At 58.4% G+C, this 115051-nt stretch carries 106 protein-coding genes (2 of these 106 running past the window's edge); 49 read left to right on the forward strand and 57 right to left on the reverse strand.

The window, feature by feature from the left end:
- From ABJM11_RS18330 to ABJM11_RS18345, 4 genes are all read right to left on the reverse strand, one after another.
- Nucleotides 1–170, reverse strand: the start of a protein-coding gene (locus ABJM11_RS18330) for a transporter substrate-binding domain-containing protein (RefSeq protein ID WP_348294182.1). Its footprint begins 685 nt before the window's first position; the window shows 170 of its 855 coding nt (coding positions 1–170); it begins with the start codon at nt 168–170; its stop codon lies off the left edge, out of view.
- A gap of 103 nt (nt 171–273) precedes the next feature.
- The gene (locus tag ABJM11_RS18335) at nt 274–1332 is read right to left on the reverse strand and encodes a betaine/proline/choline family ABC transporter ATP-binding protein (protein ID WP_348294183.1); all 1059 of its coding nucleotides are present in this window, start codon (nt 1330–1332) and stop codon (nt 274–276) included.
- Nucleotides 1333–1343: 11 nt separating this feature from the next.
- Nucleotides 1344–2378, reverse strand: coding sequence for an ABC transporter permease subunit (locus tag ABJM11_RS18340; protein ID WP_348294184.1), 1035 nt, complete (start codon nt 2376–2378; stop codon nt 1344–1346).
- Nucleotides 2379–2486: 108 nt separating this feature from the next.
- Entirely contained in the window at nt 2487–3455 is a 969-nt protein-coding gene (locus ABJM11_RS18345; protein WP_348294186.1) for an ABC transporter substrate-binding protein, read from the reverse strand.
- A gap of 296 nt (nt 3456–3751) precedes the next feature.
- Between ABJM11_RS18345 and ABJM11_RS18350 the strand changes: the two genes are divergently transcribed.
- The 3 genes from ABJM11_RS18350 to ABJM11_RS18360 all read left to right on the forward strand — a co-directional run bounded on the left by ABJM11_RS18350 (nt 3752) and on the right by ABJM11_RS18360 (nt 6297).
- Complete coding sequence (locus ABJM11_RS18350) at nt 3752–4852, forward strand: M14 family zinc carboxypeptidase (protein ID WP_348294188.1); 1101 nt, start codon at nt 3752–3754, stop codon at nt 4850–4852.
- A gap of 2 nt (nt 4853–4854) precedes the next feature.
- A complete protein-coding gene (locus tag ABJM11_RS18355; RefSeq protein WP_348294190.1) occupies nt 4855–5589 on the forward strand; it encodes an alpha/beta hydrolase in 735 nt (244 codons plus the stop codon).
- Nucleotides 5590–5679: 90 nt separating this feature from the next.
- Nucleotides 5680–6297 (forward strand): glutathione S-transferase family protein, encoded by a 618-nt coding sequence (locus ABJM11_RS18360; RefSeq protein WP_348294191.1) that lies wholly within the window; start codon nt 5680–5682, stop codon nt 6295–6297.
- Here the strand turns inward: ABJM11_RS18360 and ABJM11_RS18365 are convergent, their stop codons facing one another.
- The gene (locus ABJM11_RS18365; RefSeq protein ID WP_348294192.1) at nt 6298–7422 is read right to left on the reverse strand and encodes a GGDEF domain-containing protein; all 1125 of its coding nucleotides are present in this window, start codon (nt 7420–7422) and stop codon (nt 6298–6300) included.
- Between the two features lie 219 nt (nt 7423–7641).
- On the opposite strand from ABJM11_RS18365, the gene ABJM11_RS18370 reads away from it, so the two are divergent.
- The 8 genes from ABJM11_RS18370 to ABJM11_RS18405 all read left to right on the forward strand — a co-directional run bounded on the left by ABJM11_RS18370 (nt 7642) and on the right by ABJM11_RS18405 (nt 15824).
- Complete coding sequence (locus ABJM11_RS18370) at nt 7642–8253, forward strand: DUF4202 domain-containing protein (protein ID WP_348294194.1); 612 nt, start codon at nt 7642–7644, stop codon at nt 8251–8253.
- 120 nt (nt 8254–8373) lie between these two features.
- Nucleotides 8374–9078 (forward strand): response regulator transcription factor, encoded by a 705-nt coding sequence (locus ABJM11_RS18375; protein WP_348294196.1) that lies wholly within the window; start codon nt 8374–8376, stop codon nt 9076–9078.
- Entirely contained in the window at nt 9075–10427 is a 1353-nt protein-coding gene (locus tag ABJM11_RS18380) for a sensor histidine kinase (RefSeq protein ID WP_348294197.1), read from the forward strand. The genes ABJM11_RS18375 and ABJM11_RS18380 overlap by 4 nt, the downstream gene beginning before the upstream one ends.
- 91 nt (nt 10428–10518) lie before the next feature.
- Nucleotides 10519–12504: a TonB-dependent receptor domain-containing protein gene (locus ABJM11_RS18385; RefSeq protein WP_348294198.1), complete on the forward strand. Its 1986-nt coding sequence runs from the start codon at nt 10519–10521 to the stop codon at nt 12502–12504.
- An 8-nt stretch (nt 12505–12512) separates the two neighbouring features.
- Nucleotides 12513–13661 carry an ABC transporter substrate-binding protein gene (locus ABJM11_RS18390; RefSeq protein WP_348294199.1) on the forward strand — a complete coding sequence of 383 codons (1149 nt, stop codon included), beginning with the start codon at nt 12513–12515 and terminating at the stop codon, nt 13659–13661.
- Nucleotides 13658–14731 (forward strand): iron ABC transporter permease, encoded by a 1074-nt coding sequence (locus tag ABJM11_RS18395; protein WP_348294201.1) that lies wholly within the window; start codon nt 13658–13660, stop codon nt 14729–14731. The genes ABJM11_RS18390 and ABJM11_RS18395 overlap by 4 nt, the downstream gene beginning before the upstream one ends.
- Nucleotides 14728–15525 (forward strand): ABC transporter ATP-binding protein, encoded by a 798-nt coding sequence (locus ABJM11_RS18400; protein WP_348294202.1) that lies wholly within the window; start codon nt 14728–14730, stop codon nt 15523–15525. The genes ABJM11_RS18395 and ABJM11_RS18400 overlap by 4 nt, the downstream gene beginning before the upstream one ends.
- A complete protein-coding gene (locus ABJM11_RS18405) occupies nt 15525–15824 on the forward strand; it encodes a DUF2218 domain-containing protein (protein ID WP_348294204.1) in 300 nt (99 codons plus the stop codon). Before ABJM11_RS18400 ends, ABJM11_RS18405 begins: the two co-directional genes overlap by 1 nt.
- Here ABJM11_RS18405 and ABJM11_RS18410 read toward each other — a convergent pair.
- The 13 genes from ABJM11_RS18410 to rpe form a co-directional block, all read right to left on the reverse strand.
- Nucleotides 15791–16645, reverse strand: a complete 855-nt coding sequence (locus tag ABJM11_RS18410) for a sugar phosphate isomerase/epimerase family protein (protein ID WP_348294205.1) — start codon at nt 16643–16645, stop codon at nt 15791–15793. The two genes, ABJM11_RS18405 and ABJM11_RS18410, sit on opposite strands and share 34 nt — an antisense overlap.
- Entirely contained in the window at nt 16642–17667 is a 1026-nt protein-coding gene (locus ABJM11_RS18415) for a DUF6005 family protein (protein WP_348294207.1), read from the reverse strand. The genes ABJM11_RS18410 and ABJM11_RS18415 overlap by 4 nt, the downstream gene beginning before the upstream one ends.
- Nucleotides 17664–17957, reverse strand: coding sequence for a phosphopantetheine-binding protein (locus tag ABJM11_RS18420; RefSeq protein WP_348294208.1), 294 nt, complete (start codon nt 17955–17957; stop codon nt 17664–17666). Before ABJM11_RS18420 ends, ABJM11_RS18415 begins: the two co-directional genes overlap by 4 nt.
- Nucleotides 17954–19273, reverse strand: a complete 1320-nt coding sequence (locus ABJM11_RS18425) for an AMP-binding protein (protein WP_348294209.1) — start codon at nt 19271–19273, stop codon at nt 17954–17956. The genes ABJM11_RS18420 and ABJM11_RS18425 overlap by 4 nt, the downstream gene beginning before the upstream one ends.
- 2 nt (nt 19274–19275) lie before the next feature.
- Nucleotides 19276–21069, reverse strand: a complete 1794-nt coding sequence (locus ABJM11_RS18430; protein ID WP_348294210.1) for an IucA/IucC family protein — start codon at nt 21067–21069, stop codon at nt 19276–19278.
- Nucleotides 21056–22864, reverse strand: a complete 1809-nt coding sequence (locus tag ABJM11_RS18435; protein ID WP_348294212.1) for an IucA/IucC family protein — start codon at nt 22862–22864, stop codon at nt 21056–21058. Before ABJM11_RS18435 ends, ABJM11_RS18430 begins: the two co-directional genes overlap by 14 nt.
- Nucleotides 22865–22965: 101 nt before the next feature.
- The gene (locus tag ABJM11_RS18440; RefSeq protein ID WP_348294213.1) at nt 22966–24318 is read right to left on the reverse strand and encodes an MATE family efflux transporter; all 1353 of its coding nucleotides are present in this window, start codon (nt 24316–24318) and stop codon (nt 22966–22968) included.
- 13 nt (nt 24319–24331) lie between these two features.
- Nucleotides 24332–25141, reverse strand: coding sequence for an indole-3-glycerol phosphate synthase TrpC (gene trpC, locus ABJM11_RS18445; protein ID WP_348294215.1), 810 nt, complete (start codon nt 25139–25141; stop codon nt 24332–24334).
- Between the two features lie 170 nt (nt 25142–25311).
- Entirely contained in the window at nt 25312–26340 is a 1029-nt protein-coding gene (gene trpD / locus ABJM11_RS18450) for an anthranilate phosphoribosyltransferase (RefSeq protein ID WP_348294217.1), read from the reverse strand.
- 476 nt (nt 26341–26816) lie between these two features.
- Nucleotides 26817–27395, reverse strand: coding sequence for an aminodeoxychorismate/anthranilate synthase component II (locus ABJM11_RS18455; protein ID WP_348294218.1), 579 nt, complete (start codon nt 27393–27395; stop codon nt 26817–26819).
- 16 nt (nt 27396–27411) lie between these two features.
- The gene (gene trpE, locus ABJM11_RS18460; protein ID WP_348294219.1) at nt 27412–28899 is read right to left on the reverse strand and encodes an anthranilate synthase component I; all 1488 of its coding nucleotides are present in this window, start codon (nt 28897–28899) and stop codon (nt 27412–27414) included.
- Between the two features lie 177 nt (nt 28900–29076).
- Nucleotides 29077–29766: a phosphoglycolate phosphatase gene (locus tag ABJM11_RS18465; RefSeq protein ID WP_348294220.1), complete on the reverse strand. Its 690-nt coding sequence runs from the start codon at nt 29764–29766 to the stop codon at nt 29077–29079.
- Nucleotides 29763–30449 carry a ribulose-phosphate 3-epimerase gene (gene rpe, locus ABJM11_RS18470; protein ID WP_348294222.1) on the reverse strand — a complete coding sequence of 229 codons (687 nt, stop codon included), beginning with the start codon at nt 30447–30449 and terminating at the stop codon, nt 29763–29765. Before rpe ends, ABJM11_RS18465 begins: the two co-directional genes overlap by 4 nt.
- Nucleotides 30450–30587: 138 nt before the next feature.
- On the opposite strand from rpe, the gene ABJM11_RS18475 reads away from it, so the two are divergent.
- Entirely contained in the window at nt 30588–31580 is a 993-nt protein-coding gene (locus tag ABJM11_RS18475; protein ID WP_348294223.1) for a DUF3530 family protein, read from the forward strand.
- A 7-nt stretch (nt 31581–31587) separates the two neighbouring features.
- On the opposite strand, the gene ABJM11_RS18480 is transcribed toward ABJM11_RS18475, so the two are convergent.
- The 4 genes from ABJM11_RS18480 to ABJM11_RS18495 form a co-directional block, all read right to left on the reverse strand.
- Nucleotides 31588–31875 (reverse strand): type VI secretion system PAAR protein, encoded by a 288-nt coding sequence (locus tag ABJM11_RS18480; RefSeq protein ID WP_348294225.1) that lies wholly within the window; start codon nt 31873–31875, stop codon nt 31588–31590.
- A 117-nt stretch (nt 31876–31992) separates the two neighbouring features.
- Nucleotides 31993–32748 carry a DnaJ domain-containing protein gene (locus ABJM11_RS18485; RefSeq protein WP_348294227.1) on the reverse strand — a complete coding sequence of 252 codons (756 nt, stop codon included), beginning with the start codon at nt 32746–32748 and terminating at the stop codon, nt 31993–31995.
- A gap of 3 nt (nt 32749–32751) precedes the next feature.
- On the reverse strand, nt 32752–33432 hold the full coding sequence (gene murU / locus ABJM11_RS18490; RefSeq protein ID WP_348294228.1) for an N-acetylmuramate alpha-1-phosphate uridylyltransferase MurU: 681 nt from the start codon (nt 33430–33432) through the stop codon (nt 32752–32754).
- The gene (locus ABJM11_RS18495; protein WP_348294230.1) at nt 33429–34466 is read right to left on the reverse strand and encodes a phosphotransferase; all 1038 of its coding nucleotides are present in this window, start codon (nt 34464–34466) and stop codon (nt 33429–33431) included. Before ABJM11_RS18495 ends, murU begins: the two co-directional genes overlap by 4 nt.
- A 284-nt stretch (nt 34467–34750) precedes the next feature.
- On the opposite strand from ABJM11_RS18495, the gene ABJM11_RS18500 reads away from it, so the two are divergent.
- The 9 genes from ABJM11_RS18500 to slmA all read left to right on the forward strand — a co-directional run bounded on the left by ABJM11_RS18500 (nt 34751) and on the right by slmA (nt 43315).
- Entirely contained in the window at nt 34751–37066 is a 2316-nt protein-coding gene (locus ABJM11_RS18500) for an LPS-assembly protein LptD (protein WP_407070018.1), read from the forward strand.
- 65 nt (nt 37067–37131) lie between these two features.
- The gene (locus ABJM11_RS18505; RefSeq protein ID WP_348294231.1) at nt 37132–38457 is read left to right on the forward strand and encodes a peptidylprolyl isomerase; all 1326 of its coding nucleotides are present in this window, start codon (nt 37132–37134) and stop codon (nt 38455–38457) included.
- The gene (pdxA, locus tag ABJM11_RS18510) at nt 38454–39449 is read left to right on the forward strand and encodes a 4-hydroxythreonine-4-phosphate dehydrogenase PdxA (RefSeq protein WP_348294233.1); all 996 of its coding nucleotides are present in this window, start codon (nt 38454–38456) and stop codon (nt 39447–39449) included. The genes ABJM11_RS18505 and pdxA overlap by 4 nt, the downstream gene beginning before the upstream one ends.
- 3 nt (nt 39450–39452) lie before the next feature.
- Nucleotides 39453–40283, forward strand: coding sequence for a 16S rRNA (adenine(1518)-N(6)/adenine(1519)-N(6))-dimethyltransferase RsmA (gene rsmA, locus ABJM11_RS18515; protein WP_348294235.1), 831 nt, complete (start codon nt 39453–39455; stop codon nt 40281–40283).
- The gene (locus ABJM11_RS18520; protein ID WP_348294237.1) at nt 40276–41076 is read left to right on the forward strand and encodes a symmetrical bis(5'-nucleosyl)-tetraphosphatase; all 801 of its coding nucleotides are present in this window, start codon (nt 40276–40278) and stop codon (nt 41074–41076) included. The genes rsmA and ABJM11_RS18520 overlap by 8 nt, the downstream gene beginning before the upstream one ends.
- A gap of 61 nt (nt 41077–41137) precedes the next feature.
- Complete coding sequence (locus tag ABJM11_RS18525) at nt 41138–41458, forward strand: DUF423 domain-containing protein (protein ID WP_348294251.1); 321 nt, start codon at nt 41138–41140, stop codon at nt 41456–41458.
- A 25-nt stretch (nt 41459–41483) separates the two neighbouring features.
- A complete protein-coding gene (gene thiS, locus ABJM11_RS18530) occupies nt 41484–41684 on the forward strand; it encodes a sulfur carrier protein ThiS (RefSeq protein WP_348294239.1) in 201 nt (66 codons plus the stop codon).
- A 50-nt stretch (nt 41685–41734) separates the two neighbouring features.
- Complete coding sequence (locus ABJM11_RS18535; protein ID WP_137436128.1) at nt 41735–42544, forward strand: thiazole synthase; 810 nt, start codon at nt 41735–41737, stop codon at nt 42542–42544.
- Nucleotides 42545–42718: 174 nt separating this feature from the next.
- Entirely contained in the window at nt 42719–43315 is a 597-nt protein-coding gene (gene slmA, locus ABJM11_RS18540) for a nucleoid occlusion factor SlmA (RefSeq protein ID WP_348292436.1), read from the forward strand.
- Nucleotides 43316–43329: 14 nt separating this feature from the next.
- Here slmA and ABJM11_RS18545 read toward each other — a convergent pair whose 3' ends face one another.
- From ABJM11_RS18545 to ABJM11_RS18555, 3 genes are all read right to left on the reverse strand, one after another.
- Nucleotides 43330–44154, reverse strand: coding sequence for an inositol monophosphatase family protein (locus ABJM11_RS18545; RefSeq protein ID WP_348292437.1), 825 nt, complete (start codon nt 44152–44154; stop codon nt 43330–43332).
- Between the two features lie 50 nt (nt 44155–44204).
- Nucleotides 44205–45500 carry an aminotransferase class I/II-fold pyridoxal phosphate-dependent enzyme gene (locus tag ABJM11_RS18550; RefSeq protein ID WP_348292438.1) on the reverse strand — a complete coding sequence of 432 codons (1296 nt, stop codon included), beginning with the start codon at nt 45498–45500 and terminating at the stop codon, nt 44205–44207.
- A 101-nt stretch (nt 45501–45601) separates the two neighbouring features.
- On the reverse strand, nt 45602–46450 hold the full coding sequence (locus ABJM11_RS18555; protein ID WP_348461499.1) for a transporter substrate-binding domain-containing protein: 849 nt from the start codon (nt 46448–46450) through the stop codon (nt 45602–45604).
- A gap of 103 nt (nt 46451–46553) precedes the next feature.
- Between ABJM11_RS18555 and ABJM11_RS18560 the strand changes: the two genes are divergently transcribed.
- Nucleotides 46554–47216, forward strand: a complete 663-nt coding sequence (locus ABJM11_RS18560; RefSeq protein WP_348292440.1) for a response regulator transcription factor — start codon at nt 46554–46556, stop codon at nt 47214–47216.
- 2 nt (nt 47217–47218) lie between these two features.
- On the opposite strand, the gene ABJM11_RS18565 is transcribed toward ABJM11_RS18560, so the two are convergent.
- From ABJM11_RS18565 to ABJM11_RS18580, 4 genes are all read right to left on the reverse strand, one after another.
- Nucleotides 47219–48955, reverse strand: coding sequence for a hybrid sensor histidine kinase/response regulator (locus ABJM11_RS18565; RefSeq protein WP_348292442.1), 1737 nt, complete (start codon nt 48953–48955; stop codon nt 47219–47221).
- 171 nt (nt 48956–49126) lie between these two features.
- Nucleotides 49127–49450 carry a DUF3301 domain-containing protein gene (locus tag ABJM11_RS18570; protein ID WP_348292444.1) on the reverse strand — a complete coding sequence of 108 codons (324 nt, stop codon included), beginning with the start codon at nt 49448–49450 and terminating at the stop codon, nt 49127–49129.
- A complete protein-coding gene (locus ABJM11_RS18575; protein ID WP_348292445.1) occupies nt 49447–52530 on the reverse strand; it encodes an efflux RND transporter permease subunit in 3084 nt (1027 codons plus the stop codon). Before ABJM11_RS18575 ends, ABJM11_RS18570 begins: the two co-directional genes overlap by 4 nt.
- Nucleotides 52530–53633 (reverse strand): efflux RND transporter periplasmic adaptor subunit, encoded by a 1104-nt coding sequence (locus tag ABJM11_RS18580; RefSeq protein WP_348292446.1) that lies wholly within the window; start codon nt 53631–53633, stop codon nt 52530–52532. The genes ABJM11_RS18575 and ABJM11_RS18580 overlap by 1 nt, the downstream gene beginning before the upstream one ends.
- A 319-nt stretch (nt 53634–53952) precedes the next feature.
- Between ABJM11_RS18580 and ABJM11_RS18585 the strand changes: the two genes are divergently transcribed.
- Nucleotides 53953–54462: a DnaJ domain-containing protein gene (locus tag ABJM11_RS18585; protein ID WP_348292447.1), complete on the forward strand. Its 510-nt coding sequence runs from the start codon at nt 53953–53955 to the stop codon at nt 54460–54462.
- Nucleotides 54463–54468: 6 nt separating this feature from the next.
- On the opposite strand, the gene ABJM11_RS18590 is transcribed toward ABJM11_RS18585, so the two are convergent.
- Nucleotides 54469–55266, reverse strand: a complete 798-nt coding sequence (locus ABJM11_RS18590; RefSeq protein ID WP_348292449.1) for a secretin N-terminal domain-containing protein — start codon at nt 55264–55266, stop codon at nt 54469–54471.
- Nucleotides 55267–55624: 358 nt separating this feature from the next.
- On the opposite strand from ABJM11_RS18590, the gene ABJM11_RS18595 reads away from it, so the two are divergent.
- Nucleotides 55625–56686 carry a 3-deoxy-7-phosphoheptulonate synthase gene (locus tag ABJM11_RS18595; RefSeq protein WP_348292451.1) on the forward strand — a complete coding sequence of 354 codons (1062 nt, stop codon included), beginning with the start codon at nt 55625–55627 and terminating at the stop codon, nt 56684–56686.
- A 33-nt stretch (nt 56687–56719) separates the two neighbouring features.
- On the opposite strand, the gene ABJM11_RS18600 is transcribed toward ABJM11_RS18595, so the two are convergent.
- Nucleotides 56720–57385, reverse strand: coding sequence for a LysE family transporter (locus tag ABJM11_RS18600; protein WP_348292453.1), 666 nt, complete (start codon nt 57383–57385; stop codon nt 56720–56722).
- A 175-nt stretch (nt 57386–57560) separates the two neighbouring features.
- Here ABJM11_RS18600 and ABJM11_RS18605 point away from each other — a divergent pair, with 175 nt between their 5' ends.
- Nucleotides 57561–59003, forward strand: coding sequence for a dihydrolipoyl dehydrogenase (locus ABJM11_RS18605; RefSeq protein WP_348292454.1), 1443 nt, complete (start codon nt 57561–57563; stop codon nt 59001–59003).
- 18 nt (nt 59004–59021) lie between these two features.
- Here ABJM11_RS18605 and ABJM11_RS18610 read toward each other — a convergent pair whose 3' ends face one another.
- Nucleotides 59022–59297 (reverse strand): DUF2061 domain-containing protein, encoded by a 276-nt coding sequence (locus ABJM11_RS18610; protein WP_348292455.1) that lies wholly within the window; start codon nt 59295–59297, stop codon nt 59022–59024.
- Nucleotides 59298–59519: 222 nt separating this feature from the next.
- On the opposite strand from ABJM11_RS18610, the gene ABJM11_RS18615 reads away from it, so the two are divergent.
- Nucleotides 59520–59993, forward strand: coding sequence for a Dps family protein (locus ABJM11_RS18615; protein WP_348292456.1), 474 nt, complete (start codon nt 59520–59522; stop codon nt 59991–59993).
- Nucleotides 59994–60059: 66 nt separating this feature from the next.
- Here the strand turns inward: ABJM11_RS18615 and ABJM11_RS18620 are convergent, their stop codons facing one another.
- The 9 genes from ABJM11_RS18620 to ABJM11_RS18660 all read right to left on the reverse strand — a co-directional run bounded on the left by ABJM11_RS18620 (nt 60060) and on the right by ABJM11_RS18660 (nt 69630).
- Nucleotides 60060–61190, reverse strand: a complete 1131-nt coding sequence (locus ABJM11_RS18620) for an NAD(P)/FAD-dependent oxidoreductase (RefSeq protein WP_348292457.1) — start codon at nt 61188–61190, stop codon at nt 60060–60062.
- Entirely contained in the window at nt 61190–62512 is a 1323-nt protein-coding gene (locus ABJM11_RS18625) for a class I SAM-dependent methyltransferase (protein ID WP_348292458.1), read from the reverse strand. Before ABJM11_RS18625 ends, ABJM11_RS18620 begins: the two co-directional genes overlap by 1 nt.
- 272 nt (nt 62513–62784) lie before the next feature.
- The gene (locus ABJM11_RS18630; RefSeq protein WP_348292460.1) at nt 62785–64080 is read right to left on the reverse strand and encodes a TRAP transporter large permease subunit; all 1296 of its coding nucleotides are present in this window, start codon (nt 64078–64080) and stop codon (nt 62785–62787) included.
- Entirely contained in the window at nt 64077–64622 is a 546-nt protein-coding gene (locus ABJM11_RS18635; protein ID WP_348292462.1) for a TRAP transporter small permease subunit, read from the reverse strand. Before ABJM11_RS18635 ends, ABJM11_RS18630 begins: the two co-directional genes overlap by 4 nt.
- Before the next feature lie 101 nt (nt 64623–64723).
- Nucleotides 64724–65800 carry a TRAP transporter substrate-binding protein gene (locus tag ABJM11_RS18640; protein WP_348292463.1) on the reverse strand — a complete coding sequence of 359 codons (1077 nt, stop codon included), beginning with the start codon at nt 65798–65800 and terminating at the stop codon, nt 64724–64726.
- 137 nt (nt 65801–65937) lie between these two features.
- Entirely contained in the window at nt 65938–66909 is a 972-nt protein-coding gene (locus ABJM11_RS18645; RefSeq protein WP_348292650.1) for an alpha/beta hydrolase, read from the reverse strand.
- Entirely contained in the window at nt 66906–67967 is a 1062-nt protein-coding gene (locus ABJM11_RS18650; protein ID WP_348292464.1) for a PA0069 family radical SAM protein, read from the reverse strand. Before ABJM11_RS18650 ends, ABJM11_RS18645 begins: the two co-directional genes overlap by 4 nt.
- A 68-nt stretch (nt 67968–68035) precedes the next feature.
- Entirely contained in the window at nt 68036–68500 is a 465-nt protein-coding gene (locus ABJM11_RS18655; RefSeq protein WP_348292466.1) for an ATPase, read from the reverse strand.
- A gap of 83 nt (nt 68501–68583) precedes the next feature.
- The gene (locus tag ABJM11_RS18660; RefSeq protein WP_348292468.1) at nt 68584–69630 is read right to left on the reverse strand and encodes an acyltransferase; all 1047 of its coding nucleotides are present in this window, start codon (nt 69628–69630) and stop codon (nt 68584–68586) included.
- A 128-nt stretch (nt 69631–69758) separates the two neighbouring features.
- Here ABJM11_RS18660 and ABJM11_RS18665 point away from each other — a divergent pair, with 128 nt between their 5' ends.
- The gene (locus ABJM11_RS18665; protein WP_348292470.1) at nt 69759–70826 is read left to right on the forward strand and encodes a beta-N-acetylglucosaminidase domain-containing protein; all 1068 of its coding nucleotides are present in this window, start codon (nt 69759–69761) and stop codon (nt 70824–70826) included.
- Nucleotides 70827–70841: 15 nt separating this feature from the next.
- On the opposite strand, the gene ABJM11_RS18670 is transcribed toward ABJM11_RS18665, so the two are convergent.
- The 3 genes from ABJM11_RS18670 to ptsP are packed head-to-tail and all read right to left on the reverse strand — an operon-like array spanning nt 70842 to nt 76365.
- Complete coding sequence (locus ABJM11_RS18670) at nt 70842–72575, reverse strand: PTS fructose-like transporter subunit IIB (RefSeq protein ID WP_348292472.1); 1734 nt, start codon at nt 72573–72575, stop codon at nt 70842–70844.
- Nucleotides 72572–73537 carry a 1-phosphofructokinase gene (gene pfkB / locus ABJM11_RS18675; protein WP_348292473.1) on the reverse strand — a complete coding sequence of 322 codons (966 nt, stop codon included), beginning with the start codon at nt 73535–73537 and terminating at the stop codon, nt 72572–72574. Before pfkB ends, ABJM11_RS18670 begins: the two co-directional genes overlap by 4 nt.
- Complete coding sequence (ptsP, locus tag ABJM11_RS18680; protein ID WP_348292475.1) at nt 73537–76365, reverse strand: phosphoenolpyruvate--protein phosphotransferase; 2829 nt, start codon at nt 76363–76365, stop codon at nt 73537–73539. The genes pfkB and ptsP overlap by 1 nt, the downstream gene beginning before the upstream one ends.
- Nucleotides 76366–76530: 165 nt before the next feature.
- On the opposite strand from ptsP, the gene cra reads away from it, so the two are divergent.
- From cra to ABJM11_RS18695, 3 genes are all read left to right on the forward strand, one after another.
- Nucleotides 76531–77514 carry a catabolite repressor/activator gene (cra, locus tag ABJM11_RS18685; RefSeq protein ID WP_348292477.1) on the forward strand — a complete coding sequence of 328 codons (984 nt, stop codon included), beginning with the start codon at nt 76531–76533 and terminating at the stop codon, nt 77512–77514.
- Nucleotides 77515–77535: 21 nt separating this feature from the next.
- The gene (locus tag ABJM11_RS18690; protein WP_348292479.1) at nt 77536–78072 is read left to right on the forward strand and encodes a macro domain-containing protein; all 537 of its coding nucleotides are present in this window, start codon (nt 77536–77538) and stop codon (nt 78070–78072) included.
- Between the two features lie 65 nt (nt 78073–78137).
- Entirely contained in the window at nt 78138–78989 is an 852-nt protein-coding gene (locus ABJM11_RS18695; protein ID WP_348292481.1) for a DMT family transporter, read from the forward strand.
- A gap of 14 nt (nt 78990–79003) precedes the next feature.
- On the opposite strand, the gene ABJM11_RS18700 is transcribed toward ABJM11_RS18695, so the two are convergent.
- A complete protein-coding gene (locus ABJM11_RS18700) occupies nt 79004–79981 on the reverse strand; it encodes a ChaN family lipoprotein (protein WP_348292483.1) in 978 nt (325 codons plus the stop codon).
- 99 nt (nt 79982–80080) lie between these two features.
- Here ABJM11_RS18700 and dauA point away from each other — a divergent pair, with 99 nt between their 5' ends.
- Nucleotides 80081–81814, forward strand: coding sequence for a C4-dicarboxylic acid transporter DauA (gene dauA / locus ABJM11_RS18705; RefSeq protein WP_348292485.1), 1734 nt, complete (start codon nt 80081–80083; stop codon nt 81812–81814).
- On the opposite strand, the gene ABJM11_RS18710 is transcribed toward dauA, so the two are convergent.
- Complete coding sequence (locus ABJM11_RS18710; protein WP_348292487.1) at nt 81807–83021, reverse strand: hypothetical protein; 1215 nt, start codon at nt 83019–83021, stop codon at nt 81807–81809. The two genes, dauA and ABJM11_RS18710, sit on opposite strands and share 8 nt — an antisense overlap.
- A 105-nt stretch (nt 83022–83126) precedes the next feature.
- On the opposite strand from ABJM11_RS18710, the gene ABJM11_RS18715 reads away from it, so the two are divergent.
- On the forward strand, nt 83127–85073 hold the full coding sequence (locus ABJM11_RS18715) for a CASTOR/POLLUX-related putative ion channel (RefSeq protein WP_348292488.1): 1947 nt from the start codon (nt 83127–83129) through the stop codon (nt 85071–85073).
- Nucleotides 85074–85085: 12 nt separating this feature from the next.
- Here ABJM11_RS18715 and ABJM11_RS18720 read toward each other — a convergent pair whose 3' ends face one another.
- Genes ABJM11_RS18720 through ABJM11_RS18730 form a run of 3 tightly spaced genes read right to left on the reverse strand, consistent with a single transcriptional unit; the run spans nt 85086 to nt 87323 of the window.
- Nucleotides 85086–85475, reverse strand: coding sequence for a CBS domain-containing protein (locus tag ABJM11_RS18720; protein ID WP_348292490.1), 390 nt, complete (start codon nt 85473–85475; stop codon nt 85086–85088).
- 13 nt (nt 85476–85488) lie between these two features.
- A complete protein-coding gene (locus ABJM11_RS18725) occupies nt 85489–85839 on the reverse strand; it encodes a transcriptional regulator (protein WP_348292491.1) in 351 nt (116 codons plus the stop codon).
- Nucleotides 85836–87323, reverse strand: a complete 1488-nt coding sequence (locus ABJM11_RS18730; RefSeq protein ID WP_348292492.1) for a DUF1538 domain-containing protein — start codon at nt 87321–87323, stop codon at nt 85836–85838. Before ABJM11_RS18730 ends, ABJM11_RS18725 begins: the two co-directional genes overlap by 4 nt.
- A gap of 281 nt (nt 87324–87604) precedes the next feature.
- On the opposite strand from ABJM11_RS18730, the gene ABJM11_RS18735 reads away from it, so the two are divergent.
- The 5 genes from ABJM11_RS18735 (at nt 87605) to ABJM11_RS18755 (ending at nt 91987) form a co-directional block, all read left to right on the forward strand.
- On the forward strand, nt 87605–89194 hold the full coding sequence (locus tag ABJM11_RS18735) for an isocitrate lyase (RefSeq protein WP_407070014.1): 1590 nt from the start codon (nt 87605–87607) through the stop codon (nt 89192–89194).
- Nucleotides 89195–89568: 374 nt separating this feature from the next.
- Nucleotides 89569–90366, forward strand: a complete 798-nt coding sequence (locus ABJM11_RS18740; RefSeq protein WP_348292493.1) for a dentin sialophosphoprotein — start codon at nt 89569–89571, stop codon at nt 90364–90366.
- A 59-nt stretch (nt 90367–90425) separates the two neighbouring features.
- Complete coding sequence (locus ABJM11_RS18745) at nt 90426–90776, forward strand: hypothetical protein (protein WP_348292494.1); 351 nt, start codon at nt 90426–90428, stop codon at nt 90774–90776.
- Nucleotides 90777–90788: 12 nt separating this feature from the next.
- Nucleotides 90789–91490, forward strand: coding sequence for a C39 family peptidase (locus tag ABJM11_RS18750; protein ID WP_348292495.1), 702 nt, complete (start codon nt 90789–90791; stop codon nt 91488–91490).
- Nucleotides 91491–91495: 5 nt separating this feature from the next.
- Nucleotides 91496–91987 (forward strand): hypothetical protein, encoded by a 492-nt coding sequence (locus tag ABJM11_RS18755; protein ID WP_348292497.1) that lies wholly within the window; start codon nt 91496–91498, stop codon nt 91985–91987.
- Between the two features lie 18 nt (nt 91988–92005).
- Here ABJM11_RS18755 and ABJM11_RS18760 read toward each other — a convergent pair whose 3' ends face one another.
- The 5 genes from ABJM11_RS18760 to ABJM11_RS18780 all read right to left on the reverse strand — a co-directional run bounded on the left by ABJM11_RS18760 (nt 92006) and on the right by ABJM11_RS18780 (nt 97601).
- Nucleotides 92006–93070, reverse strand: coding sequence for a transporter (locus tag ABJM11_RS18760; RefSeq protein WP_348292498.1), 1065 nt, complete (start codon nt 93068–93070; stop codon nt 92006–92008).
- Between the two features lie 12 nt (nt 93071–93082).
- Complete coding sequence (locus tag ABJM11_RS18765) at nt 93083–94462, reverse strand: sigma-54 dependent transcriptional regulator (protein ID WP_348292499.1); 1380 nt, start codon at nt 94460–94462, stop codon at nt 93083–93085.
- Between the two features lie 244 nt (nt 94463–94706).
- Entirely contained in the window at nt 94707–95198 is a 492-nt protein-coding gene (locus ABJM11_RS18770) for an acyl-CoA thioesterase (RefSeq protein ID WP_348292500.1), read from the reverse strand.
- Nucleotides 95199–95239: 41 nt separating this feature from the next.
- A complete protein-coding gene (locus ABJM11_RS18775) occupies nt 95240–96310 on the reverse strand; it encodes a M48 family metallopeptidase (RefSeq protein WP_348292501.1) in 1071 nt (356 codons plus the stop codon).
- A complete protein-coding gene (locus ABJM11_RS18780; protein ID WP_348292502.1) occupies nt 96288–97601 on the reverse strand; it encodes a YjgN family protein in 1314 nt (437 codons plus the stop codon). The genes ABJM11_RS18775 and ABJM11_RS18780 overlap by 23 nt, the downstream gene beginning before the upstream one ends.
- 210 nt (nt 97602–97811) lie before the next feature.
- Between ABJM11_RS18780 and ABJM11_RS18785 the strand changes: the two genes are divergently transcribed.
- The 3 genes from ABJM11_RS18785 (at nt 97812) to ABJM11_RS18795 (ending at nt 101885) form a co-directional block, all read left to right on the forward strand.
- Nucleotides 97812–99626, forward strand: a complete 1815-nt coding sequence (locus tag ABJM11_RS18785; protein ID WP_348292504.1) for an SLC13 family permease — start codon at nt 97812–97814, stop codon at nt 99624–99626.
- Between the two features lie 147 nt (nt 99627–99773).
- On the forward strand, nt 99774–101132 hold the full coding sequence (gene senA / locus ABJM11_RS18790) for a selenoneine synthase SenA (protein WP_348292505.1): 1359 nt from the start codon (nt 99774–99776) through the stop codon (nt 101130–101132).
- A gap of 9 nt (nt 101133–101141) precedes the next feature.
- Nucleotides 101142–101885, forward strand: coding sequence for a putative 4-mercaptohistidine N1-methyltransferase (locus tag ABJM11_RS18795; RefSeq protein WP_348292507.1), 744 nt, complete (start codon nt 101142–101144; stop codon nt 101883–101885).
- A gap of 29 nt (nt 101886–101914) precedes the next feature.
- Here ABJM11_RS18795 and ABJM11_RS18800 read toward each other — a convergent pair whose 3' ends face one another.
- The 3 genes from ABJM11_RS18800 to ABJM11_RS18810 are packed head-to-tail and all read right to left on the reverse strand — an operon-like array spanning nt 101915 to nt 105101.
- Complete coding sequence (locus tag ABJM11_RS18800) at nt 101915–102556, reverse strand: methyltransferase domain-containing protein (RefSeq protein ID WP_348292508.1); 642 nt, start codon at nt 102554–102556, stop codon at nt 101915–101917.
- Nucleotides 102556–104127 carry a cation:proton antiporter family protein gene (locus ABJM11_RS18805; RefSeq protein WP_348292509.1) on the reverse strand — a complete coding sequence of 524 codons (1572 nt, stop codon included), beginning with the start codon at nt 104125–104127 and terminating at the stop codon, nt 102556–102558. The genes ABJM11_RS18800 and ABJM11_RS18805 overlap by 1 nt, the downstream gene beginning before the upstream one ends.
- Nucleotides 104128–104165: 38 nt before the next feature.
- A complete protein-coding gene (locus ABJM11_RS18810; protein WP_348292511.1) occupies nt 104166–105101 on the reverse strand; it encodes an alpha/beta fold hydrolase in 936 nt (311 codons plus the stop codon).
- Between the two features lie 165 nt (nt 105102–105266).
- On the opposite strand from ABJM11_RS18810, the gene ABJM11_RS18815 reads away from it, so the two are divergent.
- From ABJM11_RS18815 to ABJM11_RS18855, 9 genes are all read left to right on the forward strand, one after another.
- Nucleotides 105267–106970 carry an ATP-binding protein gene (locus ABJM11_RS18815; RefSeq protein WP_348292512.1) on the forward strand — a complete coding sequence of 568 codons (1704 nt, stop codon included), beginning with the start codon at nt 105267–105269 and terminating at the stop codon, nt 106968–106970.
- 38 nt (nt 106971–107008) lie between these two features.
- Nucleotides 107009–108367: a sigma-54 dependent transcriptional regulator gene (locus ABJM11_RS18820; RefSeq protein ID WP_348292514.1), complete on the forward strand. Its 1359-nt coding sequence runs from the start codon at nt 107009–107011 to the stop codon at nt 108365–108367.
- Nucleotides 108368–108580: 213 nt separating this feature from the next.
- Entirely contained in the window at nt 108581–109951 is a 1371-nt protein-coding gene (locus tag ABJM11_RS18825) for an ABC transporter substrate-binding protein (protein ID WP_348292516.1), read from the forward strand.
- Between the two features lie 87 nt (nt 109952–110038).
- Nucleotides 110039–111358, forward strand: coding sequence for an ABC transporter substrate-binding protein (locus ABJM11_RS18830; protein ID WP_285355997.1), 1320 nt, complete (start codon nt 110039–110041; stop codon nt 111356–111358).
- 63 nt (nt 111359–111421) lie between these two features.
- Nucleotides 111422–112321, forward strand: a complete 900-nt coding sequence (locus ABJM11_RS18835; protein WP_348292517.1) for a branched-chain amino acid ABC transporter permease — start codon at nt 111422–111424, stop codon at nt 112319–112321.
- Complete coding sequence (locus tag ABJM11_RS18840; protein WP_348292518.1) at nt 112321–113262, forward strand: branched-chain amino acid ABC transporter permease; 942 nt, start codon at nt 112321–112323, stop codon at nt 113260–113262. Before ABJM11_RS18835 ends, ABJM11_RS18840 begins: the two co-directional genes overlap by 1 nt.
- A complete protein-coding gene (locus tag ABJM11_RS18845) occupies nt 113262–114035 on the forward strand; it encodes an ABC transporter ATP-binding protein (protein ID WP_348292520.1) in 774 nt (257 codons plus the stop codon). Before ABJM11_RS18840 ends, ABJM11_RS18845 begins: the two co-directional genes overlap by 1 nt.
- A gap of 1 nt (nt 114036) precedes the next feature.
- A complete protein-coding gene (locus tag ABJM11_RS18850) occupies nt 114037–114711 on the forward strand; it encodes an ABC transporter ATP-binding protein (RefSeq protein ID WP_285356001.1) in 675 nt (224 codons plus the stop codon).
- Nucleotides 114712–114744: 33 nt separating this feature from the next.
- Nucleotides 114745–115051 carry the start of a zinc-dependent alcohol dehydrogenase family protein gene (locus ABJM11_RS18855; protein WP_348292521.1) on the forward strand. The gene runs 824 nt beyond the window's last position, so the window shows 307 of its 1131 coding nt (coding positions 1–307); it begins with the start codon at nt 114745–114747; its stop codon lies off the right edge, out of view.

Here is a 115051-nt window from a genome sequence, read left to right on the forward strand (position 1 = left end):
CAGGGATCTGCGGCAATCACAACCGTATCTGGCTGCCCCCGGTATCTGGTAATAACTGCAGCAGAGGGTTCGGTGGCGGAGTCGGCAACCGCCTCGGAAATGTCGTTGTCCTGAGGCGAGCAGCCAATAAACAGGACGAACATAACCGCCAGGACGACGAGTCGCGACATGATGATATCCCGGGGCACCGCGAAGCTGCGGCAACAGCTCCATCATAGCCCCGGTGTCATCCACCTGTCATCTGCCTGTCGGCCCTCCCCCTTCAGGCCAGGGTCAGTAACGGCTTCTGGCATCACCTTCGGAGCCTTCGGTAGGCACCAGTGCCTTGACCAGCTCCTTCATATCCAGGATGCCCACCTGTTTGCCTTTTCTGACCACACGGTAAGTGAGGCTGGTATCGCCATCGGATAGGGCGATGACAGATTCCAGATTATCGCGATCGGAAATGTCACCGGCATAGTCGTCCGGTGCCTCAGCGGTCTTCTTCATGATAGAGCGTACCCGCAGCACCCGGGCCCGATTGATGTCACTGATGAAATCTGTGATGTAAGGGTCATTGGGCGACATCAGGATTTCCTGGGGCTCGCCCTGCTGAACGATGTGTCCGTCCTTGAGGATAACCAGGTGGTCCGCCAGCTTCAGGGACTCATCCAGATCGTGGGTAATGAACACGACCGTTTTCTGCAGCTCGTCCTGCAGTTCCAGCAGCAGGTCCTGCATGTCGGAGCGAATCAGGGGGTCCAGTGCCGAGAAGGCCTCGTCCATCAGCATGACAGGGGAGTTCGACGCCAGTGCCCGGGCGATACCCACTCTTTGTTGCATACCACCTGAGAGCTGGTGTGGATACTGGTATTCATTGCCTTCCAGTCCTACCCGGGCGAGCCATTTTTTCGCATCACCTTCGAAATCCTCCACGGAATAGCCACGAACCAGCAGCGCCATCCCGGCATTTTCCAGCACTGTCTTGTGGGGGAGCAGCGCAAACTTCTGGAAAACCATCGACATCTGTTCGCGCCGAAGTTTTCTGAGCTGGTTCTCGTCGAATTTCAGGACGTCTTCGCCGTCCACCTGGACTTCACCGGCGGTGGGTTCGATGAGTCGGTTGAGATGGCGTATCAGCGTGGACTTGCCAGAGCCGGAAAGCCCCATAATGACGGTAATCTCGCCTTCGTGTATGTCCACGTTGATGTCCTGGAGGCCGAGCACATGGTTGTGTTTCTCCAGCAGTTCGGCCTTGCCCATACCGCCACGGACATGTTCCAGCGCGCCCACAGGGTCCGGGCCGAAAATCTTGTACAGGTTCCGGATGGAAATCTTGATATTCCGGTCCACAATTCGCTCCCTTACTGTTTTTGTGAGGCGTTAATGCGCGCCAGTGAGGCCTTGGTCACCCGGTCAAGGATGACTGCCAGAATCACGATACCGAGACCGGCTACCAGCCCCACGCCAAGTTCCAGGTTGCGAATACCCTGAAGCACCAGAACCCCCAGGCCAGGGGCCGACACCAGGGAAGCGATAACAACCATGGCCAGGCTCATCATTATGGTCTGGTTCACGCCCGCCATGATGTTTGGCAGGGCCAGGGGGACCTGGACCTTGAACAGCTTTTGCTGGCTGGTCATGCCGAAGGCGTCAGCGGCTTCGATTACGTCCTTGTCCACCAGCCGTATGCCAAGGTTGGTAAGGCGGATAACCGGCACAATAGCGTAGAGAATAATCGCAATGCCGTAGAGTTTGGATTCGGTCACACTGAACAGGAAGATCAGCGGGATCAGGTACACAAACGGTGGCAGTGTCTGCAGCATGTCCAGCACCGGAATGGTCAGGCGCTGCATCATATCGCTGCGGGACATGGCTATGCCGATCGGTACGCCGAAAAGAACGCACAGGAAGGCACATACAAATATGATGGAGAGGGTCTCCATGGCATAGCGGTAGTAGTCGATGAAAGCCAGCAGAACCAGGCTGACTGCGACAAACCCCACCAGTTTCCAGGATTTGGTGACAAAGAAAACCACGGCGAGCAACAGCGGTATGACGATCCACCAGGGCGTATTCAGCATGCCGTAGAGGGCGCCATCCAGAAACCAGCTCAGAGGTTGCGTCAAAGGATCAAGGACAACGCTCATGCTGTCCTTGATGGACAGGAAACCCTCTTCAAGCCCCTTGGTCAGTTCCCTTGATTTGGGGAATGCTGCGCAGGACTCATTGAGTGCGTTCATAGACGGAAACGGAAGCTCCCAGAGGGACTCCGGTTCTGCTCCTGTTCCCTTGGTCTTCTGCAGCAACGCAGCCATGGACATCGGCGCGTCACTCTTGCCTTCTGCACACCACTCTTCTAATCCCAGTGATGAAAACAGGAAATCGTAGGTAGCCATTGGTGGTCAGTTCCCCAGCGCATTCAGGTGCTTACGGCTTGCTTTCGGTTCTCCGGTATCGGAGTAGACAGGGCCGGGAGGGCCGGCCCTGTCGGGGTAGGCAGGAGATTATTCTCCCAGTACAGCTGCCAGACGTTCCCTGGCCGAATCGTTCAGCCAGCTGGACCACTCATCGCTGTTGTTGTTCAGGAAATACACTGCCGCTTCTTCGGCGGAAGCATTGTTGGAATCCATCCAGGCCAACAGAGCACTCATGGTGTCTGTTTTAAAGGTCATTTTGCTGAGCATGTCAGCGACCTCTGGCTCACGGTCCTTGAAATCAGTGGTGACAGAGGTCAGTACCGGTGCTGCCGGAAACTCGGATACGCCAGGATTATCGACGTCCTGAGTCTGGTTGCGGGTGTGGACCTCAGGTTTGTGCTCGCCGAGCTCAACACGCGTCATATCGTACTTGCCGAGTGGTACGGTCGGCCCCCAATAGTAGCCAAACCAGGGTTCTTCCGACTGAACTGCAGAAGCCATGGACGAGGCCAGTGTCTCGCCGGAACCATGGTTGAAGACCTCAATGCCGGAGCTTTCCAGATCGAGTGCCTCGATGAGGTTGTCACTGACAACGCGACAGCCCCAGCCGCTCGGGCAATTGTTAAAGCGACCGTCGACCAGCTCCGGATTCTCCATGACCCCTTCGATGGTCGTCAGCTCAGGGTGTTTCTCGGCCAGGTAGGTTGGAATCCACCAGCCTTCAACACCGCCTGGATCCAGTACCTTGCCCAGGCGCTCTACCTTGCCCTGTTCTTCCAGTTCCAGGTAGGCCTCGCCAGCGGAGTTGAGCCAGAGTTCGGTAACGATATCCGGTTCGCCATTTTCAGCCACGGAGGTAACGGCAGGGACGGTGTCAGAGGGAACCACGGTTACATCGCAGCCATAGCCCTGCTCCATGATGAACTTGGCGACACTGGTGACAACGGTGTTTGAAGCCCAGCCCATCTCGGTAATTGAGACCTCACCGCAGTCAGCCTGGGCAAGTGCAGGAACGGACATCGCGCAAAGCAGCGCGACTGGCGTTAGCTTTCGCATGATTGGTTCTCCTTGTTGATTTTAAAAATACGCGGAAAAACATCCGCTTGAGTGGTCCGGATGACCTCTCGAGAAGTGAAGACGCCTGGTTGGTACAGCGTTTTCAGAAGACAAGACAAAGGTTGTGACCTCGGTTACTACGTATATGTAAGAGTAACGCCCTGAGCCTGAGTTACAAGCCATTCATGTAAAATGTCGTCTGAAAGTGAACGTTCCTTCAGGTTTTTCCCTGCCCTGTCAAAGAACTGAAGCAATTCACACGTAGTTTGAAGGGTTGGCTGAGACCGGAGAACGCCATGACTGAGTTGCGTGAACTGACCCTTCATTCTGTTATTTCTGCTGAGCAAGCCCGCCGTGACAGTCGCCAGCGACACCTTCTGCGAACCTTTCTTCCGGAGATGATCCGGCTGGAGCGGCTGTTGGCGGAAGCCCCGGAGGTGGTTTCCGTGGGCACTCTCGCCCGGGTTGCCCTGAAGGACATGGCTCTGCCGATTTACAGGGTCGATATCGGCAGTGATGCGCCAGATGCCCCCGTGGTTCTGCTGGTGGGTGGCGTGCACGGAATAGAGCGCATTGGAAGTGAAGTGGTCGTGGCCTGGCTGCGTAATCTGCTTGCCCGTATTTCCTGGGACAGCCACCTTCGAGCCTTGCTGAACAAAGTCCGTATCACCCTGCTGCCGATACTGAATCCGGGCGGCATGTACCTGAATCAGCGCAGCAACCCCAACGGGGTTGACCTCATGCGGAATGCACCCATCACGGCCCAGGACCGCAGTGCCTTTCTGTTGGGTGGTCAGCGTCTCACCCCGCGTCTGCCCTGGTTCACCGGCGACCCGGAACAGGGTATGGAGGCGGAAAACCGGGCGCTGGAGTCAGTGATCTCGGGCTTGCTACCCGGTCGGCCATTCAGTGTTGCCCTTGATTGCCATTCGGGGTTCGGGTGGCAGGACCAGATCTGGTTTCCCTATGCCTATCGGCGCCGCCCGATGCGACGGATCGCGTCGGTGATGGCCCTGAAGCTGATCTGGGAGCAGGCCTGGCCGGAGCATAACTATCGCTTCGAGCCCCAGTCCCGCCACTATCTGACCCACGGCGACCTGTGGGATTACTTCTATAAACAGATAAATCGCAGCGGCGACGGGGCGTTTATTCCCCTGACCCTCGAGCTGGGGTCCTGGCGCTGGATCAAGAAACGCCCCAGGCAGTTGCTGCGGCTGGACGGTTTTTTCAATCCGCTGGTTCCCCACCGGCACCGCAGGGTACTGAGGAGTCACCTGACGTTCATCGATTTTCTGGTCAGCGCCGCCGCCAACCATGAAAACTGGTTGCCGCGCAACGACGACGAGTCCATGCTTAGGGAAGCCGCTATCGCCCACTGGTACAGGGACCATCACTGACAATGCACTGGATTCTGTTGCGTGGACTGACCCGGGAGCAGTCGCACTGGGGTGAGTTTCCACGGCTGCTTGCAGATGCTTTTCCGGGACAGCAGTTTCACCTGGTGGATCTTCCTGGCACTGGCGTGCACTTTAATGATCCCTGTCCGGAGAGCATCGCTGCCATTCGTGAGAAGGTTCGACACAGTGTTGAGCATATCCCCGGCCCCTACAGCCTGCTGGCGCTTTCCATGGGCGGGATGGTCGCACTGGACTGGGCCCAGCATGCGCTGGAGGGTGAGATCCAGAACCTGGTGCTGATCAACACCAGCTCCGGGTTCAGTCCCACGTGGCGCAGGATGAGACCGGGAGCGTGGCCCCGTATTGTGAGATTGTTGTCCCGGCGGGAGCTCTTTGATCGTGAAGCCGATATCCTGCGGCTGAGCTGCAACCGGCCAGTCAGCCTGGACACCATGAAGCACTGGTACAGTATCCAGCGCCAGCGCCCGGTCAGTTTTCGCACTGCCCTGGCGCAACTGAAAGCCGCCGCCAGCTTCAAACCGCAACCCGAACGGCCGCTGCCAGATGCGTTGCTGCTGGCCAGCAAGGGGGATCGCATTGTTCACTGGAAGTGCAGTGAAGCGTTCGAGCAGCGCTGGCATTGGACCCTCAAGGTGCATCCATCTGCCGGCCATGACCTTGCCCTTGACGACCCGGGGTGGATCATTCGCCAACTGGACAGCTGGTTGCCCGGATGACTACGGTTGCTTGACGCAACTGTTCTTCCGCGTCACTCTCCTATACGATTTATCGCTGTTTACCCATGACGATGTATGGAGCCCGGAACAATGAAGATTCTTGAGACCAAAACCGCCCCGAACCCACGCCGGGTGCGCATGTTCATGTCTGAAAAAGGACTGCTGGACAAGGCTGAGTTCGTTGAGATAGACCTCCAAAAAGGGGAGAACCTGACCCCGGAATACGCCGCCAGGAACCCGATGAAGAAAGTCCCGGTGCTGGAGCTGGATGACGGCACCTGCATCTCCGAAACCATGGCGATCTGCCGTTACTTTGAGGAAAGTTACCCGGATGCGCCGAGCCTGCTGGGTGATACGCCGTTGGAAAAAGCACTCGTGGAGCAGTGGCTGCGCTGGATAGAGTTCTCACTTTCCATGCCCACGGGGATGTGTTTCCAGCACACCACCGGTTATTTCAAGGACCGTATGAACCCCATCAAGGAGTGGGGTGAGGAGTGCCGGACAATGGTGGAAAAGTTCCTGCATTTCCTCGACAAGCAGCTGGACGGCAGGGAATACATCTGTTGCGACCGATTTACCGCCGCCGACATCAATGCCTTTACCTCGGTGGCATTTGCCCGCGTGGTGGATATCCGCATCAAGCCCGAGCATAGCAACCTTCAGGCCTGGTACGAGCGTATCAAGCAGCGCCCATCCGCCCAGGTTTAATCACCGCGGGTGTGTGTCACAGGGTCTGGCCATTTCGGCCCGATTGCGGCCGTTACGCTTGGCCTGGTAAAGCGCTTCATCGGCGCGACTGACAACGGCGTCGATGTCGTCGCCGTTCTGAAAGCTGGCGACACCCAGGCTGATCGTCTGATGAATACGGTTGTCGCCCGCGCTAATGGCTGAATCCGCCATCGAAGCCCGGAGCTTTTCCGCGACCTCGAGAGCGCCATTGCTGTCGGTGTCCGGCAGCAATACCAGCAGCTCTTCTCCACCCCAGCGGCAGAGGGCGTCCTGTCGTCGCAACGCGTCCTCCAGTCGCCTTGCGGTTTCCTGGAGCACCAGGTCGCCGGCGTCGTGGCCATAGGTATCGTTCACCTTTTTGAACAGGTCGAGGTCACCGAGTATCAGGCTGAACGGTGTACCCGCCCTCTGCGCATGTTGCAGCTCATGGTTAAGCAGGGGCCATATCGCCCGCCGGTTCAGTAGACCGGTCAACTGGTCGGTTGCTGCCATTTCTCCGAGTGTCTGGCGGGCTTCGAATTCACTGGTGAGAACCCGGCGCAGGGATTCCATGACGATCATGCCGATGACCATCATAACCAGGGGGTCAAAGAACAGTGGCAGGATGTCGGTGAGGGTGATGTCAAGATAGACAGCCACAACGGCAAACGCTGCCAGGGGAAGCAGGAACAGCAACATCCACTCCCGCAGTTCTCGCACGGCCAGTACTGATACACCAAAGAAACTGATCACCAGGCCATTGCTGATCTGATAAAGCCCGGAGGTACCGGTTTTCAGATAAAGCAGCAGCATGGACAGAATCATTGCCATGACGGCCAGCCCCATCAAGCGTAAAAAATACCGGCTCGGCCAACGGAAACGACCGCAATAGTGCCTGACCAGAGTTGCAAGCGAGGCCAGGATAACGGGGGCCCGGAACAGGAATTCGAGCCCCAGCAGCTCATAGCTGTGGATGTTACGTAAGGGATGGGAAAACTGATAGATGAGCACGGTAACCAGGAGCAGCCAGGCCGCCACCAGGGCAACTTTGCCTTCCAGAGCCTGCAGATGCTCGTCGTAGGCAGATTGCCACTTATCGGGTATCGGGGGCCCTGACAATTGCATAGTGAGACTACTCTTTCGATGCCTGCTTTTTCGCTCTACGAATTTTTCAGGAATTGATTGTATAAAGCAATGAAATTAAAGGTGTACCCACATTGAGCAGGGTAAATACGCTGGTGCACACTCATCGGTGGTAGAGGGCGGTGTTTGTGGCACGCTAGAATGCAGGCTGTTTTCCCCATAATTCCGGCAACGCTTGCCTAAGGAACAGATAACTGGTCTATGACTCAGTCCCAGCAGTTACAGTGCGCCCTGGAGGCCATCGACGAGGCCAATCAGGCAGACCCTAACCGTGAGCAGGTAGGTAATGAACTGTTGCCGAAAGAGGTTGCCTACAGCCAGCATATGACCCGGTGGCTGCATGAGCTTGAACCGCAGCCATCCGAACGCATGCAGATTGCCTGCCGGGCCCAGCATATCGAGCGCTGGACCATACCCCGCGCCGACTTTCCCGAAGGGCGCAAGGCCTACTATGAATGGCGGCAGGCCTGTGGCCGCATGCACGGACGCCGGGCAGCGGAAATCATGGCGAAGTGCGGTTACCCGAAAACAGAGTGTGAACGGGTAGAAACCATCCTGACCAAACGGGAGTTGCGTAAGGATGAAGACACCCAGTTACTGGAGGACGTGGCCTGCATGGTATTCCTGGAGCGCTACTTTGCAGAGTTCTATGATCAGAAATCCGATTATGACCGGGAGAAATGGCTGCGCATTGTCCGCCGGACCTGGGGCAAGATGTCTCCGCGGGGACATGACGCGGCTCTGAAACTGGCTGAAGGCATGCCGGCGCACTTGCTGGAGTTGCTGAATGAGGCGCTGGCCGAAGGTTCCTGACCTCTGGAGCAGCGATTCATCGGTTCTCTTGCTATCCGTGCCACCCCTGTTTATGATAATCATTATCATTAAGGTGTTGACCCGCCGTTCGTTGGCGGCACTGCCGGACAGGATGTTGACATGCCCCCAGCCAACTCGCCACAACCCAGTATTCTGGTTATCGAGGATGACCGTGCCCTCAATGGCCAGATTGCACAACTGCTCGGAAGCCGAGGCTACCTTACCCATCAGTGCTTCGAAGGAGAGAGCGGGCTGCTGTCCGCCGTCAGCCAACGCTTCGATCTGATTCTGCTCGACGTGCTACTGCCCCATCTGAGCGGCTTCGACATTCTCAACCGGCTGCGTAAAACCCACCAGACACCGGTGATGCTGCTGACCGCCTGTGGCGCCGAGGAAGACCGGATCATGGGCTACAGCCGCGGGGCTGACGACTATGTCCCCAAGCCGTTCAGCTTCACGGAACTGCTGCTCCGCATCGAGGCCCTTCTGCGCCGCTGCAGGGGTAGCCACGATACCCGCTCCGACCCGGACACAATCGAACTGGGCAAGCTGCACCTGAGCCGGGTATCCCGTGATGTATTCTATGACGAAACAGAACTCGCGCTGACCCAGATCCAGTTCCGCCTGCTGTGGGTCCTGGTACTGCACCAGGGTGAGGCTCTGAGCAAGCCCTACCTCTATCAGGTTGTACTGGAAAAAGAATTCAGTCGTTACGACCGGAGCCTGGATATGCACCTGAGCCGGGTCAGACGCAAACTGGTAGACGCCGGAATGGCTGCGGATCGCCTGCAGACAGTTCATGGCAAGGGCTACTGCTTCCTGTGAACCATCGCTTGTTATGGAAACTCTGCGGCACCCTGGCTTTGGGAACGCTGGTGCTGTTCTGGGTCATTTCTTTTGTGGGCTCGGAAACCGAGCGCAAGATGAGTTTTATTGACGAAAAATACCAGCAGACCCTGAAGGACTGGGGACGGACGGCCGAGACCCTTTATTCGGGGGGGGATGAGCAGGCTCTGGCAAATTGGCTGGAAGATCTCCAGGCAAGGGAAAGCACCTGGGCGGCCGTTGTCCGCTCCGACATCCGGCCGCTGGCCGGGAGTGAACTGACGGACCGGTTCCGCGAGGGCTTTGGACTGGGGCGGGATGAAGAATGGAAGATTCACCTCTACTTCCCCGAAAACCCTATCATGGAAACCACCTTTGCCGACGGCAACACCCACTTCCTGGTGTTGCTACCCCAGCGCATGCGCCCGGGGACCTATCTGCCCGAGGCCCGGGTTCTGCTCAAAGTTGCCCTGCCACTGGCGGTCCTGGTGGTGCTGTGCCTGGTGATCTATCGCCATTTGATGACCCCGCTGCGCCAACTTGAACTGGCCACCCGACAATTCACTGAGGGTAACCTCGGGGTGCGGGTCCGGGCCCTGTTGGGCAACCGTAACGACGAGCTGGCTGCCCTGGCGGAAACGTTCGACCGCATGGCAGAACGTACTGGCGATCTCATACTGAGTCAGCGACGGTTGATTGCCGATCTCTCCCACGAACTGAGAACCCCGCTTACCCGCATCGACATGGCCGTAAGCTGTCTGGAGGAAGGCATCGACACCCAGCACTTCCTGCCACGCATCCGCCGGGAATGCGGTCTTATGCGGGGTCTGGTCGAAGACACCCTGACCCTGGCCTGGCTGGAGAACGAAAAGCCCAGTCTCGACCAGGAATCCCTGGACCTCACTGACCTGCTCGACAGCGTCCTCGACGATGCCCGCTACGAATATCCCGGTCACCACCTTCAGGCCAGCCTGCCAGAGTGCGCGGGGCTAACTGGCAGCAGTCATCGTGCACTGGCCCAGGCCGTTGAAAATGTCATCCGCAATGCCTGTAACCATACCCCGGCCAATGGCACCGTTCGTGTCTGCCTGGAAGAAGAACAAAGCGGCTTTCGGCTGATCGTGAGCGATGAGGGGCCGGGGGTACCCCCGGCACATCTGGAGCTCATTTTTAAACCCTTCTTCCGCTCGCGCGGACTCTGCAATGACCAGCCTTCAGGTCATGGCCTGGGGCTGGCACTGGCAAGACGCCAGGTAGAGGCTGCCGGTGGCTGGATCAAGGCCGAGAATCGCAAAGACGGCGGGTTGCGAATGGTTTTGTGGTTTCCCGCACCAAACCATGAATCCTGATTCGTAACAATTGTAAAAGTATTTCACATTGTTCATTTGCTAAATAAGAATGTGCGCCAAATAGGAATCGTTTTCAGTTAACGGAGCGCACATGAATATCAAGGCGTCAGACGCAGTCCGTCTCCCGGCAAACCGTCGCAATACCCTGGCAATGGCGGTAATGGCGATCATTGCCAGCCCCTCCACGATCGCGCAGGAAGACACTCGCGCACTTGAGCCGATTGAAGTAAGCGCCGATCGTGAAGCCACGAGTGACCATATGGTGACCGAAGAACGTCTTGAACGTTACCAGGCAGAAGATCTGGAGGATGTTTTCGCCAGCCAGCCCGACGTGTCTGTTGGTGGCTCCGTCGGCATCGCCCAGAAAGTCTATGTGCGCGGCGTCGAAGACCCGCTCCTGAACGTTACTATTGATGGCGCAACGCAAGCCGGCGCCCTGTTCCACCACACCGGTCGCCTGGCCGTGGAACCGGAACTGCTGAAGCAGGTAGAAGTGGACGCTGGCGCTGGCCGGGCCACCTCCGGTGCCGGCGCTCTCGGTGGCGCTATTCGTTTCGTCACCAAAGACCCGGAAGACCTGCTACGCCCCGGCGAACAGGTGGGTGCCCTGGTCAAGCTGGGGTCGTTCTCCAACACCGATGGCTACAGGGCCAGCACCACACTGTTCGGTCGGCTGAACAACCAGTGGAGCACCATGGTGTCTGTCAGCCAGAGCGACCACGAGCGATTCGAAGATGGTGACAACAACGAAATTCCCGGTACTGACGCCAGACAGCAACTCGGCTTTGCCAAACTGGTCGGCCAGCTGCCGGGAGACCAGACCCTGAAACTGAGCCATGAGGTCCGCACCGACGAGGGTGAACGGCCCCAGCGTCCCCAGTGGATTGTCAGCGGTTTCAACTCCCTTTACGAACTCGATGGCCGGCGTGATACCACCACTGTGAACTATGGTATCGCTCCGGAGGCTAATCCGTGGGTGGATGTCGCCCTGACGGTCTACCACACGGAGTCCGAGATTGAGCAGAATGTGGAGGATCGTTGGGGGAGGTACTTCGGCTTCACCCGCAGTATCGGCGGCGATCTGCGCAACACCAGCACACTGGGTAGTCATGCACTGACCTACGGTGTGGATTATCGCGAGGATAAGGTCAATGCCGGCGGCGCGGCCGATCGCAGAGCCGAAGAAGAAAACGGCGAGGTTGCGGGTGTCTATCTGCAGGACGACTATCAGGTGACCGACCGGATACTGCTGAGTGCGGGTGTGCGCTACGACGATTATCAACTGGACGACAACAACGGCGAGAGCTTCAGCGAAGATGATGTCAGCCCGAACGCCAATGTCGCGTGGGAAGTATTGAGTGGCCTTACCCTGAAGGCAGGCTATGCCGAAGCCTTCCGGGGCCCGAGCACCCACGACACCTTCAAGATTGATCGCGCCAGCAACGATCCGGACCTGAAGGGAGAAAAAGCGAAAAACACCGAAGTTGGCTTTGACTACGTCTACCGCAATTTCACTCTCTCAGCCGAGGTATACCGCTCGGAAATCAAGGACGCGATCGCCGATCCCCTGTTTGGCCCGGCCATCTACGAAAACATCGGTGATCTGGAATCCGACGGTTACCTGATCGGTACCACCTACCACATCGGTGGCCTGCAGGCCGGGCTAAGCTTCCACAGCAATGACGCCGAACTGGATGGTGATCCGCTGACCGTCTACGAACATAACCTGCTGGGTAACACCGTGGGCGACACCTGGGTGGCAGACCTGGCCTACCGCTGGGACCGCAACCTTGAGTTTGGCTGGCAGGGTCGTTTCGTGCAGGGCGTCGACAGTGTGGAAACGTCCGTTGGCACCATCGACAAGCCCGGTTACGGCGTGCACGACCTGTTCATGCACTGGCTGCCGACCGGCAATGAGGACCTGCGGCTGACGGTCACGGTGAAGAATGTTGGCGACAAGCAATACCTTGACCATGCCAGCAACGCCGACTATCAGCATATTGCAGGCTATGAAGGTGTGGTGGGCCTGCCGGAGCCAGGACGGGATGTACGGCTTGGTCTGGCCATGCGGTTTTGATGCAGTCCATGTTGTCGATACGGTTTCTCGTCGCCCTTCTGGGCGGCGTACTGTTGCTTCAGGCCGCCGCCGCGCAGGCTGCCAGCACTGTCACCGATCTGGCCGGTCGCACGGTGACCATCTCTGAGCAGGTCAGGCACATTGTGCTCGGTGAGAGCCGCTACATTCCAGCGCTGGCCATCCTCGAGGGTGACCGGGTGGCGGACCGGCTGGCAGGAATACTGCCGGATTTTGAAAAAACCGACCCGGCCGGGTACGCCCAGTACCTCAGGCGTTTCCCCGGACTGGCCGACGTGCCCCGTGTGGGTCATGCCTCCGCCGATAGCTTCAGTCTCGAATCCGTTCTGGCCATGGGTGCGGACCTGGCGATCTTCAGCGTGGAAGGTCATGGCCCCGGCGCCCGTAACCGCGAACTGATTGACCGGCTGGAACGCGCGGGTGTGGCCGTCATTTTCATCGATTTCCGCCAGGACCCGTTGCGCAACACGCCCAAAAGCATGGCGGTCCTCGGTGAAGCACTGGGCCGGCAGACCGAAGCACAGACCTTCAACGAGTTTTACCGCAGCGAGCTGGCGCGGGTAACGGAAACCGTGGCGGAGATACCCCGCAGCGAATGGCCGTCGGTATTCCTGCACAGCCGGGTGGGTCTGCATGACAGCTGCTGTGAGACCATGGTTCACGGCATGATGGGCTTGTTCATCGAGGCCGCTGGCGGCCGTAATGTTGCCGCCGGGCGGATTCCCGGCGTCAGCGGCGTGTTCAATCTGGAATACCTGATTACAGCCCAGCCGGATCGTTACATTGCCACAGCCATTGGTTCTCCCGGTCTGGAGGTACCCGCCGAAGAGCAACCCTATGTGGTGCTGGGCGCGGGTGTGACCGAAGCCGCTGCCCGTCAATCCCTGAAGCGGGTGAGTACCCGACCTGGTCTGTCCGCGCTGGAAGCCATACGTGAGCAGCGGGCTTTTGCCATCTGGCACCATTTCTACAACACCCCACTGAACGTGGTGGCGGTGCAGGCGCTGGCCCGCTGGCTCCATCCCGACAGGCTGGACCACCTGCGCCCCGAGCAGACACTGGAGGCGTTCTATGCACGTTTCCAGCCGGTGAGCCTGGACGGCACCTATTGGGTCAGCCTCAGGGAGGCAGGGCAATGACTTCCGCCCAATCGTCGGCTGCGCAAGGCGGGCTGGCGGACCAGTACCGCAGCTTTGTCATGCGACGGGTACTGTGCCTGGTCGCCCTGGCGCTGGCGGCCATTATCGCGGTGTTGGTGGATGTGTCTTCAGGGCCGTCATCGCTGGGGCTGCTGGATGTTGTGAGAGGGCTCTGGAATCCCACGGTGCTTGAAGCGGGTACCCGGGTGATTATCCAGGATATCCGCATACCCTATGCCCTGATGGCAGTGGTGGTAGGTGCCTGCCTCGGGCTGGCCGGGGCTGAAATGCAGACGGTGCTGAACAACCCGCTGGCGAGCCCCTATACCCTTGGTGTCGGGGCAGCGGCGACTCTGGGTGCCTCGCTGGTGATTGTCTTCAACCTCTCGCTGTTCGGCCTCGCCTCGCATATCCTGTTGCCCCTGTCCGCCTTTGTGTTTGCCGCTACCGCTTCGCTGTTGATTCTGGTGCTGTCCCGCACACTGGGTGCCTCGGTGCATGCGGTGGTGCTGTTCGGCATCGCGTTGTTGTTCGGGATCAATGCCGTTGTGGGGCTGATCCAGTTCGTTGCCGATGCCGAATCGGTGCAGCAGATCGTGTTCTGGACCATGGGTAGCCTGGCTCGCGCTTCCATGGACAAGGTGGTTATCGTGGCTCTGGTGCTTGCACTGTGCCTGCCATTTTCATTGCGTAACGCCTGGGCAATGACCCTTTTGCGCAGTGGCGAAGAGCAGGCGCGCAGCCTGGATGTGCCGGTGGAACGCATGCGCCTGATGGTGCTGATGCGGGTCAGCCTGCTGACAGCGGCGGCCATGGCGTTTGTCGGGGAGATTGGTTTTATCGGGCTGGTGGCGCCCCACATCGCCCGGCTGATGCTGGGTGAGGATCACCGGTTCCTGCTGCCGGGCAGTGCCCTGGCTGGAGCCTTACTGCTGTCCCTGTCGTCCATTGCCAGCAAGCTGTTGGTGCCCGGAGTGGTGTTGCCGGTGGGCATTGTTACTGCCCTGGTGGGTATCCCCTTGTTCATTGCGCTGATACTTGGCCGCGGTGGCCGGGGGGCGGCGCTGTGAGCCTGAAACTGGAGCAACTGACCGCCGGCTACCGGCGTCGGCCGGTATTTAGTGACCTGACTCTGCCAGTGATCAAACCTGGCTCACTGGTAGCTGTGGTCGGCCCCAATGCCGTGGGCAAGTCCACCCTGCTGAAGTCACTGGCGGGGCTGTTACCGGTGCAGGGGCGCATCGAGCTGAATGGCCAGGAGCTGACTGCACTGGCGCCGGCCATGCGGGTTCACCGACTGGGTTACCTCCCGCAACCGTTACCCCAGGCCATTCCCCTGGTGGCTTATGAAACCGTGCTCAGCGCCTTCCGTTCTGCCCGCGGTGGCTGGAGGCGGGAGCAAACTGAACAGGCCATAGAGCGGGTATTCGACACCCTTGGCATCCGTTCGCTGGCGCTGAGGCGGCTGTCGGAAATGTCCGGCGGGCAGCGGCAGATGGTGGGCCTGGCACAGGTTCTTGTACGTCAGCCGCAATTGATGTTGCTGGACGAACCCACCAGTGCGCTGGACCTGCACTGGCAACTCAATGTGCTGAACGCGGTGAAAGCAGCCACCTGCAGCAACGGCGCCATCGCCATGGTGGCCAGCCACGACCTGAACCTGGCACTGCGCTACTGCGACCAGGTCCTGGTGCTCGCGCCCGGAGGCCGGGCGGTGATGGGAGAGCCTGAAGAAGTGCTGACGCCTGAGCTGCTGGCGCGCACCTACCATATCGATGCCCGCATCGAGCGATGCTCCCGGGGTCACCCCATTGTTCTTGCCGACCGGCCGGTTATGCCGGTCACCACACAGGAGATAACGTGATGCCAGCCAAGCACGCTGTTGTGAATACCGACGATGCAGCCCGCTACCTGAAGCGGCTGTGTAAACACTTCAGCCACAAGATTGATGCCCGTTGGGACAATTCGCAGGGCCGACTGGAATTCGATATCGGCCAGTGCCGTCTCCGGGCTGCTACTGCAGGCCTGGAACTATACTGCGAGGCGCCGGACCAGCAGCAACTGGATCAACTGGGCGAGGTGGTAGCCTCGCACCTGGTCCGTTTTGCCGCAGGTGAGATTGACGCGGTTCACTGGCACACGGTGGCCTCGCCCGACGCCTGACGATCGCCAGTGGCCAGTGCCCGCAGTTGCCGGGCGTCGTGCCGCAGCACCTGTTCGCAGTCTTCGCCGAACCATTCCAGGGAGGCATCCACCTGACCCCGGTACTGCAGGTATTCCAGGCAGGGGTGATAATCGCAGGCACCTTCAAGCAGCGGTACCATGGCCTGTCGGCTGCCCGCCGGAGAATAGACATTGGCGGGCGCAAATTCCGCCAGCAGCTGCCGGGAGCGCACATTCTTGAAGTGAAAATGGCGTACCCATGGTTCCAGATCCAGCAGGCCTTCCAGAGGGTCGGCACCGGACTCCCAGATATGCACCACGTCGAAGTTGAGGCCCAGGGCGGGATGATCAACCTGTTCCAGAAGCTGGCGGGTTGAGGGTACCGTGTCGGCCAGGGTTCCCGGATGGGTTTCCACCACAAGGTCAAGGCCGTATTCGGCCACACACTCACACAAGGCCTGCAGGCGGCAGACGAGCTCCTTGCGCTCGGCGGCGCTGACCTCGTCGCTGCCACGTTTTCCCGCGAAGGTACGCAGACGCGGTGCCCCCCACCGTTGCGCCAGTTTACAGAGCTGGCGGGTCCTGGCCAGGGCGCTGGTTTTGCAGCCGTCCAGGGGCAGGTAGTCGCTGATCATGGGAATCCGCAGCCCATGGGACTGAATCCATTGCTGGTTGTAATCGGCCCGGCTCGCCAGATGCCTGGCATGGACACCCCAGAGTTCAATGCCGTCAAATCCTTCTGCACCGGCCCAGGTAGCCAGTTCCGGCAGTGAGACGAGGTGGTGACGAAACGAGATGGTGCACAGGTGCAGGTGAATCATGTGGAGGCCTTCGGGAGCGGTTGGTGTTCTGTTGCAGAGGCCGCATTGGTGTCTGATCTGCGCTGCTGCCACCATTCCTCGAACAGCGCTGTCAGTGCCTGTTTGATGCGGAATTCCCTGTCGTCCTGCTGGTCCAGCAGGTGCTCGATGCCTTCAACCAGCGAACGGTCACCACTCATCACCAGTTTCATAGCCCGGAACTGGATGCGGGTGCAGGTTTTCACCAGTGTTTCGATGTCATCGCACAAGCTCTCGAAAAAATGGTTGGTCTCATCGACCTGTTCCCCGCGCTGTTCCAGGAACCAGGCGAAGGCATGTTCGTAGGCATACTTGCGAATGGCCATCACCGGAATTTCGCGGAATGCCAGGGACAGGTGGTTCAGTGGCTGCGTAGCCTCGTCGCCCAGATGGGCTCGCAGTATGTCGCGAAGAGCATCGGTAAACGGGTTGTGATCCGCTTTCATACACTGGGCGAAGTAGGCGGCTACGGTTTCATCTGCGCTGTGGCGGATATCCACGTCGTCGAAGTAGAAGCCGCCTGCGGCGGCAGGCGAGCGAATCGAGTCCAGAATCATCGCTCGTGGCAGGATGCCTTCCCAGCGGAAATCCGGGTCGGACATATACCACTCCTCGGGGTTATCCGTGGTTTCGAGCATGACGTAGTGCGGGAACGGATTCTGTTGAAACTTGTTCTCCCGCTCTGGCAGCCGGTACATGTCCAGCATTACCATGATTTGCCGCTCCGAGGGCCTGGTGTAGAGCAGCTCATTCAGGGTGGCAATGTTGTGCTCTTTGGGGGCCGCGGCATCGAACCACTCGTGGATCTGGATGCCGTAAAGCTGGCGGTACCAGTTACGGAAATCCTCATGGCGTGTATGGGGGGAGTGATAGGACAGCACCTTGTCCGCACTCACCGAGAAGTCGGCATCCCACACCCCAAAGTAAAAGGGACGGTGGTCCACGCCCGGGGTGCGTTTGATGATCTCGCAGACGCAGCTGACGAAGCAGTGGACCTTGATCATGCCAGTACCTCGTGTTGCCCTTCGGCCAGTAACCGCGCCAGGTCACGGACCGTTTCAAGGTTTTCCCCGATAAAGGCGTCTTCCGATATACTCAGCCCGTTTTCCAGTTCCAGGGACACCAGCAACTCCATCAACATGATGGAGTCCAGCCCGAGATCCGCGTTGAGCCTTGCGTGAGTACTGAAGTTATCCAGTCGCGCAGCGGGAAGGTGTCTTTGCAGGGCCACGCGGATGGTTTCAGTGATCGGCGCGAGCGTTTGGCGCCCGCCGGAATCACGGTACTTGCTCATGCCGGAGTCTCCTTATGGTGCCTGTGGGTACTCAGGCCGTATCGCTCGCTCAGGTAACGGCGGCTTATCTTGCCGTTTGCCAGCCGGGGTATTTCCTCCACCTGCTCCATGGCTGCGGGCACCTGGTGGGGTGAGAGCCGCTCTCGGCACCAGCGGCGCAGGGCTTCGGTGTCAATCTCGTGGCCCGCCACAAATGTGAGAAACACCCGTTCGCCGGCGTAGGCATCGGGTTGCTTCCAGGCTACTGCCTCGCGGATTTCCGGGTGTTGCAGAACCACGTTTTCAACGTCAGCGGGATAGACGTTGATGCCGGCCACATTGATGGTGTCGTCCATGCGGGCGATAAAATGTAGGCAACCATGGTCATCCATATATCCGAGGTCCCGGGTGCGGGTCATGCGTTCGCCGGAGCTGACACAAATCTCGGCGGGCTTGTCCGCGCTCTCACCGGCAACAACATCCAGGTGTTCCAGGGGCGTTCCCACCATGCCGGCTTCGGCCACATGGCAGGCGATGGCAATACAGCCGGTTTCGGAGCAACCGTACTGTTGGAAAACTCCTCCGGAACGGGCTTTTAGCTGCTCCAGCAAGGGCATGGGAAGCGATGCCCCTGAAACCATGACGCGGTGGAGTGTCTGCTCGTCCGGCAGCATTCGCAGCAGCAGGCTGAGCAGGGTGGGAGAGGCGTACAGCAGAGATCGGGGGTGGCTGCGGAGCTGGTCAAGAATGAAGCGGGGGTTGAGGTTGGTGACGATCCGGGGCACGACACCGCGCTCAAGACCGGCAAAAAATCCGCAAATGAGGCCGTAGGAGTGAGTGACCGGGCAGGCGATCACCGGTGTCAGTTCGTCTGCCGCGGAGAAGGTCCGGATATAGGTTGCAAGCTCCCGGTCGATGTCCCGCCAGGAGCGGCTGATGGGTTTTGGCGTACCCGTTGTGCCCGAACTCAACTGGATCAATTCGCCCCCTGCAGCGACTGTCCGTGGGGTGTTACCCTCGGGCCGGGGGAGAGCTTCCGGCTGGCCGGAGTCGCCGTACAGGAAGTGGGTGCAGTCAGTGCGCAATGCCAGTTCTCTGGCCGCGGATTTCGGTGTGCCCGGGTGTATAGGAAGAACGCTGCCCCCCCTTTCACGCCATGCCAGACACAGGGCAAGCCATAGAAACGTGTCCTGGAAACACACCGCGATACGGGTGTTTTCCGGTGTGGCCAGCTCGGGCAGGGAGAGAAACCGGTCCGCCGCACGCTGGCAGTCATCGCGGCTGTAATGGGTGTCGTTGATTACGAACAGGGTGTCGGTGGTGTTGGTTGGCAACATGGTCATGCTCTAACAGACTGGGTGGGTGTGATAAGGGCGGCAGCGGTCTGGCCGCAGTTCCCCGTCAGCGGGTTGGCGATGCGGTGATGGCATTCCGGTGCTGCGGGCCCGCGCAATTTACGGGTCATCAGTGATTCACTCAGGATGGACGGCGCTGTCGCGCCCAGTTGGTACAGGCGAGCTTCCAGTTCCGGATGGTCGCGGCGGTGGTTGGCCAGCACTGTGCGAACCTGCTTCCAGAAATGCGCTTCGCAGAGACCGAATTGATCCTCACAGAAGCCGGCCAGCTCGCTGAGGTTGTAGACAAACAGGGTATCCATCGCCAGTTCCCGCAGGGCCTCCGGAGTGGCCATGCGGTAATAGCGATTGTCGGCGGCATTCTGGTACATGGTGTTGCGGGGACCGAAATCCGGCTGGCCAGTGGAAGGCGCCAGGTAGCTTTCGACGTATTCGACGCTGTCATGGAAATCCCGCAGGGCGATGCCCACTGGCCAGCCGTCGCAATGGATCAGTACCGTATTCTGGGCATGTGCCTCAACACCGATGCCATGGGCGACAAGCAGGTGCCAGACCGGCAGGATAACCACTTCCAGCAACCTGGCCAGCCAGTGCCGGGGTTGATAGCGCTCAAGCCAGGGCGCTATCAACGGGCTGCCGTCGTCTTCAACCGCTGTCAGTGCATTGAGCGGCAACGCCTGTTCACCATGGCGCAGGCGCCCGTTAATACTTTCCCGCCACAGGCATCCAAGGTGGCCGGCAATGCTCTGGTGTCCGGAAAACAGGGTGCTGGCGTATTCAGCCATCAACTCGAGCCGGTACTTCTCGGCGAACCGGTCATCGCTGGCGACCGTATTCGCGAGCCAACGGGATATCGTTGGGGCTGACGGCACGGAATGGGGTTCCAGCGTGCGTATGGAAGAGGTGTTGCCGACCGCCAGCGGCAGTTTCAGTGTGGCCTTTCCGGGGCGGGACACATTGAACAGCGAGCGCAGTGACTGGCCGGGCCGATACCGGTCGCCAAGGGGACCCAGGTGGCGGACCTGGCCGGTGGCCAGTGAGGACTCCAGTTCGGAATTACGCAAATGCTGCCACTGCCAGGGATGGACCGGTATCGCGGTAAACCGGCTCCAGTTGGCACCGGTCCGGTTGAACGCGGCTCGTAACAGGTAGGCCTGTTCATGCCCGAGTTCGTCAAACCAGAAGGCTTGTTCCTTAATCGGAATGGCCAGGTCTGTGCAGCTGCGCTCAACGGCCAGCCAGTGCAGCCGGAACCGATTCCCGGATTCCGGGCCGTAGTGTTGATGGTCAGACAGGCTGAAGCCGGTGCGTGCCTTGAAGCAGGGATGGTACGGGTGGCCCTCGTCAAGGGCGGCGTCCAGCGCTTCAAAATCCATGGCGCGACGGTCGCGGGTAACAGGGAAATGGTCGCGGTTCCAGCAGCAGAAACGAACGGTTTGTTGCAGCTCACTGAGCAGTGCGGCCCGCACCTCCGGGGCTGCCGGGAGTTGGGCTGTCAACTGGCTGAACGCTGGTGTCTGGCGACGTTTGCCATCGTCGGCAACCAGGGTGTTGATATCGAGCCTTATACGGCCAAACCCACGGACTTTCCCCCGGCAATGGCAGTGGAGTCTGCCGATGCGAAAGAACAGGGTTTGCCACTGGCCCGATTGCGATTTATTGCCCCGCCACGGGACCAGGCGCTCGAACAGCAGGGCTTCCAGTAGTTGGCGGGTGACCCGTTCTGCCGGTTGTTCAGGGTCCGGACTGGCCAGCGGCAGGGTCTTACGCAACCGCATGATGACGAACCTTTTCCGGTTTTGCCGGGCAGCCGGTGAGGGGATTGCTGATACTGGTATACACCGCCATTTCCAGGTCCGCGTTGAGTTCATCCACATCGTGGACGCGGGTAAGCAGGTTGCCCTTGTAGGGCAGGCGTCTGTCTCTCAGCACCATCTGGACCAGCGGCACGGCCGGCCCGTTCAACGACGGCAGTAACAGGCCCAGTCTGTGCCTGACCTGGTCAAGCAGGGTCTGCTCCGCAACCAGCTCATCCTGTCCGAAACGGGCAATCACAGAAAACAGCTGGTTGACGATCAGGTAGTAGCAGAAACGGTCCCTGATCATGGCATCCCGGTAAAAGAGTTCTGGTGTGGAGGCGACGCCGGGTTCCAGGTCGGTCAGGTATTCCCGCTTGCTCTCGGACAGGTAATAGCCCTGGTTGTCCCGATAGAAGTACCGGCGTGGGTAACCGGCAGACAGATCCAGAAGGCTGTTCTGCTGGTGGGCTTCAAGGGCGACGCCATGGTCGTCATAGAGTCTGAGCGCGGGCTCAATGGCGCAGGCCAGGTACTGCCGGAACCAGTCCTGGCTGACGGCTGCCAGGCTGCGCCCCTCGTTGAGGGCGAGCCCTTCAATGACAGCGCGTAGCCTGGACGGCTGTCCACAGACCGGATCCTGGGTGATGGCTGCAATTGAGAATATGCCGCTGTCCCGCCCCTGGCAGAACGGGTTATCCCTGATTATGACTTCGAACCCGCTTTCTTCACTGCCGGGCAGCCTTACGGTCAGCCAGGCCGGGTCGCTGATAATGCGGAAATGTGGGTAGCTGTCATTGAATCCGGTTTTCTCCGTCAGGCCTGCCATAACCATACCGGCCCGTAGTTCCCGATACTTGTTGATGCGCAGTGAGTTGGTAATCTTCACCGGTATCGAAAACTTGAACATCCAGTCGCACTGGTCGCTGTAGACCGTGCGGACCGACGAAGTGGCGGTGAAAACGGGGCCGAGGTCGCCCAGAGGCTGAATCAGCCCTCGGGTAATTGCGGACCGGACTGAAGGCTGTGTCATAAGCCACTGGGCCTGCAACGGGTGAACCGGTATCAACACCCGCCCTGGTGCCGGATGGACGGGACCCCGGCCCTGTGAGAGAGCTTCGGAAATCATGTCCTCGGCACTCAGGGCAGCTGCGGATCCCTGCTCCACCAGTGAGCGGTGCACCGAGAAATAGTCCAGCCGGAAGTTGCCAGCCAGTTCCGGGGCGTAGACACTGTGCTGCCATTGGGGGAGACCCTGTCGGCTCTTCGGCGTGGGGTGGCCGCTGTGTCCGAAGAGCAGTGACTGCTCGGTATCGATGAACCGATCAGAACCCAGCCGGGTGTCGCCACGACGGGCCGCGACGTAATGCGCCGTCACCTGGTAGCTTTCGGCCAACCGGCAGAGCAACTCAAGCTCCCTGGATTTACGCAGTTCCGGCACCATCCCGCCGGTAAGCCCATAGAGCTCCCTGATCAACATGTAGACCGCCTGTATGGGCTCAATGCCCGACCAGCTGTGCTGGCCGGCGTGCCAGACCCGGACCTTTCCGAAGCGATGGCGCCCGGCCTGTGAGCGGTAATGTGTATCAATGGCAAGGCGGGCCCGCTGCAGGTCCAGGCGCAGCACGCACACCTCGGGGCCCTGGTAATCACCGGAGGGGTCAGTGCTCCAGTTGTCGAGGTCGGTCCATTGCCCGGGATCCACCTCGCGGAGGTAGCAGTAGAGGAAGGCGTGAAAAGTTGCCTGCTCAGCGATGGCGCGTGCTGACGGTCCCATACGTTCGTCCTGTCTGGTTATTTACAGACAAGCTAGATGAGAATGAGGTGCATTAACATTGAATTTACAAATTTTACATTTGGCGGGAATCGCCAGGCAGGTCAGCTGGCGGGGATCAGGCGGTGAGGCCGGTAGTGGATGAAAAGTGTCATCGCCAGCGCAAATGTCAGCCATTCCGCAAGTGGCAGGGCCAGTAGCATTGGCAGGTCAGGCGCGAAGTAGGCTAGCAGAATCAGAAGCGCGGCGGGCAGTATCAGGCTGCGGGACAGCGCAACGACTGCCGAGGGGAGGGGCTGGTGCATGGCCGTGAGATAGACAGACAGCAGAACGTTGAGGCCATTGATCAGAAACAGCGGCCAGAGCACCGACAGGAATTCGATGGCAAGCGCACGCTGGGCTGCGGCGGAATCGTGCAGAAACAGGTTGATAAGATTCGCCCCGCTCAGCCACAGGGCCACCAACAGGGTAAGGCTGAGCCCGACAATCACCGTGCTGCCACACACCATGAACTCCCTTACCCGGCGGGCGTTACCGGCGCCCAGGTTGTGGCTGATCAGCACATGCATGGCATCGGAAATGCCGTAGAACAGCATCAGGCTCAAAAAAATCAGGTAATTGATGACGGTGAAGGCGGCCACGCCGGCCACTCCATGGCTGGCCATCATCAGCCAGTTGATCAGCAACAGCACCAGGCCCACGGACACCTCGTTGATCCATTCCGACACGCCGTTGGCTGCCGCCTGTCGGACTTCGCCCCAGTTGGATTGGCGAATGCGGAACTGCAGCCGCCGCGAGGGCGTTCGCCAGTAGCGAAACAGCATCAGCAACTGAAACACCTGAGCGATGCCGGTAGCGAAGGCGGCGCCAGTGAGACCGTAATCCAGCACGCCTACCAGCAGGGCATCGAGAGCGATATTGGCAAAGGCTCCGGTCATCAGGGCTGAGGTGGCAAGCGGCGGATGCCCATCCACGCGCACAAAGTAATACAGAACCATGGAAGCGAGCTGAATGACCATGACCCAGATAATCACCAGGAAATACTCCGACATCAGCGGAAACAGCTCTGGTGATGCGCCCAGTGCCCGGTAAACCGTCTCATGGAAAACAAGGCATAACAGTGTCGCCGACAGGCTGATGGCCAGGGTGGCCACGAGGCATTTGCTGAAAATGGCGGAGGCCGCCGCGGTGTTGCCCTCCCCGAGATAGCGGCCGGCACGAACGGTGCCACCGATAGCCAGCATCAAGGCCAGCCCGAACAGCAGGGTGAAGTAGGGAATCAGCAGGTTAAGGGCGGCAAGGGCGTCGGCCCCTGCGAACTGCCCGATGAAGACACCATCAACGATATTGGCCGTGGTCAGCGCCAGGAGACCGGCTACCGAAGGCAGCGCGTAGCGGACGAACACCGGCCAGCGTGGGCCGGTGAGGATCGGATTTGTGTTGGTAACTTCGTCCATGAGCGCGTGTTACTCAGTAAAACAGGTCTCGTAGTTTGCCTCCGGGGTCCGGCGCGCGCATGAAAGACTCGCCCACCAGAAAACCGTAAATACCGCGATCGGTCATGGCAGTGACATCGTCACGGGTCATAATGCCACTTTCAGTAATGGTCAGGCGATCTGTGGAAATGCGCTCGTGCAGATCAAAGGTGGTATCCAGCGAGACGTCAAAGGTGTGCAGGTTACGGTTATTAATGCCTACCAGCGGCGTGGACAGGGTAAGGGCATCGTCCATCTCCTCGCCATCGTGAACCTCCACGAGCACATCCAGCCCGACTTCGTGGGCGATGCCTTCCAGTTCCTGCATCTGATCTTTGGTCAGGCAGGCGGCGATCAGCAGTATGCAATCCGCACCAATACCCCGGCTCTCGTAGACCTGATACGGCGCTACCATGAAGTCCTTGCGGATGACCGGAAGGCTGCAGGCGGCACGGGCGGCTTTGAGGTAGTCTTCGTGGCCCTGGAAGAAGTCTTGGTCGGTGAGCACTGACAGGCAGGCCGCACCGCCTTTTTCGTAGCTTTCGGCAATGGCTTCGGGCACAAACGGATCGCGGAGAATGCCTTTGCTGGGGGATGCCTTTTTGATTTCGGCAATGACCGCAGGCGTCCGTTGTTCAATGCGGGTGCGTAGAGCGTTAGCAAAGCCTCTTGCTGGCGGTTGGTCGCCGGCCATGGCTTTCAGGTCACCCACCGAAACCCTGCGCTTGCGCTCTTCAATTTCCTCCCACTTCCGGTCAACGATTTTCCTCAGAATGGTGGGAGTTTTGTCTAAATGTCTGCTCATTTTCTTTGACTCTGGTACCAGAGCGGTCGGGGCATCACCTGCCAAAACACGCCCGTGAATACGTCCCTGTAGGGCGGCTCGGTCGCGCCATCCCTGGCGCTCCACGGTTTTGTCAGGTGATGCCCCGATCACTCATCAAGTTTTTGAGTTCCCTTCCCGGCAAATGGTGCTTAGAAACACTGGGAAAAATCAGCCAACTCAGACATCTTTCCGGCCGCGAGCCCTGACCCCATGGCGTCCAGAGCCATCTCCACACCTTCACGGGGTGTTCTGGCCAAACCAGCCACGTAGATGGCTGCGCCAGAATTCAGGGCAATGAGGTCCCGGGCCTTTTCGGCCATTTCATCATGGCCGCGGCCAAACGCAGCGCGGATCAGTTTCAGTGACTCGTCGGCAGTATCGACGGTCAGCCCGACCAGGGATTGGCTTTTGATGCCCAGGTCTTCCGGTGTAAGGTCGTATTCGGTGATCTTTCCTTCTTTCAGCTCAGCGACGTGAGTGGCGGATGCCAGACTGATCTCGTCGAGGCCATCCTTTGAACACACCACCATGATGTGTTCTGAGCCCAGGCGTTGAAGTACTTCTGCCATGGGGCGGCAAAGTTCGCGGGTGAACACGCCCACTAGCTGTCGTTTAACACCCGCCGGATTGGTCATCGGTCCGAGGATGTTAAAAATAGTGCGACAGCCCAATTCCTTGCGCGGGCCGATGGCGTGTTTCATGGCACCATGATGAGCCGGGGCGAACATGAAGCCGACGCCAATCTCTTCCACGCAGCGGGCCACTTCCTCTGGTTTCATACTGAGGTTGATACCGACTTTCTCCAGCAGATCCGCGCTGCCGCTTTTGGAGGAGACGGCACGGTTGCCGTGTTTGGCAACGAAGCCACCTGCAGCCGCTACGACAAAAGACGCCGCTGAGGAGACGTTAAACAGGTTGGCGCCGTCACCGCCGGTTCCGACAATGTCCACCAATGGCTCGGCGTTGACTGTTACCCCGGTTGCCAGTTCCCGCATGACTTCGGTGGCGCCGGTGATCTCGTCGATGGTTTCGCTCTTCAGACGCAGGCCCATCAGAAAAGCCCCGATCTGCGCATCAGTAGCTTCGCCTTTCATGACGATGCGCATAACGTCCTTCATTTCCTCGGTGGACAGGTCCAGATTCGAGGCAATGCGGTTGAGTGCTTCTTTCATGTCCATTTATGGGCCTCTTGGGTTGATCTGCTTTTTGTCTTCTGTGTTTGGGTCTAGCTTAGCAAGCTTTTGTTGGGTGTTGGGCCTGTTGTTTGGGTAGCCCTCTGGCTTTGGAGTTTGGTCGATGGCTGGGGTGGCCACTTCCCAAAAGCGCCTCAAGACATCCCTGTGCGGCTCGGGCTCCGCCATCCATGGCTCCGCACGTTTTGTGAAGTGGCCACCCCAGCCATTTCCCCTTTGAGCCTGGGTGAGGGCTTATGCACTGCTCAGTTCCCTTAAACTCCAGTTATCCCAGTATGAGTGGCGAACGCACTCGAACAACCTGCCAAGAGGGCGTTGATGGGGAGAGGGTTTCCCAAACCGTGCGGAGCCATGGATGGCGGAGCCCGAGCCGGACAGGGATGTCTAGAGGCGTGTTTGGGAAACCCTCTCCCCCTTACTGCCCGGAATCAGAACCCGACCACCGAGGCCACCAAATCAAGCTAGCCTCTAAGAAAGTTCCGCAACAACTCATGGCCCTGCTCAGTCATGATGGATTCAGGATGGAACTGAACCCCCTCAATAGGCAGCGTCTTATGTCGAACGCCCATGATTTCTTCCACTGAGCCATCTTCGTTGCGAGTCCACGCAGTCACCTCCAGGCAATCCGGCAGCGTATCCTTGTCGATCACCAGGCTGTGATAGCGGGTCGCCTGCAGCGGGTTGCTCAGGCCACGGAACACGCCCTGGTCCTTGTGATACACCGGTGACACCTTCCCGTGCATTACCCGCCCGGCACGAATCACGTCGCCGCCGTACACCTGCCCGATGGCCTGGTGGCCCAGGCATACGCCCAGGATCGGCAGCTTGCCGGCAAAGTGGCGGATGGCGGCCATGGAAATGCCGGCCTCGTTGGGTGTACAGGGCCCCGGTGAGATCACCAGGCGTTCCGGTTTCAGGGCCTCGATCTGCTCCACCGTGATCTCGTCGTTGCGGTATACCTGAACATCCGCACCCAGCTCAGCCAGGTATTGCACCACGTTGTAGGTGAAGGAATCGTAGTTATCGATCATCAGCAACATAATCTGTTCCTCCGCCTCAGTGGTCGAAATCGTTGTAGGTCATGGCCACCGCGCGGAAGATCGCGCGGCCCTTGTTCATGGTTTCCTTCCACTCGAGGCGGGGCACCGAATCGGCCACCACGCCTGCACCAGCCTGGATGTGCAGGGTCTTGTCCTTGATCACGGCGGTGCGGATGGCGATGGCGGTGTCCATGTTACCGTTGAACGACAGGTACCCCACGGCGCCGCCATATACGCCCCGCTTCACCGGCTCCAGCTCGTCGATGATTTCCATGGCGCGGATTTTGGGTGCGCCACTCAGGGTGCCGGCGGGCAGGGTAGCGCGCAGGACATCCAGACAAGTGGTGTTCTCTTTCAGGCGTCCGGTCACGTTGGAGACAATGTGCATCACGTGGGAATAGCGCTCCACGATCATCCGGTCGGTCAGTTTCACCGTACCGGTTTCCGATACGCGGCCGGCATCGTTGCGCCCGAGGTCTATCAGCATCAGGTGCTCGGCGATTTCCTTGGGGTCAGCCAGCAGTTCCGCTTCCAGGGCCTTGTCCTCGGCATCGGTGGCGCCGCGTTTGCGGGTGCCGGCGATGGGCCGCACGGTGACTTCATCGTCTTCCACCCGGGCCAGGATTTCCGGCGAGGAGCCGACGATGTGGAAGTCGTCCAGGTCCAGGAAATACATGTAGGGCGAAGGGTTCAGCACCCGTAGTGAGCGGTAAAGGTTCAGCGGGGGCGCCTCGAACGGGATCGACATGCGCTGGGAGATGACGGTCTGCATCACGTCACCGTCGAGCACGTATTTCTTGATCTTGCCCACCGCCGCTTCGAACTTTTCCTGGTTGAAGCCGGAAATAAAGTCGCTCTCGTCCACGATTTTGCCACGCAGATGCTCCGGAGTGCGGGGGGCGTTGGCGGTCTGCCGGTGCAGCCGTGCTTCCAGTTCATCAATACGCTGCAGGGCCTTCTCGTAGGCGCCTTCCTGGCCGGGGTCGGCATGGACGATCAGGTGCAGCTTGCCGCGGAGGTTGTCGAATACCACCACTTCGTCCGAGACCATCAAAAGGATGTCCGGTGTGCCGATCCTGTCCGGGGGGCAGGTGTCGCGCAGGCGTTTTTCGATGTAGCGCACAGTGTCGTAACCGAAATAGCCCACCAGACCGCCATTGAAGCGTGGCAGTTCGTCCAGGTCAGGTGCGTTGAAACGGGCCTGGTAATTTTCCACAAACGCCAATGGATCGTCTGCGGTGGTTTCTTCCACCACCATGCCGTCGCGGATGATGGTGATGTCGTGGTCAAAAACCTTGAGAATTTCGCGGCTTGGCAAGCCGATGATTGAGTAACGGCCCCACTTCTCACCGCCCTGAACGGATTCGAACAGGTAGGAATAAGGGCCGCTGGCCAGTTTGAAATAGGTGCTGAGAGGCGTGTCCAGGTCGGCGAGGACTTCGCGATAGACGGGGATACGATTAAAGCCGGCCTCGGCGAGCTCGGCGAATTGCTCGGGTGTCATGGTAACGATTCCTGAAATCTGATCTGTATGGTGGACTTTCGGGCGGCATTCAGCCGGTGCGCCATCGCCACCATCGTGTCGCGCGGGTGGTCAGTATGCCCTGCGCTGTAATCAGACTCAGTCCCTGCACGGCAGGAATCTCCCGAATTGGAGGTTTCAAATCAATATCCTGTGAGATTACAAAAGCTGGGCCAGGGAATCAACAACTGCATCTGCTCCCAGTGAATCGACTGGTGCTCCGTAGTTGTAGCCATAACGCACGGCCACCGAGGGAATGCCCGCTGCCAGGGCGGCGCTGATGTCGGTCACCGAGTCCCCTACCATCACTGTGGTGCCCCGGGTGCCGCCGAGGGCGGTCATGGCGTGAATCAGCGGTTGCGGGTCTGGCTTGCGTACCGCCAGGGTGTCGCCGCCGATGCTGATGTCGAACCAGTGCTCGATTCCCATCTGCTCCAGCAGAGGGGCGACGAACCGCTCAGGTTTGTTGGTGACAATACCCATGCGACAACCGTAATCCGACAGTTTTGTCAGGCACTCTTCGACACCTTCATAAAGCACTGCATGCCGGCCATTAAGGTTTTCGTAGGCGTGATAGAACATGGCCAGGGCGTCATTGAACAGGGCATCGTCCTTTGGCAGGGCCGGTTCCCACTCGGCCCGACCGGCGAGCGCCCGGCGCACCAGTACAGGGGCCCCATTGCCAACCCACTGCCGAACATTGTCAGGGCCCGCCTTGCGGCGCCCCAACTGTTCCAGCATGGAATCGATGGCGGCCGCCAGGTCAGGCGCGCTGTCCACCAGGGTGCCGTCCAGGTCGAACAGGGCAACTCCGGGCCAGCGTTGGCTGAACAATCCCGCCAGGCTCATTGGCTCAGACTCTCGGTGGCAAGCTCCAGTTCCGCCCGCATCCTGTCGATGGTGGCCTTATAGTCATCGGTGTTGAAGATGGCGGAGCCGGCCACAAAGGTGTCGGCGCCGGCCTCGGCGATTTCGCGGATATTGTCGGTTTTCACGCCACCATCGATTTCCAGGCGGATGTTGCGGCCGCTGGCATCAATGCGCTTGCGGGCTTCACGTAGTTTATCGAGAGTGCCCGGAATGAATTTCTGGCCACCAAAACCCGGGTTCACGGACATCAGCAGAATCATGTCCAGTTTGTCCATCACATGGTCGATGTAATGCAGCGGTGTGGCCGGGTTGAATACCAGTCCGGCCTTGCAGCCGCCCTCGCGGATCAGTTGCAGGGAGCGATCGATGTGATTGGAGGCTTCCGGGTGAAAGGTGATATAGCTGGCACCGGCATCGATAAACATACGGATCAGGTCGTCCACCGGTGACACCATCAGATGGACATCAATGGGTGCGGTAACACCGTGCTTTCGCAGGGCTTCGCAGACCATCGGCCCTATGGTCAGGTTAGGGACGTAGTGGTTGTCCATAACATCGAAATGGACAATATCGGCACCGGCGGCCAGCACGTTATCGACTTCCTCGCCCAGGCGGGCAAAATCGGCAGACAGGATGGACGGGGCAATCTGGTAAGGGTTCATCACGGCTCTCTTGAACTATTGGTAATGGTGGCGATGATAGCGCGCACTGCGGTTCCCTCTGCAAAAGGCTGCTGGACCGCAAAAACTGCTAGTCTAGCAGTTTGGTGGTGAATTTTCGCACGGAATGGGTGACAGTCTGTGAGCAAATGGTTTGAACGTCCGGTTATGTCGTTATTCAGCATTCTCGCCATCAGCGCGCTGGTTGGCGCGATGACTGTACAGGCCCAGGAGGCCGCCGAATCGCAAGGCAAGCCGGCGGAAGCCTCCGCAGAAGACACCGGGCGGGGGATGATATCAACCGGCCTGGACTCGAACGCCATTGCCACAAAGTGGCCGGACGCCGCGATGTGGTTGGAACCGCCGGATGAGGAGCGGGTGCTTGCACTCTTTGAGCCGGAAGCTGATACCCCTGCAAAGGGGGCTCTGGTGATTCTTGCAGATGAAGGCCAGTCTGCTGCCTCCGGGCTCGCGGGGGCACTGCGACAGCCTGTGGCGAGGGCAGGGTGGGCGGTACTGACGCTGGGGCTGGAACCGCCCCCCTATGAACTTCAGCAGGCCTACAGGCAGCGTGCTGTATCCGCTCCGGAGGAATCGCAGGAAAGTGCTGCCAATGACAATGACAAGGGGGCGGATAACCTTGGGTCGGTAATGATTGACGTGATGGACAGTGTCGACGTGGAAGAGCTTGAGGATCAGTATCGCACCCGGGTCCGGAAAGCTCTGTCGGTGGCGGTGAAGCATCTTGCGGATCGGGGGTATGAGCGGGTGGCGGTCGCCGGTGTTGGTCTGGCGGCCGGCCATGTAGCGCGGATGGCCGGGGCTGCTGACAGCGGGGATGTGGCCGCGCAGATCTGGGTTGCACCGGTTTTCTATCCGGGTGATGCGGCTACTCTGACGGAATGGGTTTCGGGCACCGGGCAAACCCGGGTACTGGAACTTCACAGTTCCCGTCTGCCAGAGATGATGGAGGGGGCGGGAGTCATGTCCCCGAGGCAGCGGGAAGCGGCATTCCGGCGAGAAGGATTTTCCAGTTATACCCGGCAACCGGTTGCGATGCCAGAGCGTCCGTTGCCCCGGAATGCGCCGGCGCTGGCCAGCCGACTTTCAGCCTGGCTCGCTGCCGGCGAATAGAGCCTGGTCAGCCACCCACTGCGGTGGACGAGCCTATGACCACTCCGCCGCAACTGATGGTATCCCCGGTCAGCGCTGCAGGTTTGCCCTCAATCATTACCGTGGGGCTGCCGGCTGCAATGGCGCGTGGGTGTGGGGGGTGCTTGGGTTTGGAGTGCATGGCCAGTTGGTCGCCAAGGCGTGCCACGGGTTTGCCATCAATCAGAACGGTGGCACTGCCGGTAATAACGGGTGTTGGGGGAAAACCGTTGTGGTCGGTTCCGATGTCTCCGAGGAGGACGAGTTTCTTGCCCATGGGAATGCTCCTTTTCGATGGGTCGCTCAGGCCGCTGATCCATGGGCCCGTCATTGAGTAATGGTTATGCAGTGGACGAAGTTTAGCAAGCCTGGGGCTTATTTCAAAACTCGGAATTCACACGGACAGGCGCCGGTTGATCAAGTCCCAGGCCTGCTGATATCTCAGCAACCGGTCTTTGGCTTTGGCCAGCTCCGCAGGGCTGAGATTCTGCTGCGCAAGCTTGTCGGGGTGACACTCCGATACTTTTTTGCGGTAGGCCCGTTTGATGATTTCCCGCGAATCCCGGCGAGTGACCCCAAGAAGCTGACAGGCCTGCTCGAAGGTTGAAGGGCGAGGTTGAACGTCCGGTTCGGTGATCCAGACCTTGCAGGCATAGCTCTCAAGGATGTCGTCACTGACCTGGGTCGGCAGCCCCATCTGGTCGATGGCGTCCTCGCAGCGATAGCGTCTGGGTTTCACCGGGCGCCCCTGTAATTGTGCCGCGTGACACAGACAGATGGCGACACGCAGCGCGGGAGACGGCCAGATCCAGCGGGTCAGCTTGAGGCCCAGGGCCTTCGTCGCCGGAATGCGTTCAGCGGTCTTGCCTCTGCGAAAGTAGCCGATAGCCTTACGGCGCTGGCGTGGGGACAATTTCAGAGCCTTCATCAGTGTTTCGGCAAAACCGACGTCTTTCTCCGTTACTCGTCCTTGTGCTTTGGCGATGTAGCCAAGGAAAAAGAACAGACTGCGCCGGCACCAGCGCGGAAGTTGCGTTCTGATCAGCAGCTCGTTGGCCTGATGGCCGCAGGCAGCCAGCTCTCCGAGCAGTTCGCCTAACTCGGCTTCCATGCGCGCCGGAAGGTTGCTATCCCTGGAGTCGGAGGTCATGGCTCAGCTTTCATCTCCCTTGAGTTTTCGGTCCAGCTCCCGGAGTCGTTCCGGTGTGCCGATATCCATCCATTGGCCACGGTGGTGAAGACCTCTCACGCGGTTGCGGTTCATGGCCTCACGAAGTATCGGGGCCAGCTTACCGGGGCCTTGAATCACGCCGTCAAACAGGCGGCGATTGAGCAGGCTGATGCCCGTGAAGGTCAGCATTTCCGCACCGCTTACTGACACCGTACCGTCCGGGCGCAGGCGGAAGTCGCCGGCCGGGTTGTGCGGCGGGTTATCCGTCATCACCAGCAGGGCGTCTGCCTCTTCGGGCGGGGTCAGCAATGCCAGGTCGAAGTCACACCAGATGTCGCCATTGATCACAGCGAACCATTCTTCCCCGCCACTGGTCAACAGTGGCAGGGCCTGGACTATGCCACCGGCGGTTTCCAGTGGCTCGCTTTCCCTGGAGTATTGGATCGACAGGCCGAAGGATTCGCCGTCGCCAAGCTCCTCTTCAATCTGCATACCGAGCCAGGCATGGTTGATCACCAGCTGTTGGAAGCCAGCTGCCTTCAGTCGTTTCAGGTGATGCGTGATCAGTGGCTTGTCACCAGCGGGAAGGAGCGGCTTCGGGGTTGTCAGCGTCAGCGGCCGCATGCGCTCGCCCTTGCCGGCCGCCAGGATCATGGCTTTCACAGGCCGGATGTCTCCACGGGGCCAATCTGTAGTTCCACGGCTGGTACCACGGTGTCGGTCAGCCACTCATGGAAGTGGCGCAGCGCCGCCTGCCGGCTGCTGGCCTCAACCAGGTAGCCCAGGGTGCGGGGAACGTCCTTGAGGAAGCCTGTCTTGCCGTCACGAATTGCCAGCCTGGCGAAGATGCCGGCGGCTTTCAGATGGCGTTGCATGCCCATGAGCTCCATCCACTGACGGAAGGTTGCATGATCCGCCTTGTGATGACCGGCGTCGGCACTCAGCACCCGAAACTGCTCGGTCCACTGGCTGATACGCTCTTCCGGCCAGCGGATGTAACAGTCTTTCAGCAGGGAGACCAGGTCATAGGTCACGGGCCCCCGCACGGCGTCCTGGAAGTCGATCACGCCAGGCCTGGCGGTATCCGGCCGAATCAGCAGATTGCGGGAATGGTAGTCCCTGTGTACCGCTACTTCGGGCTGGGCAAGCGCACTTTCCCGCAGGAAAGCGAACGTGGTGTCGAGCAGCGCCTTTTCACCGTTGCCGAGAGTCAGTCCCAGCTCCTGGGTCAGCAGCCAGTCGGGGAAGAGAGCCATCTCGCGGTCCAGCAGGGCGATATCGTAGGCCGGCAGTGGGTAATCCGCTGCGTCGCCGGCGCTCTGGATGCGAGCCAGTTCCGCCATGGCTGCGCCGTAAAGCCGGTCAGCATCGCCGGCGTTCAGCACGTTGAGCATGAGTTGGTCGCCGAAATCCTCCAGCAACAGAAACCCCCGGGTCAGGTCCTCCTGGATCACATCTGGTACCGCAATGTCGAGACTGCGCCAGTGGTGAGCAATGGCGACGAAAGGCCTGCAGTCTTCGTGCTCAGGGGGCGCGTCCATCACGATGTAGTATTTTGATCCGGTACCATGGGGATCACCGCTGACCCGGAAATAGCGTCGGAAGCTTGCATCCCCGGATACCGGCAAAGGCGTTGCCTGGTCGAAACCGGGAAGGTTTCTGACCCACTGGGTGAGCATTGTCAGGCGGGTATCCATGGATTAGCTGGTTTCCTGGCGCATAAATGATTGAAGTTCAAACCTTCCGTTTCAAGGCAGAAAGTTAGCAGATCAGTATAGAGGCGGTAAAACGGTTTTGCAGCAATGGCGGGTTTCCGTTAACAAGGCAAAGGGCGGCGTGTAAACTAGGCCGCTGTTAAATTGTCTGCGACACTTGCAAACCCATTCAGGACAGGAACCCTCTCATCGTGCCAGCCTCCTCAAAGAAGCTGCGAACACCGACGCACCGGTTGCGGCACTGCTCAGGGTGTTCGGCAGCCGTGCTGGCGGGCTGTTTTGCGTTGGCATTGTCTCCGGCTTCGTGGGCTCAGTCATCGCCGTCTGCGGCAGAGATCGACTGGCGGCCCAGATCGCAACTGCCGGAGGAGGTTCGCCGTTCCCTGCCGGATTTCTGTGAAGGAGGCTATCTCCCCTCTGTTGTGCCGGTTGGGGTGGGAGCAGAGGCAGTGGCAGGCAACGGCCGGGGGCCCCTGCAGGCGAGTGGCCTCAATGCCAGGTACGAGATCGACAACGAGCTCTATCTTCGCGGGGATGTTCGCTTGCAGCAGGCCGGTTTCAGGGTGACAGGGTCGGAGGCGCGTTATAATCAGGCGTCGGGCTCTGTCGCTATTGAGGGGCCGCTGACCAGCCGCGGTGAGGGATTTTTGCTCACCGGCGAGCGGGCGGACTACGATGTAAATAGCGGCAGGGTGGATATCAATACGGCTACCTTCCTTCTGCATGGCCCGGAAATGCGCGGCTCTGCCGGGCAGTTGTCCCGTACGGCGGAAGATCAGGTGCAGATCCGCCAGGGCTCGCTGACCACTTGCGCCCCTGACAGCAACGACTGGGCCATTGTGGCCTCTGACATCCATCTTGACCAGGGCGAGGGCGTAGGTACGGCGAAGCATCTCCGTCTGGAGATCAGCGATATTCCGGTGTTCTACTGGCCTTATGCCAGTTTTCCCATTGATGATCGCCGCAAGAGCGGGTTTCTCTATCCCTCGTTCGGTACCTCCAATGCGGGGAGTGGCGCCTTTCTCTCGGTGCCTTATTATCTGAACCTGGCGCCTCATTATGATGCCACCCTGACGCCCCAGTACATCCATGGTCGCGGGCTTTTTACCGAGGCCGAGGGCCGTTATCTGAGCGGCCTGGGGGAATCGGTTCTGCAGGTGGGCTATGCCGGCAACGATTCCGAGTATGAGCGGGAGTTCCCTGGCGAGGATGGCGAGCGATGGGGGCTCGATTTCAGTACCCGCGCGGCTCTCGGGGGCGGCTGGAGTGGCTACGGGGACTATTCCGTGGTCAGCGACGACGATTACCTGAGCGACCTGAACCGCTCGCTTGAGATTAATCGTGCTACCCATCTGCAACGGCGTGGTGGTGTGCGCTATCGGGATTCATCCCAGTATTTCGAAACCTATCTCAACGGTTACCAGACCATCAGCGATTTTATTGCGGATGAAAACGTTCCCTATTCGCAATTGCCGGAAGTGATATACGGCGCCGTTGTCGATGCCGGCCCTGCCGAATTGTCGCTGGAAAGCCAGTACACCTATTTCTACCGCGACAACGCCGATCTGACCGGCCTGGATCGTGCCAACGGCCAGCGCGCCAGAGCGATACCGGAGGTGGCGCTTCCAATGCGGGCGCTGTGGGGTTACGCACGGCCGTCGGTCAGCGTGGATTACACCCGTTACGAACTGGAAGACTACAACCTGCGGGAGCCGGGATTTGATCGTACCGTGCCGGTGGCGGAATGGGACTCCGGGCTTTATTTTGACCGCCAGTCCAGCCTGTTTGATATCCCCTACAACCAGACCCTGGAGCCTCGCCTTTACTATGCCTGGGCGGACGCAGACCCAGACCAGGCGTTTATTCCGGATTTTGATACCACGATCCGTTCATTCAGCTTTGATCGGTTGTTCGAGCGCAACCGTTTCAGTGGCGGCGACCGGGTGGGTGATACCAATCAGCTCACGGTCGCATTGACCAGCCGTTTCAATGACCTGCTGACCGGTGCTGAACGGGCGCGGTTCAGTATCGGCCAGGTGCATTACTATGACGACCGGGAAGTGACCCTGGCCGGGCAGGGCGGTTCAGACGCCAGCAATTCACCGTTGGCCGGCGAGATGATTCTGCGGCCGGTGGATGGGTTGGAAATTCGTACGTCCGGGTTGTGGGAGCCCGATACCCATAAAACCGAAGAAGGCCGCAGCCAGCTGATCTTTCACTCCAGCGACTATCGCTATCTGGCCAGCGTAGGCCATACCTATCGCCGAAATGAATTCGAGCAGTCGGATATCGGGGGCGTTTTTCCTGTCACAGACCGTGTTAGTCTGATCGGCCGCTGGGTATACGATTCACAGCTCGACCGTACCGTCGGTTCACTGGCCGGGCTGGAATATAACAATTGTTGCTGGAGTGTCCAGTTGGTGCACCAGAACTATCTGACGGACGATCAGGAGCTTGAAAGCCGCATGCTGTTCCAGATCCAGCTCAAGGGATTGGGTGGCAGCGGCGGCTCGTCAGACGAAATATCCAAAGCCATATTCGGTTTTGATGAAAGGGAACGTCGCCGGTTCGGCGGTCGCTGAGTGCCGGGAGGCCCGAGCTCAGTATGCCCCGGCGACAGGCAGTATTTTTCCATACAGAGGTGACTATGAAGGCGAACCTTCGCCATTGCGCACGAATACTGATGGTACTGATGGCTGTGGCATTTTCTGCAACCGTGCAAGCCGAACGCAAACTGCTTGATGAGGTGGTTGCGGTGGTCAATGACGATGTCATTCTCCAATCCGAGCTGGAAGCGCGGATCAATACCATTGTTGGCCGGCTGAGTGCACAGGGAACCGGCCTGCCACCCCGTGACATTCTTGAGGAGCGGGTGCTGGAACAGTTGATTACCGAATCGATCCAGCTGCAGATGGCCGACAGGGCCGGTATGCGTATCAGCGATAATGAGCTTAACGAGACCATGGCTTCCATCGCCCGGCGCAATAACATGACGCTGGAACAGTTTGAGCAACAGCTGGCTCAGGAAGGGGTTACCTACCGCGAAGCCCGCGAACAGATCCGCAACGAAATGATCACCAGCCGGGTGCAGCAACGCCAGGTTGGCAATCGCGTGCGGGTTACGGACCGGGAAGTGCAGAATTATCTCGATGCCATGGCAGGCCAGGGTCGGAGCAATGCGGAATACGAGCTGGCCCATATCCTCATCGAGGTGGACGATTTCAATGACGAGGAAGAAGTCAGCGCCGCCCGCGACAAAGTGGAAACGCTGCGTGAGGAAATTGTCGCCGGCAGGGATTTCCGCGAAGTTGCTGTGGCTGAATCCGATGCCAGCAATGCCCTTGACGGCGGTAATATGGGATGGCGCGCGGAGAATCGGCTGCCCTCCCTGATTGCCAACGTGGTGCCGGATCTGGAGCCGGGAACGGTTTCTCCGGTTCTGCAGAACAACAGCGGTTTTCACCTGGTCATGGTCATGGATCGTCGTGGCGGAGAACAGGCCCAGATGATCGAGCAGGCCATGGTTCGACACATTCTTGTGCGCACCTCTGAAACGGTTTCCGAGAGCCAGGCGGAAGAAGCGATCCGGGATATCTATGAGCAACTGCAGAATGGCGCTGATTTCGGAACGCTAGCGCGGGAATACTCCGATGACCCTGTGTCCGGCTCTGATGGCGGTAACCTGGGCTGGGTTAGCCCGGGCCAGATGGTGCCGGAGTTTGAGCAGGCGATGATGGCAGCCGATGTTGGCGAGTTTAAAGGGCCCTTCAGATCGCAGTTCGGCTGGCATATTCTGCAAGTGCAGGATCGCCGCGAGCAGGATATCAGCGGTGATATTCGGGAATCCGAGGCGCGACAGGCGATCTATCGCCGCAAGTACGATACCGAGCTGCAGAACTGGCTGCGTGAGATCCGCGACGAAGCCTTTATCGAATTCAAGAATGAAGAATCCGGAGACCCCAGCGAATCATGAAGCAACCGGTCACCCTTGCACTGACCGCAGGCGAACCGGCTGGCATCGGCCCGGACCTCTGCCTGCAACTGGCCGTGAACGAGCGTCAGCCAGGGATTGTGGTGGTGGCCTGCAAACACCTGCTGCAAGCCAGGGCACAGTTGCTCGGGCTGGACGTGGAACTGCAGGACTGGAAGCCCGGCTGCCGCCCGGCGACGGCGCCGGGCCAGCTTTCAGTCCTTCATGTTGACGGGCTGGCAAGCACCACTGCCGGCCGGCTTGACCCGGCCAACAGTGCCTATGTGGTGGAAACCCTGCGCATCGCGGCCCGGGGCTGCCTTGATGGGACATTCGATGGCATGGTGACGGCACCGGTCCACAAGGGTGTCATCAATAACGCCGGCATCGCCTTCAGTGGTCACACCGAATTCCTGCAGGAACTCTGTGGCGTGGAGCGTGTCGTCATGATGCTGGCCACCGAGGAACTGCGGGTGGCACTGGTGACCACCCACCTTCCCCTCAAAGATGTCTCCGCGGCGATCACTGCGGAGCGTCTGACACAGGTTACCCGCATCCTCGATACCGACCTGCGCAGGTTTTTCAGTATCGAACATCCCCGAATCCTCGTTGCGGGCCTTAATCCCCATGCTGGGGAAGGGGGGCATCTGGGCCGGGAGGAAATCGACGTAATAGAACCGACCCTGAATACACTCCGCGGGGAAGGCCTCGCCCTGACCGGACCCTTACCGGCGGACACCCTGTTTACGCCTCACTGGCTGGATCATGCCGATGCCGTGCTGGCCATGTACCATGATCAGGGGCTGCCGGTACTCAAATTCCAGGGATTTGGCCGCGCTGTTAACATAACCCTCGGCCTGCCCATTGTCCGCACCTCAGTCGACCACGGCACCGCTCTTGATCTGGCCGGTACCGGAAGCGCCGATGCAGGCAGTCTCCACACGGCGATCAGGGTGGGCGAACAGATGGCACAATCCGCAAAAAAGAGTGAATAGCCAGTGAGCAACAAACACGGCCACCAGGCCAGGAAGCGCTTCGGCCAGAACTTTCTCCATGACCCCGGCGTGATTGAGCGCATCATCCGTGCGATCAACCCGAAGCCCGACGATGCCCTCGTGGAGATCGGTCCGGGCCTCGGAGCGCTGACTGAAGAAATGCTTGCCATAAACCCGGATCTTCAGGTGGTGGAGCTGGACCGGGACCTGATTCCGGTGCTCAGAACCAAGTTTTTCAACTACCCCAATTTACGGATACACCAGGCGGACGCTCTCAAATTCGACTTTGGTGAACTGGTGGATGACAGGCCCCTGAGAATCATCGGTAACCTGCCGTATAATATTTCCACGCCACTGATTTTTTTCCTCCTTGGCCACGCCGGTGTAGTGCAGGACATGCACTTTATGCTGCAGAAAGAGGTAGTGCAGCGGCTTGCAGCGGTTCCCGGTGACAACAATTATGGCCGTTTGGGCATCATGGCCCAGTATTTCTGCCGCGTGCAGCCATTGTTTGAAGTCGGGCCGGGAGCCTTCCGCCCGGCACCGAAAGTGGATTCCGCCATCGTTCGCCTGGTGCCCCACAAGACATTGCCGCACCCGGCCAGGGACTACAAACTGCTGCAGGCGGTTGTGCGTACTGCCTTCAGCGCCCGTCGCAAGACCCTGCGCAAGGCCCTTGCCGGCATGGTGACGGTGGAACAGCTCAACAGCATCGGCATTAACGATGGTCTGCGCCCGGAAAACCTGGGCCTGGCAGAGTATGTGGCCATTGCCGATCTGCTGGCGGAGAGTAAACCCGAAAGCCACAGTGCCGACGAGGTAAACCATGACTGACTACGCCATTGGCGATATTCAGGGTTGCTACGAACGCCTACTGGATGTCCTTGCCAAGGTGAATTTTTCTCCTTCCCGGGACAGGCTCTGGGTCGCTGGCGACCTGATCAACCGTGGTCCGTCGTCCCTGGAAACCCTGCGTTATATCGAAAACCTGGGCAGTTCTGCGGTGGTGGTGCTCGGCAACCACGACCTGCACCTGCTGGCCGTGGCGCTGGGGGGCCACGCTCTCAAGAACAAGGACACGCTCTCGGATATTCTGCAAGCGCCTGACCATGAGCACCTGTTCGACTGGCTGCGGCAGCAAAACCTGTGTATCCACGACGCTGACCGTAACTTCGTGATGGTTCATGCCGGATTACCCCATATATGGTCGGTTGATGAGGCCGTCTGTTATGGCCAGGAAGTAGAAGCGGTTATTCGCGGGCCAGAGGCAAAAACCTATTTTGCCGAGATGTACGGCAACCGCCCCGAGTGCTGGGCTCCGACGCTCAGTGGCATGGACCGCTGGCGTATCATTACCAACTATTTCACCCGCATGCGCTTTATCGCGCAAGACGGTACCCTGGAGCTCGCAGCCAAGGAGTCGGCGGCTTCAGCTCCGGAGGGCTTTGCCCCATGGTTTCGTTTCCCGCGCCAGGATGATGTGCGTGTGGTGTTTGGTCACTGGGCGGCATTGGAGGGCCAGACTGACAGTAACCGGTTTATCGGGCTGGACACCGGCTGTGTGTGGGGTGGTGTCCTCACGTTGATGAACCTGGATACCGGGGAAAAGATCCACTGTGACTGTTAATAACGTAGTACCCTTGCGCCCGGTACTGGTCTGCGGTGCCCTGTTTGCCCTGCTGTCAGTCATGGCCGGCGCTTTTGGTGCCCATGGCCTGCGGGGGGTGCTCGGTGATCGCGGCCTTGAAGTTTTCCAGACTGCCGTCACATATCAGGTATACCACTCACTGGCACTGATTCTGGTTTCGATACTTCCAATAGCGGGATTATCACGGCATCTGCTAGGCATTGCGTCAGGTTTTTTCATTGCCGGAATCCTGCTATTCAGCGGCAGCCTGTACCTGCTGGTACTCACGGACATTCGCTGGATCGGGCCGGTGACACCGGTTGGTGGTATAAGCTTTCTGGTGGGCTGGGTACTGGTGACCATCTCGGGCTTCAGGCGTTAAAGACAGACGTTATGCAGGTAAGGCTATGCAGGTTCAGGTAAATGGCGACGCCATGGAGCTTCCCGACGAAGCTACGGTGGCGGTATTGATTGATCGGTTGGCACTGGCAGGTAAGCGCCTGGCGGTGGAAGTGAATGAAGACATTGTTCCGCGCAGCCAGCACACCGAATTCACTCTCAGCGACGGCGACAGGGTGGAGGTTGTCCACGCCATTGGCGGCGGTTGAGGCTGGTTGTTTTTTATTCCCTATTTCTATGACAGGTTCAGGTGTTCAGCATGAGTGAAAGTTCCGAAAGACCACTTCCCGAGGACAAACCCCTGGAAATTGCTGGCAAGGTGTATCAATCGCGCCTGCTGGTAGGCACCGGCAAGTATCGCGACATGATGGAAACCGGCCACGCGATCGAAGCCAGCGGAGCCGAGATCGTAACCTTTGCCGTACGCCGCACCAATCTTGGCCAGAACCCGGATGAGCCCAACCTGCTGGATGTGGTCTCACCCGACCGGTACACCATGCTGCCGAACACCGCCGGCTGTTACACCGCCAAGGATGCCGTGCGCACCTGCAAGCTGGCCCGTGAACTGCTGGACGGCCATGACCTGGTCAAACTGGAAGTGCTGGGTGAAGAAAAGACACTCTATCCCAACATGACCGAAACGCTGGTGGCAGCCGAAGAGCTGATACGGGACGGTTTCAAGGTGATGGTTTACTGCTCTGACGACCCCTTGCTGGCCAAACGCCTGGAAGAAATGGGCTGTATCGCCATTATGCCTCTTGGGGCACCGATCGGCTCGGGCCTGGGTATCCAGAACCGCTACAACATCCGCCTGATTGCGGAGAATGCCAATGTACCGGTGTTGGTGGATGCCGGCGTTGGAACGGCCTCGGATGCAACACTGGCCATGGAACTGGGCTGTGATGGCGTATTGATGAATACCGCCATCGCTCTGGCCCAGGACCCGATCCGCATGGCCAAAGCCATGCGCCTGGCGATAGAGTCCGGCCGCGATGCCTACCTGGCGGGCCGGATGCCAAAGAAGCTCTATGCCAGTGCGTCGTCTCCCATTGATGGCACCTTCTTCTGATCTGGGCCACAATCTCAACAAGCGATACGGAGACAGGCGGGCACGTCCATTCGGGACCGTAAAAAACAGGGATGTTTTTTACGAGCCTACAGGGACGTATTAACGGCGTGTCCCGAATGGACGTGCCCGCCTGTCTCCGTACTCCCAAGTCAATCAGAGCGCTGTAGTCCTGTTATGACAGAACAAAAAACAAGTCGTCGTGAGGCGATTCTCCATGCCCTTGTGGAGCTCCTGGAGAAAGATCCGGGAGCCCGCATCACCACTGCCGGCCTTGCTAAATCCGTTGGGGTTACCGAGGCGGCTCTATACCGGCATTTTCCCAGCAAACGAAAGATGTTTGAGGCTCTCATCGAGTTTGCCGAGGAGGCCGTGTTTTCCCGTTGTCAGGTGATCCTTCAGGAACAGGAGGATGTGCGCGTGCGGTTGCAGCAACTGGTGCATCTGGTACTGGTGTTCGCCGAACGTAATCCGGGACTTTGCATGGTTCTGACCGGCGATGCGCTGATGGGAGAGAACGACGCCTTGCGTAAGCGCGCCTCGCAGTTTTTCGAGCGCCTGGAAACCCAGGTGCGGCAGGCGCTAAAGGAAGGCGAAATTCGCCAGGGCTTGCGTCCCCGGACCAGCTCGGCCCGAGGTGCGGACTTTGTGCTGGTGTTCGTTGAAGGCCGGGTGCAGCGGTTTATCCGGTCGTCGTTTTCACGACTGCCATCCAGTGATTTTGAGGAGGTCTGGGGGCTGGTGTCTGAGGCAGTCTGGGGTAGCGAGAGCTGACCCGTAGGTTTGAATCATTCGTACCCAGACGCTTTCCTCAGGATTTTCCGCACCGGCTCCCAGACCCCCGGCGCCGAAATCAGGATATCCAGGCCCCAAAGATCGGCCGGGTAGCCATCCGGTACCTCCCCGAAATGCCCTGCCGTCGCCCCGGCCTCCAGGGCGATCAACCGTGCCGCGGCGAAATCCCAGGGGCTGACATTCTCGTAGTAAATGTCCAGCCGGCCGCAGGCCACCCAGCAGATATCGAGAGCCGCCGACCCGATTCGGCGAAGGTCCCTGCACTGGTGGATCATGGCAGCCAGCCGGTCCAGTAGTGGCTCCAGGCTGTCCTTGGTATAGGGGAAGCCGGTGGCAAAGAGGGAATCCCGGGGCACATTTGCACCGCTGTGCTTGATGGGCCTGCCATTCAGGGTGGCGCCTGTGCCCCTTGTGGCACGGAAGGTTTCCCGGGAAAACGGTGCGTGCACAACGCCTGCCTGTACCCGGCCGTTTTCAGCGTAGGCAATCGAAACCGCTACCTGAGGGTGGCCATAAGCGTAATTAACCGTGCCGTCGATAGGGTCGATAATCCACAGTGGAGTGTCCAGATGCTCGGCCTCGCTCAGGTCCGGCATGGTTTCCTCGGAGAGGATGCGGTGATCGGGAAAGCGCTCGCGAATGGCGCCAGTGATCATCTCGTCCGCCATCACGTCGGCATGGGTGACCAGCTCTGTCTGTTGTTTGTAATCCGTGCGCAGGGTGTTTTCGTCACGCTCCCGCTTGACCAGCTCGCCGGCCTTCAGGGCCAGCTGTTCGGCAAAATCCGCAATGGTGTCAATGGTCTCCGGGTCAGACAAGATGGCGCCCTCCGATCAACAAATGAAGGCGCCAGTCTAACACGGCCCGGCTACAGTCCGGTGAGCCACTGCTCCATCTTGTCCATGGCTTTTACCAGTCGCGGGCAGGCCTGGTTGACGAAGTCGTCTTCCAGTTCCTGGTCGGCGTAGTTATCGCCGGCCAGTTTCAGAGCCTCGGCACCGTCAAAGTCCACAAACGCCAGGCGGGCAGCAAGGTGGTCCGGAACAAAGCCAAAATCACTGGCCGGCAGAATGGCGACGCCGGTGTCTTCCAGTAGCGACTGACAGAGGGCCTGGCTGGTCTTGATATCCCGCCGCGCCAGGGCCTCGCGAAAACCCGAGAAATCCGGGAACAGGTAGAATGCGCCCTCGGGTTTCTGTACCACAGCCCCCATGGTTGTCAGCCGGCGATGCAGGTATTCACCGACGACCTTCAATACCCGGCGTGACTGCTTCAGATACTCCTCCAGATCCTCGCCACCTGTGAATGCGGCAATGGCCGCGTGCTGGATGGGAGCGCTGGTGGCGGTGTAGGTTTCGCTGGCGATGATCGCCATGGCATCCTGCAGTGGCCGCAATTCCGGCGGGAAGATAAAGGTGCCCAGGCGCCAGCCACCGGCCCCCGCCCATTTGCTCAACCCGGTGCTGATGATGGTGCCCTCGGGATAGTACCGGGCAATCGACTTGTGTTTGCCCTCAAAGTGCACTTCGCCGTAGATCTCGTCCGACAGCAGGATCAGTTTGTATTTCCGGGCCACGTGGGCGATCGCCAGTAGCTGATCATCGGTATAGGTGCAGCCAGTCGGGTTGGACGGGTAGTTCAGAATCAATATGCGTGGGCGAGAGGGGTCGTCACGGCAGATGATATCGAGCTCTTCCGCGGTCAGCTGCCAGTTGTTCTCGGCATGGGTCGGCAGCCAGTGGACCGAGCGGCCGATGATTCGGGCCTGGGGCGCATAGGATACCCAGCTCGGACGTGGGATCAGCAGGTCTCCATAGTAGGCCAGTTGCAGCATGAACAGCAGTTCTTTGGAACCCGGCCCGATCAGCACATCTTCCCAGTTGCAACGCATGCGCTCACTGCGGTTAATGTAACCGGCGATCGCTTCCCGCAGGGCCTTCAGCCCCTTTACCGGCAGGTAGTCTTTCTCGTGGGCGTGCTCGCGCAGCGCAGCCACCACCCGTTCCGGTACCGGGAACGGTGACTGACCGAGCCCCAGTTTGACGATATCCCGTCCCTCGGCACGGAGCTGGTTGCTGAGTTCGTTGATTCGCAGGGTGGCTGAGGGCTGTATGCCCCGGACATTGAGGTTGATGGCGTAGCGGTGGTCTGTCTGGATATCCATGGTTCCGATCTGTTGTCTGGTTGGGTGGCATCAACCGCAGTATAGGAAACCTTTACGAATCTGTGCGGTTTCTCTGATAGGTGATTGCCGCAGGGGTGGTGTCAGTACGAATCGATGGACCGGAGATCGTTCAGAGCCTGATTGAATTTGTCCCGTAACGCTTCCCCACGGGGGTGCTGGCGGGAAAACGCCGCACGGAAGCCCCGTTTGGCTCCCACGGTGGTGGGCATGGCGGTAACGTCAGACAGCTCCGGGTACTCTGAAAGGTGCTTTTCAATAAGATAGCTGCAAACCGACTCCTCGCAGATAAAAAGGTCGATGCGCCCCCGGGCAATCATTCTGAGCCCGGTCAGTTCCGGTGACTCCTGGCTGATCTGGATCACCCGGGCGTTGCCCGCAGCCAGCCATTTCATGAACTCGGGGGCATAGCTGTAGGCAGCTGAAAGCCCGATTCGCAATCCGGCCAGATCATCCAGTTTCTGCCACTGAAGGTCACGGCCTTTCAGTTTGAAAAAAACATCCCGGGCCTGACTGAGGGGAGCGGTGAAGTAGTAATGACGCTCCCGGTCCCGGGAGTAGGTCAGCGAATAGATCATATCGGAGGTGCCCGCCCTGGCACTTGCTTCTGCCCGGGCCCATGGCAGTAAACGGATGTCGGGTAAATACCCCATGGAGGAAAGCACCTGGCGAACGATATCGGTGTGGGTGCCCCTGACTTCGCCATTTTCCAGGTATTCGTAGGGCGGATAGTCGGAAGTCACCACCCTTATTACATGGGTGTCCGCAAGGGTGAGCGCTGGCAGCAACACTGATAAGAGCAAGACAGGTAATCGAAATAACATCAGCGTTTGAATCCGCAACAGTGCAAGGGGTTCGAGAACGTCAGTATAGCGGCCAGTTGCCATCCCTGCACGAGCCGACAGAGCGACCCTATGGTCGGAAGCCAGCATAATACTGTCAGAAACTGTTAAGCAGCAAACGGTCGGTTGCCGGTTTTCTTCGTATAGTGACTGTGGCCGCAGTAACAACAACAGTAATGATGCGGAGATATCAATGGATACCCGAATGGCTGAAAAGGCCGCTTGTGTAACATCTTCCGCCGGGGGCGATCCGCTGCTGCCCCGGGTGCTTATCGTGGACGATCACCCGTTCTTTCTGTTCGGGCTTACTGCCATTCTGGAACAGGAGAAACTGGTGGATGATGTCGGTTGCGTCGCCTCGGTTACTGATGCCGTCGAGGACTTGCGCCGGCATCCGCAAACCTCTCTTGTGTTGCTGGACCTGACACTTCAGGGGGAAGCCGGGCTGTCACTTTTTGCCGAATTGGAGGGCATCGGGCTTCCTGTTCCAGTCGTGGTGATTTCGAGTCGCGAAGATGAAACCTCCGTACGGGCTGCGAAATCGGCAGGGGCGGTGGGATTCCTTCCCAAATCCGCCGATCGCCACTCGCTGGTCCGGATGATACGCCGGGTCAGCACTGGTCAGCTTTTCTATCCGTCCCTGCAAATGCCCTCGCACAGTCCCGAGACGCTGACGCCAAGGCAGTTGGAAGTGCTGGTGCTGCTGGCGGAAGGGTTGCCTAACAAACGGATCTGTCAGGTGCTGAACCTGACAGAACATACGGTGAAAACCCACCTCAAGGCTATCTTTGCCCATCTTGATGCCCATAACAGAACGGAATGCGTTGCCCAGGCGCGAGCACTTGGCCTGATCTGAAGTCAGCTTTCGATGCGGGTCAGTTGCACAATCGCCGCGCGCAGACGCATCGGTATCAGAGGCTTGTGCAGAACCCAAAGCCGCAGGGCGGGATCGTATCCCTGTGGGTGGGCGGTGTTGGCCGTCATCAGTATGCCTCCTGCCACTGAATGCCTTTGCTGAAGCGTATCGAACAGGGTGTGGCCGGACATGCCTGGTAAATGGACATCACTGACCAAAAGGGTGTCGCGCAGATCCGGCCATTGATCGACCGCCTGCTCTGCTGTGGCGAATCCCTTTACCTGGTAGCCCCAGCTCTCAAGTGTCTGGCAAACCCAGTGCCGTGCCTCGTGGTGATCTTCCACCACCACGACGCAGTGATCCTGCACATTCTGGCCATCATGTCCGGTGAGCTGCGTGGTGGCGGTAGCCGGTGCCGTGGTGGCGGGCAGGCTGATCCGAAAGCAGGCACCCTGTCCCGGTTGTGATGTTACTCCACAGGTCCCCTTCATCAGCCCAGTCAGTTCCTGAACGATGGCCAGCCCCAGGCCCAGGCCGGGGTCGTTGTGCCCACTGTTGCGGTAAAACGGGGCAAAGATCTGGCCAAGTGTTGCCTGATCCATGCCTTCGCCGTTGTCTCGTACTTCAAAGATCAGGTGCTTGCCACTGCGAGTTGAGCGGAGAGAGATGCGGCTGGCCTTGCTGTGATCCAGTGCATTGACCACCAGGTTTTGCAGCACCCGGTGAAGCAGTTCCGGGTCGGCGGCAACACCGGCAGACTGTTTCGGCGTTTCGATCTGGAGCTCCACACCCTGGCGCTGAGCCTGTTCTGTGCAGGTAGCCGCGATCTGGCGCATGACATCCAGGGGCGACAGTTCTTTGGGTTCGGGCGTGATCATGCCCTCCTGAAGGCGCGATATATCAAGTACCGAAGCCAGCAGGTTGTTGAAGTGATTGACTGAATGTTTGAGGCGTAATACCAGCCCGGCCTGCCGTTCTGGCAGCCCATTGGAAGTGAGATTCTCCAGTACCAGGCTGATGATGTTCAGTGGCTGGCGCAGGTCATGGCTCGCAACGGTGATGAGGTGCGTCTTGCGCCGGCTTTCCAGTTCGGCCTGGTGTCTGGAGGCTTCCAGTAGCTGGCGGTCGAGAAAGTGGGCGCGTTGCCGGTGTTCACTGAGCCAGGAGCCCACCATCCCGATGATATTGGCTGTAACAATGAAGAAACCGTTGATGAGCAACTGGTGGAGACTCATTCCGGTGGCCGCTTCCACCGCCAGATAGGCAGCGATTACCAGCATGGAAAGAAGCGATACGGTCCGGAACGGTATACCCATGACGAAATAGCCGAACATGAGCATCAGCAGAATGCCCTCGTAGGGCAGCGGGTGGTGAGCGAGTCGTGCGATACCGATGATGGCGACCACGCTCAGGCCACCAATCAGGTAAGCAATGCCATAGAGGCTGACAAAAGTGCCGGAGCTGACATTTCGCCAGGATAGCCACCAAACTCCGGCAATGACAGGGCAGGTTATCAACAACCTCACGGCCATGGTTTCCCCGGCGATTGAGGGTGGCAGCATCAGGGCGTCGAGAAGGGCGTAAACCAGGAACAACAGGAGCGCTGCTGCAGAAACGGGGCGGGCGCGTTCGCGTATGCCTTCGTTCCGGATTTTCCGGTAACAGCGCTCCAGTTCAGGCTCGAATCGCAACCTCCGGAACCCGGAGTATCGTTGATCCCGCAACTGATCAATGTTCATGGATAACTGTCCGGCGGCGTTATTATGGTTTTTTCAGTTTAACGCCGCAGGTTCGCTATGAATGGCAGTAGTGCACACTACAGGGAGGCAAGTTGCTGGGCCCCTGAGTAAGAATCGCCCATTTGGGGGAGGTAATGTGTCGTGGTTTGTGGGACAGGGGGCTGCCAGGGTTTACAGGTCAGGTCCGAAACGGTGGGGCTCCAGTTCCATATGAACTATGCGCTGGCCGAGCATGATGATGCGGCCGTTGTAGCGCTCTTCTCCGGTTGAGGTAAAATCGAACAGAAACCGGCGCCACACGCGTAGGCGGCCGTTGTCGTCTCGCTTGAACCAGAGGCCGCGAAGATAGACTGCATCGTCCAGCAGCATCACATCCATCTTTTTGCAATAGTTTCTGGCTGCCTGGAGTACAAAGTCCTTTATGGCCTTGGCCCGCCACCAATACCAGGTGGCGAACCCGGCCACAAAGAGCCAGAAGAGCGTTCCAAGCGTCACTGTGCCGGGGCTCTGTGTCCGTTATCACCATTTCCATATTCAGCCGCAGCCGAGCCGTGATGATCACGGCCCAGCAGTATGTAAAACGCCGGCAGTACGAAAATGGTAAACAGGGTGCCGATGCCGAGGCCGGTGCTGATGGTCAGGCCGATGGCAAACCGGCTCTCGGCGCCTGGGCCGACGGCGATCAGCAGAGGTACCATGGCGAAGATCAGTGCCAGGGAGGTCATGATGATGGGGCGCAGGCGTATGGCTGCTGCCTCGATGACGGCCTCGCGCTTGTTCAGCCCCCGGTCTACCTGAAGCTGATTGGCGAACTCCACAATCAGGATCCCGTTCTTCGACACGACCCCGATCAGGGTTATCAGGCCCACCTGGGTATAGATGTTCATGCTGGCAAAGCCAAGTACGATGAACGCCATGGCCCCGGCCACCGACATGGGGACTGACACCAGGATAATGAACGGGTCGCGCCAACTCTCGAACTGGGCTGCCAGTACCAGGTAGATCACCAGCAGTGACAGGAAGAACGTCACGACCAGCGCACTTCCCTGATTGGCAAACTGCCGGGACTCACCGGTGTAGTCAAAAGAGAAGCCCTGGGGGAAGCTTTCGGCAGCGGCATTTTCCATAAAAGCCATGGCATCGCCTACCGTCACACCCGGCGTTATCACGCCCTCCAGGGTGAGCGAGTTCAGCTGATTGAACTGGGTCCGCTGGGAGGGCTCCACGGATTTTTCGAAGCTGATAACACTGGACAGAGGCACCAGTTCGCCGTTATCCGCGCGAATGTAGTAGTCATTCAGGGCCTGTTCATCCATGCGGAACTGCTGGTCTACCTGGGGAATCACCTGGTAGGACCTGCCCTGCATATTGAAGCGGTTGATGTAACCGCCACCCAGCATGCTGGACATCGCCTGGCCGATTTCCTGCATGGACAGCCCAAGGTCCGCCACCCGGTCACGATCTACCTTGACCTGCGTGACAGGGCGGTCAAAATCAATGGATTTTTGCAGGAACATGAAGTTGCCGCTCTGCATCGCCTTACCCTGAAGTTCGTTGGCAACGTCGTTGAGGCGCTCGTAATTCTCACCCGTGGTAATGACGAACTGGAAGGGCAGGCCACCGCCGGACCCCGGCAGGGACGGGCGCGGAAAAACAGCCGTTTGCAGGCCGGTTACGTTTTTCAACTCCTGGTCAAGCAACGGCTGGGCCTCGAATTGGCTGATCTCACGCTCGCTCCAGGGCTTCATCTTGAAGCCGCCAAATACGGCGTTGGGCGCGGTAATGCCGAGGATCATGAAATCCTCGTTGTAACCCGGAACTGTCGACATACGCTGCTGTATTTCGTCGCCATGCTCCTGCAGGTACTCGAGAGTGGACGTCTGCGCCGCCGTACCCTGGTAGAACAGAATGCCCTGGTCTTCCGTTGGCGCCAGTTCGTTCTGGCTCATTGCGACCATGAAGTAAATAGACCCCAGAACCACGATAGCGAAGAAAATAACCACCGATTTCGTGTCCATCAACGAACTGAGCGCGCGCTTGTAGGTATTGGCAAGCCCGTTGAAACTGCGCTCAACCAGCTGTTCGAACCGGCCCGGATTGCCATGGGGCTTGAGGATCTTGCCGGACAGCATCGGGGACAGCGTCAGAGCTACGATGCCGGAAATGACAACGGTGCCCGCCAGAGTGAATGCGAATTCCGTGAACAGGGAACCGACAAGGCCACCCATAAACCCGATGGGGGCATAGACTGCGACCAGGGTGGTGGTCATGGCGATAATGGGTGTGGCCATTTCCCGCGCACCATTAATAGCCGCATCGAAACGGGATTCACCTTCCTCAATATGGCGATGGACGTTCTCCACCATGATGATGGCATCATCCACGACCAGGCCGATGGCAAGAACCATTGACAGCAATGTCAGCAGATTCAGCGAGAATCCCATGATAAGCATCACAAAGGCGCCGCCAATCAGTGACAACGGCACCGCAACCGAAGGCACTACCGCGGCGCGGACGGACCCCAGGCACAGGAAAACCACCACCAGAACGATGACCATTGCCTCTAACAGCGTTTTGATCACCTCCTGAATGGAGTTGTCGATAAAGTCAGAGGCGTCATAGGCGAGGCGAACATTCAGGCCGGACGGCAACTGGCTTTCAATTCCTGGCAGTTCGCTCTTCACTTTGTCGGCAACGGTCAGAGGGTTGGCGCCCGGAGAAAGCTCAATGGCCACGTAAGTTGCCGGCTGTCCCTTGTAGAGCGCCAGCTGGTCGTAGGTTTCCGAGCCCAGTTCAACACGGGCAATGTCACGCAGGCGGATCAGAGAGCCTTCAGACTCTTTCACAACCAGATCCTTGAACTGCTCCGGGTCAGCCACATCGGTATCGCTGGTCATGCTGATCTTGGTGTACTTGCCTTCAGTGTTACCGACAGCGGCCTGGTAGTTGTTTCGCAGCAGGACATCCACGACTTCACGGGGTGTCATGTCGACCGCAGACAGGCGCTCCGGGTCAAGCCAGACCCGCAGGGCAAATTTTCGGCCCAGGAGGTCGGCCTTGCCGACACCGGATAGCGCCTGAAGCTTGGGCTGCACCACCCGGGTAAGGTAGTCGGTGATCTGGGGAACCTTCAGCTCATCGCTGTAAAAGGCAATATACATCAGGGCAGTGGAGTCACCGGTGGTGGAGGTGATGACCGGGTCCTGTGCGTCTGCCGGAAGCACGTTGCGCTGGCTGGCAACCTTGGCCTGGATCTCGGCCAGTGCTGCGTTGGCGTCGTAGTTCAGCACCATCTTGGCTTCAATGGTGGAGCGGCCCTGGGAGCTGGTGGAAGTCAGGTAATCAATACCGCTGGCTTCCGCGATGGCCTGCTGCAGGGGCGTGGTTATAAACCCTTTTACCAGGTCGGAACTCGCTCCGGGATAGGCCGTGGTAACGGTTACCGTGGTGCTTTCCAGCTCCGGATACTGGCGTATTTCCATTTCCATGGCCGCCCGCGCACCCAGCAACAGGATGAGCAGGCTGACCACCGTGGCAAGGACGGGGCGCTGAACGAATATATCGGTGAAACGCATTACTCGGACGCCTCCGCCGGTTTGTCGCTATCATCCTGGATCTCGACTCGCTGGCCCGCGCGCAATCTCAGCAGACCCTTGGAGACCACCTGTTCGCCTTCCTGCAGGCCATCGGTTACCGCAACACGGCCATCACGGGTGTTGCCGGTCTGTACCGTGCGCCGGTTAACGATCAGTTCGCCATCGTCGTTTTCTTCCACAACAAAGACAAAATCGCCGTAGGTGTTATAGGAAATGGCGGTGCGAGGCACCGTAATAACCTTGCGATCTTCCGGCTGCCGGGTAGAGATAGTGGCAAACATGCCGGGACGAAGCAGGTTATCCTCGTTGTCCAGCGTGGCACGAACGCGAACGGTACGGGTTTCAGGGTTGACCGAGGTGTTAATGGCGCTGACCTCGCCCTGGAAGGTGCGTTCCGGAACGGCAGCGACGGTGGCGACCACCTCATAGCCGCGGGCAACTCCTGGCAGTTCTTTTTCGGACAGGGTGTAGTCCACGTAGATCGGGTTCAGCATGTTGATTTCCACAATCGGAGTCCCGGTACCGATGTACTCCCCCTGGTCAATCAGGCGCAGCCCGAGTTTGCCGTTGAACGGTGCACGAATGACCTTTTTACTCAGTTGGGCCTCTGCTTCGTTGACGCGAGCCCTGGCCGCATCGAAATTGGCCTTGGCTTCATCATACTGGGACTGGGAGACAGCGCGTTTCGGCAGAAGATCAGAAACCCTTTTGAACTCCTGCTCAGCCAACTGGGCTTCTGCCCGACGAGTACGCAACGCGGCCTCGTCGATGGCAGCATCAAGCCGGATCAGAATGTCGCCCTTTTCCACGGTATCACCAGATTCGAAGCTGATAGTCTCTACAACACCGGGGACTTCGTTGGCCACCTCAATGCCGTTAATTGCCTCAACACTGCCAACAGCCTTGAGCTCAGGTGTCCAGTTTTCCGCCTTGGCGGTGATTGCTGAAATCTGTGCGGGCGGTTGCGGTTGGGAAAACTGCTTTTCCATCTGACCGAACTGGTAGAACTTATAGCCAAAAATGCCGCCAAGTACGACACCGAGAAAAATGATTACAATCAGGAAGCGGGAGGCAGTGCGCATAGTTCAGTCCTGGGTCGTATGTCTGTTGCAGGTGATCGTGTCAGTTTTGTAGGCTCTGGCCATCGACTCTAGCGGCCGGTGCGTCCGGCAAGCAGAAAAGATGGTGGTAATGAGACAACATGGAAAACCGTAAAGAATAGCATCCTATACAACGGTCAGGGGCATTGTCACCGATTTATCAGTAAATGTGCGTACAATTACTGTGCTGATCGCAAGGTGTCGGCATTATCCCAGGCGGATGGTAGCAACACTTTATACGGGTTATTCTGGCATCCGGTGGTGACAGAATTACGACCGAAGTACCATTAAGGATTATTGAATGCACTGGATTCTTGGTATTGCCCTGACGGCTGGCGCATTCATTGTACTGAAACAGTGGGGAGCGTTAACCCCTGAGAAGAAAAAAGCGGCCACCTGGAAAATTCTGTTGGTCGCAGGCGGAGCCCTGCTTCTTTTCATGGTGCTGACCGGTCGGGTTCATGTGCTGACCGCTGCGGTGGCCGCCCTCTTGCCCTTGTTGAGAAAGTTGCCCGCATTGCTCAGGTTTGCGCCCATGATCCGCCGCGTTTTTGGTCAGGAACAAAGGGCGGCCAGCGAGAGTGGAACCAAGAACAACAGCCGGCATCAACAGGCGCAGACCAGTTCCGGTAACATGTCGCCTCGGGAAGCCTGCGAGATACTGGGTGTTACACCCGGGTGTGCCCGCGAGGACGTCATTCAGGCGCATCGCCGGCTGATACACAAGCTGCATCCCGACCGGGGCGGTAACGATTACCTGGCGGCGAAAATCAATGAGGCCAAAGCGGTGCTGCTTGACTCTCAGGCCTGATCACGCTCAGTACACCTCAACTCTCACTTCAAACGTCTGGTTCTGCTGGCGGTTTCCGCTGGTCTGGTAAGTGATCCCGCCCTGTTCGCCAACCCTTCGCTCGCGAGTGCTGCCAAGCTCTACCCATTCGCCTGGTCTTACCCTGCGAATCGTCATTAGTGCTTCGGTGTCATAGCCGGGCAGGTCGCCCTCCGGGTCTTCCTCGAAAGAGACAATATTCAGCTCTATGGCCTGATCGGAAATTACCTGTGGGCTGACCAGAAAGCCGCTGCGGGTTTCTACCTGGCCAAGAAAAGCCGCCGGGTTTCGACCGCCACGGATAGCAACCGGCACCGTGCGAACCTGTCCGGAGGTAATATGGGCGGACTGGCCATCCTGGACTACCAGGGTGCGCTCCTGATGGCGGCGCGTGGTGGTGATCTTGCGCTCAGCCTGAACATTCACCTGGTTGTTATTGCCCGAAGCGCCTATGCCACCACTCTTACTGTCGACGTTGTTGCGGGAGCGAACGGTAATGCGCATCTGCACTGGTGCGACGTCCATGGTTTCCACCAACATGCCAATCTCATCCAGCACTGAAGGCTCGCCGCGTACCACCATCTGCTGTCCGCGCGCGGTGATGGAAACCTGTCCATCGGGATAGAGTTCGCGAATTTGCCGGGCCACATCCTCGGCGGAGCGTTGACTCATTTCATAGGTGCGGGCTTCGGGTGCCGCAATGAGGGTTCCCGCAAACAATAGCAGCAGTAGCGCCATCAGTGGGACAACAAGCGTTCTGGCGGGCCGGGCAATAGGGATCTGCATTGAAAACTCCGCGACAGGTTTGACCGGAAATTCCACAAAAACCGGATTTACGGGTTGCAAAGCCGGAAACAGGGGATATATATTGGAAAGCATGAAGACGACACACACGACCTGTCAATTGAATGTTCTGCAAGCTTTCGGTGAAAAACCGGCAGCTGTGGTCGCTGCTGTGTTTTTCTGGTGGTTTGGTTATGGCTATTTTAGCCAGAGCCCGGGCCGCCCATAAGATCTTCATCGACCGAATAACGAGGAAGGCAGCCCGGCAGGAACCCAGGCTGCCACCGGACTCAAAAAGCCCCGACTGGTAGCCCAGCCGGGGCTTTTTTGATTCTGACACAGGGAAACGGGAACACTGACCATGAACATGTCGCTGAATGTCGAGACAGTGAGCGAAGCAGATTCGGTGCCGCAGGAGGTAGAGCGCGGGAATACGGAAGTTCTGCTGCCGACACCTGCCGAGCTTCGAGCCAGTCTGCCGGTATCCACCCGGTTGCAGGCGCAGATACACCGGCACCGGGAATCCATCCGCCGGGTTTTACGCGGCGAGGACTCACGAACGCTGGTGGTTGTCGGGCCCTGCTCCATTCATGATGAGGTGGCAGCAATGGAGTATGGTGAAAAGCTGAAAAAACTGGCCGACGATGTCAGTGACCGTTTCCTGATTGTTATGCGTGCCTACCTGGAGAAACCCCGCACCACCGTTGGCTGGAAAGGTCTGCTGTACGACCCGGAACGCACCGGTACCGGCGACCTCAACGAAGGCCTGCTGCGTTCCCGCCGCCTGCTTCTCAATCTGTCAGACATGGGGCTGCCCCTGGCTACCGAAGCCCTCAGCCCGTTTGCCATGGACTACCTCGGTGACCTCGTCAGTTGGACCGCCATTGGCGCCCGCACTACAGAGTCCCAGGTCCACCGGGAGCTGGTCAGCGGTCTGCCAATGCCAACGGGCTTCAAGAACGGCACCGACGGCAGTATTGGCGTGGCGATCAATGCCATGAAATCAGCGGCGCATCCTCATCACCGGTTCGGTGTGGGCAGTAACGGGGCTCCGGCGATGATTACAACACAGGGCAATTCCGATACTCACCTTGTATTGAGGGGTGGCCGGAGCGTCACCAATTACGACGAGAAGAGTATCCGCGAAGCAATGGACGCCTTAAATGCTTCTGGTGTCTCGGCTTCTGTGATGGTCGATTGCAGCCATGACAACGCCCAAAAACAGTCAGCGAGGCAATTGGAGATTGCCAGAGTAGTGATTGCCCAGAAACGGTCGGGGAACCCGAATATTGCTGGTTTGATGTTGGAGAGTTTTCTTGAAGAAGGTCGCCAGAATGACAGCGACGATCTACTCTACGGATGTTCGCTGACCGATCCCTGCATCAGTTGGAAGCAGACGGAGGAATTACTCAGGTCGCTGTAGCCGGGGAGATCACCCGAGTCCGGCAACCAGCCCTCAGTCCTGACCAGGGTTGACAGGTCCACTCTCATCCCCTGATACAGTAGAAAACAGCAACTGTCCTGCAAGCAACAGTAAGGCGCCTCCCATCAGGCGGTCCAGCCAGTAGCCGAAACGGTTAAATCCCTTGCGGATCTGGGGCAGCGTGAAGAACACTGCCACCGCCATGAACCACAGTCCTGTCGCCACAGCCATGTAGATGCCGTAGGCAGACTGGATGGCAATCGGTGTGCCCGGGCTGATAATCACCGAAAATAGCGAAACGAAGAACAGCGTCGCTTTGGGGTTCAATACATTAGTCAGAAAGCCCAGCCGATACGCTGCCAGACCGGATTGTTGCTCGCCATTTGCAGTCTCCACGTGAACACCGCCGGCTTTCGAGCGTAAACACTGGATAGCAATCCAGGTCAGGTATAAGGCGCCAATAACCTTGAGAATACTGAACAGCACCAGGGACTGCTGAATGATCAGGCCGATGCCGAGCAGGGAATAGCCCACATGAACGAGGATGCCCGTACCAATGCCAAAAGCCGTCAACAGGGCGTTGCGTCGGCTCTGGCACAGGGCCTGGCGAAGCATTACGGCGAAGTCCGGGCCGGGGCTGGCAACGGCGAGGAAGTGAACAAGGGCAACGGTGATGAACTCTGGCCAGTAATTGTGCACGTCTGTTGTCTCCTGAGGGAATTACGGGGCCGGATGTCAGTCTAGAAGCTCAGGAACAAAAAGTCCTGTACAAGTATGCCGGGAGTGTTCCGGTCCGGAACTGAACCATTACCGGATTTCCCCTCTATACTCAGGCAAGTGAACGAAACATTCCGGCGAGCCAGGAGTTGTTGACGTGGACAGACGCAAGGTAGATGTGGCGGTTATCGGAGCGGGAACGGCCGGCATGGGCGCCTACCGTGCCGCCCGAAAGCATACTGACAGTGTGGTGATGATTGAGGGCGGCCCCTATGGGACCACCTGTGCCAGGGTGGGCTGTATGCCCAGCAAGCTGCTGATTGCAGCAGCCGAGAGTGCCCATCACCTGCAAAAGGCGCCGATGTTCGGGGTGCACCCCGGTAATGTCCATATCGACGGCAAGGCGGTTATGGACAGGGTACGTAAGGAGCGCGACCGTTTCGTCAGTTTTGTGGTGGAAGCCGTTGAGGGGTTTCCTGAAGCGCATCGTCTCCGCGGCCACGCCCGGTTCCTGTCACCCCATCACATCGTTGTCGGTGACAATCTGGAAATAGAGGCTGGGCGGGTGGTTATCGCAACGGGTTCGCGGCCGAATATCCCCGGTTTTCTCAGGGACGCCAAGGATCGTCTGGTCGTGAATGATGATGTGTTTGAGTGGGAGGATCTGCCTCAGTCAGTGGCGGTGTTCGGCCCCGGCATTATTGGTCTGGAGTTGGGGCAGGCGCTCAGCCGGCTGGGTGTTCGGGTTCGGATGTTTGGTGTCAGTGGCGGAGTCGGTCCGCTTCAGGAAGATGCCATCCAGAAGTATGCGCTGGAGTCTTTCAACGAGGAGTTTCCCCTGGATGCGGACTCCGGTGTGAAGTCCGTGGAGAGAACCGGGGAAGGTGTCCGTATCCGTTTCCTCGATCCTGATCGTGGTGATACAACGGAAACCTTTGATTATCTGCTGGCGGCCACGGGGCGGCGCGCGAATGTGGATGGGCTGGATATTCAGAATGCCGATATTGCCCAGGATGACCAGGGCTCACCCTTGTTCGACCACTACACGCTTCAGTGTGGTGACAGCCACATATTCATCGCAGGCGATGCCAACAGCGACGCTCCGTTACTGCATGAGGCAGCTGACGAGGGGCGCATTGCCGGCGACAATGCTGGCCGTTACCCTGACGTACGGGCAGGACTGCGGCGGGTACCACTGGGTATTGTGTTTACCGACCCACAGATCGCCACGGTGGGAATGACCATCAAGGAAGTCGAGGATCGCTGCAAGGACCGTTACGCCGTAGGCAAATTGTCCTTCGAAGGGCAGGGGCGTAGCCGCGTCATCGGGGCCAATAAGGGGCTGCTGCATTTGTACGGTGAGAGAGGCAGCGGGTTATTTCTTGGTGCGGAGATGTTTGGCCCCGCGGCCGAGCATATCGGCCACCTGCTGGCCTGGGCAGTGCAGAACCGCATGACGGTCAGTGAGATGCTTGAGATGCCATTTTATCATCCTGTCATCGAAGAGGGGCTCAGGACAGCTTTGCGGGACCTTAACCGCAACCTTGGTATTGGTCCTCAGCCGGTCGAACAATGCCTGGATTGCGGGCCCGGTGGTTAACACCACAGAGGCCCGACTTCAGAAGCTTCTGGCGAGGGGGCCGTGAGCGCTATCGGACGCCTCCCTTGCAATCTGCTGTTTGCGGGCCCATATCTTCTCATGGAAGAAATAGGCAACCGTGTTAATGGCCGGTTCAACCATGGCAATCAGACTGCCTATGAGGATGTCGCCCGTCAGCAGGTAGGCAACGGTAAACGCAACGGTGAAATGGGTTATCGCAAAGGTAATGGTTTTCAACAGAGAGTTGTCACCCTTGGTTCCATGATTATGAACAAACATTTTGAGGGTACTCATGATGGCTCTGCCTGTTAGTTGACGATGAGTACATTCAATCGTAAATGATAATCGCTTTGAAATTAATTATCTGAAGAAAATTGATAGAATTTTGCTATGAAAGTGCGATTTTATTAATTACTTTGCACTATAGGTTTAATTGCATCATTTATCTTTACCTATTGATGGCTTCTGGTTATCGTTGCTTCCATCACATACAGATAACAGTCAAGGAGACACGTTATGAGCACGAACTTTATCGGTCTGGATACAGACAAGACCCAACAACTGGCAAATTCTCTGAACGATCTGCTATCCAATTACCAGATCTTCTACATGAACGTGCGCGGGTACCACTGGAATATCAAGGGCGACAACTTTTTCGAGCTGCACGCCAAGTTTGAAGAGCTTTACGACGACCTGCTACTGAAAATCGATGAGATTGCGGAACGGGTACTTACGCTTGGTCATCGCCCGGCACATGCTTACAGCACGTACATCGAGAAGTCAGAAGTGCCCGAACGTAAAGACGTTGCCGATGGCAAAGACGCGGTGGAGAACATCGTCGAAAGCTTCGCCAAACTGATCGGCAAGCAGCGCGAGTTGCTTCACCTGGCCAGTGATGCGGACGACGAGGGTACGGTGGCACTGATGAGTGACTACATCTCGCAGCAGGAAAAAACCGTGTGGATGTACCGCAGCTATCTGGGCCACTAAGTCAACCTACTACTAATTCATGGTTTTGTGAAAAATGGCGACCCTCGGTCGCCATTTTTTTGCAGGTCAGTTGCTGGCCAGGGAGTCCAGCGGCGGCACCTCCTGGTGGAGGAACCATTTCTCGGTAACGACCTTGCGGGTGAACCAGTGGGACCGCATCAGGGTGCTGGCCAGTGGCATTTTCACCCAGTCCGGTACCTGCCATCCCTGGTCCCGTGAAATCGCCCGGTTGCCGAAACGGTGGGCGATGGCTTCACCATAAGCTTGCAGTGACTGCGCGGAGTAGTCCTCCCTGTCGCGGATAATATCCGCCGCAATCAGGGCGGACTCGATGGCGGGACGAATGCCTTCCCCGCTCTGGGTGTAGGCCAGGCCGGCGGAATCTCCGATCAGTAACAGGCCATCGTCGGCCAGGGGCCTTTCTGCATGGGCATACAGCAGGTAGGCGTGGCCCTTGAACCGGCCGGGCAGGTCACTCGGTATACGGCCTTCAGATTTCATTTCATCCACAAAAGCACTCAGGTGTTCGCTGAGCTTGTGGTTATCTTCCCGTCCAAGGCCGATGTTCAGGTAATTCCCTTTACGGAACACCCAGGCGTAGCCCTTCAGGTCACGGCAGAACCATAGCTCGGGGGTGTCGCCACGGGCTTCGCAGACCTCCGCTTGCGCCGGGGTCATTTCGAATTCCACTTCCTTGGCGGCCACCACCGTCTCATGGCTGCCAGGGCCATCGCCAAGCAATTTTGCGACAGGGCAGAAATGGCCTCCGGCACCCACAATCAGTGGTGCCTCCCAGGTATCGTTAACCACCCAGTTGCCGTCGCTGCGGAGAATAGACTTGACCGGCGTTTTGAGCTGTTTGGGTGCCGTCACCCGGTCCAGAAGATGGGCATCGAACTCGCAACGGCGGATGCCGTAGCTGACAACATGGCCATGATCATTGAGCACGGCGGGCTGCCCCATCATACCGATACGGAATTGCCGTATGGGTTGAAGGGTGTGCCGGGCCCCATACGCGGCGATATCAATATCCAGACTTTTCATGACCGTCGGGGTAACCCAGCCGGCACAGGTTTTGTCGCGGGGGAAATCCTGTTTATCGATAATCAGGACTCTCTTGCCGCTGTCTCTGAGCGCGTGGGCGAGCGTGGACCCTGCCGGGCCGGCGCCAACGATGATCAGGTCGTAATATTCCATTACTGGACCTCAGGAGCGGCCGGGAAAGTATAGAGATCCTGTCGGGTTCGGGGCAGCTCGTTGTTTTCGCCGTGGGTGAAGACCACCTGAAACAGCTGGAGGGAACCTGCCCGGAAAGCGGCAGTGGAGCCTGCCAGATACATTTCCCAGGCCCTGGCAAAGTGTTCGTCGTACATGTCGGTTACCTTGTCCATGCTGTTGCGGTACCGCTCCATCCAGTGAGTCAGAGTCTGGGCGTAGTGCAGCCGCAGGTTCTCCACATCAAGCACCGAGAAGCCACCTTCCTCACAAATGCCCATGAACTCCGAGATGCTCGGGGGGTAGGCACCCGGGAAAATACGCTTCTCGATCCAGGCGTTCATCAACATGGGGCGGTTGCGGCCAATACTGTGCAACAACGCGATGCCGTCGGGTTTGAGAGAGCGGCGGATGAGCTGGGAAAGCGCCTGATAGTTTTCTTTGCCCACATGCTCCAGCATGCCAATAGAGACGAAGGCATCGTATTGGCCACTGATGTTGCGATAGTCGTCTTCGACGTAGTCAATCAGGTGGTCCAGTTGCTGGCATTTTGCTTCTGCCCGGGCATAGGCCAGCTGTTCCGTGGAGATATTATAGGAGTGTACTTTTACGCCATAGTTACGGGCCATATAGCGCGCAAGGCCTCCCCAGCCGCAGCCGGCTTCCACCACCGTCATCCCCGGCTTAAGGCGTAACTTGCGGCATACATGCTCCAGCTTCGCCAGTTGGGCCTGTTCCAGGGTCAGATCCGGGCTTTCGTAATAAGCACAGGTGTACTGCATCTCCGCCTGGTCGAGCCAGAGCTGATAAAACTCGTTGCCCAGGTCATAGTGGTGGTGGATATTTTCTTTCGCCTCGGAGACACCGGTGGAGCGAGGATTGTGATTGCGCCACAGAGCCTCCAGCCACTTGGGCCATTGTTGTCTGGCCTGGTGCACGGCGCGGTATAGCGCCTCCATCAATTCCGGCAGATCACCATCCACCTGGAGCCTTCCGGCGGCGTAGAGATCACCGAAGGCGAGGTTCGGATTCGTGACCAGTGCAAATAAAGCTTTGGGGTCGGTAAGCCTGAGGGTGAAGCGTGGCTGACCCTTCTCGGGCTCAATCAGGTCGTCGTTCCATAATTGAAACCGCACCGGCGGATCACCAGCCATGCGCATGAGTTTGGCTAACAGCCAGCGCTCGTAGCTGTGGGGCTCTCTGTCTGCCTGCTGGTCGTCGAGCGGCAGTGTCAGTACATGCGGTTTTTGTTGATGACGGTCGTCGTTGGCGTCAGTCGTTTTCCGCGCAGTGGTTTCATTCATGAATCCTTGCCTCCCTTTTATAGCTGGTTAATCACGGGCCGAGGTCGACGTTAATCCGGCCGAGGGTGATTCAGCATCAGGGCGTGTCTCGATATCACAGCTGAGATTCGCCTGTTTCCTCACTCAGTATAGAAAACAAGCGCGTTTTGTCATATCCAGAGAGTATTGAAGGCGGCTATGGCGCCAATAGGCAGGAAGGGGGACGTGCATCGGGGCGTGAAGCCCCGATGCTCTTGTTTCTCCTTGCTATCAGTTTCTGTCGCAGGGTGTTGTCAGTAAGAGGCGCTCATACCAAACCATTCCGGGAAAATGACAATCATTGCCAGAACCAGTATCTGCATCAGGATAAAGGGTAAAACCCCTTTGTAGATATCGGTCGTTCTTACCCCGGGGGGGGACACCCCTTTGAGATAGAACAGACTGAACCCGAACGGGGGCGTCAGGAAGCTGGTCTGCAGGTTCATGGCAATCAGGATGGCGAACCACAGCATGTTAATGCCCATGGCTTCTGCCACTGGTGCCAGAATCGGTACGATAATAAACGAGATTTCCACAAAATCGATGAAGAAACCCAGCACCAGGATGACCAGCATGGCCAGGATAATGAAGCCCCACTTCTCACCGGGAAGCTGCAGCAGCCATTCCTCCAGAAGATAATCACCGCCGGTATAACTGAAGACCATGGAGAACGCGGTTGCACCGACCAGAATGGCGAACACCATGGCGGTGACCTTGACGGTATCCTTTGACGCGTCCCAAACCATCTTGAATGAGAACTGGCGGTAGATGATTGCCAGCACGATGGCCCCGATACCGCCAAGCGCGGAAGATTCCGTCGGCGTGGCTATGCCGGCGAAGATGGAACCAAGGACAACAACAATCAACGCCAGGGGCGGGATGATCGCCAGCAGGGCCGCGAGAATTTCCTTCTTGCGGGACAGGCCGCTGTCATCCGGCATGGCGGGCGCCATCTGCGGCTGGAAGCGGGTCAGTACAAGAATATAGAAAATGTAAAGGCCGACCAGCACCACACCCGGAATGACCGCCGCCTTGAAGAGGTCCCCGACAGGAAGGCCCAGGACATCCCCAAGAATGATCAGGATGATTGAAGGTGGAACAATCTGGCCCAGAGTGCCGGCTGCACAGATGGTGCCCGTCGCCAGCCGTTTGTCATAATCGTGGGCGAGCATTACGGGTAGCGAGATCAGGCCCATGGCGACCACACTGGCGCCAACCACGCCGGTTGATGCCGCCAGCAGTGCGCCCACCAGAATGGTTGAAATGGCCAACCCGCCTGGAAGTCCACCGAACAGACGGCCCATGGACGTCAGCAGCTGTTCAGCCAGTCTCGTGCGCTGTAGTACGACGCCCATGAAAATAAACAATGGCACGGCCATCAGTACCGTATTCTGCATCACGCTCATGATGCGATAGGGCATGAAAGCGAACAGGTCCATGCCTTCGGCAAATACCCCGAAAAACAGGGCCACACCACCAAAGGTGAAGGCAACCGGGAACCCCAGCATCAGCAGGATGAGGGCGGCTGCAAACATAATCATACCGATCATGCGAGCCCCTCCGCGCCGTGCTTGGCTTCATAAGTCTTCTCGCCAGAGATAACCCGCAGAGCGAAGGTCACCATGTTGATCCCCGCGATGGCCGTAAAGACTGCGGAAATCGGAATCACGCTTTTGATGATCCAGCGATGGGGGAGGCCACCGGGATCCCCACTGCCTTCGCCCATGCTGTAGGACTCAACGGCGAACTCATAGCCGTAGTTCCAGATAAGATACGAAAAGGGGACGACAAAAAGAACAGCTCCGACCATGTTGACCCAGGCCTTGGTCTTGTCGCTCCAGCGAGTGTAGAAAACGTCTACGCGAACGTGACCGTCTGTCCGCAGTGCGTAGGGGATACCGAGCAGGAACACCACCGAATACAGGTGCCATTCCATTTCCTGCATGCCGATCGAAACCTCATTGAATGCATAACGAGCCACGACGTCGTAGAAAACGTTGCCCGCCATCAGAATCATTGCGACACAGGCCACCCAGCCGCAAAAAATGGACAGCCATGACAGGCCTTCGTCCAGCTTGATAATCCAACGCATTGATTGTCCTCCGCCAGGTGAGCTGGCGATTTTCCGGTTACTATAAACGACAAAACCGGGACCACCGCTAGAGCGATCCCGGCTCAGTTACTGCCGATATGTTACTCGACTTCCGCCATCGTGTTGAGATAGGCGCGTTCGGAAATGTCCGTGTAGGCCCGGCTCTTCTCAAGATACTCTTCCTGGGACTTCACGATTTTCGCTGCCTGCTCATTTGCACTGGCGGCTTCCTTGAGCAGTTTTTCGTTGGCCTCGTACATGGCCTGGAAGATCTCCTGCGGGAACTGCTTGATCTGCACGTTCGGATAATCTTCTTTGATATTGGCCCATGCTTCCGCGTTGGCGTGCTGGGAATGAACCAGCATATCGTAGGAGGCGGTGCGCATGGCTATGCGCATGATTTCCTGCAGGTCGGCCGGGAGTTCATCCCAGACTTTCTTGTTGACCAGGAACTGCAGTTCAGTGGCAGGCTCGTGCCAACCGGTGTAGTAGTAGTCGGCAATCTGCTGGAAACCAAGACGCAGATCCAGCGCCGGGCCTACCCATTCCACCGCATCAATGGTGTTACGCTCCAGGGAGGTGTAGAGCTCACCGGGGGCGATGTTGGTAGGATTGACGCCAACTTCCGCGAATACCTCACCCGCGAAGCCGGGGATCCGCATTTTCAGGCCTTCCAGATCTTCCAGAGACTTGATCTCTTCACGGAACCATCCGCCCATCTGTACACCGGTGTTGCCGCCCGGGAAGGACAGCATGTTATGGGGCTCATACACTTCCTGCATCAGCTCCATGCCGCCGCCATGATAGAACCAGGCGTATTGCTCCATGGCGTTCATGCCGAAAGGCATGCTGGTGAAAAACAGCGTGTTGGGTACCTTGCCTTTCCAGTAGTAGGAGGCGGAGTGCCCCATGTCATACTGACCGGCCTTTACCATGTCGAACACACCCAGCGGGGCCTTGTGCTTGTTGGCGGAGTCAATGCGAACCTTTAAGCGGCCGTCAGACATTTTCTCCACGCGCTCGGCGAAGTTTTTGGTGGTGTCACCAAAAATTGGAAAGTTCGGGCCCCAGGTCTCAGCCAGGCGGAGGGTGAAGGTTTCTTGAGCGAGCGCCTGTGTGGAAGCAACGGTAGTTGCTACAGCCAGCACAGCCGCGGATAGAACAGAACGGATCTTCATTGCTCTTCTAGCCTCTTTTGTCATTGTTGTGGTAAGAGCCTCGCCCTTTTCAGGATGAGTAACCCTTTACTGTAGTCCAAGTTAGCAATAAAAGTTGAGAAACGGAACGAAAAACCGGTGTCTGTACGACCTAGGTCTTACCCGACGTTTCCCCTATTCTCGGGTGCATGCAGGTTTCCGGAAGGTTGGAGATGTTGGCGCAGGCGAGTGAAAAGGATGTCCTGAAAAGTTTCGGTCAGGGGATAGAGGTGGCCAGCGTCCGGCATCAGGGTGAGGTCGGCATCCCGTAAGTGGCTGGCCAGGTGGTTTGCGTAATCCACGGGTATGAACGGGTCCTTGCCACCCTGGTATATCCAGATGGGAATGTGCACCTCTTTTAGCCTGAACTGCCAGTCTTCCAGTTCCGTCAGCAGGTCGGTGGCAATGGCACGCCCGCCGCTATTGAGGCAGGCAAGTTGATCCTGTTTGAACAGACCGTCCGAGCTGCAGGTGCTGAGTATGTATTGGTCCTCGTCGCTTATCAGCTGTTTGGCTTGGCGCAGATAGAGGCCGGGATAGTGTCTTGAGAGCCGCGTAACAATGCCGGCGACGACCCGGAACAGCAACTTGCTGTGGCGGGCAAGCATCGGGCCGGGCCAGCGGGTGGCGGCTAGCAAGGGGTGTGCGCCCTCATATTCCGCAAAATGGGTGTATCCGGACAGGCAGATGCCGAGGTCCATGCGCGAGCCCAGAGCGTAGCCACAGGCAAGGGTTCTGGAGCTACCGCTGGACCACCCGATATGGCAGAAACGATCAAGGCCGAGCGCGTCCATGAGTTGCCCTATATCGTCAGGATAGTCCAGTAGCGTGCGGCGAGACCTGAAGGCGGATTTGTCGATGCCCGGCCTGTCCGGCGTGAGGATGCGGAAACCATGGCTCATAGCCCGGCCATGGAAAAAATGCCCCTCCAGCCGGGAGCCGGGCATGCCATGGCCGAATACCAGCGGATAGCCTGCGGGGTCCCCCAGGTCGGTGTAGGCAAGCTGGCGACCGTCACTAAGGGTGAGATGACGTTCCTGATCTCTGTTGGCAGCGATTATCCAGGTCTCCGTTTGTCTGGCTGGCTTCAGAACAACCCTATCTGTTCACCGGCCGGGCGTTTGAACAGGTCGCTCCTGAGTGGCTCGGTCTCATGAACGTTCAGGCCAAGTTGCCTTGCGCGTTTGGCAAAGCGCTGGCGCACCAGGTCTGCATATGGCCCCGTCCCTGTCATTCGGCGACCGAATCTGGAATCGTAACTTTTGCCGCCGCGCAAATCACGAATACGGTTCATGACGTGCCTGGCCCGGTCCGGAAAATGCCGTTGTAACCAATCCTGGAACAGCTCGTCCAGTTCCAGGGGCAGGCGCAGCATGATCCAGCTTGCCCGTTCCGCGCCCGCCTCGGCTGCGGCCCCAAGAATGCTCTCTATTTCATGATCGTTGATGAACGGAATAACCGGCCCGAGGATGATGCCCGTTGGTACGCCGGCAGCGGCCAGTTCACGGATGATCTTCAGGCGTGTGACTGGGGCGGCTGTTCGCGGCTCCATCTGACGTTTCAGGGTGTTGTCCAGCGTGGTCAGACTAACCCGCACTGAGCACAGGCCATGGCTGGCCAGTTCCGACAACAGGTCCAGGTCACGCAGGATGAGCGCGCCCTTGGTGATAATCGATACCGGGTGGCGGTACTCCGCCAGCACTTCAAGAATGCTGCGTGTGATCTTCCGATGTTTCTCAATGGGCTGATAGGCATCGGTGTTTACGCCCAGGGCGATGGGGGATACCTGGTAACCTGGTTTGTCGAGCTCGCGGCGAAGTTGCTCCGCGGCGTTGGGCTTGGCAATCAGCCGGGTTTCAAAGTCCAGCCCCGGAGACATGTCCCAGTAGGCGTGGGTTGGCCGGGCAAAGCAGTAAATACAAGCGTGCTCGCACCCCCGGTAGGGATTTATGGACTGGGCAAACGGTACATCCGGAGACTGGTTTCGGCTGATAATCGAACGTGCCTGTTCTTCAGTGACTTCGGTAGCCAGGGAATCAGGGCAGGTGTCGTCAGCCGGGTCCTGATACCAGCCATCGTCGCACTCTCGGTCAGTAACGATGGGCTGGAAGCGGTTTCTGGGGTTAAGCGGTGTTGCGCGAGTTTTCATGCGAAATCCCGAGTACTGTTTTTATATACAGTACTCCGAAGGCTGCGCAATTTCCAGTCTTCGTTATCTCAGAGGTCGTTCATTCTTCCGATCTGACTGGCCAGCCTCATGGCTTCGTGTTCCTCCATTGCCCGCATGGAGTCAACCAGCTCTTTTGCTTCGGGGATCTCCGCCTTGCCCGCAAGGCTGTCATAAAGGTCGATCAGCTGGTCATGGAATGTGAAAATTTCCCGCTCAATGGTGTCGAAGTCGAGATTGGCGTAATGACCATCGCAGCTCTGATGTGCTTTGATGCGTTTGTGCTCGTTGTTCAGGTAATCGTAGACCCTTGTCTTCAGTGCCTTGGGGTTGGCCTGCTTCTCGAATTCGACGGTAATGCGTGCCAGTTCGGATTCGTGGCCGGCCAGATAGGTTAACAGCGCCTGGGCCCGCTCGTCCGGGTTTTTAGTCGAACACTCGGACAGGCATTGCGAAAGATTGGTGTGGAGCTCGCGGGCCCACATAATAAGGTCTTCGAAGGTACTTATTTCCATTGCAGGTCTCCTACTTGTCGGATAATCAGGCGAACATGCGCTGGCTACAGTCTAGCCCAGGATGGCGCTGTTGGTGCACTGGCTCATGGTAAAGTGTGAGCCGGCAGCGGGGCTGGCCGGGCAGGCGTCTGGTTGCGAATGCTGCGGAACCAGGTCAGCGCCGGTTTTTCTACGGCGTAGTGGATCAGACAGGCAAGAGTCAGTGACACGGCGAGCGCCAGCGCGACTCCGGCCCAGCCTGGCAGCCCGGCACGGTAACTCCAGCCGATAACGCCATATCCGATGTTCTGGTGTACCAGGTACAAAGCATAGGACAGACTGCCCAGCCATAGCAGAGGTCTGTTGGCGAGTATATTGAGATAACCTGCCACTGCCAATGCAAATACCCCATAGCAACCGAGCACGAACAGGCTGAAAGGCGGTTTATAGGCGAGCAGGGCGTGGCTTACTGCCAGGGCGAGAAGAAAAAGCTCGCCTGAGGCTGGACGACCGTATCGATGCCAGCGGTAGATCATCATGCCGCTGATAAACAGCGGAGCGTACTTCACGAATAACAGGTCCTTGACCAGAAACCCGATAGCCTCCGGAATGGCATCCCACCAGATCACGCCAGCGTAGCTGACGAGTACCCAGACCGACAATACGAAGCGAATACGGTGCCAGTCCTTAAGCCCGTAGAAAAGCAACGCAATCCAGCAGTAGAAAGTAGCCTCGACCACAAGGCTCCAGTAAGCACCATCGACATGGGGAAACTCCAGGTATTCGTGCAGCAGGGTTGCGTTCAGTAATGCACTGCCCAGACTGACGGGGCGGTCCTCTGGCCCCATCATATGCACAGCGATAAAAGTCATGGCGATGCCTGCCCACAGGGCGGGCATCAAGCGGAAAGCCCGGGCCAGCCCAAACCAGCCCGCAGTGCGGGTTCGTTCAAGCGTCATGAAGATCACGAATCCGCTGAGGATGAAAAACAGGTGAACGCCATAGCGGCCAAACTCCAGAACCGGCCAAGCTGTGAATGTGTGTCCATAGAGTTGATCGTAGTAGGGCAGGTAGTGAAACAGTACAACGCCGAGCGCCGCAATGCCCCGAAGTGCGTCCAGTGCCGACAGGCGTGGTGACGATTGAGCCATAATCATGATTCCTTATGATTTCCGGCTATAGTAGCCTGCCCCGAGATGTTACTTAACCGGCCAGTTATACCGTTGCCTTGCGGCTGACTTAAAATGCGTTAACGTGCCCGCAACCGCTGGAGAGAGCCATGAGTGTTGAGCTTGGAATTATTGAGGGATTCTATGGGCCCCTGTGGAGCTGGCGGGAAAGGAAACAACTGGTGCAGGCGCTGGTGCCCCACGGCTACCGGTTTTACCTGTATGCGCCCAAGGCAGATACTTTCCTGCGCCGGCGATGGGATGAGCCTTACCCGCAGGAAACCACGGTACAGATGGCTGATTTCTCCAACTTCTGCCGCAAGCACGGCGTTCGGTTCGGTGTCGGCCTGAGCCCGTTCGAGGTATTCAATGATTTCAACGACGCGGCCAAGGAGGCGCTGGCCGCCAAGTTGGCATTTCTGGATGGAATTCCTGTTCAGGAGCTGGCGATTCTGTTTGACGACATGCGTAGCGATACGCCGGACCTGGCAGCCCGCCAGGCGGAGATTGTTCATTGGGTGGCAGAGCGAAGCAGTGCCGAACAACTGACCGTCTGTCCCAGCTATTATTCGGACGACCCGGTGCTCGATCGGGTGTTTGGTGAGCGCCCGTCGCACTACCTCGAGGATCTGGGCAAGGCACTGGATCCGTCAGTGCGGGTTTTCTGGACCGGCGAGGAAGTCTGTTCCCGGGAAATATCGCCGGGCCATCTCCAGCGCGTTTCCGAGGCGCTGGGGCGCAAGCCGGTGCTGTGGGATAACTACCCGGTGAATGATGGCGACCGGATGTCCCGGCACCTGCATCTGCGCGCATTCACCGGACGTCCAGCGGCCAACAAAGAGCATCTTGCGGGCCACGCCATCAATCCAGCGTTGCAACCAACGCTGACCGGCATTCCTGCCATCACTCTGGCCCAAAGCTATGAGCAGGGACCGGAGTATCAGTATGGTCAGGCGTTCATAAGGGCCGCTCAAGAGGTACTGGGTAAAGAGCTGGCGGGGCAGGTAGCGGAGGATCTCCTTGTGTTGCAGGATGCCGGGCTATCCAGAGTCAGTAGGGAGCGTCGCCTGGCCATGATCGAGTCATACTCCCGCTTTGATCACCCTGCTGCCCGGGAAATCCTGCGTTGGCTGGCCGGGGACTACCAGGTCACGGATGAAATGGTACAGACACAATGATCCGGCAGGGTCAGCTCAGGTAGTTGCAGCCACCTCGGCCTTTCCGGTCTTGAGCATTGCATAACCAAACCCGATTACCAGCGACCCTATGGCAATAGCGGCCACGTATGGCAGCACTGTGCTCACGGCGTTGGGAATGGCGAGCACAAACAGGCCGCCGTGAGGCGCCATCAGCTTGACCGCGAACAGCATCGACAGTGCGCCGGTGATGGCTCCGCCCACCATGCATACCGGAATCACCCGCAGTGGGTCCTTGGCCATAAAGGGTATGGCGCCCTCGGAGATGAAGCACAGCCCCAGTACGAAGGATGCACGCCCGGCCTGTCGTTCAGCCTCGGCAAATTTTGCCCGGGCCACAAAGCTGGCTACGCCCATGCCAATGGCCGGCACCATACCGGCGGCCATGATTGCCGCCATCGGCGCTGAACCACCGCTGCCTTCTGACAGCAGGCCCACCCCGAAAGTGTAGGCAGCCTTGTTCACCGGCCCGCCAAGGTCGAAGCACATCATCGCCCCGAGTATGCCGCCCAGGAGTATGGCATTGGTCGTGCCCATGCCTTCAAGGAAGCCGGTCAGCGCGCTCATCAGGGCCGCTGCGGGCTCGCCGATTACATAGATCATTCCGAGGCCTGTCACCAGGCTGGCCAGCAGCGGAATGATCAGGATGGGCTTGAGGGAGTCGATGCTCTCGGGCATCGGCAGCTTCTGGCTGATGAAACGAGCCACATAACCGGCCAGGAAACCGGCAATGATGCCGCCCAGGAAACCGGCTCCGAGAGTCCCGGCGAGGTAGCCGCCAATCATGCCCGGTGCCAGGCCCGGACGGTCGGCGATGGACCAGGCAATATAACCAGCCAGAAGCGGGATCATCAGTTGGAAGGCGGTACCGCCGCCGATTTGCATCAACGCAGCGGCGAGGGTGCCTTCCTCCTCGAAGGCATCAATGCCGAAAACGAACGACAGGGCAATCAGCAGGCCGCCCGCCACCACCATGGGCAGCATGAAGGAAACACCGGTCAGCAGGTGCTTGTAGGGACCGCGTTTTTCACCACCGGCGGAGTCCTTTTGTTTCTGCCCTTCTTCAACAGTGGCATCGGCAAGGGCGCTGTCAATGGTGGCGCCGGGCCTTTTCAGGGCGTTACCGGTGGAGGTGCGCCACAGCGGCTTGCCGGCAAAGCGGGCCGGGTCCACTTCAATATCGCAGGCCAGTATCACCACATCCGCAGCTTCGATTTCGTCAGCGGTGAGCGGGTCCTGGGCGCCCACCGAGCCCTGGGTTTCCACGCGCATCTGGTGGCCTGCAGCCGTGGCGGCGCCCGTCAGGGCCTCGGCAGCCATAAAGGTGTGGGCAACACCGGTCGGGCAGGCGGTGACTGCGACAATGCGTTTGCCGGTGTAACCGGGAGCGAGCGCCTCCACGGGCTGTGATTCCGGGAGCTGATAGGGCTGGGCCTGTTGCTCGGCCTGGTCCAGCACTCCGGCCGGGTCGGGCAGGGCCGCTGTCACCGGGATCTGATAAAGAGGTTTGCCAGAGTAGGCGCTCAGGTCAGTTGGCGTCCCGGTGGCCGCAATCACCAGGTCAGCGTTGGCGATAACACCATCGGGCAAGGCGGATGGCTGTTGCTGCGAATTGCGGATATCGGTAGTGGCTTGCCAGCCTCTGTTGTGAGCCGCTCGCTCAAGAGCGCGGGCCGCCAGGAAGCTGGTGGCAACGCCCTGGGGGCAGGCGGTGACGATGATCAGTTTCATAATGGCATATCCCCATTTTTGTTGTGCCCGGGCCAGGGGCTGACGCGGGTTTGCTGGATCAGTCGGGAAAAGTCGTCGGCCTGCGGGTCGCCAACACCTGCGTGACGCACGCATTCCGCGGAGAGAGCGGTGGCCGTGGAGAGAATCTGTTCAGGATGGTGCTTTTCGAGCAGGCCGTGGATCATGCCGGCGAGCAGAGTGTCGCCGGCACAGACCGTACTGGTAACCGTAACCGGGGGCGGCAAGCTCCGCCAGTTGCCTTGTGGCGACAGCCAAAGCACGCCCTTCTCGCCCATGGAGACCACAACGTTGGCAATGCCGCGATCCTGAAGCAAGCGGGCGGCTTCAGTGATGGCTGCAAGAGTGTCCAGAGGCTGACCAGCCCATTCGGCCAGTTCGTCCAAATTGGGCTTGATGCCATCGGGCAGGGCCAGAAGCCCGGCCGTCAGGGCCGGGCCGCTGGTGTCCAGCCAGACCGGAACATTGGCAGAGCGGGCCAGGGTGGCCAGTTCTGACAGGGCCTCGGGCAGAAAGCCACCGGGCAGGCTGCCGGCAATGATGACGGCGTCATATTCGCCTGACAGCTCACCAAGACGGGATTTCAGGTGATCAAGTGCATCAGGGGGAGCAACCATCCCCGTACCGTTCAGGTCGGTTACCCTGCCGCCATCTTCCGCGATCTTCACATTGATTCGATTATGGCCAGGTACACGGACAAATCGGTCCTCAAGCCTCTCCGAGGCAAACAGGTTTTCGAAGGGTGTGGCGTTGGTTTCACCCAGCAATCCGGACAAGGTAACGGAGTGACCAAGGCGAGACAGCACGCGGCCCAGATTGACGCCCTTGCCGGCTGCTTCCAGGCGTGAGGTGCGCGTACGGTTCACACAGCCCAGGTCGACCCTGCCGGTCTCGACGTTCAGGTCCAGCGCGGGGTTCAGAGTGATGGTCAGTACCCGGGCCATTACAAGGTCTCCAGGGCGTCGCGCACTTCGGCTGCGGTGGCTTTGCCCAGCGCCAGTTTCGCCTGTTCCCGCGCCTGTTCCCGGCTCAAGCCGCGAATGCAGGCTTTTACCAATGGTACCCGGCGGCTGGTGACCGACAGTTCATCCACATCCAGGCCCAGCAGCACCGGAATGGCCTGTGGGTCCGAAGCCAGCTCGCCACAGATCCCCACCCAGCGTTGATGAGCGTGGGCGGCTTCCACTGTCATGCGGATCAGTTGCAGGACCGAGGGGTGGAGGCCATCGGATTGCGCGGACAGCTGGCCGTGGCCACGGTCGATCGCCAGGGTGTACTGGGTTAGATCGTTGGTGCCCACGGAGAAGAAGTCCACCTCTGGCGCCAGAGTGTGTGCCAGCAGGGCACAGGAAGGCACCTCAATCATCACGCCCACCTGCAGGCCCTGGCAGGGAATTTCGGCGCGGACCCGCTCGATGATGGCTTTGGCGGCGCGGAACTCCTCCAGATCCTTGACCATGGGAAACATGATTCGCAGCGGGCGGTTGTCCGCGGCGGTCAGCAGGGCACGGATCTGGGTTTCCAGGATCTCCGGTCGGGTCAGTGACAGGCGAATGCCCCGCAGTCCCAGGAAGGGGTTGTCCTCGTGGGGCAGGGGCCAGTAATCCAGCGGCTTGTCACCACCCACATCGAGGGTGCGCGCCACCAGTGGCAGGCCGTTGAGGGCATCAAAGGCGTGGCGGTATTCGTTTACCTGGGCCTCCAGGCCGGGCGCCTCCGGGTGTGCCATGAAGATGAACTCGGTGCGCAGCAGGCCAATGCCATCCGCACCCCGATCCACGGCATCCGGTGTGTGAGCGGTATTACCCAGGTTGGCACACACGTCGATGGTGTGGCCATCGGTGGTGGTAGCGGGCTCGTTCCGGCATTCGTGAGCCTGCGCCTGCAGACGGGCGAGCTGATCCAGGCGGCGGTTGATCCGTTCACGGCGCTCGCGGCCAGGATTGGGCACCAGGCAGCCTCGCTCGCCGTCAACTACCAGGTCTATGCCATTGGCGATGGTCAGAATGCGATTGCCGGCACCAACCACCGCCGGCAGGCCCAACGCGCGGGCCAGGATTGCACTGTGTGAGGTGGCGCCGCCACGGGCAGTAACCAGTCCGCGAACCCGCTGGGTATCCAGCCTGGCCACATCGGAGGGGCCAAGATCATCTGCCACTAACACATAGGGCTCGTCCGGCGGCGTGGGCATGGCAACACCGCAGAGATTTGCCAGTACGCGGCGGCCGACATCCCGCAGGTCCGCCGCGCGCTCGGCAAGCAGCCGGTCGGCCAGCGCTTCCTGGGCCCGTGCCGCGGTGTCAATGGCCTGCCACCAGCCGGCCTCTGCGGAGGCGCCTTCGTTGATGGCTTCCAGGGCTGCCTGATAAAGGTCGTCGTCCTGCAACATTTCCACGTGCACCGACAGGATCGGCGCAACTTCACCGCCTTCGGCCTGGCGAATCAATGTACGCAGCTGCCCATCGGCTTCGTCGATAGCGCGGCCAAGGCGACCGGTCTGTTCGCCGGCATCGCTGGCGGTTGCGGAATAATCCAGGGTGGGTTGGCGCATCACGAAGGCAGGAGCCAGTGCCAGGCCCGGTGAGGCTGCGACGGCTCTCAGGGCCTCGTCATCAGCGAGCGGTTGCGATTCTGGCTCTGATGGTTCCGGCTGGCTTTTCTGATGTCGCAGTGGGGATACTGTCTCCCCTAGTCCGTCGGACACAGCCTGACAAACGGCTCTTACGGCCTGCACTGCCTCATCGCCGGTAGCAGAGATGATCAGGGTCTGACCACGGCGTGCGCCGAGGCCGATAATGCGCGTGAGGCTGGTGGCGGAAACGGAATTGCCGTCGCCTTCTTCCAGGCGGATGCGGATATCGGCGTTGTGCAGCCGGGCTTCCTGCACCAGCTGTTTGGCCGGCCGGGCGTGAAGACCGTGGGTGTTCAGGAGTCTGACCTGCTCACTGACTGCATTGGCCTGCTCGCCGGAAAGCCGTGAGAGCACAGCATCCACGGAGTGGCTTTCCAGGGCGGTGTTCTGGGCCAGGAAGTTATCGATGCGCTCCAGCAATTCCCGGCAATCGTCGCCCTGACCAGCCAGGCAGAAGACGCCCGCAAGCTCGACGGTGGCCTCCTTGGGGGTTGCCAGCGCCAGCGCCGGGCGGCGGCTGCCGATGCTGTGGTGAACCAGCCAGAAACCCTGACCAAGCCTCACCGGTGGCTGGCTGACGATCTCTTTCAGGAAGGCAGAGTCTACGCAGCCAAGGCCCTGGAGCCGGGCGGCGGCACTCATGGCGAGTTCGCTGGTGGCATGGGTGTTCACACCCAGGCACAGAGTCTGCGCGTCGCATTTCGGTACCACCGGTTCACGGGACAACAGGGCTGCCAGGGTGACGGGGTCCTCGACTTCGGCCAGCTTCCGGGAAAGGCCCGGTTTGTCCAGCACGCGGGTCAGGTGGCGCAATATGTCCAGATGCTCGTCAGACTGGGCAGCGATGGCGACCAGCACATACACGGTGGCGTCGTCGTGCCAGGTGATTCCGTCGGGAAACTGCAGCACCCGGATGCCGGTACTGATGACCGCATCACGGCTTTCCGGAGTGCCGTGGGGGATGGCGATGCCGTTGCCAAGCACCGTTGAAGACTGTTGCTCCCTTGTCAGCATGCCGGCATGGTAGTCGGGCGTGGTGCGGCCTGTGTCCTGCAGGTCCAGGCTTGCCTGTTTCAGGGCATCCTGCCAGTCGGTTGCCGTGCAACCCAGGCGGATATCGTTGGCTGTGAGCGTCAGCATGGGGATTAGCCTCGCCTTGTTGTTGTGTAGTGCCGGCATGGGCGCTCGATGTCTGCCACTGCCAGTAAAATCCGGGTTGCTGAATCGTGTCAGCAAACATACAATGAATCATGAAACAGATCTGATCAGAAATCAAGCAATCTGTGACCAGGAGGAATTGGCCCCATGACCCTTGCAGAACTTGCCCGCCTGGCCGGGGTATCCCGCACTACGGCCAGCTATGTCATCAATGGCCAGGGGCCGGTGCGCAGGATCAAGCAGCAGACCATCGACAAGGTGCTGGAAGTGGCCCGGGACAATCAGTTCCAGATTGATACCCAAGCCGCAGCCCTTCGTGGTGGCGCAAGTCGCACCCTCGGTTTTATCCTGCCGGACCTGGAAAATGCCAGTTATGCCCGCCTCGCCAAGTTGCTGGAGCAGGGAGCCCGCGCCCGGGGGTACCAGTTGTTGATTGCCGGCTCCGGCGACGACCCGGATACCGAGCGGGAACTCGCGGGTGCCCTGAAGGCAAGGCGCTGTGATGCCCTGATCGTGGCCAGCGCCCTGGCTCCGGATGATCCGTTTTACCAGCAGTTACAGCAGGATGGCCTGCCGGTGATAGCAGTGGACCGGGCCCAGTCGCCGGATGTGATCAGTTGCGTGGTCAGCGATAATCGCAAGGGGGCGGCGGCATTGACACGTTCCGTGCTTGAACCGGGCAACGGCTCGGTGGTGTGGCTTGACGCCGTACCTGCGCTTGCCATGACCCGTGAACGTCGCAAAGGTTTTGAAGACGTGGCAAAGACACGCAGCGGCCAGTGGTCGGTCTGCAGTGGCGAACACTATGACCGGGCTTCCGGCGCCAACCTGATGCGGCGGGTGCTGGCGGAGAAGGGGTTGCCGGATGCGCTGATTACGGCCTCCTACACCCTGCTGCAGGGCGTTCTTGACGTGCTTCTGGAACAGCCGGGCGGCTTGCCGGAGTCGCTCAGAATGGCTACCTTCGGAGATGACAGGCTGCTGGATTTTCTGCCGGTCAGGGTCCACTCGTTACCACAAAAACATGAAGCCATTGCCGAAGCGACGCTGGAGCGGGCGCTGGCTGCCATCGCGGGGCACAAAGAGCCGGAAACGATCGTTATCAATCGATCTTTGAAGCGGCGCCGCTGAGGTAAGGGCTGGGGAGGTTCCATGGCACAGGTTGAAGTGAACGGAAAAACCGTGGAATGCGTGCGCGGCGACATCACCCACCAGGACGACATCGAGGCGGTGGTCAATGCAGCCAACGCACAACTCATGCCCGGCGGCGGTGTTGCCGGTGCGCTCCATTCCACGGCGGGGCCGGGGCTGGCGGAAGAATGCCGCCCCATGGCGCCGATACGGCCCGGGGAAGCCGTTATCTCCAGCGCTCATAATCTGCCAAACCAGTATGTCATCCATTGCCTGGGGCCGGTATACGGTGTTGACCAGCCGTCCGAGCACTTGCTGGCGGAGTGTTATCGCAATTCGCTGGAGCTGGCAGACAGCAAAGGCATTGAATCGGTCGCGTTCCCGGCCATATCGGCTGGCGCGTTTGGCTACCCCCTGGAAGAGGCGGCCGAGGTGGCTCTGGTGACAGTCAGCAAGGTCCTGCCGCAGCTGAAGACCGTAAAGCGGGTGCGTTTCGTATTGTTTGGCGAATCCGACGAACAGGTCTTTAGTAGCCGTCTGTTATCGACTATTGAGTGATAACCGGTTTTCCCGCCAGCGCCTACACTGGGTAAGTCTCTAGCTGTCTGTCCGGGAGTGCTGAGTTGTCTCGATTGCAACCCTTTTTGCTGACCACCGTTGCCATGACCGCCTTTGCCGGTAATTCGCTGCTCTGCCGTGCTGCGTTGCGTGATACCGATATCGACGCAGCTACCTTCACCAGCGTGCGCCTGGTGTCCGGCGCCTTGATGCTGTGGCTGTTGCTGAGCGTTCGTGGCAATCGCGCGCCGCTGAAACAGGGTTCCTGGCGCTCCGCGTTGGCCCTGTTTACCTATGCCGCCACTTTCTCGTACGCCTATGGAGGTTTGTCCGCGGCCATGGGCGCGTTGCTGCTCTTTGGCGCGGTTCAGGCCACCATGATCAGCATCGGCATTTTACGGGGAAACCGCCCGCATCTTTGGCAGTGGGTGGGTTTTGTGGTGGCTTTTTCTGGTCTGGTGGGGCTGTTGCTCCCCGGCCTTACCGCGCCACCGTTGTTCAGTTCCCTGCTGATGATCAGTGCCGGCATTGCCTGGGGGATCTACTCGCTGCGGGCGAAAGGTGCCGGCGAGCCCACCGCCGTCACCACCGGTAACTTTGTCCGCGCAGTGCCCATGGCGCTGGCGCTGAGCCTCGTTATGATGGCCGGTGCCAGGATTGATCTGGCGGGTATGGGCTATGCCGTTGCTTCCGGGGCGATTGCCTCTGGCATGGGTTATGCCATCTGGTACATGGCGTTGCCATTGCTGCAGCCAACCTCGGCGGCCACCGTTCAGCTCAGCGTGCCAGTGATAGCAGCAATCGGTGGTGTGTTGTTATTGAGTGAACCGCTGACCCTGAGGCTGGTTATCGCCGGTATCGCCATTCTTGGAGGCATCGCTATCGTGATTCGTGCGGGCGAGAAGAAGGCAGCCTAGTCCCCTGATTCTGCTCAATCACAGGAAAGCTCAGTTGCGTTGCGGAATTGTTCCGTGATGGAATTACGGTGGCGCTCATTGTCCTTGTACTCTTCCGGCAGCGGCTGCAGGAAATAGAGATAATCGCCCTTTTCCTGATGGGCTTTGAGGAGACTGTTCAGAGTGTTACCTGAGGTCCAGAACACCGGGCTGATAACAACAACGTCGAGATCCGGGCGTTTCCGCTCCAGCACAGCGACCATGCCCAGGCGGTTCTCGGCGTGGAAAGTACCGGTCAGGTGAATGACCTGATGGCCGGGAAACTCCTTGAGCGCCCTGATCACCCGATCTGCCATGGTATTGTCCCGCAGTAGCTGGGCCTTGTAGCTGTTTTCCAGGCGTTTGCTGTTTTCGGCCTGGCCGTGATGCCCGCCGAGCGTCTCGAAAAATTTCCTGCGATACTCTGCGGTGTCTGTAAACGGTGCATCGGGCAGCTTTCGGCGTTGCCCGGCATCGAGTTCGTCCAGGTAGGCATCGCCATATCGTCCGGTGCACCGGACGATATGGGCAGGTGCATTGGCAGCCACCACCGGAACGTTGCGGTTTTTCGAGAACTCGATAAGGGGGCGATAGGAAGCCTTATAATTGGGCCAGGCACCGGTATCGGCAATCAGCTCCTCCTCGCCGGACTGCCCGGTGAGATAACGGTCGAGCTCCGGCTGATCATCCAGGGCGAACTGTTCCATGCTCAACACCTGCCGTGGGCGTTGCTGATAAAGTGCTGACTGCACCAATAATTGCAGCAGGTGGGCGCCATGGTGGCCATGATACTCGCCGATCACCACCACATCCGCCGGTGCCAGTTCTTCTGCCAGCTGGTTGATGGAGAGCAACCTGCCATTACCATCGACAATGATAGAATCGTACTGGGATTGCGGCGGTACCACGTTCGGGTTGTTGGCGGGCACTGTGGCACAACCCGCCAACAGCAGGCAGGCGCAGGCGAGTGTCACGAGAGTGTGCGAATATGTCGTCATAATTGCCTATACGATCACGAAACCAGGTTGGCTGTCAGCCCTTTGTTTTTCTGATTTTCTTGTCCGGAACGTTTAATGCCGCATCGTGCCCATCTGTTCTCGCTCCGACTTGCCCACGCGTTCCGCGAGGCGTGTTTCGACGAGCGTTATAGCCCCAGGCGTCTTGGTCGTGATGTGATGGCCGGTGTTACGGTGGGCATTATTGCCATTCCGCTGGCCATGGCGCTGGCCATTGCCAGCGGCGTACCGCCCCAGTACGGGCTCTACACTGCATTCATTGCCGGGTTTGTAATCGCGTTAACCGGTGGCAGCCGTTTCAGTATTTCCGGCCCTACCGCCGCCTTCGTTGTCATCCTCTATCCTATTGCCCAGGTCTACGGTCTCGGTGGTCTGTTGCTGGCTTCGCTGATGTCCGGTGTGTTGTTGCTGATCATGGCATTCATGCGCCTGGGGCGATTCATTGAATACATTCCTGAAGCCGTTACGCTCGGGTTTACCGGCGGCATTGCCGTGGTGATCGCCACCCTGCAGGTGAAAGATTTCTTCGGGCTGGGTATCGAGCAGATGCCGGAGCATTACTGGGAGAAACTGGCGGCGGTTGGCCAGGCCCTGCCGGGCCTGGACGTCCTTACCATGCTGGTGGCGGTAGCCACGCTGGCGGTAATGCTGCTATGGCCACGGCTGAAAACCCCGGTACCGCCGCACCTGCCGGCGGTGATCGTTGGCAGTCTCATGGCGATGGCACTGAACGCCAATGGTGCGGCAATAGATACTATTGGCTCGCGGTTCGGTTACCTGCTGGCGGACGGCACCGTCGGGGCGGGCATTCCACCTTTCCTGCCGGAGTTTGCGTGGCCCTGGCATCGCCCGGACGCCAGTGGTGAGCCCCTGGGCATTAGCTGGACGATGATCCGGGACCTGTTGCCGGCGGCTTTTGCCATTGCCATGCTGGGGGCTATTGAATCGCTGCTGTGCGCCGTGGTTCTGGACGGCATGACCGGCAAGCGGCACAGTGCCAATAGTGAACTGCTGGGGCAGGGCATCGGCAACGTCATCACTCCGTTTTTCGGCGGTATTACGGCAACCGCTGCCATTGCCCGCTCTGCGGCCAACTATCGCGCGGGCGCCGAATCGCCGGTTTCGGGTATGGTGCATGCCCTGGTGGTTCTGCTGGCGCTGGTGTCCCTGTCACCCCTGCTGGCCTACCTGCCGATGGCGGCGATGGCCGCATTACTGGTGATGGTGGCGTGGAACATGAGCGAAGCCCCCAAGTCACTCCACCTGCTCAAGACGGCTCCGCGCAGTGACATCCTGGTATTCGTTACCTGTTTCTCGCTGACGGTCCTGCTGGATATGGTCATCGCCATCACCACCGGGATACTGCTGGCGGCGGTGCTGTTCATGCGGGAAATGGCCCAGATGACGAGGGTGACAGACATTACCGACAGCAAACGGATGGCCGGAATCAGCCTTCCGGACGGTTGGCAGGTGTTCAAGATCAACGGCCCGCTGTTCTTCGCTGCCGCAGACAGGATTTTCGGGGAACTGGCGCAACTGTCCGCCAGCGCCCGTGGCTTTATTCTCTATATGGACGGAGTGACAATTCTGGACGCCGGTGGCTTGTCTGCACTGAACAAATTGATCAGCACCTGTCGGGCAGACGGCACCCAGGTGGTCATTGCGGATCTGCAGTTCCAGCCGTTGCGAACGCTGGCCAGGGCGGGTGTGAAACCGGAGGAAGGTGTGGTCCGGTTTTATCCGACCCTTGATGAGGCGGTTAAAGCAGAAAGTCATCCTGCCCCTACATAGGCCAGTGTAATTGCAGATTGCCGCCACCAAAGGCGACCTTGTGCAGATAGAAGGTGGGCGCCAGCGTCATAACGGCACTCTCTTCCCTGGACAGCATTATTTCGAAAGGCAATGCGAGCTTGCCGGTAAATCCCTGGTAGTGTTCGTTATCGCTGCCAGAATACGACTGATCAATATCCGGAACGCTCAGGTAGACTGTCGGCTTCAGGGTAACGGCCGGCGCCAGGACCAAACTGAAGTGTCCTGACAGTGTTGGCTCATTCCGGCGAAGGTCTTCGATTTCATCCAGCTTGCGGCCGGTATACCCCTGTTCCCTCAGATAGAAATAGTGAAGGCCAAGGCCGGGTTGCAGTCGATGGCGGTGGTAGACCGCTTCTGCGTCGGCCTTTATCTGGTCGCGGCTGGTGGGAATACCGTCAGCGAGCTCATCCAGGCTGTAGTGCCGGCGAGTATGTTCACCGCTCAGGGCAAACCGGAACCCCCAGTGGCCGAGCCGGTGGTGATGACTCAGGGCCCCCCTCAGGGTTTCGTTTTCAACCACAAGGCCCTCACTCCGGCTGTCAAAGGTCGAAGGCGGGGAATAAGTGACGGAGGCCGTGGTGCTGCTGTGCTGATGCTGCCCCGCTGGGCGGTGCCACTGGAGGAAGTAGCTTTGCGCAGGTTCCACAAAGGCATCGTCACTGCTGGTTTTATCGTTGAAGTAGAGATCCGGCAGAATCCAGCTGGCGTGGAGCCAGGCCCCATCGTCGAACGTGTGCCGGCCGCTGAGATAAACATCTGAACGGGATTTGTCGGCAAAGACATCTCCCTGGAGCCACACTTCGGTAGCCTTGGTTAACTGGTGGCGAAACCCTATAAGTTGGCGCTCGTAGGTGCCGTCAAAGTCTTCACTGCGCTGGATGTCGAGCAGGAATCCCTGCCGATCCTCGTTGAAGCCATAGTCCTGGCGGAAGCGAAAATCCAGATAGAGTCGCCGGCTGCCAACGCTGCCGCCGGTGCCACGTATGCCGTTTCCGATGGCTGAAGGGGCGGGCTGGCTGTGCGCAAAAGACAGTTCATGAAGATAACGTTCCGCACTGGGTGTTGTGTCCGCGCCCAGAACGACAGCCTCCTGCCGCCACGGTTGAGGCAGGTGATTGAGTTCGGCTGTCAACGTCGCTGGCATGAGAGCAGCAACGACAATGGCGATCTTCACGTTGCTACGCATGGCAGGCCATGACCATATTGTGAGTGCTGCGCACATTTTTACCCGTCTCCGGCTTACCGAATAGGCTATGCTACGGACATTTCGGGCCCGCTCAAAAGGATGAACATGCTCCCCTTTCGTTTTGTTGACCGCGTCAAGTTCATTGTAGAACGCCAGCTCGTCAAAGGCGCCGGTTTTCAGTTGTTGGTAGTGGGTGTCTTCATCGGCATCATTTCCCTTATCGGCGGCCTGCTGGTCATTCCGTTTGGTGCGCCGTTCGAGGATGTGGGTGACGCCATCTGGTGGGCATTTCTGCGGCTGACGGATCCGGGCTACCTGGGGGACGATGTCGGCAACTGGCAACGGCTGGTGTCCACGGTACTGACCATCAGCGGCTACGTGGTGTTCATGGGTACCCTGGTGGCTATCCTGACCCGTTGGCTTATTGCCAAGATGACGGATCTGGAGCGGGGGCTGACGCCGGTCACTCTGAGAAATCATATTGTGGTACTGGGTTGGACCAGCCAGACCCTGCCATTGCTGGTAGAGCTACTGGGGTCCTCGGGCCGTATGCGCCGGTTCCTGGAAAAGCACGATACCAGTCGCTTGCGACTGGTTGTGCTTTCGGAAACGGCTTCCGCGGCGCAGGTGCATGAGTTGCGCACTGAGCCCGGTATCGGCCGTAAGGCGCGAGAGGTCATTCTCCGGTCCGGCGCGGCTATACAGCCGGATGCATTGCAACGGGTGGCCTGCCTGGATGCCTCCGCTGTTATCGTGCCAAGTGCGGCCCACGAGGCTGGCAGCCTGGTGACATCGGATGTGGAAACGGTCAAGGCGCTGCTTTCCATCGCAGCCCAGGCGCGGCACCTCGGTGCGCCGTTGCCGTTTGTCGTTGCCGAAATCCAGGATGTGCGTAAACACCCGGTCATTGAGCGGGCCTATCCTGGCGAAATGGAAGTGGTTGCCGGTGATGCGACGATCAGCAGGCTGATGGTCCAGAACATCCTGCACCCGGGTCTGTCGGAAATCTACAACGAGTTGCTGACTGCCGGAGAGGGCTGCGAAATCTATATCCGGGGGGGAGAGTTCCTGGCGGATCTGACACTTGCAGAGCTGGCTTCCCAGCGGCCCAGGGCCATTGTTCTGGGCATCCTGACGCCGGCCGACAAGGGCTGGAACGTTCAGATGCCGGCTTCCTCTGAAACGCGGATTAGCCCCAAAGACCGAGTTGTAATGCTGGCGCGGGACTATTCTGAAACCGAGCCCGATCCCAGAGCCACGGCTCTGCCGGTCATCAATCGTGGGCAGCCCCTTGCCCGCTCAGTGACATTTTCTGAGCGAGCACACCGGGTTCTGGTGCTGGGCTGGAATCGCCGCGTACCGAGCCTGATCAGCGAGTTCTCCAGCTACCATCAGCTGCGGTTCGAGGTGGACATTGTTTCGGTGGTGCCAGCTCCCGAGCGCCAGCGGGAAATCGGGCGGTACATGGGCGAGCAACAGGAAGTGCTGTGTCGCCACATTGAGGCGGATTACATGGTGGAAGGTGAGCTCAGGCGGGTGGGCCCGCTCAGCTATGATTCCATTATGCTTGTCAGCAGTGACCGCCTCGCCTCCGGGGAAGAAGCGGATGCCCGGGCGATGGTGGGTTACCTTCAGTTGGAAGACCTGTTAAGTGAAGGGGGGCAGAGACCGCAACTGATCATGGAGTTGAGTGACCCCGACAACCGTCACCTGCTGGGAGGACATCAGAGTGAAATGATGATCAGCCCTATGATCGTCAGCCATGTTCTTGCCCAGGTGGCATTGCGGCGGGAGTTGCGGGTGGTGCTGGATGACCTGTTCACAGTGGGCGGGGCCGAGATCCAGTTCCGCGACCCTCATGATTACCCGCTCCCGGCCAGTGCAGACTTTCAGGTATTGGAGAAAGTTGTTGCGGCCAAGGGGGAAGTGGCGCTGGGTGTCTGGCGTGATCATGTCAATGTGCGTGGGCGCCACGTGACCCTCAATCCTGCAAGGGGTGAATATCTGGATCTGAATCCGTCGGATCGGCTGATTGTGCTTTGCACTTCATGAGCAGGCCCCGAGCTAATCAATGGTATCCAGCAGGGCAGCCATAATATCGTCCATGGTAATGAATCCCACCAGATCGTTATCTCTGGTGACCAGCAGGCGCTTCACGCGATGCTGGCTCATCAGGCTCGCGGCGTAGCGGATTCCAAGGTGTTCACCAACACTGATTACTGGTTTGGCGCAAGCGTCGTAAACATTGAGCAGATCAATATCGCCATCTTCGGCAATCACCGTCTTGAGTATATTGGTGTAGGTAATCAGACCGTAGGCATCGTGTTCGTTCTGTTTTTCCACCACCAGCGATTTCACCTCGTGCCTTTTCATCAGCGACAGGGCGTCGCGGAGACTGGCGAACGGAGATACATTGATGGTGTCCCGGATCATCACATCCTTGACCAGTTTCATGCCGTCTCTCCCCTTACAGTGAGTCTTTTACGTGTCGCTCGAACTTTTCAACCTGTGACAGGTCGATCCCTCCGAGGTGCTCCAGCGGCAAGGTGAACACCAGCCCCTGTGAGTCATTTTTGTCCGGCATCAGAATACGCTGGATGGCTTTCAGAATATCGAGGGACAAGCCCTTTTCAAGCACCATCAGCAACACGCTCTGGCTACCGTCATAGGTCAGGCCAAAAAAGGTTTTCCGGGCGGTATTGCTGATGCCGCGTCCGCCGAGAACAGTGACACCGCCAGCTCCGAGGTCCCGGGCTGCGTCAATGCAATCCTGCTCCTGATCTTCGGGCACGATAGCGACGAGTACAGAGAATTTCATGTGGACAGTTTCCTTCGTGCAGCAATGTAATCACCAACTATGGCATAAGCCATTACTGTGATGATGGGAAAAATCGAGGCAAAGGCAATCAATCCGAAGCCGTCGATGAGGACACTGCGTCCCTCAATGTTGCCGGCAAGACCAATGCCAAGCGCTGTTACCAGAGGCACGGTAACCTCGGACGTTGTCACGCCGCCAAGATCATAGGCCAGTGCAATAATGTAGCGTGGGGCAACGGTGGTCAGCATTATCACCACCAGGTAGCCCCCCATGATGTAGTAGTGGATAGAGTCACCGACAATAATGCGGTGTACACCGACGGTGATGCCGATGGCCACCCCCAGGGCGACAAACAGGCGAATCGCATTGCCGTTGAGGGTGCCGGCGGCCGCTTCCTCTGCCTGTCGCCCGATCGCAATGAGGGCCGGCTCCGCCATGGTAGTCGCGAACCCGATCATGAATGCGAACAGATAGATGAACAGGAATCCGTCCAGGCTGATCAGTTGCTCCGCCATGCTGGTTCCGATGGGAAACAGGCCCAGCTTCAGACCGACGACAAATGCGTAAAGTCCCAGAACGACCAGCGCAAAACCAAAGAGAATCTTGCGGGGGTTGCTAAGGCCACGTCGCAATACCAGATACTGAAAAACAAGGATGGTAATAATGATTGGCAAAACGTCCCGCACCATCTCGGCCAGCTCGACCAGTATCTTCAGGGGGCCGTAGACAGGAGACGACTCATGGACTGTGTTCATCAGCAACTTGCCTTCCGGCGGCTCCCCCGAATAGACCAGAATGCCGTATAACTGAACCGTTATCATCGGAACCATCACCGCGAGCGCCACGAGTCCGAAGCCATCGGTGAGCGGATTGCGGCCACGAATCGACGCCGCAAGTCCTATACCCAGTGCGGCTACCAGCGGTACCGTCACAACATTGGTAGTGACGCCGCCCGAATCGTAGGCCAGGCCGACGATCTCCTCAGGTGCAAACCAGGTGACAATCACCACCGTAATGTACCCTGCAATCATGAACCAGTGGAGCGGGTAGCCCATGATCGTTCTGAATACACCCAGTGCAATCACGAAGCCCACCGATGTTGCCACGAGCAATCTCAGGGTAAGGGCATCAATCCTCTCACCGCTGATCTCCTGCGCTTGTTGTGCGACTGCAATCAGGGCCGGCTCCGCCACCACCGCGGAAAACCCCAGGGCAAAACCGAACGTGAGAAGAATCGGCAAGGAGCCACGGCGGGCAAACTGATTGGAAAGGCTCTTTCCCACCGGGAAAATGCTAAGTTCCAGTCCCTGAAGGAAAAGCGCGATGCCAACGGCCACAACCAGCAGGCCAAAGGCCATGCCGAGCGTGTTGTCCGGGACCTGTTGCAGCACGAAAAGCTGGAAAAACACCACAACCACAACAATCGGGAGGAGGTTTTTCAGAGCATGCAGAAGGGCGTGGCCAAAAGCCTGTATATAAAACACCGGGGGCCTGTGTCCTGATCAGAAGCGGGTTGCTGCCGGATTCTCAATGGTAGCACCGGCGGCGGCAGTCTGCGTGATGCAGCTCAAGTTTGATGTTTATAGCCATTCACTGAAAAAATGCCGAATATAGATAATATAAATTTTAATTATAAAATCAAACCCTCTAAAGTAACCGTCAATGTCAGCGGGCTGGTTGTTTTTTGAACGGACGCTGGCTCACTGAAGTTGCTTTTATACTTCCTAAAAGAGCACCTCAAACCTTAGAAGACAGGACTGAGATCATGCCATACGCAAATGACGTTGACGCCATTGCTTCCATTCTGAAGCAGAACCCCACCTGGAATGCCATCAAGCCCGAGCACGCGGCTCGCATGCGCGCCCAGAACAAATTCAAGACTGGCCTGGACATCGCCAAGTACACCGCGAAAATCATGCGCGAAGACATGGCGAACTACGATAAAGACACCTCCCAGTACACCCAGTCACTGGGTTGCTGGCACGGTTTTATCGGCCAGCAGAAGATGATCTCCATCAAGAAGCACTTCGGTAACACCAAGCGTCGGTACCTGTACCTGTCAGGCTGGATGGTTGCTGCCCTGCGTTCCGAATTCGGCCCGCTGCCCGACCAGTCCATGCACGAGAAGACTGCGGTTTCTGGCCTGATCGAGGAGCTGTACACCTTCCTGCGTCAGGCGGATGCCTGGGAACTGAACCACCTGTTCCGCGCTCTGGAAGAAGCCCAGCAGGCTGGCGACAACGCCAAGGCTGACGAGCTGATCAAGCAGATCGACAACCACGAAACCCATATCGTGCCGATCATTGCCGACATCGACGCTGGTTTCGGTAACGCCGAAGCGACCTACCTGCTGGCCAAGCAGATGATCGAAGCCGGTGCCTGCTGTATCCAGATCGAAAACCAGGTATCTGACGAGAAGCAGTGTGGTCACCAGGACGGTAAGGTAACCGTTCCCCACGCCGACTTCCTGTCCAAGATCAATGCCGTTCGTCTGGCATTCCTGGAGCTGGGCGTGGACGATGGTGTTATCGTAGCTCGTACCGACTCTCTGGGCGCTGGCCTGACCCAGAAGCTGGCTGTAACCGAAGAGCCGGGTGACCTGGGCGACCAGTACAACAGCTTCCTCGACGGCGACTACATCGAGAAGCCGGAAGACATCAACAACGGCGATGTTGTGATCAAGGCCAACGGCAAGCTGATGAAGCCCAAGCGTCTGCCTTCCGGTCTGTTCCAGTTCAAGCCGGGCACTGGCGAAGACCGTGTGGTTCTGGACTGTATCACCAGCCTGCAGAACGGTGCGGACCTGCTGTGGATCGAAACCGAGAAGCCCCACGTTGGCCAGATCGCCTCCATGGTTAACCGTATCCGTGAAGTGGTGCCCGATGCCAAGCTGGTCTACAACAACAGCCCGTCGTTCAACTGGACCCTGAACTTCCGTCAGCAGGTATTCGATGCCTGGAAGGAAGAAGGCAAGGACGTGTCCGCTTACGAGCGTGCCGACCTGATGAACGCCAAGTACGATGAAACCGAGCTCGGCAAGCTGGCCGACGAGTGGACTGCTAACTTCCAGCGCGACGGGGCCCGTGAAGCCGGTATCTTCCACCACCTGATCACCCTGCCGACGTACCACACCGCGGCCCTGTCTACCGACAACCTGGCCAAGGGCTACTTCGGTGACGAAGGCATGCTGGCCTACGTTGCAGGTGTTCAGCGCAAGGAAATCCGCCAGGGTATCGCAACTGTGAAGCACCAGGACATGGCCGGCTCCAACATCGGTGATGACCACAAAGAGTTCTTCGCAGGTGACGCAGCCCTGAAGGCTGGCGGCAAAGACAACACTATGAACCAGTTCTGATCACTGGTCTGGTTGTTACTGAAGCGGGCTGAGAGGCCCGCTTCAGAATCCGAAACCTCACCATGTGTGAGGTTTTGTTTTTTTACATCTGCATTTTCCTCCAAGTTACTGAATTCCATTAATAAACCTCCTCTCCGCTCTGTTCTCCATACCCGTTCTGTTTCATTCCTGAAACAGTCTTAGGCCTCCGCAAATATCACCTGTATTCTTTAGGTGGTTAAAAATGTATTTCAATCAATGTCTTGGATTGTGTTTGTTGTTGCTGGCACGGGAATCGCACTAGTTGTCTAGCGGGTCTGAACCTTGGCTTACCGAAGGCTAGCGGTTTTAGTCGGATCCCTCTAAGAGCCAATAATCGAAAAGGAAGCGACATTATGAATACCAGGAAAAGTTTGCTAGCAGCTGCCATTGCAATGAGTCTGGGTATCTCCGGCTTTGCCTATGCGGATCAGGGAGGTGATGGAGATCCGAATACCAATGCGGACGATACCTCCATCGCCAACAATGACCAATCCGGCAACACAGACTCCGGCAACGACAATTCGAACAATTCGGATAACTCGAATAATTCGGATAACTCAGATAATTCGGACAATAGCACCGATACTGATGTGGCGGACTCGTTCAAGATCGCCGACAGTGGTAACGACAATTCGGACAACACAGACAATTCCGATAACTCGAACAACTCGGACAACAGTACCGATGTAGCCGACTCGTTCAAGATTGCTGACAGTGGCAATGACAATTCGGATAACAGTGACAACTCGGACAACTCGGACAACTCGGACAATTCCGATAATTCCGATAATTCAGACAACAGCGTGAACGATTCGTTCAAGATCGCTGACAGCGGCAACAATTCGTCTGATAACTCAGATAACTCGGATAACTCGGATAATTCCGATAATTCGCTGGCGTTGGATCTGCAAGTGTACCTGAACAACGCAGATCTGGACGGCAGTGTATCTGGAGTAACCACCAACTATGGTGATGCCAACGGCCGTGGTTCATACACCGATGTAAATCACAGCAACGAAATCTCCGGTGGCTCAGCGAACTTCACCGGCGTCGGCGCGTTTGCGCAAAACGCCGGCAATGCCAGCGTTACACAGGCTAATGTCAATGTAATGTCTAGTCTGAACGCTGGTGGCGGTAGCGGCACCGAATGAGGAATCCAGGCCGCGCCTGTCTGGTACGGGGGCGGCCCGGTTATTCCGGGAGAACTGCCATGGGTCGCGTTATCAGAAGGAAACTGAAGGCTGCCTTGCTGGCGTTGATGTTCGGTGCAACGGGGTTTGTATCGGCCGAGGAGTGGCTGGATGCCGCGCCGATGTCGGCGGATGAGCTGGCGGACTCTAGTGGTCGCCAGGGAATCCCGATGCAGTGGCAGATTAACGATAACCAGCAGAATGCGAATGTGTCCGATAACCTGCTGTCGGGAAATGTTGTCACAGGTGATAACAGTATCTCCGACAACGCATTCGGCAACATGAGCGGAGTTGCCACGGTTATCCAGAACACCGGTAACCAGGTGGTCATTCAGGACAGTACACTGATCAACATTTTGATCAATCACTGACGGAGGTGGGCCATGGCCAGGAAAGCTCTTGTTGCAATTTGCGCGAGTGCCGGGCTGCTATGGTCCACTGCCTTTGCCGGCTCGGTGGCCTCGGTAACGGTGCCGGGCATTGGCGGTGATTTCCGTCTGAACGTGAACAGTTATGAGAATCGGCGGTTTGACAGCGTCATGCGTCAGCAATACGACTTCAGTTGCGGCTCCGCGGCCGTTGCGTCGTTGCTGTCCTTTCACTACGAAGACCAGGTAACCGAACACGATGTCTTCGTCGAAATGTTTGCACTGGCTGATGAAAAAAAAGTGCGTGAGCAAGGTTTCTCCATGCTCGACATGAAGCGCTACCTTGAGGCAAGGGGATACCAGGCCGATGGGTTCCGTATGCCTCTGAGCGGCCTGAAAGAGAAAGTACGGTTGCCGATGATTGTACTGTTGAACATTGACGGCTTCCGGCATTTCGTCCTGATCAAGGGAATCAGTGAGGATGAGGTTCTGGTGGGAGACCCGGCGCGGGGTTTGAAGGTTTATTCTTACGCGAAGTTCAGCGAGTACTGGAACGGCACTGCCTTTATTATTCGTAGCCATCTTGACCAGGGACGAGACGGCTTTCTGGGCGACGGACATTGGCCTCAGGTAGCCAGGGCGCCCCTGCAGAAAGGCCTGGGAGGCCCTTCCCTGGGCCACACCTTGCCCTACTGGCCCTCCTCAAGGGAATGGTGACGATCATGATGGTTCGTACGTACGCTATCGCTTTACTGGTTACCACGCTCGCAGGGTTCGCGCCGGCTGGCCAGGCCGAACTGACGCTCGGGGTCAAGCCACTGAGTGATCCGGAGCTGGCTGATTACCGCGGGGGCTTTCTGACGGATAGTCTGGAGATCAGCATCGGTCTGGAGCAGGTGGTGAGTATTGACGGCGACACCCTGGTCATCAATCGCTTGACCATTCCCAATCTCAACCAGGCTGTGAATAATCGTTTGGTTGACCACCAGACAGAAACGGTGCTCGAAGTTATCAGCGCGAACCGGAGTGGCGGTGCGCGGGTATCCAGTAATATGGCAGGGCCGGGCGGCTGGATGACGGTGGTTCAGAACAGCCTCGACAGCACAGTGATACAGAACATGCATCAACTGAATATTGAGCTGAACAACCTGGGTGTCGGAAACCAGCTGCCGGCCAGGTTTAGTGACCAGCTGATCCAGTTGCTCGGGCGCTGAGCTTACTTCCCGTTGTCCCTAGAGACTGATAGGGAGCTTCAGGGTGATTTCACTGTTGGGTGCATTTTCCGTGACCCCAACACTTACCGTCAGGCTCAGGCTCGTGGACTGAGTCAGGCGCTGGGACAGGCCGAACGACAGTGATCCGATCTGAATACGGTCAAAATTGGATGCAAACAGGTCGTTATTCCTTTCAAACGTTGTTTTCCGGATGATCGAATGGTCATAGCCCAGGCTGAAGGAAGTGCGGTCATTGAACGCAAATCCCATCCCGAAGCCGAAGCGGACTATGTCACCAGGGTCGACCGTGCCGCCATTTTCGGGGCCTTGTTCCTCTTTAAGAGTCCAGACATAGCTCAGATTCCCGAACAACACAGCCGGGTCCGTCGGGTAGATGAATGAGAATCCCGGTTCGAATGCCCAGAAACCGGAACCGGTAGGGCGATTCTCCAGCTCAATACCAATCGGGTTGCCCTGATTGTCCCGGATGATTCTCTGGTCGACATCGTAGGGGCCTTCTCCGGTTGGTGCTTTTACCCGCATCGCGCCAATAACGTAAGGCCAGCCCCCCAACCCATCGGTCAGCTGGTAACGCGCCGAGAGCTCAACATCGCCCAGCCCCTCGCCTGAGGACTCGCGCAATGTATCGACCGGTGTACCCTGGAATATCTCGCGCTCCCGCAGATCCTCATTGATGCTGAGGTAGGGCACACGAACCGCAGCTTCAAGTTTGCTGGTAAAGCCATACTTCAGTGACATTGCGCCTACGAAAATATCACGCTGGATCTCCGAAATGTTGATCAGCCCGATGAGCAGGGCAGGGATTACCGTGTAGCCCTCCACCGCAACTGCCGTTGAGTTACTGTGAGCATGGGAAAAGGACGGCTCGATAGTGAACCGCCCCGGCCGGGTAACGATGCCCCGGTCTGCGGTAATCGAGGCAATGTCGGTCGCCGGGTCGTTTGCCTCCTCGGAAGCTGTTATCGACGCGCTGCCACCGGCCGTGTCCGCCTGTGCTGCTTCCGTAAAGCCTTGAGTTGCTACCGCTACCAGTGGGAAGAGCCAGAACATCTTTGTAGCCATGGAAAATCTCCTTTAGTCACTCTTCGAAGGCGAGACGGATGTTCTGTGCAGGACGTGATGCTTATCCATCAGCCGGTAGAACGAGACTCTCGAAATGTTCAGCAGTCGGGCCGCGGCGGAAATGTTGTTCTGTGCCAGTGCCAGGCTTACCGAGATCGCCCGGCGATCCGCCTGTGAGCGGAAGGCATTCAGGGACAGTTCCTGATTCTGGTTTTGGTCGTTCGAGGGTGGCTGCCCGAATCCCATATCGGCGGGTTCGATGACTGCGCTCTCCCCGAGCAGTACGGCCTGACGTATCCGGTTCTGGAGTTCCCTGAGATTGCCGGGCCAGCGGTGCTCGGCAAGGCAGATGGTTGTCGTGTCAGCCAGGCGTCTGGGCCCTCCGGACGAGGGTGCGGCGGAGAGTATCCGGTTTGCCAGAAGAAGGATGTCTTCCCTGCGATCCCTTAACGGCGGCAAAAGCACATGCAGGCTGCCGAGCCGGTAGAAAACATCACTACGAAAGTGTCCGGAGGTGACCAGCTGGTCCAGCGGGCTGGAGCTGGTGGCAATCACCCGGGCGTTCACATCTATGGGGTGACGACCGCCAATGCGTTCGATCTGGCCTTCCTGAAGAAACCTCAGAATGGCAGATTGTTGATCCCCGGTAAGTTCATCAACACCCACGAGTAACAGCGTGCCACCATCGGCGCTCTCGATTCTGCCTTTCTGTGCACTCATGGCATTGGTGAACGAGCCCTTTTCATGCCCGAACAGTTCGTTCTGAGTCAGGGAAGGGGGCAACGCTGCGCAGTTGATGACAACCAGAGGTTTGTGTTTTCGGACCGAGTTGTTATGAATATATCGAGCGGCGGCTTCCTTGCCTGTGCCATTTTCACCGTAGATCAGCACAGGCTCTTCGGTGTGTGCGAACTTGCAAAGCAGCTCCCTGGTCTGCCTGATGGCGGGGGATTCGCCGTTCAGGGCGACATCGTGGTAACTGAGGGGTGCGCTGCCTGATGCTCTGGCATGGAGTTCAGCCATGCCCCACAGATGGCCAAGTATCGCGTGGAGCCGGTCGGGCTGGATCGGTAAGGTGTGGTAATCCTCGCAATAACGGTTGATAAGGCCGCAAACTTCCGGATTATCAATCTGGCCCGGCTTGAGAATGGCGACCCAGTTCTCGACGCCGACCGCTTCGAGCCAACTGTTTGCCACTGCCAGTTGGCTGCTGGAAAGTTCGCTGGCATCGAATACACCAACCCAGGCAGCACTTGTACCGGGAATATCGCCCTGGGGTAAGTTGGTGTTAATCGTTATGGGAGTCAACCGCCACTCCCTCAGCTCAACAGCGTCTGTTGAGACTCCGGAGTGCTCGGCCGACAACCAGATGAGCGGTCGCTTTTCCTTCATGGCGACTCTCCTTGAGTTCGTGTCGGAAAACGGACTGCTAGACGTTCACTGGATTGTTGGAGGGCTGGAACTGCTTGATCCAGTCACTGCCCTGTGACCGCAAACGGCCGGGTAAAAGGCCGAAAATTCTCCGAATAATTATTCAGATTGTGTGCCAGGTTTAATACTTGGGTTTGTTTCAGAAGGTTAGGAATTGAGAACTGTGTCGCAGAATGCTTTCTGTAAAATATGCCGACACAATCGTTCAGCGTTCACTCAGTTTCTTGCGGGTTTCCAGCCGGCCCTTGCGGCGGATTTCTGCATTCGCGAAGCGGCGTTTCTGGTCCCCGGTTTCCGGTTTCACCGCGGGGACATCGATGGGCTTATCGTTCTCGTCCAGCGCCACAAAGGTGAAGAACGCTGAAAGTATGTGCCGGCATTCGCCGGTGTAGCTGTTTTCGGCTTCCACCCGCGCCCCGATTTCCATGGACGACCCCCAGCTGCGGTTGAGGGCAAGGCTGAACAGCAGGGTATCGTTGCCCTTCGCAGGGGCGCGGAAGTGGATCGAATCAACTGCAGCGGTCACACAGACATGCCCCGAATGCCGCTCTGCAACCACCAGTGCAAGGCGATCACACTTCGCCATGATCATTCCCCCGAATACGGTATGGTGGGAGTTCATGTCATTCGGGAACACCTTGTAGACGTGTTTGTCGATGGCGGATGCTGACACCGGCCTGGCTGCTCTGGGTGGCATGGAGTTGTCCCCCGGTAATGGATGTATCGCTACTATACCGCTCAGGGGCTCTGTTTAAAGCGCTCTATCCGCTCACCGGTTACCGGGTGGCTCGACAACATGTCCTCAAGCGAGTCCCATCGATTACTTTCGCCTTCCGTTTCCATGGCATCGCCTTCGCCATGGGCGGCTAGCAGTCGCTCCATGATATTGGCGAAGTGGATCGGGTCTATGTCGTTCGCTTTCAGGGTTTGCAGGGCAAAGGTATCCGCCTCCCGCTCCATATCGCGGGAGTAGGACAGGCTCATTAGCACCGCTGGTACCGCCACCGTAGCATCGGAAAAGGCAGACAGGTCGCCGGTCATCATCACGATCAGCCAGAAGGTAAGGGAGGACTGTACCATCCCCTTCATGCCATGACGGTGAGCAACATGACCGATTTCGTGGGCAAGAATCGCGGTGAGCTCATCGTCATCCCCCGCCAGGTTCACCAGGTCGTCCGTGAAAATCAGCGTGCCATCGGGCAGTGCCATGGCGTTGGCACCGATGGCGGGGGAAGAGCGGAAAACCACCTCCAGGTCCTGGCCCGCCACCGGTTTCAGCAAGGGCCGGAAGTGCGCCTGCAGTGATTGCTGGCGCAGCTCAGGCAGGCTGGATGGCTCCAGCCAGGTGTTGTCCAGGGTGCCGAGTGTTGATTTCCCTACCTGCTCGGCGACGGAGTCCGGAAGTGCATTGGCCACGACCTGGGCTGTCCAGGGCACGCCCCAGACAAAGGCAATGCCGGTCGTGGCTAAAGTTATCAATACTGCAGCCAGTATCAGGCCCAGATGATTTTCCAGTCTGTGCAACAGGCGGTTGCCGCCACCACCGCGGGACTGCGCGGCAAGATGATCCACTCCGGCGTTGTCTTCCGTTTCGAATACGGCGTCATCCGGAAGGTGAAGATAGCGAGGCGTGTTTCCGATCCGTGGAGATATCTCCACGTCGTCAGGTGAAAGGCGCAGGCATGTGTCGCCGGCGTCGATGAGAACGACGCCAGCGGCGGAGCGCAGTATTGCGTGCCGCCGGCTGGAATCCTGGCCCGAGTAGAGCTGACCTTCGATAGTGACTTCAGATTGCGGCGAAGTCGACATCAAAGGCATCTCCCAGCTCCTGGCCCAGCGCGCTGGTACGGTTCTGCTCCGCTGCCACGAAGTGGTTCAGGTCGCCGCTCACCAGCATGGACGTACAGGCTGCCCGGTATCGCGCCATGCGTACCTTGGCCCAGGGGGTGAACAGGCCCAGGGTGATGACTACAAGGATGCTGTTGGACAGGTAGATGCCGATCATTTGCAGGGGTTGCAGGCGTGACTCGAAACCGTGGCTGTCGAGATGGACGGAACTGAAGAAGAGGTTAGCAATGCCTGCCATGAAGTAGCCCAACAGCGTGAGGTAACCGATGGCGGCTACGATGGAGCCAACGGTAAAGCCGATATGCTGCATGGCCACGAAGGCGGCAACGCCGAAGGCGATGGCAATGAGCAGGCCCTTGCCAAAGAAGCGGTAGTAGTCACCTGTGCCGGCTTTCAGCTCGAATTCCGTGGTGCCATAGCGGCTGCCGTTGGCAATGAACTGGTGGGTTTTCTTCATCACCAACGGGGTAAGCAGCAACAACGTCAGCAGGTTCAGAAGTGGCCACACAAAGGCCACCATAAAGGCCTGGCCATAGCTGCCCCGGAAGTCGAAGCGGATGCTGCGGTAGGCGCTGTTGATGGCATTGAATCGGAGCGAGCGCACCATGATCCAGGGCACAAGGGGAATAAAAGCAAGACCGAAGACGACGGCGGCTTCAACGTACATTTCCGACAGCACCACATAGGCTACCAGCACCGCGAGTGCAATCAGCCGGCCCTTGAGGATGGTGATCGGGCTGGCAAGATACTGGAAACTGGCTCCGTCCATGCGGGTGTTGCCGTAGAAGTACTGGTTGTTCCGCACGGTCGCCCAGGCGGAGTAAATGCCCAGGGTGATAATGGTGAGCAGAATATTAACGATCCATATACCGAAATACTCGCGTCCGTTGCCGGTAAATTCAAACGGCGCTTCCTGCTGAGGTCCTGCCGGGCCGGGTTGCGGCTGCCGGGTATCCGTTGCTTCCGGTGGTGGGGTTTTTGGCTCGGGCCTGGGGCTGGCGGTTCGGGGTTGAGCTGAAATCTGCACGGCGGCCCCGGCTTTGGTCAGTCGTTCGTGGTAAATCAGCGCCTCGTCGTGACTGAGGCCCGACTTCAGAGTTGTGCGGGTGCGCGAGAAAAGGCTTGCTGTGCGCTCGTCGGATATCCGGAACAGGGCTTTGACATTGTCCCTTACTTCGGCATCACTGAATCCGTCGAGAATCTGTCCTGAAAACGATATCTGGTAGAGTTCCGTGTAAAGTTCCTTGGTCATGACTTCCCTTAAACCTGTTGTTCCCTGATGAGGTGCTAATGTCACCCGTGACTGTGTTGAGAGTTTGCGAAGACTGCGTCCGTGCATGCACCGGTGCGCCCTCAGGGTGAAAGTTACCAGAAGTTCATGAAATAGTCGTGACGATGGGCTCAAATAACGTAGCTTGAAACGTCATGAAACCGTCAGTATGGAGAGCAGGAGGAGCGGCCATTGACCACAGAACAGGGAGTTGTATTCGCGGTTCTGGCAGCCACGCTGGCACTGTTTGTCTGGAACCGGTTGCGGTTCGATGTGGTTGCCATGCTGGCGTTACTGGCGATTGCCATTGCCGGGCTGCTCCCCACTGAGGCGTTATTTGCGGGGTTCGGCCATCCGGCCGTGATTACGGTGGCGGCGGTTCTTGTGGTCAGCCAGGGTCTTGTGAACGGCGGTGTAGTGGATAACATTGCACAGTTGTTGGGCAAGGTGGGTCATCGACCGACACTGCAGATCCTTACTCTGACTGGCGTGGTCGCGCTCTGTTCCGGATTTATCAACAACGTGGGCGCCCTGGCGCTGTTGATGCCTGTGGCGGTGTGGATGTCACGGGAGTCGGGACGCTCGCCGTCAGTGCTGCTGATGCCTCTGGCATTCGGGTCACTTCTTGGCGGCACCATGACCCTGATAGGCACCCCTCCGAATATCATCATTGCCAGTTATCGCGAAGGGGCAAGCTCCTTCGGGCTGTTTGATTTTGCCCCCGTGGGCGTGGCCATCACTCTTGCCGGCATTGCCTTTATAACACTGGTGGGGTGGCGTCTGACGCCGGAGCGAGGTAAAGAGGGCGGGGAGGACGACAAGCTTTTCAGCGTTGGCGACTATCTGACCGAGCTGAAGGTTCCCGAGGGTTCGTCCTATGCCGGTGCCACTTTGCACAATCTGTTGTCGGACAGCGGAGAAGACAAGGACGTGGTGGTGCTGGCACTGATCCGCGACGACAAGCGACAGTTAGCTCCCTCCACGTACAGGGTATTGAAAGAGAATGACCTGTTGCTGGTGGAGTCGGATACCGAGAGCCTGCAGGCGTTCCTGGATAATACCGGGCTGGAACTGGGCGGCCGTGAAAATGACGAACCCGATAACGAAGAGGGCGGAAAACAATCTGAAAGCCGTAAGAAGGACCTCGGGGAAGGCGATGTACAACTGACAGAAGCTGTTATCACGCCTGACTCTTCCCTGGTGGGTCAAACCGCAAACCGGCTCAATCTGCGGGAGAGGCATGGTATCAATATTGTGGCGGTTGCCAGGCAGGGGCAACGGCTGAAGCGGCGTCTGGGCGATATCCGCTTTAACGCGGGGGATATCCTTTTGGTGCAGGGCAATGAAGACACGCTGGCCAGTGCACTCGCCAGCCTTGGTTGCCTGCCCCTGGCAGAGCGGGGGCTACGCCTGGGGTCCCCCCGCAAAACCCTGCTTGCCAGTGGTATTTTTATCGCCAGTATCATTGCTATTGTCAGTGGCTGGCTGTCAGCGCCGGTAGCGTTGGTCGCCGGTGCTGTTGCGATGGTTCTCACAGAACTGATCGACGCGCCGGGCGCCTACAGGGCCATCGACTGGTCGGTGATTGTGCTACTGGCGGCAATGATCCCGGTGGGGCAGGCACTGGAAACAACCGGCGGCGCCGAGTTGATTGCCGCGCAGATGCTGGCATTCGGAGGTGGCCTTGCCCCGGCAGGGGTGCTGGCCATGGTACTGGTGGGGACCATGCTGTTGTCGAACGTGGTAAACAACGCAGCGGCTGCCATACTGGTGGCGCCCATTGCCCTCAGCCTGTCCGCGGAGCTGGGTATGGCTTCCGATGCGGTGCTGATGGCAGTTGCGGTGGGCGCCTCCTGCGCCTTTCTGACGCCGATCGGGCACCAGTCCAATGCCCTGGTGATGGAGCCTGGTGGTTACCGGTTCGGTGACTACTGGAAGCTGGGGCTGCCGTTGTCAATCGTGGTGACGGTTGTCGCCGTGCCAATGATTCTGCTGGTGTGGAGATAAGCAGGCTTCCAGAGCCGTTTCGGAATAATCATCCACCCGACGGTTTGTTATCGTACACATAACAATGAACCAGGATTATCAGGAAACGGGTAGCTGTTAGAGTTCAGTATCAAGACCGGCGCATTCGGAGCATTCGGAGATAGAAACGTGCAAAAGACAACCCTGTTGGCTGAACTGGAAACCGCCCGGCAAAGAACCCGGGCGCTGATAACGTCGTTGCCGGAGGAAAAGCTGGACGTGCCCTACCACCCGGGGGTCAATCCGCCACTGTGGGAAATGGGCCATGCGGCTTTTTTCTATGAAGTGTTTGTGTTCAACCTGCTGGATGGGACCCCCAGCTACAATCCGGCCATGGATGACCTCTGGGACTCATTCCACGTGGATCACCGCGATCGCTGGTGTCGCGATCTGTTCCCCGGGCGGGAGGAAACCCTGGCTTATTTCGATAACATCTATGAACGGGTGGCAGACCGGATCCGCAACAAACCGCTGACTGACGAACAGCTTTACCTCTATCGCTATGCCATCTTTCACCAGAACATGCACATTGAGTCCCTGATCTGGTGCCGGCAGACCGTGGGTTACCCGCCCGCGCCGGATTCCACCGATGAACGGATTGCCCCCGGAGACCTGATAGACGGAGATGCCGTTATACCAGCCGGGAGATGGCAGATTGGCATGCCGGGCGAATCCCCGGATTATGCGACGTCCGATTTCGCCTTCGATAACGAGAAGCCACGGTTCGAAGTAGAGCTGGAGTCGTTCGCCATTTCCCGTTTGCCGGTCTCCAATGCCGAGTTTCTGGCTTTTGTGGAGGACGGGGGCTATCAGCGCCCGGAACTCTGGTCGTTTGGTGGCCGTAAATGGCTTCAGACCGAGACCGATATCTCTCTGGTGCACGGCAGCCCTGAACCTGTTCTGCATACTCCGAAACACCCGCTATATTGGCGCTGGCACGACTCCCAGTGGCAGGAGCGGTTCTTCGAACAATGGCAGCCGCTGAACCCCGATGCGCCGGTATGCCATATCTCCTATTGGGAAGCGGAAGCCTGGTGCAACTGGGCCGGGCGGCGGTTGCCGACAGAATATGAATGGGAGGTGGCTGCTCTGGGTAATCGCGCGGGTGAGCCCTTCACACGGTTCCCCTGGGGTAACGAGCCCGTGGGCCCGGAACACGCTGATATGGGCGGTCGGGCCATGGCCCGGAACCCGGTCCGGGATTTTCCGGCCGGTGACAGCACCTTCGGGTGCCGCCAGATGATCGGCGGTGTCTGGGAGTGGACCAGTAGCCAGTTTTTCCCTTACGACGGTTTCCGGATTGACGTGTATCCCTTTATGTCGACGCTTCAGTTCGGGGACCACAAGGTAACCCGTGGTGGCAGTTGTGCCACCTCGCCAAACCTCATCCGCGGAACCTATCGCCAGGCCTATCTGCCGCAGCGAAACGATGTCTATACCGGGTTCCGCACTTGTGCACTCCCGCAAGCAGGACCTGACAACCGCTGAGGATCAGCCATGAATGTTTATGAAACCGACGAACTGCTCGGTCAGTATCTGGGATTTCACTTCGGGGACAGTTACTTCGGCGTTGGCAATTATCCGGCGCGCTGTGCCGGCATCTGCCAGGAGCTGATGGCTGGCCGGGACAAGCACAAGGCGCTGGACCTGGGGTGTGCGGTTGGCCGCACGACCTTCGAGCTCGGCAGGGTGTTTGAGCAGGTGGTGGGGGTGGATCTGTCCCGACGCTTCGTGGATGCGGCGCAGACTCTCCGGCACGACGGAGAGATCGATTATTTTCGCCGGGACGAAGGCGAGCTGGGAACGCGAATCACTGTAAGTCTTGAAGAGCACGGCCTGGCGAGGGCTGCCGAGCGGGTATCCTTTGCCACGGGCGATGCCTGCCACCTGGGGGATGAGCATCGGGATTACAACCTGATTTTTGCCGGTAACCTGATAGACCGGTTGCAGGATCCGGGGGCCTTTCTGGCGGATATTCACCAGCGACTCGCTGAAGAGGGCACACTGGTGATCAGCTCTCCCTACACCTTGATGGAGGAGTTCACGCCCCGCGGCAACTGGATAGGCGGGTTTGAGCGTAACGGCGAGCCGCGCACGGTAATGGACGGCATGCGGGAATTACTGTCCCACCACTTCGAGGAAATACAGGCGCCACAGGACGTACCGTTCGTGATCCGGGAAACCCGGCGCAAATTCCAGCATACCATTGCTGAGCTGAGCGCCTGGCGCAGGATTCGCTAACGCCAGGGGGGGTGGCCGACCTGGTGGGGTCAACCCCTGCGGGTGAAGAAAGCGGTCTGGGAGGGATGGCCAATATCGGGTACAAACTCACCGATGCCGCCAAAACGAACGTCGTAGCCATTGCGGTCGGCAACGCCCCGGGCCCAGCGCTGGAACTTGAGCCGGTCCCACTCGAACTTGTGGTCTTCCTCGCGGAATTCTCCCGGCGCCAGATCGAACAATGGGTTGTATTCCCGGTTGGGCGTGGTCATGAACAGGCAACCTGGCCGATATTCCCCGAATACCGCTCTTTCAACCCGTGAAAGCTGCTCCGGGTGGACGTGCTCAATGGTCTCGACCATTGCGGCCGCATCATAGCCGGCCAGAGCAGCATTACTTTCGGCGTAGGACCCCCGGATCAGGTGCACCCTGGGAGGCTCTTCGTTGAGGTAGTCTGCCAGTACTGAACGGGCCTGGCGCAGGGAGATGCCGGAGTCTTCAAGGCCGGTAACCCTCTCGAACTGACGATCGGCGAGCAGCCGGTACAGCAACGAGCCCGAACCGCAACCCAGGTCCAGGACCCGCGCGGCACCCGTTGCCTTTAACGTTCGGAACACGAAATCCAGGCGCTCCTCATGCAGGGACGTCATCTGCGTCATGGTGTGTTCTTTGGAGCCCATGGGCTCGTGCATCAGGATGTTCCTGCAGTCTGTGGCGGCACGGCGGGCCGGTGATCCCTGATGTGGCTTGCCAGTGCCACGCCGGTTTCGCTCATGGTGAGATAGGCCTCATCGGCACCTGCCTCCCGGATTTTTTTTGCCTCATCGGCGTACATGGTGTGGGCGACCACGTAACCGGTAAACCCCCTGCGGCGAAGCATTCGGGCTGCGATCAGTTTACCTTCGATGTCATTCATGGCAAGGATGACTGCCTCCACGTGGGGCATGTGCAGTCCTTGCCAGAAGGTATTGTCTTCGGCGTCGGCAAAGACCACATTACGACCTGCAGCCTGGTGTTTCTGTGTTTTCGCCGGGTCTGAATCCAGCCCTATTACCTCGGATTCAGATTCCCTCAGCCAGTCGTAAGCAGCTGTTCCGGTTCTTCCCATGCCCATGACGAGAACCCGGGTGTTGCCGAGAGAAATGGGTTGCTCGTCCGGGTGGTGGGTCTGGCTTTCAAACTTTACCAGAGAGCCAGACCAGCGTTCATACAGAGAGTGGGCATAGCGATTAACCGGCGCGGAAATCACGAAAGACAAAGACACGGTAATCGCCAGGGGGATAAGCCACTCCGGTAGTGCCACACTGGCGACAATCAGGCCGAACTCACTGTAGTTGGTCAATGACAGAGCGCTGAGGAAGCCGCTTCGGGCACGGAGTCTGAACAGTAATAGCAGAAAGAAGAAAAGCAGTCCCTTTAACGGCAGCACGACCGCGGCGACCACCGCAAACACCAGAGCCTCTCCATCGGGAAGCCCGCCAATACCGATTTGCAGGAAAAAGCCTACGAGGAAAACTTCTTTTACACTCCAGAGAGATTTGGCCAGCTCCTGGGAGCGGGGATGACTGGCCAGCATGGCACCGAACACCAGGGCACCCAGTTCCGAGCTCAGCCCTACCGCTTCGAAACCCAGACCACCGACGACAAGGGCCAGCAACAGGCCCAGAAGAACCAGTAGCTCATCATGGCCGCTGGCATCCAATAGCCTGAACAGCAAGGGTCTCAGCAGTGGCAGACCAAATACGATCAGCGCCCACTGGGAAGGGGTCTGACCAGCGGCCAGGCTCATCACCACCAGCGCGATCAGGTCCTGCATGATCAGGATGCCGATGGCGACACGGCCATGAAATGCCCGCAGTTCCCGTTTGGTTTCCAATACCTTGGCTGCCAGCACTGTGCTGGAGAAAGAGAGGGCAATGGCCAGTATGAAGGCCGTTTGCCAGTCCAGTTCCATTAACAGGTAAAGGCCGGGAGTAAAGACCAGGCAGGTGATACCAAAATGCAGCAGGCTTCCGCCGATGACCTCGGAGCTGACAATGGAGCGGAGTTTCAGTTTCAGGCCAACAGTAAACAGAAGCAGCAGTACGCCCAGGTGGGCGATGTGCGCAAGTACATCGGTTGCTTCAACGGCGATATCGGTGGCAGCGGAGATGCCGCTGAGCACGAAACCGGCGGCAAGGTAGCCTACCAGTGGAGGCAGGCCAATGGCCTTGACCAGCAGGCCCAGGGCAAAGGCAAACGATATCCAGATGGCTTCAGGCATGGACTACTTCACGGTTAGGAGTCAGGGCTAGACAGAGGCTACCTCGTTTCGGCGAGAAACTCACGGAAGAGTTGTGCCGATTCCTCCGGCACCTCCACCATGGGCGCATGCCCGACACCTTCGAGGAGCACCTTCCGGGCATCGGGAATCTGTTCGATAAATACATCCGCATTACGATAGTTGATAACCCGGTCTTCCTTGCCCCAGATGACGAGGACAGGGGCATCGATACTGGTAATCGCGTTGCGGAAATCCGGTTCGTATCCCGTATCGCGGATGGCGGCGAAGATCACCTGGTTGATCTCCCGGTTGGCAATGGCCTTTTCTTCCATCACATCGTAGATCGGCCAGGGCACAAAAGGCTTTTTCTCCAGGGCAAAGTCAACCAGACGCCTGAAATCCCCTTCCCTGGCAGGAATCAGGGGGTTGTCGCCTGCCTTGACCAGGCCCACCAGTTCGCTGTCGTATTCGAAGATGCCGGCCGGGTCGAACAGCACGGCGGAACGAATCTGCCGAGGATAGGTGGCCGCATAGAGCGCGGTAATGGCGCCGCCCATGGAATTTCCCATCATATGGGTTTGCTCAATGTCCAGGGCCGTCAGGATTTTCGACAGGTGGCCCACCTGATCCTCGAACCGGTAGCCCAGGTCCGGGGCCTTGCTGCTGTCGCCATGGCCGGGCAAGTCAATGGCGTAGACGTTGAAGTCATCGGTCAGCTCCCGCGCAAGCCGGGTCCAGTTGTCCTTGTTGGCGCCAAACCCGTGGACAAGTACGATGGTTTCTCCCTCCACTGGCTCCACATTGGTCAGGTACGCTATGGTCATGTCATCCACCTGGATACGAGACACTGCAAGCCCTGCTCCGGAACGCTCCCAGCCGATTGCGTTATCGTAGAGGGTCTGGCGCGAACAGGCGCTGAGCAGCAGTGTGCTGACCAGCAGCGCAATCATGGGTAGAGCCGGACTTGTTTTCATTCAGGGCGTGCTCCTTGCGGATGAGTTTCAAACGTCTGTTTTGGAAAGCGTTTACACTACCCCAAAACCACACCCGGTCAAGAATCCGGCTGAGCCGCTTTGTGAAACGCGTCAAAACATCTATTCTGGTTACCGTTTGCCAATAACAATCATCATGAGGTTGTCATGAAGCCCAGATTCAGTCTGGTTGGCCGTTATTCGTTCATTTCCCTGACCCTTATGATTGGTTCTGTCGCGGTACTGAGTGCACTGTACACCGCAGTATCGGACTCGGTTAACGAACGGCTCGCTGGCGAGCGTCTTGAAGCACAGGTTGCCGGTAACGCTAACCGGCTAACCAATTTCATTGAAAATCGGGTTTATCAGTTGGAAATACTGTCTACCCATCCTTCCATGCCACTGTATCTGGCCTACAGCGAGGCGGTTCCCGAAGGCGTAAGGGAACTGGTACGGGTGGAGGCCGACTCACCGGATCTTTATGGCATCCTGTTTTTTGATAGCGGCAACAACCTGTTGGAAGTGGTTCCGGGCCAGGCCGCTTCCGGAAGCCCATACTGGAACCGTGAAGGCTGGTCGCTGGCGGGGCTGCCCGTTGTCGATTTCGGTATCAGTGACATTATTGGACCGTGGCTCCCGGATACCGGTGGCCCGGCGTGGTTGCTCATACGCCAGCCTCTGCGGACCGGGGCAGAGCAGGCAGTGCAGGGCTCGATTGCCCTGCATGTGCGGTTGGCATCGTTAACCGAACTGATGCGCACGGAAAATCTGGCCGGAGTGTTGAGACCGTTCCTGCGTACGCCCACCGGCGAACTGCTGGATGCCACGGGTAACCTTCAGGCAACGGTGCCCAAAGACCTGCGCACCGGTCCGGAAGTATTGCCCGGCTGGCGTATTGACTATGTGGTTTCTGCGGGCGAGATCCTGAGTCCGTTGCGTAACGCCCAGCTGGGGCTATACGCCCTGGCTGGGGTGTTGGCCCTGGGTACGGTGCTTCTGTTCTGGGCGCTTGCCAGAAGCCTGCGTCGGCGAGTCGCCCGGTTGACCGAAGGAGCCGAGGCCTTCGCCTCCGGCGACCTGCACTTTCGTTTGCAGGCGCCCAAAAATGATAAAGATGAAATCGACGTTTTGGCACACGCTTTCAACGCAATGGCAGACCGCCTACAGGAGATGATCCAGCGCACGGTCCAGGCGGAGAAAATGGCTGTGCTCGGGGAATTTGCCACGGGGGTTGCCCACGAGGTGCGTAATCCGCTGGCAACCATCAAGTTGACGGTTCAGGCTCTGGAGAAACGCGAACCAGACAAGCAGCGCAGGGAATTGCTGGTGTCAGTGGAGGATGAAATTGACCGTCTTAATCGTGTCGTCGGGGACCTTCTGGATTATGGCCGGCCGGTGCCGGGGGAAGCCCAGCAGGTGGAGATCCGCAAAATTTTCCGCCATGCCTCGGTACTTACCTCCGGGCTGGCGGACAGTTGCCAGGTGACAGTCAGTGCCACAGGCGATTCAAGCCTTACGATCCATGCCAGTCCGGACCAGATCATTCAATGCCTTGTCAACCTGGTAGCCAATGCGGTTCACGCCTGTAAACCGGGAGGGATGGTGCACCTCAGAGCCTATCGCAATGGTCCTCGTCTGACGGTGGAGGTCACCGACAAGGGTTGCGGTATGTCCCCGGAAACTCTCGGGCGTGTAACCGAGCCGTTCTTTACCACCCGTTCCGACGGTACCGGGCTTGGCCTGAGCATTACCCGTCAGCTTATCGAGATCAATGAAGGGGAAATGGATATTCGCAGCCTGCCGGAGCAGGGCACAACGGTGTTTGTAACCCTGCCCGCCGGCAAGAGTGGTAACCTGACAACAGGCCGTTAAAAGACAGACCAATAAAAAGAGAGCAACTGAAAACCATTATGCGCCTGAACATCCTGATCGTTGATGACGAAAAGAGTTTTGTGAGGTCTTTGACCTTCGCACTGCAAGAAGCCGGTTACAGTACCAATTGTGCTCATACCGGCGAGGATGCGTTGGCCATCCTCGAACGGGGTCTCCCCGACCTGATGCTGCTGGACTTGCGGCTGCCAGGAAGGAGTGGCATGGACGTTCTGGAAGAAACGGTCCGCCTGTACCCGGATGTGCCAGTGGTGATGATTTCGGCTCATGGCGATACACGTGCAGCTGTACAGGCAGTGAAAGCCGGCGCTACGGATTACCTGACTAAACCATTCGCCCTGGATGAATTGCTGCACTTGGTTGACTCGGTAACCGAGCGCACCCGTATGCGCGATGAGCTGGCCTATCATCGCAGCCGGGCTGCTTCGTCCTCTGGCCTGATGGGCGATAGTGAGGCTATGCAGCAACTCTGGCAGAAGGTGGAACGGGTATCGGCCAGCAGTGCTGGCCGGATTCTTTTGCTGGGTGAATCAGGAACCGGTAAAGCTCTTGTGGCTAAAGCCATTCACGAACACAGCCCCCGGGCCTCTGAAGCTTTTGTCGAAATTAACTGCGCGGCCCTCCCAGAGCAGCTCATTGAAGCAGAACTCTTCGGCGCGGAAAAAGGGGCGTACACAGGCGCGCACCAGAAACGGGCCGGTCTTGTGGCACTGGCGCATAACGGTACCTTGTTCCTGGATGAGATCGGGGAGTTGCCGCTCTCTCTGCAGGCCAAGTTCCTGCATTTCCTTGAAAATGGCGACTACCGTCCGGTGGGCGGTGGAGCCAGCGCAACGTCAGATGTCCGGGTGATTGCTGCGACCAACCGGTCGCTGGAAGCGGAGGTCCGTAACGGGCACTTCCGGGAAGACCTGTATTTTCGGTTGAACGTTATCGAGCTTACCATTCCACCATTGAGGGAGCGGGAGGACGATGTTTGTAAGCTGTTGGAAATGTTCATCGAATCCCAGGCCCGTGAAGAGGGCTGCCGACCTATCACCATGTTGCCTGAAACACTGGCCTGCCTGAGCACCTACAGCTGGCCAGGTAACGTACGGGAGCTGCGCAATCTGGTAGAGCGCCTCACCATTCTCTACCCGGGACAGTTGATTCGCCCCCACCAATTGCCCGGTGAATTTCGGGCAACCAGCACCACCCCGCCACCGGCCGATCAGGATCAAACCAGTGCGTCCTTTGATCAGCATTTGCAGCAGACCGAGCGCCAGCTGTTGCTGGACGCCCTTGAAAAAACCGGCGGCCGCAAGGGAAAAGCCGCTGAACATCTGGGGTTGTCCCGGCACGCATTCAAGCGTCGTTTGCAGAAGCTGGGCATGGATTGATGAGCGTTATCCGCTCACCCTTACTGGCAAAGATGAGCGGATAGCGCTCATCTTTCCTGTTTTTACCGATCGATAGCGAAGTGGAGGGCCTTCCAGGCCAGACTCCGGCTCCGCTTTAGTGCATTGGCCTCACTCTTGCTACACATCCTTGTGAATGGTTTATAACAATAATCCAGAACCATACGCCGGACACGACCGACTCGGGAGGCTGACTTGCCGGGACCGAACACCCGCCTGTACCAGACAATGCCGATCCTGTTACACCGCTTCGGGTGTTGCCAGCGGCCATGGCAACTCTGGCTGGCAGCGATGGTATTTTTGGCTAGTGGCGCTCTCCGTGCAGAGCCACCCGCCCAGCCATCGACGCCACCGGTGGGCAGGGTAGAGCTGGGGGCGGAAGACAGCCATGCTGATGCCACTGTTGCCTGCATGTATCCCATGACCGGCCGTTCCGCCAGCTTTGGCCGGGACAGCATCGTAGCCATCCAGCTTGCTCTCGAAGAACGCTCCTCTGACCCTGATGCTCCGCGCCTGCGGGTGATTGTGGACGATTCCCGCTCCAAGGCATCGTTCGCGGTGCGGATGGCTGAGGACTTCATTCAGAACGACGATGCGAACATTCTCTGCGGAATGGTCAGCTCTGGCGTGGGGATGGCCGTAAGCCGATTGGCGAAACAGCGCAAGATCATAATGGTGGGGACCGACCACGCGTCTTCACGAGCCTCCCTCGAGGAGGGGCATCGCTACTATTTCCGGGTATCGAGTGACACCTGGTATTCACACGCAGCCGGTGCCCGTTACCTGGCAGAACTGCAGGAGAAAAACGGTTGGCGGAAACTTGCCTTTCTGGGGCCTGATTATGAATACGGCCGGGTCGCGTGGCGCGATCTCAGGCAAGCCCTACATCAGAACGGCACCCGCTACGAGGTAACCGGTACTTACTGGCCCAAGCTGTATGAACCGGACTATTCGCTTTACATCCAGTCACTATTGGAGTCCCCGCCGGATGTGCTGGTGGTTTCTCTCTGGGGAGGGGATTTCATTGCTTTTCTGGAGCAGGCTCGTACCACGCAATTGTTCAGCCGCATGCGTGTGGCCAATTTTGATGCCGGTGGAGATTACGAAACCCTTGTCAGCCTGAAGGATGATCCACCGGAAGGGCTCATTCTGTCTGCACGCCACCACGTGAACTGGCCGGATACGGAACAGAACCGCCGGTTTGTTACCCGCTTTCATGAGTTATCCGGCCGTTATCCGAGTTATTCCGCTCAAGGCGCTTACGCTGGCATGTTGGCCATCGCAAGGGCGATCAGTATTGCCGGCGATGTCACGGATACCGATGCCATGATCGAGGCTCTGGAAGGGCTCGAAATCCCCCTGCCCAAAGATCCGGAGGGGTACGTTTCCTACATTGATCCGGACACTCATCAGATTGTTCAGGCCCAGGCGATCGGAACACCGGTGGCCAATGATCAATACCCACCGGCCCAGGTCATGTTGGGCAACTGGACCGTTTACGATGCTGAATCCCTGAAACCGTCCCCCGCTTTGGTGAAAAAGCGACGCGGTGAACCCGGTGGCTGACCGTGATAGGTCACTACTCAAACCAATGAAGGCAAAACAAAAGCACAACCTGATGTACGACAGAAAATAACAATCAAGGAGAACAAAATGAAAAATTCCAATCAACGTCCCATCTGGCAAAAAACGCTTCTGGGTACCGCAACGTCTGTGGCCATGGCATCGGTCGGTGTCATGGGTATGGCAGCAACCGCCAGTGCCGAGGAATCCTTTAAAGTGGGTTTCGTGACCTTCCTCTCCGGTGGTGCCTCGGGGCCATTTGGCGTGCCTGCTGCCCAGGGGGCGGATATTGTCATCAAAGCGATCAACGAAGGCAGTCTGCCCGCTCCTTACGACACTAAAGGCGTTAATGGCCTGACGCTCGAATCCGTCGTCGTCGATGAAGCGGGTGGTCCTACCAAGCAGGTTGAAGAGTACCGAAATCTGGTTCAGCGCCAGGACGTCGATGCAGTGATCGGTTATATCTCCTCCGGCGACTGCCTGGCGATCGGGCCGGTGGCTGAAGAGATGAAGATGTTCACCATCGCTTTCGACTGCGGTACCTCCCGTCTGTTCCAGGAGATTGAAGATCCACAGTACATGTTCCGTACCGGCCTCGACGCAGTCGCGGATAACGTGGGGGCGGCACGGTATCTAGCGGAAACCCGCCCTGATGCCGTCCGGATTGCTGGTATCCAGCAGAACTACGCCTGGGGCCAGGATTCCTGGCAGGATTTCACCCTCGCCATGGAACAGCTGATGCCCGAAGCCGAAATCGTCAATAACCAGACGCCACAGCTCTTCCAGGGCAGCTATAGCACTGAGATTTCCGCACTCCAGACCCAGCGTCCGGATATTGTCCACTCTTCCATGTGGGGCGGCGATATGGAGTCTTTCACCGCTCAGGCAAACGTCCGTGGTCTGCTGTCGCAGGCAACCGCGATTCTGACCACTGGTGAATCCGGCCTGCACCGTTTTGACGGCCAGGCACCCAACGGCACCATTCTGGGTGGGCGTGGTCCATTCGGTGGTTTCATGCCGGAAAATGACCTGAGCGAATGGTTTACCGAAGCTTATGTCGCCGAGCATGGCACACCTCCAAGCTATCCGGCCTCCAAGGCTGCTCAGGCCGTCCTGGCCCTGAAATTCGCTGCCGATAACTCCGGCGCCGATGGTGTGCCCAGTTCAGAGCAACTGGCAGAAGCGCTGAAAGGCGCCGAGTTCGAATCGGTTAGCGGCACCGTACGCATGGCCCTGGCTGGTGGCCACCAGGCCCTGCAGCCAATGTCTTACGGTGAATACCATTTCGAGAATGGTGAGGCTGAACTGCGCAATGTCCGGTCTTACCCGGGTGAGTGCGTGTCTGCTCCGGATGGGTACAACGCCCAGCAATGGATCAAGGAAGGCTTCCCGGGAGTCGACTGTAACTGATCCATTGATCAACCACCGGCAGCTGAAAGGCGGCCGGTGGTCCGATATTAGGAGTACACACTGATGCTAACGGTCTGGGCAATATTGATCGACGGTTTCATCTACGCGTCCTGGTTGTTTCTGGTGGCGGCGGGTTTGACGGTCATCTATGGCGTTATGAGAATTCTGAACATGGCCCACGGCAGCCTCTACGCCCTTGGGGCTTATGCTGCCGCGTCGGCGCTGGGGTGGTATTACTCCGGGGGCGGAGAGAACCTGGTTATGGCTTTTGCCATTATCGCAGCCTCCGCGATATTGATTGGCGCACTGACCGGGCTGGCCATTGAGCGAGGCATACTGAGGCTTATGTATGGTCGCGATGAGATCCTGATGCTGCTGATTACGTTTGCCGTACTGTTGATTCTCGAAGACGTAATGAAGCTGATATGGGGTACGACCCCTTACTTTGCGTACCAACCATACGCCGCTCTGGGCCGGATCAACATTGATGTATTGACCGTATCCCGTTACGACCTGCTGGTACTGGTGGTCTCGGTCGTTATTGGCGTGGGCTTGTGGTTCTGGCTTGAGCGCACAAAGATCGGCAAGATCCTGCGTTCCATCATTCACGACCGGGAAGTATCCGAAGCCATGGGCGTTAACGTGCGCCGCATGTTCACTATCACTTTCATGATCGGGGCAACACTGGGCGCCATCGCCGGCGGTATTACAGCTCCCATTATCTCCGTGGTACCGGGACTCGGTATTGAGGTCATTGTACTGGCCTTTGCAGTCGTGGTGACTGGAGGCCTGGGAAGCATCACCGGTGCGGCCGTGGGCGCTGTCATCGTTGGTCTTGCGCGAGCGACGTCTATCCACACCATGCCCGAACTGGAACTGTTCATCATCTATGCCGTGATGGCTGGAGTGTTGATCTTCCGACCCCATGGCCTGTTTGGCCAGGTGATTGCGAGGAAAATCTGATGATCCTGGAAAAAAGCGAAATTTCCCTGATAGGTGCCGCCGTTGCCCTTGCCCTAGCCTCACTGGTGGTTCCGAACTGGCTTGTTTTTACTGCCACCTTGGCTATTTCTACCGCTCTGGTGGTGATGGGGGTGGTCATGCTTATGCGGGCGGGCCTGGTGTCGTTTGGTCAAGGGCTGTTCTATTGCCTTGGCGGCTACGCTGTGGGCCTGGGTGGCCGTTATCTGGGTATAACGGATGCTCTGCTGTTGATTGTTCTTGGTGTCGCGGTGACGGTTGGTGTTGCCATGATTCTGGGGCTGCTTGTCACGCGCTACCGGGAAATATTCTTCGCTATGTTGTCCCTGGCGTTTTCAATGATTCTGTACGGGCTTCTGGTCAAAAGCCATGGGCTGGGAAGCACGGACGGCTTCGGTGTTGTGGACTGGACTATTCTGGGCTTTTCCCCAGGTTCCGGTGAGAGCAGTTCAAGGATCGCCCTACTACTTGCGCTCGGGTTGGCTCTGGGCATTGCCCTGTTTCTCAATCGTTATTTCCGCTCCAGCCTCGGCCTGGCCTGTGAGGCAATCCGGGAAAACGAAGTGCGGGTTGAGTACATGGGGGTATCGCGCAAGCAGGTGCTCTATATTAACTATGTGATTGCGGCTGCGGTCGGCTCCATTGGCGGTTCCATGACTGCGCTGGCCGCTGGCCATGTCGACCCCACCATGGCCTACTGGACCATTTCCGGTGAGTTTGTGTTCATCGCCATCCTCGGTGGTACAGGACACGTGGCGGCACCCTTTATCGCCGCGTTGATCTTCACCCTGGTAAGAACCTATGCCATTGAATTGGCGCCCAATGCCTGGCAAATGATCCTGGGTATCGTGTTGCTGCTGATCATTCTCTTCCTGCCCAAAGGCATCTGGAGCCTGTTTACCCGCAAGAAAGGGGTGGCCTAATGACCGAGATTCTCAAAACCGTCGGTTTGTCCCGGTATTTTGGTGCGGTGACAGCCGCTGAAGACATCAATGTAACCATCACTGAAGGGGAAATTGTCGGGGTAATTGGGGCGAACGGCGCCGGGAAGACCACCTTCATCAACATGGTGACCGGTTACCTGCCTCCTTCCAGCGGCACCATTGAATTCGGGGGTAAACCCATCAAGGGCCTTGGACCTCGCAAGTTGATGAGAAAGGGATTGACCCGGTCCTTCCAGATTCCGCAACTGTTTCTGGAACTTCCGGTGATCGACAACCTGGCTATCGCCCTGGCGGCTGCTGACCATCAACAGTTCCAAATGATTCGGCCGGTGCACACGACAAAGCGGCTGGAAGCGGCTGAAGAAATTCTGGCCCAGATGAACATCGCCCAGTACCGTAATGAAATGGTTACCGCCATGCCTCAGGGGGCACGCAAGCTTCTGGACATTGCCATTGCCATGCTGGGCAGTCCCCGCATGTTGCTGCTGGACGAGCCCACCAGCGGTGTCAGCATGGAAGAGAAATACACCTTGATGGACACGGTGATGGAGGCGGTTCGCCAGCGGGGTCTGACGGTATTGTTCGTTGAGCATGACATGGAAATTGTTCAGCGATACGTTACGCGGGTACTGGCCTTTGCCAGTGGTATTGTGATCAAGGATGGCCCGGTGGACGAAGTGCTGGCGGATGAGAAGGTCCAGGAACTGGTGACCGGCAAACCGAAGACGCCTAATGCCGAAGGAGGCGCCTGAAATGAGCCTTGAAATTGCTAATCTCGACGTTTCCATTGAGGGTATCAGTATTCTGCGGGACATTAACCTGAGCATTCCGCAGGGCCAGATGGCAGGTCTGATCGGCCATAACGGCGCCGGCAAGACCACGTTGATCCGCGCCATTATGGGTCTTCTGCCTGCGACCCGGGGATCCATTACCTTCAAGGGCCAGGACATCAGCAAACTGCCGTCTCACCGGCGGGCCAATCTGCGCATCAGTTACATGCCGGAGGACCGCAGGCTGATACCTGACCTGACGGTGTCGGAGAACATGCTCATGCCGGCGTGGGCCAATAATATCAAGGATGGTGAAGAACGCCTGAAATGGGTCTATTCGCTGATGCCTGAAATAGCCGACTTCGGTGAGCGCAAGGCCCTGCAGTTGTCCGGCGGCCAGCAGAAACTGGTGGCCCTGGGCCGGGCGCTGATTCCGGGCCGGGAACTGATTTTGCTGGATGAGCCGTTTGAAGGCGTCGCACCGGTACTGGCCAGGCGTTTGTCCGAGGTCATTGCCGACCTGCGCGCAGAAGGCCTGACGGTACTGATCGCGGAATCCGATGATAGCCACTCCTCCGATCTGGTGGACGCGACCTGGCGCATCGAGCGCGGTTCCGTGTCCGCCGGTCGAAAGGATCCGTCTGCGTCGTTGGCCTGACCATAGAACAGAAACCGACTGAGGAAATACGCCATGAAAATTCGAGCCGCAGTTTTGCAAGCCATCGGGGCGGAGCGCCCGTACCAGGATACCAGGCCCCTGGTGATTGAAGAGCTGGAGCTGTCTCCTCCCGGTGACAATGAAGTGCTGGTGCGGATCAAGGCCGCGGGCCTTTGTCATTCCGATCTCTCCGTTATTGATGGAAACCGGCCCCGGCCAGTGCCGATGGCCCTGGGCCATGAAGCTGCAGGCATTGTCGAGGCCGTGGGCAATGGCGTTCGCGACCTGAAGCCGGGGGATCATGTGGTGGCGGTGTTTGTGCCTAGCTGCGGCCACTGTG

Origin of the sequence: Marinobacter sp., from assembly GCF_039977835.1 — a bacterium.
Taxonomy (GTDB): domain Bacteria; phylum Pseudomonadota; class Gammaproteobacteria; order Pseudomonadales; family Oleiphilaceae; genus Marinobacter.

Coding starts and splice junctions, on each gene's coding strand:
- ABJM11_RS18340 (WP_348294184.1), bottom strand. CDS start 2,378: ATGGCTACCTACGATTTCCTGTTTTCATCACTGGGATTAGAAGAGTGG.
- ABJM11_RS18345 (WP_348294186.1), bottom strand. CDS start 3,455: ATGCGAAAGCTAACGCCAGTCGCGCTGCTTTGCGCGATGTCCGTTCCT.
- ABJM11_RS18350 (WP_348294188.1), top strand. CDS start 3,752: ATGACTGAGTTGCGTGAACTGACCCTTCATTCTGTTATTTCTGCTGAG.
- ABJM11_RS18355 (WP_348294190.1), top strand. CDS start 4,855: ATGCACTGGATTCTGTTGCGTGGACTGACCCGGGAGCAGTCGCACTGG.
- ABJM11_RS18360 (WP_348294191.1), top strand. CDS start 5,680: ATGAAGATTCTTGAGACCAAAACCGCCCCGAACCCACGCCGGGTGCGC.
- ABJM11_RS18365 (WP_348294192.1), bottom strand. CDS start 7,422: ATGCAATTGTCAGGGCCCCCGATACCCGATAAGTGGCAATCTGCCTAC.
- ABJM11_RS18370 (WP_348294194.1), top strand. CDS start 7,642: ATGACTCAGTCCCAGCAGTTACAGTGCGCCCTGGAGGCCATCGACGAG.
- ABJM11_RS18375 (WP_348294196.1), top strand. CDS start 8,374: ATGCCCCCAGCCAACTCGCCACAACCCAGTATTCTGGTTATCGAGGAT.
- ABJM11_RS18385 (WP_348294198.1), top strand. CDS start 10,519: ATGAATATCAAGGCGTCAGACGCAGTCCGTCTCCCGGCAAACCGTCGC.
- ABJM11_RS18390 (WP_348294199.1), top strand. CDS start 12,513: ATGTTGTCGATACGGTTTCTCGTCGCCCTTCTGGGCGGCGTACTGTTG.
- ABJM11_RS18395 (WP_348294201.1), top strand. CDS start 13,658: ATGACTTCCGCCCAATCGTCGGCTGCGCAAGGCGGGCTGGCGGACCAG.
- ABJM11_RS18405 (WP_348294204.1), top strand. CDS start 15,525: ATGCCAGCCAAGCACGCTGTTGTGAATACCGACGATGCAGCCCGCTAC.
- ABJM11_RS18410 (WP_348294205.1), bottom strand. CDS start 16,645: ATGATTCACCTGCACCTGTGCACCATCTCGTTTCGTCACCACCTCGTC.
- ABJM11_RS18415 (WP_348294207.1), bottom strand. CDS start 17,667: ATGATCAAGGTCCACTGCTTCGTCAGCTGCGTCTGCGAGATCATCAAA.
- ABJM11_RS18420 (WP_348294208.1), bottom strand. CDS start 17,957: ATGAGCAAGTACCGTGATTCCGGCGGGCGCCAAACGCTCGCGCCGATC.
- ABJM11_RS18425 (WP_348294209.1), bottom strand. CDS start 19,273: ATGTTGCCAACCAACACCACCGACACCCTGTTCGTAATCAACGACACC.
- ABJM11_RS18430 (WP_348294210.1), bottom strand. CDS start 21,069: ATGCGGTTGCGTAAGACCCTGCCGCTGGCCAGTCCGGACCCTGAACAA.
- ABJM11_RS18435 (WP_348294212.1), bottom strand. CDS start 22,864: ATGGGACCGTCAGCACGCGCCATCGCTGAGCAGGCAACTTTTCACGCC.
- ABJM11_RS18440 (WP_348294213.1), bottom strand. CDS start 24,318: ATGGACGAAGTTACCAACACAAATCCGATCCTCACCGGCCCACGCTGG.
- trpC (WP_348294215.1), bottom strand. CDS start 25,141: ATGAGCAGACATTTAGACAAAACTCCCACCATTCTGAGGAAAATCGTT.
- trpD (WP_348294217.1), bottom strand. CDS start 26,340: ATGGACATGAAAGAAGCACTCAACCGCATTGCCTCGAATCTGGACCTG.
- ABJM11_RS18455 (WP_348294218.1), bottom strand. CDS start 27,395: ATGTTGCTGATGATCGATAACTACGATTCCTTCACCTACAACGTGGTG.
- trpE (WP_348294219.1), bottom strand. CDS start 28,899: ATGACACCCGAGCAATTCGCCGAGCTCGCCGAGGCCGGCTTTAATCGT.
- ABJM11_RS18465 (WP_348294220.1), bottom strand. CDS start 29,766: ATGAGCCTGGCGGGATTGTTCAGCCAACGCTGGCCCGGAGTTGCCCTG.
- rpe (WP_348294222.1), bottom strand. CDS start 30,449: ATGAACCCTTACCAGATTGCCCCGTCCATCCTGTCTGCCGATTTTGCC.
- ABJM11_RS18480 (WP_348294225.1), bottom strand. CDS start 31,875: ATGGGCAAGAAACTCGTCCTCCTCGGAGACATCGGAACCGACCACAAC.
- ABJM11_RS18485 (WP_348294227.1), bottom strand. CDS start 32,748: ATGACCTCCGACTCCAGGGATAGCAACCTTCCGGCGCGCATGGAAGCC.
- ABJM11_RS18495 (WP_348294230.1), bottom strand. CDS start 34,466: ATGGATACCCGCCTGACAATGCTCACCCAGTGGGTCAGAAACCTTCCC.
- ABJM11_RS18505 (WP_348294231.1), top strand. CDS start 37,132: ATGAAGGCGAACCTTCGCCATTGCGCACGAATACTGATGGTACTGATG.
- pdxA (WP_348294233.1), top strand. CDS start 38,454: ATGAAGCAACCGGTCACCCTTGCACTGACCGCAGGCGAACCGGCTGGC.
- ABJM11_RS18520 (WP_348294237.1), top strand. CDS start 40,276: ATGACTGACTACGCCATTGGCGATATTCAGGGTTGCTACGAACGCCTA.
- ABJM11_RS18525 (WP_348294251.1), top strand. CDS start 41,138: ATGGCCGGCGCTTTTGGTGCCCATGGCCTGCGGGGGGTGCTCGGTGAT.
- thiS (WP_348294239.1), top strand. CDS start 41,484: ATGCAGGTTCAGGTAAATGGCGACGCCATGGAGCTTCCCGACGAAGCT.
- ABJM11_RS18535 (WP_137436128.1), top strand. CDS start 41,735: ATGAGTGAAAGTTCCGAAAGACCACTTCCCGAGGACAAACCCCTGGAA.
- slmA (WP_348292436.1), top strand. CDS start 42,719: ATGACAGAACAAAAAACAAGTCGTCGTGAGGCGATTCTCCATGCCCTT.
- ABJM11_RS18550 (WP_348292438.1), bottom strand. CDS start 45,500: ATGGATATCCAGACAGACCACCGCTACGCCATCAACCTCAATGTCCGG.
- ABJM11_RS18555 (WP_348461499.1), bottom strand. CDS start 46,450: ATGCTGGCTTCCGACCATAGGGTCGCTCTGTCGGCTCGTGCAGGGATG.
- ABJM11_RS18560 (WP_348292440.1), top strand. CDS start 46,554: ATGGATACCCGAATGGCTGAAAAGGCCGCTTGTGTAACATCTTCCGCC.
- ABJM11_RS18565 (WP_348292442.1), bottom strand. CDS start 48,955: ATGAACATTGATCAGTTGCGGGATCAACGATACTCCGGGTTCCGGAGG.
- ABJM11_RS18575 (WP_348292445.1), bottom strand. CDS start 52,530: ATGCGTTTCACCGATATATTCGTTCAGCGCCCCGTCCTTGCCACGGTG.
- ABJM11_RS18580 (WP_348292446.1), bottom strand. CDS start 53,633: ATGCGCACTGCCTCCCGCTTCCTGATTGTAATCATTTTTCTCGGTGTC.
- ABJM11_RS18585 (WP_348292447.1), top strand. CDS start 53,953: ATGCACTGGATTCTTGGTATTGCCCTGACGGCTGGCGCATTCATTGTA.
- ABJM11_RS18590 (WP_348292449.1), bottom strand. CDS start 55,266: ATGCAGATCCCTATTGCCCGGCCCGCCAGAACGCTTGTTGTCCCACTG.
- ABJM11_RS18595 (WP_348292451.1), top strand. CDS start 55,625: ATGAACATGTCGCTGAATGTCGAGACAGTGAGCGAAGCAGATTCGGTG.
- ABJM11_RS18610 (WP_348292455.1), bottom strand. CDS start 59,297: ATGAGTACCCTCAAAATGTTTGTTCATAATCATGGAACCAAGGGTGAC.
- ABJM11_RS18615 (WP_348292456.1), top strand. CDS start 59,520: ATGAGCACGAACTTTATCGGTCTGGATACAGACAAGACCCAACAACTG.
- ABJM11_RS18620 (WP_348292457.1), bottom strand. CDS start 61,190: ATGGAATATTACGACCTGATCATCGTTGGCGCCGGCCCGGCAGGGTCC.
- ABJM11_RS18625 (WP_348292458.1), bottom strand. CDS start 62,512: ATGAATGAAACCACTGCGCGGAAAACGACTGACGCCAACGACGACCGT.
- ABJM11_RS18630 (WP_348292460.1), bottom strand. CDS start 64,080: ATGATCGGTATGATTATGTTTGCAGCCGCCCTCATCCTGCTGATGCTG.
- ABJM11_RS18635 (WP_348292462.1), bottom strand. CDS start 64,622: ATGCGTTGGATTATCAAGCTGGACGAAGGCCTGTCATGGCTGTCCATT.
- ABJM11_RS18640 (WP_348292463.1), bottom strand. CDS start 65,800: ATGAAGATCCGTTCTGTTCTATCCGCGGCTGTGCTGGCTGTAGCAACT.
- ABJM11_RS18650 (WP_348292464.1), bottom strand. CDS start 67,967: ATGAAAACTCGCGCAACACCGCTTAACCCCAGAAACCGCTTCCAGCCC.
- ABJM11_RS18655 (WP_348292466.1), bottom strand. CDS start 68,500: ATGGAAATAAGTACCTTCGAAGACCTTATTATGTGGGCCCGCGAGCTC.
- ABJM11_RS18660 (WP_348292468.1), bottom strand. CDS start 69,630: ATGGCTCAATCGTCACCACGCCTGTCGGCACTGGACGCACTTCGGGGC.
- ABJM11_RS18665 (WP_348292470.1), top strand. CDS start 69,759: ATGAGTGTTGAGCTTGGAATTATTGAGGGATTCTATGGGCCCCTGTGG.
- ABJM11_RS18670 (WP_348292472.1), bottom strand. CDS start 72,575: ATGAAACTGATCATCGTCACCGCCTGCCCCCAGGGCGTTGCCACCAGC.
- pfkB (WP_348292473.1), bottom strand. CDS start 73,537: ATGGCCCGGGTACTGACCATCACTCTGAACCCCGCGCTGGACCTGAAC.
- ptsP (WP_348292475.1), bottom strand. CDS start 76,365: ATGCTGACGCTCACAGCCAACGATATCCGCCTGGGTTGCACGGCAACC.
- cra (WP_348292477.1), top strand. CDS start 76,531: ATGACCCTTGCAGAACTTGCCCGCCTGGCCGGGGTATCCCGCACTACG.
- ABJM11_RS18690 (WP_348292479.1), top strand. CDS start 77,536: ATGGCACAGGTTGAAGTGAACGGAAAAACCGTGGAATGCGTGCGCGGC.
- dauA (WP_348292485.1), top strand. CDS start 80,081: ATGCCGCATCGTGCCCATCTGTTCTCGCTCCGACTTGCCCACGCGTTC.
- ABJM11_RS18710 (WP_348292487.1), bottom strand. CDS start 83,021: ATGCGTAGCAACGTGAAGATCGCCATTGTCGTTGCTGCTCTCATGCCA.
- ABJM11_RS18715 (WP_348292488.1), top strand. CDS start 83,127: ATGCTCCCCTTTCGTTTTGTTGACCGCGTCAAGTTCATTGTAGAACGC.
- ABJM11_RS18720 (WP_348292490.1), bottom strand. CDS start 85,475: ATGAAACTGGTCAAGGATGTGATGATCCGGGACACCATCAATGTATCT.
- ABJM11_RS18725 (WP_348292491.1), bottom strand. CDS start 85,839: ATGAAATTCTCTGTACTCGTCGCTATCGTGCCCGAAGATCAGGAGCAG.
- ABJM11_RS18735 (WP_407070014.1), top strand. CDS start 87,605: ATGCCATACGCAAATGACGTTGACGCCATTGCTTCCATTCTGAAGCAG.
- ABJM11_RS18740 (WP_348292493.1), top strand. CDS start 89,569: ATGAATACCAGGAAAAGTTTGCTAGCAGCTGCCATTGCAATGAGTCTG.
- ABJM11_RS18745 (WP_348292494.1), top strand. CDS start 90,426: ATGGGTCGCGTTATCAGAAGGAAACTGAAGGCTGCCTTGCTGGCGTTG.
- ABJM11_RS18750 (WP_348292495.1), top strand. CDS start 90,789: ATGGCCAGGAAAGCTCTTGTTGCAATTTGCGCGAGTGCCGGGCTGCTA.
- ABJM11_RS18755 (WP_348292497.1), top strand. CDS start 91,496: ATGATGGTTCGTACGTACGCTATCGCTTTACTGGTTACCACGCTCGCA.
- ABJM11_RS18760 (WP_348292498.1), bottom strand. CDS start 93,070: ATGGCTACAAAGATGTTCTGGCTCTTCCCACTGGTAGCGGTAGCAACT.
- ABJM11_RS18765 (WP_348292499.1), bottom strand. CDS start 94,462: ATGAAGGAAAAGCGACCGCTCATCTGGTTGTCGGCCGAGCACTCCGGA.
- ABJM11_RS18770 (WP_348292500.1), bottom strand. CDS start 95,198: ATGCCACCCAGAGCAGCCAGGCCGGTGTCAGCATCCGCCATCGACAAA.
- ABJM11_RS18775 (WP_348292501.1), bottom strand. CDS start 96,310: ATGTCGACTTCGCCGCAATCTGAAGTCACTATCGAAGGTCAGCTCTAC.
- ABJM11_RS18780 (WP_348292502.1), bottom strand. CDS start 97,601: ATGACCAAGGAACTTTACACGGAACTCTACCAGATATCGTTTTCAGGA.
- ABJM11_RS18795 (WP_348292507.1), top strand. CDS start 101,142: ATGAATGTTTATGAAACCGACGAACTGCTCGGTCAGTATCTGGGATTT.
- ABJM11_RS18800 (WP_348292508.1), bottom strand. CDS start 102,556: ATGCACGAGCCCATGGGCTCCAAAGAACACACCATGACGCAGATGACG.
- ABJM11_RS18805 (WP_348292509.1), bottom strand. CDS start 104,127: ATGCCTGAAGCCATCTGGATATCGTTTGCCTTTGCCCTGGGCCTGCTG.
- ABJM11_RS18810 (WP_348292511.1), bottom strand. CDS start 105,101: ATGAAAACAAGTCCGGCTCTACCCATGATTGCGCTGCTGGTCAGCACA.
- ABJM11_RS18815 (WP_348292512.1), top strand. CDS start 105,267: ATGAAGCCCAGATTCAGTCTGGTTGGCCGTTATTCGTTCATTTCCCTG.
- ABJM11_RS18820 (WP_348292514.1), top strand. CDS start 107,009: ATGCGCCTGAACATCCTGATCGTTGATGACGAAAAGAGTTTTGTGAGG.
- ABJM11_RS18830 (WP_285355997.1), top strand. CDS start 110,039: ATGAAAAATTCCAATCAACGTCCCATCTGGCAAAAAACGCTTCTGGGT.
- ABJM11_RS18835 (WP_348292517.1), top strand. CDS start 111,422: ATGCTAACGGTCTGGGCAATATTGATCGACGGTTTCATCTACGCGTCC.
- ABJM11_RS18840 (WP_348292518.1), top strand. CDS start 112,321: ATGATCCTGGAAAAAAGCGAAATTTCCCTGATAGGTGCCGCCGTTGCC.
- ABJM11_RS18845 (WP_348292520.1), top strand. CDS start 113,262: ATGACCGAGATTCTCAAAACCGTCGGTTTGTCCCGGTATTTTGGTGCG.
- ABJM11_RS18850 (WP_285356001.1), top strand. CDS start 114,037: ATGAGCCTTGAAATTGCTAATCTCGACGTTTCCATTGAGGGTATCAGT.